The following is a 115,082-nucleotide window of genomic DNA, read 5'->3' on the forward strand; positions in this document are numbered from 1 at the left end:
AGGACATTGTGCTGAAGGTCAAGCGGATGGAGGGGTTCCAGGCCCCCTATGTGCCGGGCTGGGACTGTCACGGCCTGCCGATTGAGCTGCAGGTGGAGAAAAACCTGGGGTCAAAGAAACACCAGATGACCAAGGCCGAGATGCGCAAGGAATGCCGTGTCTATGCCAAAAAGTTTATCGATATCCAGAAAGAGGAGTTCAAGCGTCTGGGGGTGCTGGGGGACTGGGATAATCCCTACATGACCATGACCAATGAATACGAAGGACTGACCGCTGCCGAGCTGGCCAAGTTTGCCCACAACGGCGGGCTGTACCGGGGCAAGAAACCGGTACACTGGTGTTCTTCCTGTGTGACCGCCCTGGCCGAGGCCGAGGTTGAGTATGCCGACCACACCTCCCCCTCCATCTATGTCAAGTTTGCCCTGCAGGATGATGTCTCTGCTGCTGTTCCTGCTCTGGCCGGCAAGCCGGTCTTTGTGGTGATCTGGACCACCACCCCCTGGACCATCCCGGCCAACCTGGCCATAGCCATGCATCCAGAATACGATTACTGCGCCGTTGAGGTGGAGGGGCAGGTACTGATTGTGGCCGAGGGACTTAAGGATCAGTTCCTGGCTGCCAACAGCCTGTCCGGAGAGGTGATCGCCACCTTCAAGGCCGACATCCTTGACCACAAGAACTGCAAGCATCCCTTCTATGACCGTGATTCGATCATCCTGCTGGGGGAGCATGTCACCCTTGAGGCCGGTACCGGCTGCGTCCATACCGCCCCCGGCCATGGTCAGGACGACTATGAGCTTGGCCTGCGGGAAGGGCTTGAGATCTACAACCCGGTGGATAACTACGGCAAGTATATCGGCAACCTTGAGCTGTTTGGCGGTGAGAAGGTCTTTGAGGCCAACCCCAAGGTAATCGAGAAACTGCAGGAGGTTGGTGCGCTGGTGGGTGTCAGCAAGATCTCCCACTCCTATCCGCACTGCTGGCGTTGCAAGAAGCCGATCATCTTCCGGGCCACCGAGCAGTGGTTTATCTCCATGGATGCCAACCAGCTGCGTGCCAAGTCACTGGAGGCGATTGACAAGGTGCAGTGGATTCCCAAGTGGGGCCGCGACCGTATCTACGGCATGGTGGAGAACCGGCCTGACTGGTGCATCTCCCGCCAACGCTCCTGGGGCGTGCCGATCACCGCCTTCTCCTGCAGTGACTGCGGTGAGTTCCTGGCTGACGGAGCCACCATGGATCACGTGGCTGAGCTGTTCAAACAGCACAGCTCCGATGTCTGGTTTGAATGGGAGGCAAGCCAGCTGCTGCCTGCCGGAACCAAATGTCCCAAGTGCGGTTCAGCTGCCTTTGCAAAAGAGAATGACATTCTGGATGTCTGGTTTGATTCAGGGGTCTCCCATGCTGCGGTGCTGGAGCCCAATCCCAAGCTGTCATCACCGGCTGATCTCTATCTGGAGGGCAGCGATCAGCATCGTGGCTGGTTCCACTCCTCCCTGCTGGAGTCTGTCGGCACCCGCGGCGTTGCCCCCTACAAGTCCGTGCTGACCCACGGCTTCGTGCTGGATGGCCAGGGGCGCAAGATGAGCAAGTCCATGGGCAACGTGGTGGCGCCTGAGGATGTGATCAAGAAGTTCGGGGCCGATGTCTTGCGGCTCTGGTGTTCTGCCCAGGACTACCGTGATGATAACCGCATCTCGGAAGAGATCCTGAACCGGGTGGCTGAGGCCTATCGCCGGATTCGCAACACCTGCCGCTTTATGCTGGGCAACCTGAATGATTTTGATCCGGCAGCCGACAGCGTACCGTTTGCCGAGTTGCTGCCGATCGACCGCCTGGCGCTGCATCACCTGGAGCTGCTCAAGGAGCGGGTGCTGGCTGCCTATGCGGATTTTGAATTCCATGTGATCTATCAGGCGGTCAACTCATTCTGTACGGTTGAGTTGAGCGCCCTGTATCTGGATATCCTCAAGGATCGCCTCTACACCAGCCGCAAGGACGCCCGGGAACGCCGCAGCAGCCAGACCGCCATGTACCTGGTCACCGATAGCCTGACCCGTCTGCTGGCCCCGCTGCTCTCCTTTACTGCCGACGAAATCTGGCAGTTCCTGCCGGGTGAGCGGGAGGCTAGCGTGCATCTGGCCGCCTTCCCGCAGCTGGTCCCCGGAAACCGGGATGCTGAACTGGCGGAACGCTGGGAACGTCTGTTTAATGTCCGGGCCGATGTGCTCAAGGCGCTTGAATTGAAGCGGGTAGAGAAGGTGATCGGCCATCCGCTGGATGCAGCGGTCAAGCTGTCCGCCCCACCGGCGACCATCGCCTTTATGAACAATTATCTGGAAAAGCTGCGGTCGATCTGCATTGTCTCCCGCCTGGATCTGGTTGAAGAGCTGCCAGCCGGTGCCTATGACGGTACGGTCGTCGAAGGACTGAAGGTGCTGGTGGAAAAGGCACCGGGTGAAAAGTGTGAGCGCTGCTGGTGCTACAGTGAAGAGCTGGGCAGCGATACGGAGCACCCGACGATCTGCCCGAAATGCACGGCGGCGGTGATATAGCATGAACCGCTGGACGATCTTTTCGGTAATTGCCGGTCTCGGACTGGTGGTGGACCAAGCCACCAAGCTGTATGTTGACCGGGTCATGGCCCTGCACCAGTCCATTCCGGTGGTTGAGGGTCTATTCAGCTTCACCTACCTGCGCAACCGTGGGGCTGCCTTCAGCTTTCTTTCCAACGTATCCTGGCGGCTGCCGTTTTTTATAGGCATCACGCTGATTGCTGCGCTTGTCATCATCGTGGCGCTGAAAAAGATGCGTGACGATCAGAAGCTGGCCCAGGCTGCCCTGGCGATGATTTTTTCCGGCGCCATCGGCAATCTGATTGACCGGGTCCGGTTGGGTGAGGTGATTGACTTTCTGGATGTCTACTGGAAGAGCCACCACTGGCCTGCCTTTAACGTGGCAGATTCCCTGATCTGTGTCGGTGTGGCCCTGGTGGCGCTTGACATGCTCAAGGAGGAACGCAACCAGCCGGCCCGCGCTGAGTAGCCTGCCGGTTGACCTGTTTCAAAAAGCCTGATTGGAAACTGTCGGGATTGTGTGCTACTATGACGTACACGTGGTGAAGCTGAGACAGGAGGACTCCCATGCCGGTATTTGTAGAAGCAATTATGGTTGTACTGATCATGCTGGCGTGCTTCTTCGGAGTCTTTCTGCTCCTGTTCCTGTTTGCTCTGGCCCTTTTTCCGGTGGAGAAGTCACTTTCCAAGATGGTCTGGGACATGACGACACCGCCGCGGCCAAAACAGGCACCACAGGGTGGTTTCAAGGGATTCAGCGAAAAACATCGTTCATAACAGGCTCGTTAACCTGGATGCGAGCATTGGCAAGGGGCACCTGATTTCAGGTGCCCCTTGCTTGTTCAGGTCAGGCCAGGTCACCGGTGATCCGTTGCAGTTCGTACAACTTGACATTAACCCCGCTGACACAGGCAATGATCTCTTTAAGGCTGGCTTCATCCACGCCGCACTCCTCATCGGTCCCCTGAAAAAAAGGGTAGCCTTTGGGAAGTGGCGTCAATTCGCCGTCCTTCAACAGCATCACATCCACCAGGTCATTGACCCTGCCGGTTGCCTCCCAGGGATCGCGGTAGTTGAACTGGCGGGCAACGATATGCATCCCCATCCCGTTGGGGAAGATCGCCTTGGCCTCAAAGGAAAACTCACGGGGCGCACTGTAGTGCTCGGAACGGCCGGAACGGGCCATTACCTGCGCCCCGGCAGCCTCAAGCAGTGCACGGACAGAATCGTCGGTCATCGGTTGTAAAGGTGTATCCATATGTCATCCTCTCACACAGAACAGTTATCGTCAGCCTACCCGAAAGCACGGCCTGACTGCAAGCACGGGATGCAGCCCTGGCCGGTGGGCAGCGATACCGGCCCTGAGGCACAACTGAAAGCTGCTGCCTTGCGTGAAGGGGTCTCGTTGCCGGTGGTGGCCGCTTTCCAAGAACTGGTGTATCAATTCTACCGTGAGCAGGGGCGTCAGCTGCCCTGGCGGGGGGGAGATCTCCCCGATCCCTACCGGGTGTTGGTGTCGGAGGTGATGCTGCAGCAGACCCAGGTGGATCGGGTCATACCGAGGTTCACTGCCTTTATCGGGCGTTTCCCCGATGCCCAAGCCCTTGCCGACGCTTCGCTGACAGAGCTGCTGACCGCCTGGCAGGGGCTGGGCTACAACCGCCGGGCCCTGAATCTGCAACGGGCAGCCCGGATGATCGTAGGCCTTTGGGGAGGCAGCTTGCCGGATGACCCTGTCCTGTTGCAGCAGCTGCCGGGCATCGGTCCCTATACTGCCGGTGCCGTTGCCGCCTTTGCCTTCAACCGTCCCCAGGTTTTCCTGGAAACCAATATCCGTGCCGTGCTGCTGCACTGTTTCTTTGCAGATCAGGAGGGGGTGACGGATAAGGAGCTGCTGCCGGTTGTGGAGGCGGTTCTGGACAGGGCAGAACCGCGCACCTGGTACAACGCCCTGATGGATTACGGCAGTGACCTGAAGCGCCGCTTTCCCAACCCCAGCCGCCGCAGCCGGCACCATACCCGGCAGAGCAGGTTTGAGGGCTCAGACCGTCAGCTGCGCGGGGCGGTGCTGCGGTTCCTGCTCGTGGCGGGCGGGGCTACGCCGGCGACGCTGCGGAAACAGTTGAATGCCGAGGAAGAACGGCTTGCGCGGATTTTGGAGGGGATGCTCGAGGATGGTTTTCTGAGCAGGCAGGGCAGCAAGTTCACTATACCGTCAACCTGAGCTCCACCCCCCAGGGGGCCGGTTTCTCGCCTTCCCGGGTCAGGACCCAGAGGGTGGGAACAGTCATCTGCTCCGGCACCGGGCCGATACCGTCGGTCAGGTAGATCACTGCGGCAGGCAGGGGATGCATGGTCCGGGCGTAGTCAAAGACCGGACGCAGGTCGGTAAAACCGCCACCATCGTAACGCTGGGCCACAAACGATGCACTGTTGAAGGTCTCGATCTGCTGGATGCGGCTGTTGGCGTACAGTACCGTGATGCTGCAGTCCCGGCCGCGGGCCAGACTGACCAGCTCAGCCGCAAAGGCCTCCCGTAGTGCCACGATGTTGGTGGAGTCGCTGACATCAATCCCCACCAGCAGGTTCAGCTTGCGCCTCTTGCGAATCCCCGGAGTCTCATGGGCAAAGCGGCGATGTTCCCGCATCCAGGTGTTGCTGCGACCGGTCCGTCCGGCTGTGGCAATGAACTGGCGCAGGATCTGGCGCCAGGGGATCGGTGCCGGGTGCAGCAGTCCATCCACCACTGCCCGGATATCCGCCGGTGTCTCGCCGTCGCTGCCCCGCAGGGCATCCTGCACCATGCTGCGCACCATCTCTTCCGCCAGGCTCAGCGGTGTCCCGTCTGCATCCTGCCAGGCCTCGTGGTCATCAATGGTCTCTGCCTCGTGCAGCTGCCGTCCTGAACCGCTGCCGTCAATCCCGCTACTGGCCTGTTCAGCCCGGCCTGCGCCGCTGCCTTCCTCGTTGCCCATGTCAAAGGCGGGGACAATCAGGTCGTAATACTCTTCCGCAGACAGCCCCGGCTCCAGCCTGAAATTCTCAGGGTACAGTGCGCCTGCCGGCAGTCCGGCAATGGTCGGGTTAATGGCCAGGTCGCAGGCCACATCCCAGTCATGGGGATTGCGCTCACGGCGCCGCAGCGGGTGCAGGTGCAGCAGGTGCTTGAGCAGGTGCTCCAGCAGGGCTTCCTGTTCCGCCGGCTCAAGGCTGCTGAAGGCGGTTTCAGCTATGGATAAGAGCGGTACGCCGTCCCGGATGGTGATGGCGGCAGAGCGATCCTGCTTCTGCAACGGGGCACGCCGCAGTTGCAAGAGCAGGTGGCCGTAGAACGGTTTCTGCTTCAGCAGGCGGATAATGGCATTCTCGAGGGTACGCATGGTTTGACAGGGTAGCGAAAGCCGGCAATCCTGTCAAAGAGTCAAATTGACTTTTCCGGCAGCGACAGCTGTGCTATACAGAACGATCAAAATAATTATACAGCAACCGGCTTGGACGGTGACAGGAGGCGTACAATGGCAGATGAGAACTTTCCCAGGGTAGTGCTTGAGACCAGCAAGGGTACCATCACCCTTGAACTGAATAAGGAGAAGGCCCCGATCACGGTCAAGAACTTTCTGGGCTATGTGAAGGATGGCTACTATGACGGCCTGATCTTTCACCGCGTGATCAAGGACTTCATGATCCAGGGCGGCGGTATGGATGCTGACATGCAGCCCAAAAAGACCAAGTTCGCTATCAAGAACGAGGCCCAGAACGGCCTGAAGAACGTGCGTGGCAGCGTGGCCATGGCCCGCACCGCACTGGTCGATTCAGCCACCTCACAGTTTTTCATCAACACCGTGGACAACGCCTTTCTGGACAACAAGGGCAAGCGGCAGGATGACTTCGGCTACTGCGTGTTCGGCAAGGTGGTTGAAGGGATAGAGGTGGTGGATGAGATCCGCCAGGTCAAGACCGGCAACAAGGCCGGCCACGGCGATGTGCCGCTGGAGCCGGTTACCATCATCTCTGCCAAACTGGCGGAGTAGTGGCCCTTGATACCAGAGAAACAGACAAGGCCGGTGATCACTCACCGGCCTTGTCTGTTTCTCATCCGGGTCGCTGCTAGAACCTGAACCAGATACCGCCCAGCAGCTGGGTCTGACGGTCGTTGATCAGGCGCCGGGCCTCAATGTTGAGGCTCAGTTTTGGCAATGGCAGGGAGATGTCGGCCCCGCCCTGAACCGTCATGGTACCGGAGTGCTCCTCACCGCGGTCCAACTGGTTTGGTGAGGAGATGTTGTTGACACTGTAGTAGAGTACCCCGATCCCTGCATACGGTTTGACAAACGGAATCAGCGGCAGGTGGGCGTTGGCATAGCCACCCAGCGGCATGGTGTCGGCCTTTTTGTAATACAGCCCCTTATCATAGCGCAGGTTGGCATAGCCCAGCGAGGCCCCCAGGCTGAGGAAGGGGATCGGGAAATAACGGGCGGCAACTTCAAGGTTGTTGCCATCCTGTTCAATCGTGCGGCCGTAGCGGGCACCAACATCAAGGTCGCCGGCGGTGGCAAGGCTGCTGATGCAAAGGGTTGCAGCAACGGTCATAAGTGCTGTTGTAAGTTTCATGGGTGGCTCCTTGTTTAAGATGAATGCTGATCTTCTCCAGTATAACCTTTTTTTGCCGTGCATCAAGGGGCCGCTGTCAAGAAGCGGGCGGTCCCTGCCCAGCCTCAGTCGAACAGGCCGCCCAGGAAGCTGCTGTTGTACTTGGTCTTGACGGCCAGTCCCGGCATGACCTGGGAGGAATACTCTTCCGGGATGATGATGATGCTCCGGTCATTTTGCAGGTCCGTATCCGCAATCTTCACATCGGCAATCTTCTGGTTTGTGAGCCGCTCGATTCTTTTTACCCGATCAACTTCCTTCACGTAACGGATCAGCTCGACATCATCGCCACCCTTAACCCCGTCAAGTCTGCCGAGGTTGACGTAGGCGATCCGTCTGCCGTCAGAAGCGGTCATGGTCCGGTAGAGGTAACCGTAGCGGGGGAATGCCTCAATCAACGGTCTTTTGGCCTTGTTGACGGCATTGGCAACCGCCTGGGTCAGCAGCGGTAGCGGGTCACCGACGCGGCAGGCATGGTGGGCCGTCACTGCAAAGGAGTTGCTGACGCTGCCGGTAAACGGTTCAAACGCCTGGGCCACCGAGCCTGTTGAGGCCTGGATCACCCTGATGTTGACCGTGGCGGATCCTTTGACCGTGCAGGATGGCTTTGAGGTGCTGCATTTTCCTTTGCTGTCGCAGCTGGTCTGGCTCGGGGTGAATTTTGCGCCGGTAGCCGGATTGGTTATCGAACCCAGCACAATATAGTCGATGCCGTTGACCATGCTTCTGATCTCAGAGAAGTCGGCACTCAGATCCAGCGACCAGACAAATTTCTTTTCGTCAAAAATCCTCTGCGCCTGGCTGCGTTCAACAACCTCCATGCCACAGCCTTTCGAGGCGATCTGGGTAATCCCCTCCTGTGCGCCGGGGCTCAGGCGGCCGGCATATTCGGCGGGCTCGCCGAGCGGCAGTATGGCGACCTTGGGCTGCTTCTTGTCAATGACATGCTGTGGCGGGAGGGTCTCGGCCACTTTCCGGTCCAGCTCGGACTCCTTGAATGAGCCGACTTCCACGGTATGTGCGCAACCGGAGAGGCCACCGGCAATGCCCAGGCTCAGCAGACAGCCGATGATGCTTTTCATCTTCATACGTGGGGACCTTTCCTGTGCAGCCGGCGGGATGGTGTGTCCCGGCGGTCTGGAGAACTAGCCGGCAGCGCTCCGGAGCAGCGCCTGCAGTTTTTTGGGAGTCAGGCCGCGCAGGGCCTTGTAGAGGCCGGAGGGGGTCGGCTCAAAGGCCATGACCGCCAGGCCGAGTTCCCGGATCAGATCACGGGGGGTCAGGTTGTCAAGGAAGCAGCCTTCACCCTCCTTCAGCATGACCTCCGGAATCAGCAGCAGCTGGCCCGGCTGCCTGTCCCGCAGCGCGGCAATGATATCCCTGCCGCTTACCAGGCCGGTCACGGTGACGCTGCTACCGAACAGTTGGTTGGGGATGGCCGCGCTGGCCAGGTGACAAGCGGTTTTATCACTCAGCTCCGCTAAAAAACTGCTGACAAAACCTGCCGATGACTGGCCGGTAACCACGGTTGCCGTGATTGGCGGCAGTGCCTTGGCGCGTTTCAGCACGGCTGCGGCATCCTTTAAGAACCAGGCCACCATGCCGACCCCGTTTTCCCACTGGGGCAGATCACCGTACTCCTTCAATGCCGGCACGGGATACTCGGCCTTGAGAAAGAACTCGTCCGCCAGCTGCAGAAACGCGTCGCCAAGCTGTCTGTTGAGGCTGCGCATGCGGGGCAGCCAGTGATCCAGAAACGCAGCCGCATAGCCTCTGTCAACGGGTGTCAGTTCGGGCAGGCGCTGACGGTGTTCGGTCAGTCCCACCGGCACCACGGCCAGGGAGCGGACTGCCGGGTACAGCTTTGCCAGCTCGGTTACCGTCTGTTCCAGTACGGCTCCGTCGTTGACACCGGGGCAGAGCACCACCTGGGTATGCATCTCGATCCTGGCCCGGGCCAGCTCTTGCAACTGCTCCAGGATTGGCGGGATGTTGCTTCTGCCCAGCAGCTGTTCACGCACCGCCGGGTCAACGGCGTGGACCGAGATATAGAGCGGGGAAAGACGTTGTGTGACGATCCGGCGCAGCTCGGCCGCCTTCAGGTTGCTGAGGGTGACGTAGGTACCCTGCAGAAACGAGAGCCGGTAGTCTTCATCCTTGACATAGAGGGGACGCCGCAACCCTTTGGGCAGTTGATGCACAAAGCAGAAGATGCAGTTGTTACCGCAGCGCTTCGGTTCCGGCGGGGCAAAGGTCAGGCCGGGCGGCTCCCCCGGGTCAGGCTCGAGCACCACGATCCGGCTGCTGCCATCCTCTGCTGCAATGGTCAGCTCGGCCGGGTCGTCGCTGGCCAGCCAGCTGTAGTCGATCAGATCCCGCAGACGGGTGCCGTCAATCTCCAAAAGCCGTTGACCGGGCAGCAGTCCGGCCCGGTCGGCCGGCGAACCGGGTTCAACTGTCTCTATCAGTAATCCCTGCATGATAAACCGTTTTTTTCTACTGTAAGGTACGTGCCGAGGAGGGCGGCTGAAGGAGCTGGCCGCCCTGTCTGTCAGGGGTGATGGTGCAGGCGGAAGGTGCCGTCAACCGAGGTGATGGTGGCAATGGCATGCTTGTAGATCAGGATATCCCCGCCGGTGTCCAGCAGCAGCGAGAAGTTGTCAAATGACTTGATATGACCCTCCAGGGCCTCTCCCGACATCATGCGGACAACCACCTTGACACGCTCTTTGCGGGACTGGTTCAGGTACTGGTCCTGGATATTGAAGGGGGCTTTGGACATAATCTTCTTTCTCCTTTAGGCGAAGAACGTGGCTGCAGCAGAATGGATAGTAGCAGAGTTTTCCGGATATGCAACCCACTGCATTGCGGGCTCGCTTCTGAACCAGGTCAACTGACGCTTGGCAAAGTGGCGGGTATTGCGTTTGATCAGCCTGATCATCTCGTCTTGATCGTACTCACCCTGCAGGTGGGCCAGTACCTCTTTGTAGCCGATCGCCTGCAGCGGCTTGCAATCCGCCGGTACCCCGGAGCGCAGCAAGCCCTCTACTTCGGCCACCAGACCATTGGCGAGCATGACCTCAACGCGGCTGTCAATCCGCTGATACAGCTCCGGGCGCGGCAGATCAAGACAAAACTGCAGGCTGTGATACTCGGACTCTGAAAAGCCATGCTCGGCTTGAAAGTGCGACAGGGGACGGCCGCTGGTGAGGAAGACCTCCAGGGCCCGGATGATCCTGATCAGGTTGTGGGGGTGCAGCCGTCCTGCCGTGGCCGGATCAACCTGTGCCAGCTCCGCCAGCAGGACCTCCGCTCCCTCCTGCCCGGCCCTTTTTTGCAGCGTCTCCCGCAGGACCGGATCTTCCCCCGGAGCATCATTCAGCCCCCGCAGCAGTGCGCGCAGGTACAGTCCGGTACCGCCGGCCAGGATCGGCCGCTTGCCCCGCTGCCAGATGTCGGCAATGGCCGCTTTTGCCGCAAGCTTGAAGTCCGCAGCGGTAAACGGTTCGGTCGGTTCACGGATATCCAGCAGGTGATGGGGGATCTGCCGTTGTTGCGCCGCAGTCGGTTTGGCACTGCCGATCTCAAATCCGCGGTAGACCGTCAGGGAGTCGGCGCAGATGATCTCTCCGTTCAGTGCCGCAGCCAGATCGAGGGCCAGCGCTGATTTACCCGATGCCGTGGGGCCGGCAATGACCAGTACACGGAGCTTCATAGCCGGTTGAAGAACTTTTCCAGCTCCCGCAGGGTGATCTCATGGGAGACCGGCCGGCCATGGGGACAGTGTGCCGAGAAATCGGTACGGTCCATTGCCCTCAGCAGCTCCTCCATCTGGCGGCGCTCCAGGGGGTGACTGCCCCGCACCACACTGTGGCAGGCCACCCGGGCCAGCAGCTCATCCCTGATCTGGTCGAAATGTGCGTTGCTGCCCTGTTCCATCAGTTCAGCCAGCAGGTCACGCAGCAGGCTGCAGTGGTTCTGGTCAGCCACGATCCTGGGGACGGCGTTGATCCGCCAGGTCTGTCCGCCGAACTCCTCCAGCTCAAAGCCCAGCGGTTCCAGCACGTCGCGGTAGCGGCGGACCGCATCGGCCTCACTGAAGGACAGCTCCAGGGTGTCCGGCAGCAGCAGCCGTTGGGATTCTATACCGCCAGTCGCAAATCCGGCCTTCAGTTGTTCAAATCTGACCCGTTCATAGGCCGCGTGCTGGTCAATGATCACCAGACGGTCTTCGGCCTGGCAGAGGATATAGGCGGCGCGGAACTGACCGATGACAGCCAGGCTGGAAAAGTAGCCGGATGGCGGTTCCGTGGCAACCGGTGTCTCTGCCGGGCGATAGGGTTCATGCTGTTCATATATCCGTGGCGGCGGCGCAACCGGCGCTGTGGCCATGAAACGGTCAAGCGCCTGTTGTACTCCTGCCCGCTGTTCCGGCGGGGGGGGCGGCGTGTAAGGATGTGCCGGCACGGGCTGCTGCGGGGCTTCACGGCGCTGCAGCCAGGGGGAGTCGCGCAAGACCTCTTCCAGCACCCCCTGGATGGTGTCATGGACCTGGTTCTGACGCCGGAAGCGGACCTCATGCTTGGTGGGATGGACATTGACATCCACCTCACCGGCAGGCAGCTCGATAAACAGCGCCACCAGGGGATAACGCCCCTTTTCAAGGATCGGGCGGAAGGCCTGCATGATGGCATGCTGGATGACCTTGTCCCTGACAAAACGGCCGTTGATGTAGGTAAACATGGCCGCAGTGGTTGAACGGGCTGCTGCAGGAGGCGCCAGATAGCCGCTGATGCGCGCTGCCGCCGTCTCTCCGTCCACCGGGAACAGGGTGGCATCCCGTGCCGCCAGCTTCAGCAGACGCTGGCGCAGGTCGCCGGGCACAACCCGCAGCAGCTCGCGTCCGTCATGGTAATAACTGAAGGAGACGTCCGGGCGGGAGATCGCCATGCGGACCATCAGGTCACCCACATGGGCAGCCTCGGTCTCGGCACTGCGCAGGAACTTCAAGCGGGCCGGGGTGTTGAAGAAGAGCTGCTCCACGGTCAGGTCGGTGCCCACGGCCATACCGCAGGCCGTAACCGAACGAACCGTCCCGCCTTCGGCGACGATCTCGGTCCCCTCAATGCTGCCGGCTTCACGGCTCTTCAAACGCAGACGGGAAACCGAGGCGATGGAGGGGAGTGCCTCACCCCGGAAACCCAGGGTGACAATGGTCTCAAGGTCCTGGTCAGAGGTGATCTTGCTGGTGGCGTGGCGCTCCAGTGCCAGCAGGGCGTCCTCGCGGGACATGCCGTGGCCGTTGTCGCTGACCCTGATCAGGCGCCGTCCCCCGGCGTTGATCTCCAGCCGGATGTCGGTTGCACCGGCATCCAGGGCGTTTTCGACCAGCTCCTTGACCACCGAGGCAGGACGTTCAACCACCTCTCCGGCGGCTATCTTGTTGGCAAGGGATTCAGAAAGGATACGTACGTGCGGTGCCACAGAAATGCCACTCCATCAACCAGCGAAAAAGAGCGGGGAAGCCCCGCTCGGAAAAGGTAACCGCCTGTTTGGTGCGGACTATTTCTTTTCAGATCCGTCCAGATCGCCAAAGAGGCTGTTAAAATCATCATCATCGGTTTTTTTTGCACTGGCCGGCGTGCTCTCGCCGGGCTGACCGGGGGTCGGGGTATCATCCCAGGAAAAGCTGTTCACCTCAAAACCTTGTGCGGCTGCCTGCTGGCCTGCCGCAGCCGGCTTTGGCGGCTCAGGAGCACTGTTCAGCAGTGCGGCAAAGGGGTCCTGAGGGGCGCTGGCCGGGGTGTCAAACGAGAAGGGCGACGGAGCCGCCGGAGGGGTGTCAAAGGAAAACGGTGAGCCGGCTGCAGCCGGGGCTGAAGAGGCAGACTGCTGGGTAGTGGGCAGGTCAAAGGTGAACATGTCACCGGCAGTATCCGCTGCGTTGTCTCCCTCGGCCTGGCCGAGCCCCAGGCTGCCGGCCATCTCTGCCCGCAGGGAGGGAGGCAGGATCACAGGGGTCAAACCATGGCTCTGTTTGAACTCAACCAGGTCGGCAGAACATTTGCGACAGGAATCGTAGCTTTCAAAGCTGGTATAACCGCATTTAGGACATTTCATCTGGTGTTCCCTCCTTGGTGCAGCGCTAGATATCTCCCCACTTATACTGCACAATTGCAGTCATGGCAAGGGCAGCTGTTTCGGTGCGCAGAATCCGTTCTCCCAGGGTAACCGGTGTAAAGCCCCAGAATGAAAAGGCCTCTGCCTCGCCCGGTTCAAAGCCCCCTTCCGGGCCGATGGCAATCGCAATCCGCGCCGGGCGGGGCATCCCCTCCAGCACCTCACGCAGCGGTGTTGGCGCCCCCCGTTCCCAGAGCAGCAGCTTCAACTCTGCATTGGCTGCACCGGCGGCGGCCGCCGCCGCTGAAGGGTGCCAGGCCACACCGGGCTGGTCAAACCGCTCCGACTGCCGGGCTGCCTCGGCCACAATCCGGTTCCAGCGCTCAATCCGGCCCTGCAGCTTGTCACCGGCCAGTTTGGGGACGGACCGGTCCGCCCTGAAGATGGAAAATTCGCTCACCCCCAGCTCGGTCCCCTTTTGCAGCACCAGCTCAATCTTTTCGCCCTTGGGCAGACCCTGAATCACGGTGATGGCCGGGGCGTCGGGGAACTGGGAGGCCTCAAGGGTCTCGGTCAGGCGGACCGCGGTCCATTCCTGGGTGACCTGATCAATCACCCCCAGGTGACGACGGCCCTGTTCATCGATCAGCATGACCTCGTCGCCGGACCTGAGCCGCAGCACCCGTGCCATGTGGTGATGCTGGGGGCCGTCATAGGAGGCGTAGCCGTCCCGGATACTGCGGGAGCTGACGATAAAACGGCGGCGTCCGCTCATGGCAGCCTCCGGTAGTGCAGGCAACGCCACTCCCCTGCTGCCAGTGAGGCCTCAAAACGGAGCGGAAACGGATCAAAGCCGTTGCGGACCAGCGCTTCCCGTTCCGCCAGGATGCCGGAGAGGATCAGGCTGCCGCCGGGAGCCATGCGGCTGACAATCCCGGGGGCCATCCTGACCAGTTCTTCTGCCAGGATATTGGCCAGGATGATCTGGTAGCCGTCGCCAAGTTGTTCAAGGGGGGTGGTGCTGCAGCTGATCCGGTCAGCCACCTTGTTCAGGGCGCAGTTTTCCTCGGCAACGATGACCGCCTGGGGATCAATATCAACGGCATCGATCCGCAGCGCCCCCAGTTTGGCTGCGGCAATGGCCAGGATGCCGGAACCGGTTCCCAGATCCAGGATTTTCATAGACTCTATCGTGGAGGGGGTAGGTACCAGCAGGCTTTCAAGGCACTCCAGGCAGAGCCGGGTGGTCTCATGGCCGCCGGTGCCGAAGGCCATGCCGGGGTCAAGCACGATCACGGCCCGTCCGTCGTCCTGACGGCCGGTTTCCCAGGAGGGGGTGATCAGCAGGCGCTGGCCGATGACAAGCGGCTTGAAGTGTGCCTTCCAGGAGCTGGCCCAGTCCTCCTCACCCAGCAGGGAGACCCGGGGGGGCGCTGCCGGTGTGTAGCCGGGCAGGGCGGCGAGAAAACCGTTGATCTGTGCCAGCTGCTGTTCGATCTGGCAGGGGAGGCTGAAGTAGCAGGTGATGCCGGCAATGGCCAGCTCAGGAATATCGTCCGGTGAAAAACTGTCAACGTCCCGGTTTTCCGTACAGACTCCGCAACCGGAGAGGTCAGCCAGGTAGTCGGCCACGGTTTCGGCAAGCTGGGCTGGAACGTCACAGGTGACTTGGTACCATGTTGCAGCCATGAATAGAACCTCAAGGGGCAGGTGATTGGCGGAGTATACCGCAGAAGTGGGCAGAACGTAGCAGAACAGGGGGGCTCTTACAACAAAAAACCTTGACAAATCAATAGGGGGTAACTAGCTTTCATTAGAAATTAACCATAAAGATCAGCCGATCTTAACCGAGGTTGCCGGCCATGAAAAAAATCTATGTACTCTCCGACTCCACCGGCGAAACTGCCGAGCGGGTTGTCCGTGCCGCTCTGTCCCAGTTTGGCGGCAGTGATGTGCGGATTGTCCGTTTGGCAAAGGTCTGCAACCAGCAGGAGGTGCAGCAGGCGGTTGCCACGGTGACGGCGGATGAAGGCCTGCTGGTCTATACCCTGGTGGATTCCTCGCTGGCGGTTGCCGTGCATACCATTGCCGAAGAGCATGGTCTGATGGCGTTTGACCTGCTCTCGCCCCTCTTGCACAGCCTCTCCATCTTTCTGGGTACGGTGGCCCAGTCCACTCCCGGTCTGCTGCACCAGATCGATACCGATTATTTCCGCCGGATGGAGGCGGTCAACTTTACGGTCAAGCATGATGACGGCCAGGAAAACCGCGGTCTGGTCAAGGCAGATCTGGTACTGGTGGGGGTCTCCCGTTCATCCAAGACCCCGCTCTCCATGTATCTGGCCAACAAGGGCTACAAGGTGGCCAACGTGCCGCTGGTCAAGGGGATTGACCCGCCGGAGGAGCTGGAGGCGATTGACCCGTCCAAGGTGGTCGGCCTGCTGATCAGCCCCAAGCGGCTGGTGGAGATCCGCACCTCCCGCCTGGTGAACATGGGGCAGAGCATGAAAAACAGCTATGCCGATTATGAAAAGGTGGAAGATGAGATCGCCTTTTGCCGTCAGTACTACCGCAGGCACCCGGGTTGGCTGATTATCGATGTGACCTGCAAATCGGTTGAAGAATCTGCCTCAGAGATCCTGCGGCGCCTGGTGGGACAGTTTGCAGAATAATATCACTATCATTTAGGGGGAAGCATGCGGGTCCTGGTGGTTGAAGATGAAAAGAAGGTGGCAGCCTTTATCAAGCGGGGACTTGAAGAAGAGGGCTATCAGGTTGATGCCGTGCATGACGGCGAGGAGGGGGTCCGCCAGGCCCAGGACCAGCCCTATGACCTGCTGATCCTGGATGTGATGCTGCCCAACAAGGATGGTCTCAGCGTGGTGCGGGAACTGCGCCAGGCCGGCACGGTGATGCCGGTGCTGATGCTGACGGCCCGTGACACCACCGATGATATCGTGGCCGGTCTGGATGCCGGGTCCGATGACTACCTGACCAAGCCGTTCGCCTTTGCCGAACTGTCGGCCCGGGTGCGGGCGCTTGCCCGGCGGATCGGCCGTGACCGGGGCGCAGAGCTGGTGGTGGCAGACCTGCGGATGGATCCGATTTCACGCAAGGTCTGGCGTGGCGACAAGGAGATCGAGCTGACCATCAAGGAGTACGGACTGCTGGAATTTCTGATGCGTAATGCCGGTACGGTGGTCACCCGCAACATGATTGCCGAGAAGGTCTGGGAACATTCTTTTGAGTCCTTTACAAATATTATCGATGTATACGTCAACTATGTGCGTAAAAAGGTGGATAAAGGTTTTGACCGCAAGTTGATCCACACGGTACGCGGTCAGGGCTACACCCTCAAGGCAGAGTAGCTGCCTTGCACCAATACGGAGGTTAGATGATGAAAGTAAGGCATTTTGTAACGGTCTGTGTCGTAGCGGTTACCTGCCTGTTGACGCTGGCAGCATTCCAGGTTGAGGCAAAACCGGTCAGCCCGGATTTTGTCGAACTGTCCAAACGTCTGAAACCGACGGTGGTCAACATCCGCACAACCAAGACAATCAAGGTCCGGGCCGGTGGTAATCCCTACACAGGCAATGATCCGTTCGCTGACCTGTTCGGGCAGTTCTTTGGCCAGCAGGCGCCGCAGCAACCCCGCAAACAGCAGGGGATGGGCACCGGTTTCATCATCAGTGCCGACGGCTTTATCCTGACCAACAACCATGTGGTCAACGGTGCTGATGAGATCATGGTCAAGCTGTCCGACGGCCGTGAGATCAAGGCGGAACTGAAGGGGCAGGATGACAAGCTTGATGTGGCCCTGCTCAAGATCAGCGACAAGGCCGCCCTGCCGTTTGCCGAACTGGGTGACAGCGATGCCCTGGAGGTAGGTGAGTGGGTCATGGCGATCGGCAACCCGTTCGGTCTGGCCCATACCGTGACTGCCGGTATCGTCAGTGCCAAGGGGCGGGTAATCGGCAGCGGTCCTTATGATGACTATATCCAGACCGATGCCTCCATCAACCCCGGTAACTCCGGCGGACCGCTCTTCAGCAGCGCCGGCCGGGTGATCGGCATCAATACCGCCATTATTGCCGGCGGTCAGGGGATCGGCTTTGCGATCCCGATCAACGTGGCCAAGTCGGTTGCCGAGCAGTTAAAGGCCACCGGCAAGGTGGTGCGGGGCTACCTGGGGGTCAATTTTGACAGGTTGAGCCCGAAACTGGCAAAGTCACTGGGATTGACTTCGGATAAAGGGGTGATCGTCACCCATGTTGAGAAAGGCTCGCCTGCTGATAAAGCCGGTCTCAAGATAGAGGATGTGATCGTTCAGTTCGATGGCAAGCCGGTGAACGCCGAGACCGATCTGCCCAAGGTGGTGGCCGGTACGCCGGTGGGCAAGCAGGTACAGATCGTGGTCTTCCGCAAGGCCAAGCGTCTTGTGCTGTCTGCGACGGTCATACAGGGACGCTCCGGCACTGCCGTCGGCGAACCGTCCACTGCCAGCATCGGTATCAGCCTGCGTGAACTGACCCCGGAACTGGCCCGTCAGCTTGGCCTGAAGGATGCCAAGGGGGTGGTGGTCTCCGAGGTGAAGCCCGGCTCTTCAGCCGATGAGGCCGGCATGGTACGGGGAGACCTGGTGCTGGAGTTTAACGGACAGCCGGTTGACAGTCTTGAAGCGTTTGCCGCATCGGCAGCAAAGGTTGCCAAGGGTGAGGTGGTGCGTCTGCTGCTGCGGCGGCCGGATGGCAGTTTCGGGTATGTGGCCGTCACCGCAGAGTAGTCTGAAAAACTACTGCGGAGGCCGTCTACGGCGTTGCGCGGTGCTCACTTCCTCGCCTACCTGGTATGGTATGTCTCGGTCGTTGCGCTCCGTGCGCCTTGTATCCGGCCTTCCTCATGACGTTTTTGAATTTTTAGAGATGTTGAAAGTGTAGTAGGTATTATCCGGGGCGGCGTGATTGCGTCGCCCCGGTTTTTTGTGAGGTGGCTATGTCGGATCGCTATGTCCAGCCGTTACGGATGCTGGTGCAGATCGCCTTTCTGGGGCTTTCGCTGCTGATCGGCTTCAGGTTCTACCGCTTTATCCAGGCGGTCCAGCAGGGACTGGATACGGCGGGCCGTCCAGCTGCCGTTGACGCCTTTCTGCCGATCTCCGGCCTGTTCGGCACGGCGGCCTGGCTGAAGGGGGGCGGCATCAACCCGGTCCATCCGGCAGCGGTGGTGATCTTTGTCACCATCATTGCCGTATCGCTGCTGCTACGGCGGGCCTTCTGCTCCTGGATCTGCCCGGTGGGCACGCTTTCGGAATGGCTCTGGAAGCTGGGCTTCAACAAGCTGCAGCGCAACTGGCTGCCTCCCCGTTGGCTTGACCTGGGGCTGCGCAGCGTCAAATACCTGCTGCTGGCCTTTTTCCTGTTCAGTGCGGTGTCCTGGTCCCTGCCGATGCTGCAGGGTTTTCTGGCCAGCGGTTACCACGCCATATCAGACGTGAAACTGCTGCAGCTGTTCCGCTCTCCCTCAATCACCACCCTGGCGGTGCTCGGCCTGCTGGTGGCCCTTTCCATCCCGCTGCGTAATCCGTTCTGCCGTTTTATCTGCCCCTACGGTGCCCTGTTAAGCCTGGTTTCGCTGGCCTCGCCGCTGGCGGTGCAGCGCGACTTAAAGAAGTGTGTCTCCTGCGGGGTCTGCAGCCAGGTCTGCCCCTCACGGATTGATGTCATGCATGCGAACCGGGTCAATAACCCGGAATGTCTGGGCTGCTGGCGCTGTATCAGCCACTGCCGGGTCAATACCGCCCTCAGCATGCGGGCCTTTGGCAGGCTGGCGGTGCCGGGGATCCTGTTTGTGCTGCTGGTTGTGCTGCTGTTCTGGGGAGGGACCCGGCTTGGCAAGGCCACCGGTCACTGGGATTCTGTGGTGACACCGGCAGATTACCGGGAGCTGATGGCACGCTAGCAGGCTGTTGAAAAACTACTACGGAGCCCGTCTACGGCGTTGCGCGGTGCTCGCTCCTTCTCCTAACTATACGTTATGTCTCAGTCGCTGTGCGCCGTGCGCCTTGTAGCCGTGCTTCCTCATAACGTTTTTCAACAGCCTGCTATGGGCTAGCCTGATTCTGTAGAAAGACCACATAGCCCCGAAACCAGGGGCTTGCCTCCAGCGTTGTATCAGGCACCCACTCACCCTGCTGGATCAGTCCAATCTTGAATGGCAGGGTCAATCGCTTCAGCGCCGGAAGGTAGCGCTTGTAGGTGGGAATGCTTTTTCTGCCCTGATAGGTCTGTACGACTACTTCATCAACAATCCGGTTAAGCTGATTGATCGTTTCGCTGTCGCCGTTACTGCCCCAATCCAACAGACCGGTGATGCTCAGTTGCCAGATTGTCGGCAGTGCTGCCCGCAACTGCTTTAGAAAAGCTACGTATTCGGGTAGATGGCGCGTCTTGACGTCAAAATCAACCTGCAGGCCGACAACCGGATTACCTGCCTGTTGCCACTGCCGGAGCCGTCCCAGCAGCACCTCAACCACCGCAGGCGTCCAGTTCAGGGTGTCAGCCCGGTACACCAGCCAGACCTTCCCCTTTTTTAAGCGGGCCACCGACATCCCCTGGGCAACAACCGCCACCTGCATCCTGCCCTGTTGTTTCTTTTCAATCACCTGCCCCTGCAGGATATACAGCGTTTGGGCCTGTGCCAGCACAGGTTGTGGCTGCACGCCGCCCCAGAGCCAGAACGATGAATACTGCTCGGCCCTGACAACACCGGCATCCGCAGGCGGTGGCGGTATGCACGCCAAAGCCAGTGTTGTTAGCAGCAGGGCGGCAAGCTGTCGCAGCAACATTACCAGTAATATTTGAGCGATTGTGCCCAGACGGATCTGGCGTAGCGGCTTTTCAAGGTCCTGAACCAGGCCTTGCGCTCAGGCAGCTCAACACTCTTGCCGCCGCAGTGGTTGTAGCCTGAAGTGGCATAGCACCGGATCAAACGATACAGCGCATAGGCCTTTTGATCCGGTGTGGCGCTTGCATCGCTAGCAACGGTCTTGTACGCCTCACCACGGGAAAAGAGCGTGCCGGGAAAATCAGAGGGTGCTGCTCCCAGTACCGCTGTCTGGATTCCGGCCGGCCGTGGTGTTGCAGTTTCGGTTACATCCGGTCCAGGCTCAAGGTTGTTGGCATTGGCAAAATCACCCAGACAGATCAGGCCGTGGGGATCTTGAGGGTTGTTAGCCAGCTTTTTTGCAATCTCAACGGTGGATGGGCAGCTGTAGCTGTCATCAGTCTTTTTGCCGGTCCAGGTAAAGAGCGCCAGGTGCGGTTTGTTCCCGGAATCCATGGCTGAGTCCCGGTTATAGGTGGCAGCATCGGCAGGCAGCAGCGTGTAGTCTTTCAGGTATTCCCGGTACTGCCCCTGCAGCAGATCTTTGTAGAGCAGGGTGTAGAGCGCCTGCTGACGTTCCAGATCTGGGCTGCTTTTTGATCTGATTACCTGGCGTAGCAGCTCAGCAGAGGCCCCTGTGCGTAGAAGGATGCTGCGGATTGCCGGTTCAGTAATGGGCGAGTCCGGTGCAAAAACAGCTGCACGTTGCTTGCTGTATTCATAGTTTAGTGCCAGCGCAAGCTGAAGAGTCTCGTTCTGGAGCGGCTGTTTGGCTGTTGCCAAAAGGCTTAACCATAGCTTGCGGGCAGCCGGATAGTCGTTGGTTGCCTCAAGCAACCGCCCGCGCAGGACCAGACGACTGAAATCCAGATAGCTCATGTGTGTCGGGATACTGGCGGACAGGCCCTTCAGGGCAGCCTTTGCATCCTTTTGCACATACAGCTGATGGGCTGCCAGCAGGTAGTCAAACAGCGCGGTCTGTTTGGCAAAGAGCGGCTGCTGTTTTTTCAGATCCGCCAGGCTGAGCTGTTTTGCCCCGGAACTGCCGTTGTCCCGCATCAAAGAAAGATCAAGGGTTGCCAGCAGCAGCGGGTCCTGCAACTGGTCAGGGGTTGCGGTGACCAGCAGTTTGCTGTCAGCCTCCAGGGCCAGTTCATGGGGCGATGCGTTGTTTTGCGGGGAATCCGGGTTGTGCAGTTGCCAGGCGTACTCTTCTGCAAGTTTTCGGGGCTGGTTTGATAGCCAGTAGACCCGCCGCAGCAGGCCTCTGGCAGATGCAACGTAGCGACCGGCCGGGAACTCTTTCAGATAGGTCTTAAACTGTGCCTCTGCCGCCAGCAGCGCCTTTTTGTCAGCCTTGTCCAGTTGCGGGTAGCCATAGTTGTCAAACGCCTGCAGTTGGGCCCGGTTCAGCTCGGTACGTCCGGCCATGTAGCGTGAGGCCTCTTTCAGCCAGGGCTGATCACTGTTGTGCAGGCTGCTCAGATCAGCTAACGCCTGATCGTAGCGCTCTTCATAAAAGGCTGTGGCTGCTGCAAGATAGCGCATAAATTGCTGAAAGGTCTCTGATGCGGTCTCTTTTGGGGGCTTTGCCTCACTGGCTGCCTTTGGGGGGGCAGGTGGCGCAGGCTTCCCACCGCAGGCAGGATTCAGCTTTTTCCGGGCCTCTGTCAGCTGCTGCTGTTCAGCCTCAGATAGCTGCTTGCTTTGATACACCGCAGCAATGAAATCATCCTTGCCACTCTCATTACTCATACAACGATCTGCTATGCCGTAGCTGACCGTGCCATTTTCAGTATCCGGAATACCGCCCTTGGTCAGGGTTGAAAAAATAACCGTTTCAAACATATTCAGGCTGAAGGGGACCTTGCCATAGCCAAACTCCGCGTCTTCCTTGTCGGGCTGTTTTGCCTGCAGGGTTGCAAGATCAGCATCAACCATGAGCAGTTTCAGGTTCACCCGCGTATCATTGCCCGGAGTCAGTAACGGCAGGTTGCTGCAACGATTGTAGCTTCGCAGGGTAATGGCCCAGGTTGGCGAACAGTAGTTGTCGGAACTTGCCCAGACAGACTGACTGCACAGTACGACAGTGAGCAACAGGAACAGTTTTTTTGCAAACATGGAAGGCCCCTTGCATTGGATGTGCCCTGAAAACGGCTGTTTGCCGTAAGAGAACGCAAAGAAATAAAAGAAAATCAGCTGGAAAACAGTTGCCACAGAGATCACAGAGGTCTCAGAGGAAAAACAGGAAGATACAGCAAACGACCTGATTCCTTTTGGGTGAGATGCTCATAACAGATTTATTCTTGCAGTTCACTGGGGCTAACTGCCGTTTTAAGGTCCAATTCTTTGTGATCCTTGTGCTCTTTCGCGGCCAAGAGTTTTATTGAAGTTTTATCTGCGTATATCCGCTCAATCCGCATCATCCGCGTGCCATTGCGGTGTAGCTGTGTGATTTAGGCACACTGCTGTTGAAAGAACAGATCAAGTTCCCTGATCCAGCCAGCCTTGGTCTCTGCATCCACAAAACTTGCCTCAAAGCTGTTGCGGGCCAGTTGGTACGCCTCCGCTGCCCCAAGCTCCGGCAGGGCCGCAAAGGTCTCCAGGTAGTTCCGGTTCAGGTAGCCGCCAAAATAGGCCGGATCATCAGAGTTGATGGTGGCCCTGATGCCGCATGCCAGCAGCTTGGCGATGTTGTGGGCCGCAAGGGTGGGGAACACCCGCAGCTTCACGTTGGAAAGCGGGCAGACCGTCAGCGGAACCTGCTGCTGCACCAGCCGTGTCACCAGTTGCGGGTCATCCAGGCAGTGTACGCCGTGGTCGATCCGTTCTGCCTGCAGCAGATCAAGGGCATGCCAGATAAACTCGGCAGTGCCCTCTTCACCGGCATGGGCCACCAGCCGCAGCCCCAGTTCCCTGCAGCGGGCAAAGACCCTGCTGAATTTCTCCGGCGGGTTGCCTTTTTCTCCGCTGTCAAGGCCGATTCCGATGAATTTGTCCCGGAACGGCAGCGCCTCTTCCAGTACCGTAAAGGCCTCTGCTTCAGTCAGGTGGCGCAGAAAGCAGAGTATCAGGGCCGCACTGATTCCCAGCTCTTTTTTGCCCTGCTGGATCGCCCGGTCCAGTCCGTTGATGATGGTTGCAAACGGAATCCCCCGGGCCGTGTGGATCTGGGGATCAAAGAAGATCTCGGCATGGACAACATTATCGGCCTTGGCCCGCAGCAGGTAGGCCCAGGCCATCTCAAAGAAATCATCTTCGGTCTGCAGCACACTGGCCCCGGCATAGTAGATATCCAGAAAGCTCTGCAGGTCGGTAAAGGCATAGGCGGCCCGCAGCGCCTCAATGGTCGGGTAGGGCAGTTGCAGCCGGTTTCTTTCTGCCAGGGCAAAGATCAGCTCCGGTTCCAGCGATCCTTCAATATGGATATGCAGTTCTGCCTTTGGTATCCGGCAGAGCAGGTCCGGCAGGGCCTGGCGTGGTATGCAGGTGAGATCCATGGTGTTCTCCTTTCCGGTCAGCAGTGGCATCCTATGGTGCCGTCATTCAGCGCTGTTGGAGCAACCTTGCACAGGAACTCCAGCAGGCAGTGATTAAACCCGTTCGGCTGTTCAAGGTTCACCAGATGGCCGGCATCAGCAATGACTTCAAGTCTGCTGCCGCTGATGTTGTTGGCGATCATGCGGGGATGCTCAAGAGGGCAGGCCTTGTCCTGTTCTGCTGCTATCACCAGTGACGGCGTGGTAATTGATTGGAGCAGCGGGGTTACATCCGGGCGTTCACGCATGGCAATCAGCCCGCCTGCCAGCCCCCGGCTTGGATTGGCCACCATCCAGCCATAGACCTCTTCGGCAAGTTTCGGGCGTGCCTCCACAGTACCCGGTGCAAACATCAGAGGATGAAAGCTGTCAGCAACCACCTGCGGGCCGAATCTAAGCAGCTCTGTTGCAAGCTGTAAGCGCCGTGCGCGGCCAGCCTCATCATCTGCAACAGAACGGGTCACCACAAAGACAGCGCCACTGATCCGCTCAGGATAGCGCGCCAGCAGGTTGAACAGCACATAGCCGCCCATGGACATCCCCGCCGCCACTGCCTGCTCAATCTCCAGATGATCCAGCAGGCTGATCAGATCATCACTGAACAGATCCATGCTGTAGGTCCCATCAGGCGCATCACTTTCACCAAATCCCCGTAGATCAGGGGTAATGACCCGGTACCCGGCTGCCACCAGATCACCCAGCTGCGACCGCCACATACTGCGGTTCAGGGGGAAGCCGTGGATCAGCATAACCGCCGGTCCGGTCCCGACATCGTCATAGGCGATCATGTTACCGTTTATAAACGCATTTTTTGCAATCATAGGGGGGCTCCGCTAGCCTGCTGTCGATGCTTAGTTGGTTGTGTGTGTCTTCAGCAAACGGGCATGAGGTTGAACCGCCTAAAGCGACTCTTGTTGATGGATCGACCGAAACATTATGGTTTTGTTTGCCCTGACAGCTCTGCCGCAGCTGCCCGTCCCGCCACACGGCCAGTCATGATGGAGGTTCCCAGGAATGTTCCTTCAAGTGAAGCCTTTCCATTGACACCGGCGAGGCCGGTCAGTTCGCCAGCGGCATACAGGCCGGGAATGTGCTTTCCCGAGTCATCTAAAACCCGACAGGACCGATCGATAGATACGCCACCCATGCTCTTACGTGCCAGCGGGTAGAATTGTACGGCGTAAAAAGGCGCCCGTTCGATCCTGTTCGGATTGGACCAGGGGGTCCGGCAGCAGCCGATGCGGCCAAAATCAGTGTCGCTACCAGCAGTTACCATGGCATTCCAATGATTCACGGTTTCAGTAAGTATCTGCGGGGGAAGTCCCGCAGCCACAGCCAGCTCTGCTATAGTCGGTGCAGATTTTACGAACCTGCTGTTTTGTTGATTATTGAAAAGCCCCTCTTCGATTGACTCCCGGCTCCAGCCGGATATGAAAAAACTGTTGCGGGCCGCACTGTCGAATATCGCCCAGTAGGTGCCGCCGGGCTGTTTGATCAGTTCGGGAAATGTCATCTTGGTGTCTTGAGATTCATTTACGAAACGTGAGCCTGCCTTGTTGACCCAGATCGATTGCTGACTGAAAGCGTTCAACCCTCGCGAACCGGTGATATCGGATGGGCTTTGCAGCCCGGTGGCGTAATTCCACTGGTACTGCATGTTGAACAATCGGGCGCCTACGGCCTGGGCCATTTCATGGCCTGAGCCCGTGGCGTTTATTCCGGCACCTTTCAGTATCCGTTCAGGAAACGGCTGTCTTTCAGGCCAATATTTTTGCACCATCTTCATATTGCCCTGAAACCCGCCTGTTGCCAGTATTACGACCGGTGCAAGATAATCGATAGATACGTTATCTTTGAGCCGTTGTGCCCGAATGCCTGAAATCCTGCCGCTTTTACCCCTGATCAACGAAAGCGCCTTATGTCCGTAGAAAAACGTTACCCTGCTGCTTTGCTTGCAGGCCCGGTGGATCGGTTCGACCAGTCCTCTTCCCTTGCCGATAACCTTATGCCAGCGCGGCACACTATTTCCCGGCATAAGGACCGCGCTCTTCTCAAAAGTGACGCCCAGTCCAGTAAGCCAGTCGTAGATTTCATGGCGAGACTTGTTGGTGTAGTAGCGCACCCATTCGACATCGGGACCGGGACCGCCCTGATCACTACCATAGGTCATGAAATCTTTAAAGGCGATCTGCGGTGAATCAATGATGCCGGCCTTCGCCTGCTCCGGTGTGCCTACGATGCAGAGTGCCCCCTCGCTCATCGTCGCGGTCCCGCCATAGAGAGGCTGCATCTCAATGACGGCAACATCAAAACCTTTCTGCGCCAGTTCCCAGGTGGCAGAAAGTCCCGCTATGCCGGCACCGACCACGATGGCATCATGCTGTTGTCCTTTTTCTGCTGCCAGAATAACGGTCGGAGAAACCATGACCAGTATGATGGCAAAGAGCATTACGTTTCTGATGGTCTTTTTAGACACCTTTTGAAGTATTCGTGTATCGATCATTTGTGAGCCACCCCTTGGACCGGTAGAGTTGTGTGCTGAAAATCATGGAATTTTGAAGCCAAAAGAGTGGCACTGCAGGCAATAGTTTTCTGATTTGGTGTGCTGGTGATGACAGAAGTTGCAATCGAGTTCCGTCCCGTAATGCGGAGAGAAATGAGGATTTCTCGGTTTGACGCCTTTTGTCTTTTCCGCAAGCTTTGTCGTGCTGCCATGGCAGGCAACACATTGCTCCATGGTCGGAACTTTCAGCTCATGGTCCTTTCCGTGACATTGTTCACATCTGATGTTTGCCAGCAGATGATAGTGGCTCCCCGGCAGTTTTTCCCGTATATCCCTGTTCTCTTTGGTATGACATGTCTTGCAAGACTGAAGATTCATGACTTTGGTATCCGGGTGCGCCTGCGGCAATTTTCTGACGTGACCATGACATCCGGCGCACTCGCCGCCACCATATTTTGCCTGTTCTCTTTGGGCAGCAATGCAGGGCTGGCTGAATACAACCGCCGTCATGACACAGAACAAAACCGTTGCTGGAATCATTATGCAACTCCTCCTTTGTGGCGCGGGCGCCGTTTCATAGGACGTTATCTCATGAGCTGTTTCAGTATTCCATGCTGATTCTCCCGACCGGACAGACATGACTGCAGAGCGAACAGCCGGTCAATCTCCGCAGCATTGATTTGTCTGAGTATAGCGTGGCATCACCAAAGAAAAATCTGCTTTTAGTATCTCTCCCAAAGGGAATCAGCCCATTTGTTGTATCTTTCCTGTTTTTATCTGAGACCTCTGTGCACTCTGTAGCAACAGCTTTTTTAGTTTCAACTGTCTGAAGTTCTTTGTGATATTTGCGTCCTGTGGCGGCTATGCTATCGGCAAGCGGCCTGTTCTAGAGTCCCGCCAGGTACCTGGCCGTATTGACATTTCTGATGGTCATGTACTGATAAAGCCTGTGACCAATTATCTTGTTGAGCTGGCTTTTGTTGTAGTTTTCCCGTTTAACATTCCATATCAGCGCTCCAGCGGTATACCTGATGTCAAGGAACTCTCGTCGTATTGGCAGCTCGTTGATACTCTCCTCTGTGTCGGCCTCACTGAACAGATAGGCGATATCGGTACGCTGCTCCGTATCATTTTTCCAGTTAAGCGGGATTTGCGCAGCGATCTGCGCCAGTTGACCCACTGTTTTTACCAGCACCGATATGTTTGCGCCGGTCTTCTCCCGTAAAGCGGATTCGATTTCTGTCACCAACAGCTCTGGCGGCTTGTTGGACTCAAAAATGACATTACCTGAATTAATGTACGTCGATACATTGCCGTAGCCATGTGTTTCAAATAATGATTTCAGGCTTTTCATCTCGATTCGATTGTTCTTGCCGACATTGATTCCACGAAGCAGCGCTACATACTTCATACGGTATCCATTCTCCGGTTGTTTTTTGTCCCACTCCTTAACTACAGGAGGGGGGCTAAAAACATGCTTCTCATGGCTTGCAACCGCACAACGGGCAGAGGGTACAACAGGTACAGCCGCTTTTGATGGCTGCGTAGGCTTCTCACCAGGAAAGTTTTCTGTGTTCAAGATCAATGACCAAGCGTGCGGCAGCATCCACCGTGCCGTCTGGTCTCAATTTCTCCTTGCAGATGCACGCTTCACCAACTCCGACCCTGTCTGCCGGAATATAGTTGCCTTGCAAGTATCCCTGTCTTTTCGCTTCCCTGGTGCATTTCCATGATTGTATCTGGACCCTTCCAAAAGCGATTAAAAGGGTGCCACCAAATAGTGGTAAGAAAATCCATTTCAGCAACCACGGGGTTACAAGATCATCAGGTTTTGGAAGTTCTGGGGTCATTTTTATCCTTCAACGTCACAAGCGCAGCGGCAAGCGAAGCGCAGCCCGTCTGCCGCCGCATTGTTATGCAATTACCTATTGTACGTTCGCCCACCTCTCACTGAAATAGCGGAACTTGAGCTGAGGAAGGGGCGACAAAGTTTTCCACATCAAATAATTCCGGGAACAGCAGTTTGAATAGGCTATCATAAGTTTCGTTCTGATGAATTTGCTGTGACCTTAAGTTATCAACCTTTTTGAGGAATGTGCCTTTTTTGTCCTCATCTAAAACAGTACGCGCAATTTTGAAATGCTTGAGCGCTCTCAAAAACAACTCACCATACGGCTTCCGGTATTCAAGGATGTTGTTTGCCAGGCTTATGTAATTCTTGAAATCATATCCAATCATTTTTTTATATTTCAAAGTGAAAAGGGCGTCGAGAATCTTTGTTAACGCATCATCGTAGTAGTCAAAGGTAATATTTTTGCTCTTCAGTGTTGCCTGAAACTTGAGTAGGCCATCTCGCCTTTCTTCGTAATCTAGGTTTTGCCTGTTGAGCCAGAAATTTTCAAAGTCTTGGGCCTGCTGTCTTATGGCCTCTACCTTTAACCGTTCTCTCTCCCGGTTTGTATCAAAGTAATAAACCTTGTACGTTTGGTGGTCAAACGTGATGTCATCGAAGGAAATGAGGTCCTTCTCCCATACCAATCTCCCGTCAGGCAAAGGACGTTGATAGCAGCAATATAGGATAAATTTTCCGGTCTCCTGCGAAAGACTGAGCGTTTCATCGTTTACCAGGAAAGCGTTGTGGTTGTTAGAATAGATAATGTCTTTTTCGCTAAACCTTTGAGCATCAATGTCAGTCTCGAATTCGTTAAAAACCCACATGATGAAAGTGTTATTTCGTAAATAGAACGACTCCCTCTGCACAATCACGCTTAAAAACGTTGTCGACAACTGAACTTCAAAGACAATGCGCTTACCATCAAAAACAGCAGCAACGTCAGGCCGTTTCCATTCCTTCAGTAACCCTTCAGTTCTAAAAGTCTTGTCAACGTCAATATTTGAAAATCGATTGTCACTTCTGATGATATCGGCAATCGCATTTTTAAGTCGGATATGTAAATCGCTTTCCTTTGCGCCATTGTATTTCATCCTCAGGATTTCATCTGCCGAATACTTCTTGCCAGTCTTAATCGGACAGTCTCCGCTGTCATAGAGGTGGGCGAAATGTATCGAGGACCTGCCATCTCTGTTACCGCGGATTTTTAACGCTTGGCGACAAATTGCGCAAACCAGAGTCTTTTCATTTCGCTGCGCTGCCTCTTCGAGGGTCCTCCTGTCTGCGAATATCTCGTCTTCTGCGCGAGAAAATAAAACTTCAGCGTTTATGTTTTTCCCATTTTTCAAATCCAGAACATCTTGTACGGTCCGCATCGCAATCCCCCAATTTATTCTTTGGGCAAATTATCTACTCTGCGAGAATGTACCTACAGACTGCGACAGAATATGTCTCTTAGATTCTCGGCCTATTAGATCATTTTGGAAGCATAACGGGGCTGAGGCTGACCCGCCTTTGGCGGGTCTTGCCGATGGTTAAGGCGCATATGGCTCGATTTTCAGAGAATAAGAATCTTTGCTAAGAGAGGCTTGTGAAACTTTCACAGAATTCTTCCTCTTTGCAAGCCATGTTAAAACATCCTCCTTGTCCTTCGGCTCCATTTTTGCGCCAAAAATCACCTCTAGTAACAGCTCTTCTGGAAATTTTATAATACCGGGCCCACGTCCGTGATCAGTTATTCGCCATTCTTCTTCATATTTCCAGTCAATAGCCTTTGTGAGAAGGAATGCTTGAATCTGTTCTTCTGGTGAGTGGTTGAAGAAATGAATTTCAGGGTAATGCTCTTGATATTCTACTTTCTGAGCCAATCCAAAAAATGGCGTTGTATCAGTTGCCATGAACTTAAGGCAAATACCAGTATGACTTGCTGCATAATGAGACCAAAGTAAAAGGTTGTTACATGTTGCCGAAAGGCTTAACACTCCTAATTTATTTACTGCCGCTTGCATATTATCAGTCATATCTTTAATAAAGTTTTTTGAATTTATCCTTGCTACATCGGCATGTACTTTGGCTCGACGTTGTGCTTTATTTAAATGAGGGAACCTCGATTTGATTAAACTATCATAGTGCTCTTTTAGCTGTGAAATCTTAAACGAAGACAGATAGTGGATTTTGCAATCAAAGGGGTCATTGAATGAGGCAGGCGATGCAAAGTATAGATGCGAATCGGTCAAGATTTGTTTTGTCCATTCGCGGTGCTCGCCCTGCAAGTGGCGAAATCTATATAAAATTTGTGGGTCTTCAGTCATTATCCTTCTCATGTGCCTTAACGGGGCCGGAAATCACCGGCGTTTTTTGGACGGTGCATTTACGTGGTTGAACATCTAGTCGCACCTATTTGACGCAGCGATTGCTAAACATTCCTCGCAAACCCAATAAACGACTTGAACCCACTCATTCCAGCATGTTGGGTCTTCCAAAGAATCAACTGATTCCACCATTGGTAGTCCTGAGTGCGGGTCATTACAAAATACAGCAAGCTCCAACATCTGGGTTGCATACCCTTCTTTGAACGATTTATGGCTCTTACATTTTTCATTCGGGCAACCAACTCGTTCATGTCCTTGAATAAGTCTCGGTAGTCCACCAAGTTGATGTCTATTTACGTCGTTCTTTGAAAAATCTGGATGCCGGAGTGGGGCAATGCTTCTTTGAATTTTTTCAAGGTCTTCATCCGATAACCAATACTCATCGACTTCTTGGTACACAGCCAATAGCTTGGCAACGTCATATTCAACGGGAACCAATGAAACAGGCCTTTTAGGGAAATTGAGCGGGAAATTTTCGTAAGGGAAATCATTCCCTTGCTTCTCTCCATTATTTCTCAGAACTTTGATGTTATTGGAATCTGTGACGATGTAGGTTAGTTGTTCTGCACAGCACTGCCAGCAATAGTAGAATGGCAGACGGTCGAGTGAGCGGAATAGTTTAGATTCTTCATGGTTGCGGATTTGTGAGCAATCCAAATCTGCCAGGAGGATTAGTGGTATTTTGCATATCGGGCACTCTGCTCCTGAATGATAAGACATACCACCAAAATAATGACCAGTTTCATTCTTATCAGTTGCAACCAGCGCATACCCTTGGCGCATATAATAACTCATCATTATTCTCCTTGTTCAACTAGTTATTCTACGGTTTCCCTATATAGGAAACTTGTCTCCTATATAGGATGCTTGTTTCTTATATGGGAAACAATGTTGGTTTCCTATATAAGATGCTTACCATCTCTTGGGTGACATTGAGAATATGCAGAACAGACCGGTTTCCCCGTACTAATCCACCTGCGCTGCCGCTTTGCAGGCACCTCCGCAGTATTGTTTGCCAAAGTATAGCGCAGCATCTGTATTTATCAATTGCTGCAATCGATTTAAGTAGCCATGCTGCTGCAGTCCCGTCCCACTGCGTATACCTCCAAAAGTTACTGGGCCATACCAATCTGCCGCAAATCATGCTATAGATATCGATCCCAAAAACCGCCTGGAGTTGCCCGGTCGGATATGCTGAAGCAGCACCTGCTGCAACCTGAAAGGAATCGTTTACTACCATGGGAGTCTATTCAAATACCGTCAGTTTTGCCCAGTACCGCGTGAACGGAGAACTGCCCCAGCAGCAGGAGCGCTTTGAATGGCTGTCCGCTGCGCTGCAGGGACGGATCTTCAAATCCATTGAGCAGTCTGCTGAAGAGCAGACCGAGGGCTGGACTTGTACCGATGCCACCGATGATCCTGCCTTTGTGGCGCCGGGCGAGTTCTGGCGCGACCGCTACCTGTTTTTCAGCTACCGCCGTGACCAGCGCCGGATTCCTTCTGCCCTGCTGAAGTCCCACATCGGCAGGGCTGAGGCTGATTACCTGGCCAAACGGCCTGAACTGAAGCGTCCGCCCAAGCGTGAGCGGGAGGAGATTGCCGACCGGACCAAGCTGGCGCTTTTGACCCGCGCCCTGCCGGCCCCCTCTACCGTAGACCTGTCCTGGCATATGGATAACGGCCTGCTGACCCTGTTTTCGTCATCAGGCAAGGTGATGGAGCGCTTTGAGGAACTGTTCGGCAAGAGCTTTGAGAACCTGCGGGTGCAGGTGATCTACCCCTATAGCCGGGCCAAGGCGTTGCTTGACGAGGCTGGTCAGGAGAAGTTGGCTGCCCTGAATCAGGCCGGTTCCGATGCTGCCCTGGATGAGATCCAGAGCAACCGCTGGCTGGGGGAGGAGTTCCTGCTCTGGCTGCTGCATGGCGGTCTGGAGGGGGAAGGGTTCAAGGTCTGCACCAAGGGGCAGTTTGATAGCGGCACCCCGTTTTCGGCCTGGATCGATGACAAGATCCAGCTGCAGGGGGGCGGCGAAGGCGGGCCGCAGAAGGTGGCGGTGTCCGGCTCGCAGGACAAGTATCTGGAGGCCCGTTCCGCGCTTACCACCGGTAAGGCGATCAGCAGTGCGGTGATCCACCTTGAAAAGGATGAGCTGGAGTGGCGTTTTGCGTTGAATGCCGAGCTGTTTACCTTCAGTTCCTTCAAGTGTCCGCCGGTCAAGGTGGAACGGGAAGGGGTGGAGGATCTTTCGGAGCGTGAATCCGCCTTTTACGAGCGGATGTACCTGCTGGAGGCAGGGCTGCAGATGTTTGACAGCCTGTTGCTGCAGTTTCTACAGCAGCGCCTGGGTGATGGCTGGCAGACCAGATTGCAGGAGATTGCAAGCTGGCTGGAAGGGGAGCAGGCATGAAGTTTATTGATGAGGTAACCCTGCACTGTGCCTCCGGCCACGGCGGGGCCGGCTGCGTCTCGTTCCGGCGGGAGAAGTTCATCCCCTTTGGCGGCCCCAACGGTGGTGACGGCGGCCGGGGTGGCGATCTGATCTTTGAGGCCACCAAGGCGCTTTCAACCCTGCTGGAACTGCGGCATAAACAGCACCAGAAGGCAGAGCGGGGCAGGCACGGCATGGGCAAGGACCGTCACGGCGCAGCCGGTGAGGATCTGGTGGTCAAGGTGCCGGTGGGGACCCTGATCAAGGATTTCGAGACCGGTGAGGTGCTGGCCGACCTGACCGAGGACGGTCAGCGGATCATCCTGCTGAAAGGCGGGCGGGGCGGCCAGGGCAATGCCCGTTTTGCCACTGCCACCAACAAGGCCCCCAAGTTTGCCCAGCCGGGTGAAGAGGGTGAAGAACGCAAGCTGCGGCTGGAGCTGAAGCTGATGGCCGATGTGGGGCTGCTGGGGCTGCCCAATGCCGGCAAGTCGTCGCTGATCACCAAGGTTTCGGCGGCCCGTCCCAAGATTGCCGATTACCCCTTTACCACCCTGGCCCCTTCGTTGGGGGTGGTGGGCTACAAGAACTATCGTTCCTTTGTGATGGCCGATATCCCCGGCATTATCGAGGGGGCCCATGAAGGTGCCGGTCTGGGGCACCGCTTTCTGAAACACCTGGAACGTTCCGGTATCCTGGTGCATCTGGTGGATATCTCCGGCCTGCCGGAGAGCGATCCCTATGCCGCCTTTGAGGCGATCAACCGTGAGCTGGCCATGTTCAGCGAAGAGTTGGGGCAGAAGGCTCAGATTGTGGGCCTGACCAAGATGGATCTGCCTGCGGCCCAGGAGCATCTGGCCGAGGCACAGGCCTGGTTTCAGCAGCGCAAGATCCCGGTCTATCCGATCTCATCCATGACCGGTGAAGGGGTGGAGGCGCTGCTGGATGCCATTGCTGAACGTCTCTGGTCTGCTCCCAGGGAGGAGTGGTGATGCGTAAGGGGTTGCTACAACAGGTCCGCAGGGTGGTGATCAAGGTGGGTAGCCGGGTCCTGACCGTTGAGGGGGGCGGGCTTGATTATGATGCCATTACCCGGCTGTGTGACGAGATGGCCGGTCTGCGTCAACAGGGGATCGAGGTGATTCTGGTCTCATCCGGTGCCGTGGCTGCCGGGCGTGATGCCCTGCGTTCCGCTGATACGACCCTGACCATACCGCAGAAGCAGGCTGCTGCTGCGGTGGGGCAACCGCTTCTGATGCAGGCCTACCAGCAGGCCTGTACCGGTCATGGGCTGGTGACCGCCCAGATCCTGCTGACGGCCGAAGACCTGGCCAACCGTAACCGTTTCCTGAATGCCCGTACCACCCTTGAGGCGCTGCTGGCTGCCGGTGCCCTGCCGGTAATCAATGAGAACGATTCCGTGGCGGTGGCTGAGATCAAGTTCGGCGACAACGACAACCTTTCCGCCCTGGTGACCAGTCTGGCCGAGGCCGACCTACTGCTGATCCTGACCGACATTGAAGGGCTCTACAGCGCCAACCCCGCCAGTGATCCGGCTGCAGAACTGATCCCGCTGGTACGCAGCATCACCCGCGAGATCGAGCGGATGGCCGGCGGCAGCGCTTCCAGTGTCGGCACCGGCGGTATGGCCACCAAGGTGACGGCTGCCAAAAAGGCGGCCCGCTTCGGGGTGCCGACCATCCTGGCGCCGGGCAAACAGCCGGGGGTGATCACTGCTGCGGTCAGCGGTCAGGAGATCGGTACCCTGTTTCTGCCTGCCACTGACGGTCTCAACCGCCGCAAACACTGGATCGCCTATACCCTGCGTCCGGCAGGCAAGGTGCTGGTGGATGCCGGGGCGCAGAAGGCGCTGGTTGACAAGGGGACCAGTCTGCTGCCATCCGGTATCACCGGTGTGGAAGGCCGTTTTGAGCGGGGCAGATGTGTGCGGATCTGCGGCCCGGACGGGAGTGAAATAGCCAGAGGATTGGCGGATTATTCCAGTAGTGAGATTCAGCTGATTGCAGGTCATAAATCTGCTGAAATTGAACAGCTGCTGGGCTACCGCTACGGTGATGATGTGGTGCATCGGGATAATCTGGTGCTGGCAACCCATAGCTGAGGCTATTCCGATTCCATTTCAAGGCGCTCTCTTCGTTGGCTCGTCTTCGACTCCTCAGCGTACTGCGTGTACGCCTGCGTCGTCGAACTCCTCGCCGCCTTGATATCATCCTTGAACTGGAATCGGATAACTCTTATTAGCGGAATATAGAAAGGCCCCTGATCATCACTGGTCAGGGGCCTTTTGTTACCTACAGCAGTTTGGTAAAGGTGGTACAAAAACTTAACCCTCTCAGTCCCCCCTTGTCATGGGGGAAGTCTTTCGGTTTGCCCCTCCCCTGACAAGGGGAGGCCGGGAGGGGTTGGGTGCGTATTTAGCTGTTAGGGCTGTTTTGCCTTTACCGTAAAGGCTGCGCCGGGGAAGCTCTCCTTGACCTGCAGGGCGGTCTGCAGCACCTCTACGGCACCCTTGGCGGTCTTGCCGGCCGCATCTGCGCGCACCATCACCTTCAGGCTGCGCTCGGTCAGGCTGCCCGACGCCACGGCGTCAATTCTGCAGGCTGCCAGTTGCTCATTCTCGATCCAGCAGCCATTGCCGCCGGCATCGGTCAGCTTCAGCTGCTGGGGCAGGCTGATCCGCAGGTCGATCTCTTTTGCCGCCTTGGAGCCCACGTTAAGCAGGGTTACCTTGTAGCTGGCAGCCTCTCCTGCTACAAAGGCTGTCTGCTGCAGGCGGGATACGGCACGCAAGAGCGGCGCTGCAGCGGTGATGGTCAGCTCTTTTGATCTGCTGATGTCGTTGAATTTGGTTGAGGTGGCCTTGGCCGTGGCGGTAATCCGTGAACCATCCACACGGTCGCTGGGCATCTTGAAGGCGATCAGCAACTCGGCCCGCTGACGTGGCTGCAGGGTAATCTTCTGGACCGGCTGGGTGCGGTCAGCGGCCTGGGTGATCATCCCCTCCACGCCGGAGGGCAGCAGGGCCTCAAGCGAGAACTCCTCGGCATCCTTGCCGTGATTGATCAGCTGGAATGCCACCAGCGCAGCGCTGCCAACCTCCTGCACCGGTGCAGCCGGGGATTCAAGCTCAAACTTGACAGCCTCCCGGGCCGCCTTGAGGGCAGCCAGACGTTCACGCTCTTTACGGTCAGCCTCTGCCTTTTCCCGTGCAATCCGCTCCCGCTCAGCCCGCTCCTGTGCCAGGCGTGCCTGTTCAGCCTTCAGGGCTGCGGCACGCTCCAGGGCCAGTTGCTCGTTACGGACCTTCTGGGCTGCAGCCCGCAGCTGCTTGTTGGGGGGCAGTTTTTCACCGGCCTGGCGGCGCTTGGACAGCGCGGAAAGATCTGCCTCAATTGAGTCAGCCAGCGGTCCGCTGCCAAATTCCTTGTTGAACTTGAGGAGCGTCTGGGCCGCGCTGTCGTTGTCGCCGGAGCGATACTGCGCACGGGCCAGCATCAGCAGCGAGACATCCCGTAGGGGGGAGTCGGGGAACAGCTGATCCATCTGATGCAGCTTGTCAATGCTGTGAAGGTAATCCTTGCCCTGGAAGGCGGTGAACGCCTCCATGAAGAGCGACGAATCATCGATCTCGGCCTTGAGCGGTGCCGGCGCCAGCAGGCAGAACAGCAGGAACAGGCAAACGAGAAAACGGAGCGGCTGACAGTGGCTGAAGGAGTATCTCATCTGGTTACTCTACGAAGCTTTTCAGTTTTTTACTGCGGCTGGGGTGGCGCAGTTTACGCAGTGCCTTGGCTTCGATCTGGCGGATCCGTTCCCGGGTCACCTCGAAGTCCTGGCCCACTTCCTCCAGGGTGTGGTCACTCTTTTCGCCGATGCCGAAGCGCATCCGCAGCACCTTTTCCTCCCGGGGTGTCAGGGTGGAAAGCACGCGGGAGGTCTGCTCGGAAAGGTTGGCCTTGATCACCGCCTCAAGGGGGTTGACAACTCCCTTGTCCTCGATGAAATCCCCCAGGTGTGAATCCTCTTCTTCACCGATCGGGGTTTCCAGCGAGATCGGTTCCTTGGCGATCTTCAAAACCTTGCGCACCTTGTCCAGCGGCAGCTGCATCCGGTCGGCAATCTCTTCCGGCGACGGTTCGCGGCCGTTTTCCTGGACCAGCTGACGGCTGGTGCGGATTAGCTTGTTGATGGTCTCGATCATATGGACCGGAATCCGGATGGTACGGGCCTGATCGGCAATGGCGCGGGTGATGGCCTGACGGATCCACCAGGTGGCGTAGGTGGAGAATTTGTAGCCGCGTTGATACTCAAACTTGTCCACCGCCTTCATCAGGCCGATGTTGCCTTCCTGGATCAGGTCGAGGAACTGCAGACCGCGGTTGGTGTATTTCTTGGCAATCGAGACCACCAGGCGCAGGTTGGCTTCAATCAGCTCTGACTTGGCGATGCGCGCCTTGTGTTCACCTTCGCGGATCGCCCGGATCGCCTTGGAAAGTTCACTTGCCTTGAAACCCGACTCCTGCTCCACCTTGGTCAGCTTACGGGCGGCATTCTTGAGGCGTTTCTCAACCTTCAGGAAGTCCTCTTCACTTAGTTTGAGCGGTTTGAGGGCTGCCATCCCCTTGGTCTCGTCAAGCCGGAACTTTTCCAGCAGTTCTGCCAGTTTGTCCGGTGGTATGATGTTGTGGACTTCGGCCAGCTCATTCTTGACCCGGTTGACCTTGGAGGAGAGTTCCTTCAGACGGTCGGCGACCCTGGTGATATGGCGGTCCTTCATCCGCAGCGAACGCAGCAGTTCCGCCAGATGCTCCTTGGCCTCCTTCAGGCTCTTTTCCAGCTCCTTTTTCTTGGCAGCTGCCTTGGCTGAGTCCAGCGCGGTCAGCAGTTCGTTGATCTCCTGCTCACTGGCGGCAATGGCGTCAATCGTCTCCAGCAGGCGGATCTGCTGGATATCCTCTTCCCCTTCTTCGATATCAACATCGGCATCCTCTTCAATGTCCTTGCTGATCTCGGAAGGGGTGATCTGGAACTTGCGCAGTTTTTCGCCCAGCGCCAGCACTTCCTTGACCGTAATCGGGGTGTTGAGGATGATGCCGGCCACTTCCCGGTCACCGTCTTCAATCCGCTTGGCAATCTCAACCTCGCCCTCGCGGGTCAGCAGGGAGACCGAACCCATTTCACGCAGGTACATCCGGACCGGGTCACTGGTCCGGCCGATGGCACCCGGCTCAAACTCGACCTCTTCAGCCTCGCCTTCGGCCTCTTCTTCCCCTTCTTCCAGATCGATCTTGATCTTGGGAATCTTGACCTTCTGGGCCGAGTCAACGATCTCGATATCCATGTCCCCGAACATCCCCATCACGTCATCGATCTGCTCGGTTGCGATGTCCGGCGGGAGAATGTCGTTTACCTCGTCAAAGGTCAGAAACCCCTTTTCCTTGCCGATATCAATCAACTGCTTGACTTCATCAATATTTTTCTTAGCCATGTGGGTGGGTACCTTTATGAAATGCGAGTCTGGTTACTTATAACGCCGATTTTTGATTACGCAACTGATCGGCTGTTTTTAACAGTTCTTGATACTCTTCACTATCTTCCGGCAGGGTGGCCAGCCTGAGGGCAATCTGTTTCAGACCACGGGTCTCACCCTGTTTTTGGCGTTTCAGGCACTGCCGCAGGGCAGCGCGCCAGTCGATACCGGCCAGGTGCTGATCCTGGATCAGCAGCCGTGCCACCAGCTCCTTCTGTTGTTCCTGCTCAAGCCGTGCCAGCACCTCCGGCCAGAGCGGACCGTCATGCTCTCCTTCACCTGCCGCCAGGATCGCCTGGGCCAGGGGCAGGTGCTGCTGGTCAAACAGCTGCTGCAGATCAAGCGTCCTGATCTCCTGGCGGGCTTCGGGATAGGCTGCCAGCAGGCCCAGCATGGTTTCCTGGGTACTGTCCCGTGCGATAGTCTCTGCGACCGGTTTTGTTGCGGTCTGGCGTTGTGCCGCTGGTTGCTGCTGATCACGCTGTCCCGCCAGGCGGCGCCGGAAGGCCTGGAGATCGACCCCCAGCAGCCGGCAGATCTCTTTCTGGTACAGATCCTTTTCCACCGGGTCCTTGATGCGCTGGAAGCGGGGGATGATCTCATCCATCAACCGTACCCGCTGGTCAATGCTGTCTGCCGGTGTCTTGGCCAGCAGCCAGTGCAAAAATTGTTCAAAGGCCGGTTTTGCCGCTGCAACCCGCTGGTTGAACGCCTCGACGCCATGCTTCTGCAACAGGCTGTCGGGATCCTCGCCCTGGGGCAGATTGATCACGTAGACCGGCAGCGCCTGTTCAAGGCAGAGTTCCATGGCCCGTACCGTGGCCTTGCGCCCGGCGTTATCACCGTCAAACAGCAGGCAGACCCGCTGGGCATGTTTCTTCAGCAGGCTGATATGTCCGTCGGTCAGCGCCGTGCCGCAGGTGGCCAGGGCATTGCGTATCCCGGCCCGGTACAGGGCCAGGTGGTCGAAATAGCCTTCTACGATAATGGCGGTGCCGCTCTGTCTGATATCCCGCAGGGCCAGGTCAACCCCGAACAGGACACTGCTCTTGCGATACAGCGGCGATTCCGGCGAGTTGATGTACTTGGGCAGGCTGTTGTCCAGTACCCTGCCGGCAAAGCCGATCGGTTGTCCCTGCTTGTCGCGGATCGGAAAGATCAGGCGATGGTGCAGCAGGTCATACCAGCCCCGGTCTCCCTTGCGGATGATCCCCAGCTGTTCTGCCTGTTCAAGTGGCAGCCCCTTGGCCCGCAGGAGCTGGATCAGGGTGTCGCGCCGTTCCGGGGCGTATCCCAGCCCATAGGCTGCCGCGGTTTCCGGGTCCACTTCCCGTTCCTGCAGATAACTGCGTGCCACTGCCCCTTCCGGTTGGCGGGTCAGGGTCTCGCGGTAATGTTGTGCCGTCAGGAGCATGATGGCACGCTGCTGATCGCGTTCCGTCTTGAGCTGCTTTTCGGCGTCGGTCAAAGGACGATCTTCAATTGCCACACCGGCTCGCGCTGCCAGCTTGCGCAAGGCCTCCGGGAAGCTGATCCCCTCAATCTTCATCACAAAGGAGAAGATGTCTCCGCCGGCACCGCAGCCGAAACAGTGGAAGATCTCTCTGGCCGGATTGACGTTGAAGGACGGGGTCTTCTCGCCATGAAACGGACAAAGCCCCAGAAAATTGGAGCCGCTGCGTTTCAATGAAACATATTCGCCGATAATCTCGGCTATGGAGAGTCGCTCTGCAACCTCTCTGACGGTGTCATTGCGGTTCATGGTGACTGCTGCCGTAGCGTTTTGGCCCGATCAAGCGCTGAGCCGCCAAAGTTTGCCAATGGATGGGCAAAGGGGTGTTTTTGAACGGTTTCCTTGAACGGGAAGGAAAAGGGTACGGCAACGACCGCGTAAAAAAACATTCCCAGCACCAATGCCCCTTCGAGGCAGCCCAGCACCATTCCGCCGAGGCGGTTTACCCAGCCCAGCAGGGCCAGCCTGACCAGACTGGTCAAGAGATTTCCCAGCAGGTGAGCTGCCAGTCCCACCAGAATCAGCAGCAGCACAAATGCGACCATCCGGGCCGCCACCGGCGGCAGCATGCCATGCAGCAGTTCGGCCGCCTTTTCGTGATAGCGGAAGGCCAGCCAGCCGCCTAACAGCAGGGCCGTCAGGGCTGCCGCTTCTTTGATCAGACCGCGTAGCAGCCCTCTCAGGGCGCCCAGTGCCAGCACGGCCAGGATAGCGATGTCGAGCAGGCTCATAGTGTGTTCCGCAGGGATTAGACAGCAACGGGGCTTTCTTGCGAAAGCCCCGTGGTTACTGCTACCGGATCGTTGATGGAGGTGAAGGAAGGGGAGGATCCGGCTTCGATGGCCGTTAGTCCATCATCTTGCGCTGTTTCTTCAGGGCGCGCTTGCGTGCTGCAATCGCCTTCTTCTTGCGCTTGATGCTGGGCTTTTCATAGTGCTCACGCTTGCGGACCTCAGAGAGGATCCCCGCCTTTTCGCACTGCTTCTTGAACTTCTTCAGAGCGAGATCAAATGGCTCGTTTTCCCGAATTCGTACTCCTGGCATCCATTATCCCTCCCCCCGTCGTAAGATACGTGTATGGAAACAGCGGCTGCTGTTAACAATGCCTAGGTGTATTTTTTTGTGAGCTTCGTATACTAGCAGTAAATTCTCTGATGTCAACTGAATAAATATGCAAAACTACTGCGGAGGCCGTCTACTGCGTTGCGCGCTACTCGCACCTTCGCCTAACAGGCTGTTATGTCTCAGTCGCTGCGCGCCGTGCTCCCTATATCCGGCCTTCCTCATGACGTTTTGCAAGAGATTCCGGTTTTACTATTCCTTGCGGGCCGCCTTTTCAGCGATACCGGAGGTGCCAAAGCGGCGTTGCAGTTCAGACCAGACAGCACCGGCCGGAATATCGCGGGCCGCCAGCAGCACCAGGCTGTGATAGAGCAGGTCGGCGGTCTCGTAGACCAGCTCGGTGTCGCTGCCACCCTTACCGGCAATCACCACTTCGGTGGCTTCTTCCCCGACCTTTTTGAGGATCTTGTCCACCCCTTTGTGCAGCAGGGAGGCGGTGTAGGAACTGTCCGGTGAGGCCCCTTTGCGGGACAGGATCACCTGATAAAGTTCATCCAGAATGTGCTGGTTACTGTTCATGTCAGGCCATCCTGACCGGGACGCCCCGTCCCTGCAGATACTGCTTGGCTTCCTGGACGGTATGCTGCCGGAAGTGGAAGATTGAGGCTGCCAGGCAGGCTGAGGCCCCGGCAGTGGTGAAGCCGTCATAGAGATGTTCAAGGTTGCCGACCCCGCCTGAGGCGATCACCGGTATTGAAACGGCATCGACCACGGCACGGGTCAGGGCAAGGTCGTAGCCGTCCTTGGTGCCGTCACGGTCCATACTGGTCAGCAGGATCTCACCGGCACCGTAGGACTCCATCCGGGTTGCCCACTCCACCACGTCAATGCCGGTTGGTTTGCGGCCGCCGTGGGTGTAGACCTCCCAGCGTTGTTCACCCGGTACCTGGCGGGCATCAATCGCCACGACGGTACACTGGGAGCCGAACCGTTCGGCTGCCTCCCGCACAAACTCGGGCCGGCTGACCGCAGCGGTATTGATCGAGACCTTGTCCGCCCCGGCGTTCAGCATCCGGCGGATATCCTCCACGGCCCGGATCCCGCCGCCAACGGTCAGCGGCATAAAGACCCGCTCTGCGGTGCGGCGTACCACATCCACCATGGTGTCGCGGCCGTCTGATGAGGCGGTGATATCCAGAAAGGTCAACTCATCGGCCCCTTGCAGGTCATAGGCCTCGGCGATTTCCACCGGATCACCGGCATCACGCAGTTCAAGAAACTGGACCCCTTTGACCACCCGGCCGCCGGTCACATCCAGGCAGGGAATAATGCGGCGGGTCAACATTGGCAGCCCCGTCTGGTCAGGTCAATCGCCTCACGCAGGTTGATCGCACCGGTATAGATCGCCTTGCCGGTAATGGCGCCGGTTACGCCGCTGGCCTCAATGGCCATCAGGTTTTCAATGTCCTTCAGTGAAGAGATCCCGCCGGAGGCGATCACCGGGATCGAGATCGCCTCTGCCAGTGCCTTGGTTGCCTCAAGGTTGGGGCCGCCCATCATGCCGTCCCGGCTGATGTCGGTGTAGATGATGGCTGTCACTCCGCAGTCTTCAAACTTTCTGGCCAGATCGACGGCGCTGATGTCGGTCAGCTCAGCCCAGCCCTGCACCGCCACCATGCCGTTTTTGGCATCGATGCCGACCACAATCCGGCCGGGAAACTTCTGGCAGGCCTCGATCACCAGCTCCGGGTTGCGCTGCGCTGCGGTGCCGATGATCACCCGGGACAGCCCCAGTGACAGGTAGGCCTCAATGGTGGCAATATCACGGATGCCGCCACCCAGTTGGGCCGGGATGGTGATCGTCTTGATGATCGCTTCAATGGCAGCCTTGTTTTTGGGGATGCCGGCAAAGGCACCGTCCAGATCCACCAGATGCAGCAGCTCTGCACCGGCCTCTTGCCACTTCAGGGCCTGCTCGGCAGGGTTGTCGGAGAATACGGTGTCGCGGTTCATCTCGCCCTGTTCCAGGCGGACGCAGTTACCTTCTTTCAGGTCTATGGCAGGTATGACGATCATAAAAACCTTTCGAATCTAGGTAGCCACAGAGGACACAGAGGTCTCAGAGAAAGGTAAAATCTAAAGGTATAGGGTTTGGGTTTTAACCCGTTAGAATCCAGATTTTAGGGTTTTGTTTTTCTCTCTGTGTACTCTGTGGCAATAACTAGCCTTTTATCTCAGCAAAATTCTTCAGCATCTGCAGGCCGATTCCCTGCGATTTTTCCGGGTGAAACTGGGTGGCCATGACATTGTCCTTGCGGATGGCGGCACAGAATTCCAGGCCGTAGCTGCAGGTGGCCGCCACTACGGACGGGTCATCGGGCCTGACGTAGTAGGAGTGTACGAAATAGACGTTGCTGCCGTCGCTAATGCCGTTAAACAACGGTGCCTCAGCCTTCAGGGTGATCTGATTCCAGCCCATGTGCGGAACCGGCAGTTTTTCGCCCTGTTCCTTCATCCCCTCCGGGAAGCGGACTACCCGCCCGGGGATGACACCCAGCCCCTTGTGCAAACCAAACTCTTCGCTTTCGGTAAAAAGCAGCTGTAGCCCCAGGCAGATCCCCAAAAAAGGGCGGCCTTCGGCAATCACCTGCAGGATCGGTTCGACAAAACCGCCCTGCTCCAGGTTGTGGATGCAGTCCCGGAAGGCGCCTACCCCCGGCAGTACGATTTTTTCTGCTGCAAGGATGCGTGCCGGATCAGCGGTTACTTCCGCCGCAAAGCCTATCCGCTCAAAACCTTTTTGAACCGAGCGCAGGTTGCCCATGCCATAGTCAATGATTGCGATCATTTGATACCATTCTTTGTCAGGTGTGGACCGTATTTCTTGTCCTGTCCCTTGATGTGGTCAATCAGCCACTTCTGCAGGAAGGTGATCACGTCCTGCGAGAGGACGGTTTCACCGCTCTGGAATTTGCCGATCAATGCGACGACCTGATCCACCAGGGCCTTGTGCAGCAACTTGTGGTTGGCCTCGTCCGGATAATGGGTCTGGGCAAAGACCTTTTCCTCGTCAGCAAAGTGATTGACCGTGTAGTCGGCCAGGCCGCGCAGGATTTCACCAATCGCCTCTTTGGTCCGCTTTTGTTGCATAGCATCATGCAGGTCGTTGACCATCCTGAACAGGACCTTGTGTTGCTCATCATAGCGGTGGACACCGGTGGCAAAACTGTCATCCCAGACCAGGGCACTGGCCAGCTTGAAGTGGCCTACCAGCTGGTGCAGGTCATCAACCTGCTGGACCAGCTTGGTGGTTGCGTCGGTGGTACTGCGGGCATTTTCCACATTACGGTTGACCACCTCGGTAATCAGCTGGATGTTGTTAGTGATCTCGCTGGTGGTGGCGGTCTGCTCTTCTGCGGCAGTTGCCACCTGGCTGATCTGCATGGCCAGTTCGTTGATCATGTTCAGAATGTCTTCCAGGGCCTCGCCGGAGCGGGTGGTTCCTTCCGTACCCCGTTTTACCTGCTCAACCCCCTCGTACATGGAACCGACAGCCGATTGGGTCTCGGACTGAATGGTCTTGATCATACTGGCGATCTCTTTGGTGGCCCGGGTGGTACGTTCTGCCAGGGCCCGCACCTCGTCGGCAACCACGGCGAAGCCCCGTCCCATTTCACCGGCCCGGGCCGCCTCAATGGCGGCGTTCAGGGCCAGCAGGTTGGTCTGATCGGCAATATCCTCAATCGTACCGACAATGGCGCCGATCTGATCGGAACGTTGTCCCAGGCCCTGTACGGTTTCCGATGACTGCATCACCCGCTGGGCAATGTTTTCCATGACATCGGCGCTGCTGCGAACAATCTGCGCGCCGCTGGTGGTCTGTTCGGTTGCCTTCTGGGAATTCTCGGCGGCGTACAGGCAGTTGCGGGCAATATCCGCTGAGGTGGCCGACATCTCTTCGCTGGCCGTTGCAATGGTGCTTGACTGCAGGGCAACCTCTTCGGCCGCATTGACCATGGCATTGGTGGTATTCTGTACCAGCTGCACAGAGTCCCTGACCAGGTCGGCCACCGAGAAAAACTGCCGCATGGCCTTGTTCATGTCGTGCATCATGGTGTTGAAGGCGGTTCCCAGGCGATGGATCTCGCCGACCCCATCCACCTTGACCCGTACCGACAGATCTCCGGCTGCCGCCTTCTCCAGTGCTGTTGTAACCGTCATCAACGGCTCGAAAGCCTTGCGGCAGAGTTGCCAAAGGACCAGTGATGAGCCGCTGAGCAGAACCAGACCCAGAATGACGGCATTGAGCGCACTACCGGTGCGGTTCAAAAGTGTGAGAGCAAATACGGCAATGACCACAACAATGGCGTTACCCAAGACTATGCGACCGGTGAATGACATGCTGCTCCTCCTGTTTCCGTTAAACAGTTATATGTTTAGCCAGCCAATCTGCCAAAGTCTGCAATCCTGCTGAAAAGTCGGTTGATGGTGGTCAAAAGTGCCAGACGGTTGTTGCGGACGGCACTATCCTCCGCCATGACCATGACCGCATCAAAGAAGGCGTCCACCGCCCATTTCAGACCGGCTATGTCGGTGAGTGCCTCCAGGTACTGCTGTTGCTGAATCTTGTCTGAGGCGGCGAGCTTGGTTTCCTGCAGCACCCGGTAGAGGGTATGCTCCGCTTCATCCTGGAACAGTGCCGGGGCAACCGGGGCATCGACCCCCTCCTTGATGATGTTGCAGACCCGTTTGAAGGCCACGGTCAGCGGCTGGAAATCATCCCGCTGGCGGAAGGTGTCCAGGGCGCGGATCCGTTCGGCGCAGTCGGCCAGGTCATCAAACCCGGCAGCCATAGCCGCCTCAACCACGTCAGCCGGATAGGCGTTACCCTGCAGGTTGACAAAACGGCCCCGGAAAAACTCCAGCAGATCATGGCGTACCTCGTCACGGGGACGGGTCAGCTTGGCGGCCAGCAACTCAAGTGATTTGTCGATCAGTCCGGATAATGACAGGCTGTAGCCCCTGTCCAGAATGATGCTGATCATGCCGATGGTGGCACGGCGCAGGGCATAGGGGTCGGCAGCGCCGGTCGGGATCAGCCCGACACCAAAGCAGCCGCAAAGGGTGTCCAGTTTGTCGGCCAGCGAGACAAAGGCGCCGATATCCGAGGCGGGCAGGTCACCACCGGCCTGGGTGGGCAGGTAATGTTCGGCAATCGCGTTGGCCACGGCCGGTTCTTCACCATCATGCAGGGCGTACTCACGTCCCATGATCCCCTGCACCTCGGGGAACTCGCCCACCATGCCGGAAACCAGATCGGCCTTGCAGAGGAAGGCTGTCCGTGCGGCCTGTTGCTTGACAGCAGGGTTGAGCTGTTCAGCCAGCTGTTCCGCTAAGGCCCGGAAACGCTCCATCTTCTCAAAGGAGGTACCCAGTTTTTGCTGGTAGACGACGCTTTTGAGCGACTCGACCCGGCTTTCAAGCCGCAGCTTGCGGTCTTCGTCAAAGAAGAAACGGGCATCGGACAGACGGGCCCGCAAAACGCGTTCATTGCCCCTGACCACCACCGCCGGATCTTCGGCCAGGGTGTTGGGGATGGTAATGAAGTAGGGCAGCAGCTTGCCGTTTTCATCCACCACCGAGAAGTAGCGCTGGTGGGAACGCATGGAGGTGATCAGCACCTCCTTGGGCACCACCAGGAACTCGGCCGGGATGCTGCCGATAATGGCGCTGGGGTACTCCACCAGATAGGTGACCTCTTCCAGCAAGGATTCATCCGGCAGCAGATGCCCGCCGGTGGTCTTGGCAACCCGGTGCGTCTCCTTGCGGATGGTCTCTTTGCGGCGTTCCTGATCAACGATGACGAAATGACGCTCGCACTCATCCAGATAGTGGGCAAAGTCCCGCACCGGAAAGGTGCTGTTGGCCATGAAGCGATGGCCGCGGGAGATGTTGCCGCTCTGGATCGGGCCAAAACTGAACGGCACCACGATGCCGTCGAACAGGGCCACAATCCAGTGCACCGGACGGGCGAAACGGATATCCAGATCTGCCCAGCGCATTGATTTCTTGAACGGGATGCCGGCCACCAGCCTGGGCAGGATCTCGGCCAGCAACTCATGGGTCGGACGGCCGGTTTCCTGTTTGGTAACCGCAAGATACTCACCCTTGTCGGTGCTGATCACCTGCAGGGCAGAGACATCCACCCCCTGGCCACGGGCAAACCCTTCGGCTGCCTTGGTCGGTTTGCCGTCGGCATCAAAGGCAGCCTTCTTTGACGGCCCCATGGCGGTCAGTTCGGCATCGGGCTGGATGGTTGGCAGTCCTTTGATATGCAGCGTCAGGCGGCGCGGGGTTCCCATGGTCACGATAGCATCAAAACAGAGCCGGGCAGTCTCAAGCTCTTTGCGGATCATCTCTTCAAGGGATGCAAGCGCCTTGGGTACGAATCCGGCCGGGATCTCCTCGGCACCAATTTCAAGCAACAGTTCCTTGGACATGGTCTAGTTCCCCCCTTTCAGCATCGGATAGCCCAGCCGTTCGCGCTGGCGGACATAGCCTTCAGCGCAGAGACGGGCCACGTTGCGTACCCGGCCGATGTAGGAGGCGCGTTCGGTAACGGAGATCGCGCCACGGGCATCCAGCAGGTTGAAGGTGTGGGAGCATTTCATGACAAAGTCATAGGCCGGGAAGACCAGGTCCTTCTCTGCCAGCCTGATACATTCCTTTTCGTATTTGCCGAACAGCTCCAGCAGCAGGGCCACGTCAGCCTCTTCAAAGTTGTAGGTGGAGAATTCAACCTCGGTCTGGTGGTGGATGTCACCGTATTTGACCCCTTTGACCCATTCCAGGTCATAGACGTTGTCAACCCCCTGCAGGTACATGGCGATCCGTTCACAGCCGTAGGTGATCTCGGATGAGACCGGTTTCAGGTCAATCCCGCCGGCCTGCTGGAAGTAGGTGAACTGGGTGATCTCCATGCCGTCCAGCCAGACCTCCCAGCCCAGTCCCCAGGCGCCGAGGGTGGGGGATTCCCAGTCGTCCTCGACAAAGCGGATGTCGTGCTGGCTGGGGTTGATCCCGAAGGCCCGCAGGGAATCAAGATACAGATCCAGGATGTTGGCCGGCGACGGCTTCATGATGACCTGAAACTGGTAGTAATGCTGCAAGCGGTTGGGGTTCTCGCCATAGCGGCCATCGGTCGGACGGCGGGAGGGCTCTACGTAGGCCACGTTCCAGGGCTCCGGCCCCAGTACCCGCAGGAAGGTGGCAGGGTTGAAGGTGCCGGCCCCTTTTTCAGTATCATAGGGCTGTTGAATCACGCAGCCCTGGTTTGCCCAGTAATTTTGGAGCGACAGGATCAGGTTCTGAAACGTCACGGTCTACCTCCGTGAGGATGAATTGGAATAAGTTGTACAAAATACCAGTGCCAGGGGGCGCCGGTCAAGAAACTAAGATTAACAGGGCGTTGAAAAACTATTCCGGAGGCCGTCTGCTGTGTTGCGCGGTGCTCGCTTCCTCGCCTAACTGTTTGTTCTGTCTCGGTCGCTGTGCGCCGTGTATCCGGCCTTCCTGATAACGTTTTTTAAATCCCTGTCAGGGCGGGCAGTTGGCGCACATTGATTTGAACAGGTTGGTGCTCAGGTAGCGATCGCCCCGGTCAGGAATAATCACCACAATGGTGCCGCTTGCAAGCTCTTGCGCCAGCTTGAAGGCGCCGGCCATGGCAGCTCCGCCGGACATGCCGCAGAAGATCCCCTCGTGGGAGGCCAGTTGCCGGGAGGTTTCAAAGGCGGTCTCGTCATCGATCACGATCTTGCGGTGCAGCTGGTCCTCGTGATAAATGGCCGGGACAATCGCCTCCTGCATGTTCTTGAGGCCTTGAATGGCATGTCCCAGATTGGGCTCCACCCCGATCACCTCTACGCCTGGGGCCTGCTTGCGGAGGCAGGCCCCAGTTCCCATCAGGGTGCCGCCGGTACCCATGCCGGCCACGAAATGGGTCAGGTCGCCACCGGTCTGGGCCAGGATTTCAGGCCCGGTGGTCAGTTCATGGGCCAGGGGGTTGTTGGGGTTGTCGTACTGATTGGGCATATAGTAGTGCCCCGGTTCTTCACCGTAGATCTTGTGGGCCAGCCGGATGGCCCCGTCGGTCTTCTCGCAGCCGGGTGAAAGCACGATCTCGGCGCCGTAGGCCTCAAGCACACTGCGCCGCTCCATGCTGACACAGGCGGGCATGGCCAGCTTGATCCGGTAGCCGCGGGCCGCTGCAATCATGGCCAGGGCGATCCCGGTGTTGCCGGAGGTGGGTTCGAGGATGGTTTTGTCAACCGTCAGTTCTCCGGAGGCCTCGGCTGCCAGGATCATCTGGCGGGCAGGGCGGTCCTTGATCGAGCCTCCCGGGTTGTTTCCTTCAAGTTTTGCAAGAATACGAACACGGGGGTTGGGGTTGATTGCGGTGATCTGAACCAGGGGGGTGTTGCCGATGGCATCAAGAAGCGGTTGTCCGAGCATCTAAGGTACCTGCCTGAAATAAGTAGTGAATTTGAATTGCACGATTTGTTGATTGAAGTTGTTTTTATAGCCTGTCGTCGACAGGGGGTCAAGCAGATATCAGTGCAAGTGCTTGTTCATCGGTCACTTTTTATTGTCACTTTCCTGTTGACATCCTCTGGTTCTTGTGGCTATCGTGATTAAACTTCAGTTGCAACCACCCTGCTGCGCTCATTTCCAAACCAAAGAGAGTTTCCCGACAGTAGTTAAACCAAGGCTTTGCATTTGGTATAAGGCCTCCACGTGAATACAATACTACCCCTGGTTTTTGTGAGTTTATTCTTTGCCATTGCCTGAATATCCCAGTAATCGTATGCCAACATCTCCGTCCTCTCATTTCTTGATGACGTCGTATCCCACCCGCAGGAGATCCTTGTCGTGAACCTCCAGGACTTGAAGAACAAAAAAATTAGCGAACTGAATGGTATTGCCCGTGATCTGAGTATTGAAGGTGCTTCAGGGCTTCGTAAGCAGGATTTGATCTTTGCCATCCTGAACGCCCAGACTGAGCAGAACGGCTCCATCTATGGGGAGGGGGTTCTGGAAATACTGCAGGACGGTTTTGGCTTCCTGCGGGCCCCGGACTATAACTATCTGCCCGGTCCGGACGATATCTATGTCTCCCCCAGCCAGATCCGTCGTTTTAACCTGCGCACCGGTGATACGGTCTCCGGTCAGATCAGGCCGCCCAAAGAGGGTGAGCGTTACTTTGCCCTGCTGAAGGTTGAAACGATCAACTTTGAGACCCCTGAGGCCGGGCGGGATAAGACCCTCTTTGACAACCTGACACCGCTCTACCCGGAAGAAAAACTGAAGCTCGAGACCGCCCCGGATAATTACGGCATGCGGGTGATGGAGCTGGTCTCGCCGATCGGCAAGGGTCAGCGTGGCCTGATTGTGGCCCCGCCCCGGACCGGCAAGACCATGTTGATTCAGAATATTGCCAACTCGATTGCCGCCAATCACCCCGAAGTCTACCTGATCGTGCTGCTGATCGATGAACGTCCTGAAGAGGTCACGGATATGCAGCGTTCGGTCAATGGCGAGGTGGTCTCCTCCACCTTTGACGAGCCTGCCACCCGTCACGTCCAGGTGGCCGAGATGGTGATCGAAAAGGCCAAGCGTCTGGTGGAACACAAGAAGGATGTCGTGATCCTGCTGGACTCGATTACCCGTCTGGCCCGCGCCTACAACACCGTGCTGCCTCCCTCCGGCAAGATCCTGACCGGCGGTGTGGATGCCAACGCCCTGCAGAAGCCGAAGCGTTTTTTCGGTGCGGCCCGTAATATTGAGGAAGGCGGTTCACTGACCATCATCGCCACTGCCCTGGTGGATACCGGCAGCAAGATGGATGAGGTGATCTTCGAGGAGTTCAAGGGCACCGGCAACATGGAGGTCCATCTGGATCGCCGTCTGGTGGAGAAACGCACCTTCCCGGCTATTGATATCAATAAGTCCGGTACCCGCAAGGAAGAGCTGTTGATAGAACGGACCATGTTGAACCGGATCTGGATCCTGCGCAAGATCCTGCACCCGATGAATGTGGTTGATGCCATGGAATTCCTGCTGGACAAGCTCTCTGAGACCAAGACCAACCAGGATTTTATTGATTCAATGAGTAAGTAGTGAAAAAAGATCTTGAGTTTTGTGACGATAATCCGATATTCTAAAATTTCGCCAATGAACAGCTTTATTAACGAGCTGCAATTATCAGGAGGTAGCAGATGAAAGAAGGAATCCACCCGATGTATAATGAAGTGACGGTTAAGTGTGCCTGTGGCAACAGTTTTCTGACCCGTTCCACCCGCAAGGAAATCTTTACCGAGATTTGCTCTGCCTGCCACCCGTTCTTCACCGGTAAGCAAAAACTGGTGGATACTGCCGGTCGTGTTGAGCGGTTCAAGAAGCGTTACGGTCAAGCCTAGCTTTGCATGGTGTCCTATCCGGGGGGGTACGCTTACGGGCGTAGCCCCCTTTTTGTATCCAAGCCAATTCCTGCTCAAAGGTGTCCGCTTCGTTGGCTTCTCAACGTACTCGCAGTACGCCTGCGGTCACCTGAACTGAAACTGGTACCAAGTGGGGAGTTATGAACATCGAACTGCTGCACCATACCCCTGAACCTGAACGGACCGTTGCCCTGGCTGCCCGGCTCTGTTATTCCCCCACCGGGCTGAATGAACTGAAGGAAAAGATCGGCAGCGGGGATATCCGTCAGTTTATCGACAAGATCATGACGCTGGGCCATCATTCCGTTCTGGAACACGCCTCCTTTACCTTCGGGGTGGAAGGGATCTCACGGGTGACCTCCCACCAGCTGGTACGTCACCGGGTGGCCTCCTATTCCCAGCAATCCCAGCGGTATGTCTCCCATGTTGAGCGTTTTGATGCCGTACTGCCTCCTTCGGTCGCTGCCAATGAAGAGGCGAAACGGATTTTTGATTTTACGGTTGGTGTGGTGCATCAGGCCTACAAGCAGCTGGTGGAGATGGGGCTGCAACCGGAGGATGCCCGCTACCTGCTGCCCAATGCCACTGAAACCAAGATCATCATCACCATGAATGCCCGTGAACTGCTGCATTTTTTCAGGCTGCGCTGTTGTGAACGGGCCCAGTGGGAGATCAGGAGCATGGCGGTGGGGATGCTGAAGCTGGCCAAGCAGGCCGCCCCCACCATTTTCCGTGATGCCGGCCCCGGCTGCGTTGCCGGTCCTTGTCCGGAAGGTGAATTCTGCTGTGGCCGTACGGCCCAGGTGCGTAAGCAGTTCAGGAGTCTCAGCTAAATGGAAAAAATTAATATCGGTGGTCAGGCCATACTTGAAGGGGTGATGATGCGTGCCCCCCGCGCCATGGCCATTGCGGTCAGACGTCCCAGCGGTGAAATCGTGGTCAAGCGGGAGCAGATGCCGCCCCTGTCGGAGCGCTATCCGATTGTAAAGCTGCCGATCCTGCGCGGTGCCGTGGCTCTGTTCACTTCACTGGTCCTGGGGATCAAGGCCCTGAATTTTTCCGCTAATGAGGCGATTGAAGAAGAGACCGATGAGGAAAGCGGCGAAACGAAAAAAGAGGAGCTGACCTCCTGGGCCCTGGCCGGCACCATGGCGGTGGCCTTCGGATTCGGGATCGCCCTGTTCTTTTTCCTGCCCCTGTACCTGACCAAGCTGCTGGTGCCGGTCATCGGTGATCATAATGTGGTCTTTAACCTGGTGGACGGGGTGATCCGGGTGGTGATTTTCCTGGTCTATATCTGGTCGATTGCCCGCATGAACGATATCCAGCGGGTCTTCCAGTACCATGGCGCCGAGCATAAAACGATCTTTGCCTTTGAGGCAGGTGCTGAACTGACGGTCGAGCGGGTGAAAACCTTCAGCCGTCTGCATCCCCGTTGCGGCACCAGCTTTCTGCTGATCGTGATGCTGGTCAGTATCGCTGTTTTTTCTCTGATCCCCAAGGCGTGGCCCTTTGTCTACAAGGCCCTGTCGCGGGTGGTGCTGTTGCCGCTGATTGCCGGTATCTCCTATGAGTTTCTGAAGTGGAGCGCCAAGAATGACCAGCATCCGCTGGTGAAGCTGGTGATCACCCCCGGTCTGGCCCTGCAGCGCCTGACCACCCGTGAGCCGGATGATGATCAGATCGAGGTGGCGATCCGTTCGGTCAAAGAGGCCCTGGATGAAAACGGCGGTTATGCCGACGACAGACTTGTTGTGTGAGGAATTAACAGATGTTTGACAAGATACAGGATTTAGAGATCCGTTTTCAGGAGCTGGAGTCGCTACTGTCTGATCCGACCGTAATTGCCAACCAGCCGGAGTTCCGCAAACTCTCCCGCGAGCACGCCGATCTGGCTCCGCTGATCGAGGCGTTCCGCCGCTACAAGAAGGTGCTGGAGGAGCTGGAAGAGAATCAGGAACTGCTGTCGGATCCAGAGATGAAGGAGATGGCGGAAGAGGAGATCAGCCGCCTCGGCCAGGAAAAAGAACGCCTTGATGCCGAGATCAAGATCCTGCTGCTGCCCAAGGACCCCAATGATTCACGGGACGTCATTCTGGAGATCCGGGCTGGAACCGGCGGTGATGAGTCGGCCCTCTTCAGTGGTGACCTGTTCCGGATGTACTCCCGCTTTGCCGAGAAAAACCGCTGGAAGGTGGAGATGCTTTCCTGCTCGGAGTCGGAGCGGGGTGGCTACAAAGAGGTGATCGCCTCCATTGAGGGACAGGATGTCTATGCCAAACTGAAGTACGAATCAGGCACCCACCGGGTCCAGCGGGTGCCGGAAACCGAGGCCCAGGGGCGGATTCACACCTCTGCCTGCACCGTGGCGATCATGGCCGAGGCCGAGGATGTGGATATCGACATCAACCCGGCCGACCTCAAGATCGACGTCTACCGTTCTTCCGGTGCCGGTGGCCAGCACGTCAACACCACTGACTCGGCGGTACGGATTACCCATATCCCCACCGGTACTGTCGTGGCCTGCCAGGAGGAACGCAGCCAGATCAAGAACCGGGCCAAGGCGATGAAGGTCCTTAAGACCCGTATCCTTGACAACATCCAGCAGGAGCAGAATGCCAAGCTGGCAGCTGACCGTAAGCAGCAGGTGGGCAGCGGTGACCGTTCCGAGCGGATCCGTACCTACAACTTTCCCCAGGGCAGGATGACCGACCATCGGATCGGCCTGACCCTCTATCGGCTGGATTCAATTATGGCCGGTGATATTGAAGAGATCACCGATGCCCTGCGCGCACACTACCAGATGGAAGCGCTTAAAGCCCAAAGTGAAGGCAACTGACGAAACCTGGACCACCCTTAAGGTCCTGACCTGGACAACTGGCTACCTGGCTGAAAAGGGGGTTGAGAATGCCCGCCGCGAGGCAGAGTGGCTGCTGTGCGAGGCCACCGGCCTGGACCGGATGGGACTTTATCTGAACTTCGACAAGCCGCTGCAGGATGATGAGCTGACCGCCTATCGCAGCATGGTTGCCCGCCGCGGCAGGCGTGAGCCGCTGCAATATATCCTCGGCAGCCAGGAGTTTGACGGTCTTGAGTTTGCCGTCACCAAAGATGTCCTGATCCCCCGCCATGACACTGAAACCCTGCTGGGCGAGGCGCTCCGTCAGGCCCCCCGGGCCCAGACGGTTTTGGATATCGGTACCGGTTCCGGCTGTATCGCCGTGGCCCTGGCCCAGCGCCTGCCCCAGGCGGCAGTAACGGCTGTTGATCTCTCCCCCGAGGCCTTGGCCATTGCCCGGCGTAATGCCGAACAGCATGGTGCCAGGATAGAGTTTCTGCTGGGCTCGTTTTTTCAGCCTGTCAATCAACGCCGCTTTGATCTGATCGTTTCCAATCCACCCTATATCACCACTGCCGATCTGGCGACCCTGCAGTCCGAGGTCCGTGATTTTGAACCCCGGCTCGCCCTGGATGGCGGTACTGATGGCCTGGATGCCTATCGGGTGCTGGCAGCAGAGGCTCCCCGCTATCTGGAGCCAAACGGCTGGCTGCTGCTGGAGATCGGGGCTGGTCAGGATAAGGATGTGGCCACGCTGCTTGCGGACGCAGGATTTGATGCTATCGTATCCGTACCGGACAGCGCCGGTATCATCAGGGTGGTGGGGGGACAGTGGCATGCAGTATGATCAGGCCTTAAAGGTACTTGAAGAGGCAGATTGCCTGGCAGACCGGGCAACGGTCGAGGCGGCCATTGACCGGATGGCCGGTGCAATTACGGCCAGTATCGGCAAAAAGAAACCGATGGTCTTTTGCGTCATGAACGGCGGCCTGATCTTCTGCGGACAGCTGCTGACCAGACTCCCGTTTCCGCTTGAGGTCGGCTATCTGCACGCCACCCGCTACGGCCACGAAACCAGCGGCGGCGATCTGGAATGGAAGGCGTTGTTTCAGGCCGATGTCGAGGGGCGCACCGTTTTGCTGGTGGATGACATCCTTGATGAGGGGGTTACGCTCAAGGCGCTGGTTGATGAGTGTCTCCGGCGTGGCGCCCGGCAGGTGCTGACCGCCGTGCTGGTGGAGAAACAGCATGAACGCAAGGTTCTGCCGGGTTACTGTGCCGATTTCACCGGCCTTGAGCTGCCGGACCGCTTTGTGTTTGGCTATGGTCTGGATTACGAAGATATGTGGCGGAATGCGCCGGGGATTTACGCCGTAAGGGGGTTGTAGGAACGCGCTATTCCCGCAATTTCTACGTTGTGCTTCACTCGTGCCTGCTCAACGTACTACCAATGTACGCCTCCGCGGCACTCGTTCGCACGCCTTGACCTTGCGAAACTATCGCGTTCCTCGCTAAGGGTTGCTATGAAAAACTTCTTTGAATTCAATCGGTATAACACTTCCTACCGCCAGGAGACCCTGGCCGGTCTCACCACCTTTCTGACCATGGCCTACATCATGGTGGTCAACCCTTCCATCCTGGCGGCAGCCGGAATACCCAAGGATGCCCAGATCACAGCCACCATTCTGGCCGCAGTGATCGGGTGTCTGGTAATGGCCTTCTGGGCCAAGCGGCCCTTTGCCATTGCCCCCTACATGGGGGAAAACGCCTTTATCGCCTTTGTGGTGGTCAAGGGGATGGGCTATTCCTGGCAGATTGCGCTGGGGGCGGTCTTCTGGGCCGGACTGGCCTTTGTCCTGCTGACCGTCCTGAAGGTGCGGTCGTGGCTGGCTGAATCGATTCCGATCTCGCTGAAGGCTGCCTTCGCCGTGGGGATTGGGCTGTTCCTGGCCTTTATCGGTCTGAATGAGACCGGCCTGGTGGTACTGGGGGTGGCGGGGGCGCCGGTCAGACTGGGCAACATTGCCCAGAGTTCGGTCCTGTTGGCTGCGGCAGGCTTTCTGCTGTGCGTGGTGCTGATGGCGAGGAAGGTAAACGGGGCACTGCTGTACGGCATTGTCGCCACAACCATCGGTTCCGTGGCGCTGGGGCTTACGAAGCTGCCGGCATCGCTGGTCAGTCTGCCCCCCTCGCTGGAGCCGGTTTTTCTGAAGCTTGATATTGCCGGCACCCTGCAACCCGGTATCTTTCCGGTGGTGCTGGTGGTCTTTATGATGGCCTTTCTGGATACCATCGGCACCCTGATCGGTCTTTCCATGCGGGCTGACCTGCTGGATAAGGACGGTAACCTGCCGGAGATCGAACGTCCGATGCTGGCCGATGCCGTTGCCACCACCCTTGCCCCGCTGCTGGGGACCACCACCACCGGCGCTTACATTGAATCAGCAACCGGCATTGCCGCAGGTGGACGTACCGGTTTTACCGCCCTGGTGGTGGCGGTACTGTTTGCCCTGTCGCTCTTTTTTGCACCGCTCTTTACCATGGTGCCGGGCTATGCCGCCGGTATTGCCCTGGTGGTGATCGGTGCCCTGATGCTCCAGGCCGTTACCCGGCTGGACTTTGACGACTTTACCGAGCTGATTCCGGCGTTCCTGACCGTTACCCTGATGATCTTTACCTACAACATCGGGATCGGCATGACGGTCGGGCTGTTTTCCTATCCCCTGATCAAGCTCTGCACCGGCCGGGCCCGTGAGGTCTCCGGCGGGATGTGGGTACTGGCTGCATTGGCTCTGACCTTCTTCATCTTCATGCCCAAAGGGTAATCCTGCTTCGATTTCAAGGATCAATCGTAAAAATTAACCCCCCTCAATCCATCCCCCCTTGGCAGGGGGGAACTGTTGCCTCTTCTTTGTTTGTACACCTCCCCTGTAAAGGGGAGGTGGGGAGGGTTTGCAGTTAATCGGCTTTGGGGGAGTGTCTGTTATTCCGACGACGTGCGCCTGGTGATCAGCCGGACCTGCCGTTCATGGAACCAGTAATACCAGACCCAGTTCAGCAAGACGACAATCCGGTTACGGAAGCCGATCAGGTAGTACAGGTGCAGCAGCAGCCAGGCCAGCCAGGCCAGGTATCCCTTCAACTGCAGGCCAAAGGCGTTTGCCACGGCAGCGTTACGTCCAATGGTTGCCATGCTGCCTTTGTCATGGTAGCGAAAGGGGGGCAGAGCAGTGCCCTGCTCTTTTGCAAGGATCGTCTTTGCCGCGTAGATCCCCATCTGCATCGCAACCTGGGCGATCATCGGGAGTGCCTTGCCATCCTGTTGCAACCAGGCCATGTCGCCAATGACGAAGACCTCCGGGTGATCAGCCAGGGTTAAATCCGGTTCCACCGCGATCCTGCCCCCTGCTGCATGGGTAACCTCCAGTCTGGCAGCCAGTGGTGCTGCCTTGACGCCTGCCGACCAGACCAGGGTATGGGCCGGAATCACCGCGCCGTCATGGAGGGTGACCTTCTCTGCATCAACATCAACCACCTGGGCATTCAGCAGTACCTCAACCGACATGCTGCGCAGCTTCTGCAGGGTGTACATCCCCAGTTCCTGCGGCATGGCCGCCAGTAGCCGGTCAGTGGCCTCCACCAGCACCACCCTGGCCGTATGAATACCCAGTTCCGGGTAGTCCTTGGCCAGCACAAAGTTTACCAGCTCAATCAGTGCCCCGGCAAATTCAACCCCGGTCGGGCCGCCACCCACCACCACGAAGCTCATCAGTGCCCGTTTGCGGGCCGGATCAGGCTCAACGACAGCACGCTCAAAGGCGCTCAGGATGTGGTTACGCAGGACTTCGGCATCTTCCAGTTCCTTCAGATCAAAGGCGTGCTGCTCAACGGCTGCAAGACCGAAGAAGTTGGTGGCGCTTCCGGCACCGATGATCAGGTAGTCGTAGGGAATCAGGCCGTTGGCCACCTGGATCTCCTTGCGGGAGAAGTCGATTCCGGTAACTTCCGCCAGATTGAAACGCATATCAGGCCAGGAACGGGCCATGGCGCGCACGGAATAGGCGATCGATTCCTGCTCCAGGCCTGCCGTGGCCACCTGATACAGCAACGGCTGGAACAGATGATAGTTGTTGCGGTCCACCAGCAGAATGTCATGTCCTTTGCCGGCCAGTGTCTTGGCAGCGTGTACGCCGCCAAATCCCATTCCGACAATTACAATCCGTTTTTTTGTCATAGGTCACACACCCCTGTCAGAGTCTGATCGTGTTGTTGTCAGCGTGGCGTTGCCCTGCCCAGCCTCGCAGGCCGACAGCCGCTGTTTTAGCTCTTTTTCCTTTTGCCAGCGTTCGGTTACGTCGCGCATGATCGAGGCGCAGCCCAGCATGGCATTTTCTTGATCATGCAACAATACCATGCTGAATTCCAGTGATACCTGGCTGCCGTCCCGGCGGATAGCCGGCGATGACAGCAGGCCGGTTTTGTACTTGGTCTCACCGCTGGCCATGACACGGTGGTATCCTTCCCAGTGCCGCCCCCGCAGCTTTTCCGGTATGAAGAGGTCCAGTGAACGGCCGATCGCCTCGGCGGAGCTATAGCCCAATATCCGCTCCGCCCCTGCATTCCAGAAAAGGATTGTCCCTTGCCGGTCAGCGATCAGGATCGCATCCTGGGACTGTTCCACGGTTTGCACAAGCAGGCTTTCAAGTGTGGTCATGGTGGTCTGCCTTTCTTCCCGGCTGTGGTAGGCAAGGGATGTTGCGTTGGAATGGAGTAGATATACCATACCATCATAATTTTAGCTCTGTCTTGACCAACATCAAAAACAGGGGCACTGCGTTTTTTGTGTTTTCTTGATGTCAGTCAATGTGATCTCTGTCCGGCAGCGTTACAGTCAGATCACATTCTGAAGGAGGTACCGTATGCAGACACAAGCGCTACACAAAGATATGACCATTAAGGAACTGCTGGAACAGCACCCGGAGACGCTGGAGGTGCTGGTTGCCAATGGATTTGAAAACCTGAAGGACCCCAAGGTGCTGGCCGGTGTTGGCGGCTTTTTGAAGCTGGAGCGGGCAGCCCTGACCAAGAACTACGACCTGGACAATTTTCTGGGACTCCTGCAGCAGAAGGTCGATGAAAAGAGCAATCAGGTGGATGTCACCATGAAACAGACCCAGCAGGAGCAGAGCGAGATCACCATTTCCGGACTGCTGCCCTGCCCGGTACGGCTGCCGCTGCTGGAAGGGTTCAACGGCTTTATCGAGCAGTATACCAAAGAGAGCGGCATCACGGTCAGCTACAAGTTTGAGGCGGCCTCGCTGGGGTCTGACTGGATGGAGGAACATATCCAGAAGGTTACCGACCCTGATCAGTTGCCGGATATCTTTGTCTCGGCCGGATTTGAGACCTTTTTTGATCCCCGTACCATCGGCAAGTTCAAGGATCAGGGGCTGTTCAGCGACCTGACCGGCGGCCCGGTTAACACCAGTTTTGATGGCCTGGAGCTGAAAGACCCCAAAGGTCACTATGGTCTGATTTCAGTGGTGCCGTCTGCCTTCATGGTCAACCATGACGAACTGGGGGACCTGCCGGTGCCCCGTACCTGGGCGGATATCCTCAAGCCGGAGTTTGAGCAGAAGGTGGCCCTGCCGGTGGGGGATTTTGACCTGTTCAATGCCATCCTGCTCACCATCCATAAGCAATTTGGTGACGAAGGAGTGAGAAAGCTGGGACGCTGCATGCTGAAGTCGATGCATCCGGCCCAGATGATCAAGAATGCCCAGCGGGTGGCAGAGGAAAAGCCGCCGGTGACGATCATCCCCTACTTTTTCAGCCGGATGGCCGGCATGGTCAAGAGTCTGGAGATCGTCTGGCCTGAAGACGGTGCCATCATCAGCCCGATCTTCATGCTGGCCAAGAAGGAGAAACAAGCCAAGCTGCAGCCGATTGCCGACTTCCTCTACAGCAAGGAGGTGGGTGAGATCCTGACCAACAAGGGACTGTTCCCGTCCCTGAACCCGGCTGTGGAAAACCAGTTGCCGGAGCAGCACCCCTGGCAGTGGGTCGGCTGGGACTACCTCTACAGCCACGATATCGCAGCCCAGATCAGGTACACGGTGGGGCTGTTTGAAGAGGCAATGAACGCGGATGAATGAGACCAAAAGCAGCCCCCGCACTCCCCCTTGTCAGGGGTGAGGTTACAATACCCGGTTTCCTCCCCTGACATGGGGAGGCTGGGAGGTGTTCAAGGAGAACAATCATGCATTTTCTGACCGTATCCGGCCCGCCATCGTCCGGCAAGACCTCGGTAATCCTGCGGGTGATTGAGGCGCTGCAGGCCAAGCAGCAAAAGATCGGGGTGGTCAAGTATGACTGCCTGATGACTGAGGATGACCTGCGCTACGCCAAGAAGGGGGTGCTGGTCAAGAAGGGGCTCTCGGGCTCCCAGTGCCCGGATCACTACTTTGTCAGTAACATCGAGGCCTGTGTCAAATGGGGCGTCGAGAACGATTGCGATTTTCTGATCAGCGAATCTGCCGGTCTCTGCAACCGCTGTTCTCCCCATATCAAGGATATCACGGCCGTCTGCGTGATCGACAACTTAAGCGGCATCAATACCCCGCGTAAGATCGGGCCGATGCTGAAATCGGCCGATATCGTGGTGATCACCAAGGGTGATATTGTCTCCCAGGCCGAGCGGGAGGTGTTTGCCTCACGGGTCAAGCAGGTCAACCCCGGCGCGGTGATCATGAACATCAACGGCATTACCGGCCAGGGGGCCTTTGAGCTGACTACCCTGTTTGAAGAGGCCTCGGATATCGAGACCCTGAAGGGGATGCGGCTGCGTTTCTCCATGCCGTCGGCACTCTGCTCCTACTGTCTGGGTGAGACGCGGATCGGTGATGAATATCAGACCGGCAATGTGCGCAAGATGGAGTCTTGAATATGAACTACCAGGATCTTTTACTACAACCCTTGAAGCAGTTGCTGGCCGACTACCCCTGGCTGGAGGATTTCTTCAGCTCATTCGGCCTGCAGCTACCGGTCACGGAACAGCCTTTGCACCAGTACCTGGATCGGCTTGACCCTGATCAGCTGCTTGATCTGGGTATCAGCCAGGAGCAGCTGCAACAGAGCCTGCATGACTTTATGGCCGGTATGCTGGCCCTGGATGAGGCTGCTGAAAAGGTGGAGTCGCTGACCATCATCGGCGGTTTTGACAAGACCGGAACTGCTGAACAGTTGGAACTGACGCTCAGGCCGGGAGAGGTGATCTGCATCGTCGGTCCCACCGGTTCCGGCAAGAGTCGCCTGCTGGCTGATATCGAGTGGGTGGCCCAGGGGGATACCCCCACCAGGCGCAAAATCCTGATCAACAACAGTGTGCCGGACAACAAGTGGCGTTTCTCAACCGAACATAAACTGGTGGCCCAGCTGTCCCAGAACATGAACTTTGTCATGGACCTGACCGCCGAGGAGTTCGTGCGGATGCATGCGGAAAGCCGCCTGGTGCCTGATCCGGAAGAAAAGGTGGTCAGGATTCTGGAACAGGCCAATCAGCTGGCCGGTGAACAGTTCAAGCCGGATACACCGGTCACCTCGCTCAGCGGCGGGCAGTCCCGCGCCCTGATGATCGCCGATATGGCGATCCTGAGCAAGTCACCGATCGTGCTGATCGACGAGATTGAGAATGCCGGTATTGATCGTAAAAAGGCGCTGGAATTGCTGGTGAAGCAGGAAAAAATCATCCTGATGGCTACCCATGACCCGATCCTGGCGCTGATGGGGGATAAACGGCTGGTGATCAAAAACGGCGGCATTGCCAAGATCATTGCATCAAGCGATGCAGAACGGAAGAATCTGTCCAGGCTGGAAGAGCTGGATAACACCCTGCTGGCCCTGCGTAACAGGATCAGGTTCGGGGAAACGCTTGAGGAACTCTAATACAGAGAAAAGGAGATACGGACATGCATCAGGGATGTGACGGTAGTTTTGGTGGTGGAGCAGGGGTGGTTGATAAACTGCGGATGATGGGCTACAGCGGGATGGCCATGCCGGTTGAGACCCGGCTGGTCTGTGAAGGCTGCGGGACAGCCTTTCAGATGAAGACCATGGAAGACCGCTGCCCGCAATGCGGCATGGTCTACGGGGTGACCCCCTGCCATGCCAGTGACCCGCGCAGCATACAGGCTGCCGGGATAGATTATTGATTATATTGATGGTGTAAGGTTGAGACGGGCAGCTCCCTCCAGGGGGGCTGCCCGGTTTCGTTCTGCCATCAGCTGCGGTCCCGGGAGTTTTTGAAACAGTGTGTGATTTTTTTGCACCCAAAACAGGTTAATCGTGCAATGATAGCTTTCATCAATCAAACAGATTGGTTAGACGTTTTTTAGATTTGTATGGCACCGTTCATACCTGCTTGACTGTGGTTTAAGGCCGTGCGGCAAGGCCTGCAGGGGGGCAGGTTGTGCCAAGGAGGATTGCATGGGGTTCTCGCTTGATCTTCGTTACCAGATCTGCCTGCAGCCGATTGAACTGCCGGTCTTCAATCCGGTCGCCCTGGAGCTGCTCCAGCTGTTGGCCGATCCGACTGTTGAAATCGACCATGTCACCGAGATCATCCAGAAGGACCAGGGGCTATCGATTCAGGTGCTCAGGATGGCCAATTCATCCGCCTATGTCGGGCGTGCCCGCTCTGAAACCATTAAGGATGCCGTCAATCGCCTGGGGGGAAAACAGATTACCAGTCTGGCAATGGCTGCCTCACAGGCCGCTCTGCACGCCTCCGAAAATCCGGTGGTGAATGAGGTGATGCGGCATCTCTGGCTGCATTCCCACGCCTGCGCACTGGGCTGTCGTTCCCTGGCTGTCAGCAGCGGCCACCGTGAGCTGGCAGATCAGGCCTACCTGGCAGGTCTGCTGCATGATATCGGCAAGCTCTATCTGCTGAAGGCGATGGAGCGGATCAGCCTGTCCCGGGAGATCAGTTTTGAACTGGATCTTGAAACCCTGCTGGATGTCTTTTCCGATATGCATGTTGAGCAGGGGGTCCGCATCATGAACCACTGGGATATCCCACCCCTGTATTGTGCTATTGCTGCACACCATCACGCCGAGACCTTTGATCCTGCTGATACCCTGCTGGCCATTGTCCGGCTGGTCAACTTCAACAGCATGCAGTACAACCTCAACCTGTATCCACGGCTGGTGCAACCTCCGGATGCCCTGCCTGAGATCTCGCTGCTGAGGGTGGGGGATCCGGAGCTGGCAAAATTGGAAACGGATATGCAGGTGGTCTGTGCCTAACCGTGTGAGCGATAGTCGGGGGAATTCCGGTCACCAGCAGTCCCAGCCAACAGGAACGCCATGAACATTACTGATCTTTACAGCACCCGGATCCAAAAGAGCTTTGACGAAGACCAGGCTGAGATCCTTGCCATACTGCAGGCAAACCTCAAACAGCCTCTCAAGCTGATCAACTATTATCAGGGGATTCCACTGTCCTATCCGGCAACCATCGCCTCCATCAGCAAGGGGATTGTCGATCTGGATCTGCATGAGGTGCAGGCCTTTACCATTGAGCAGACCCACTCAACCTTCATACGAAGTCCCCTGTTCAAGCATGCCCTGTTTGCCCAGGCACAGTATGTCAATGTCAGTAAGAGGGCCGCAGCCTTTGTGCGGTTCTCCTACGTTGAGATCATGGCCGAACACCGGAGTTTTGTCAGGGTTGCGGTGGATTCTCAGGACCCGGTTTTGATTGAATCACCACTGGGGAGAATTGAGGGGCAGTTGTACGATATCTCGCTCTCCGGACTGAATGTCCTGATAGACCATTCCTGCCCTCTGGAGCCCGGTGCCGAAACAACCGTACAGTTTATACTCAGAAGCCCTGAAACAGGCCAGGCGATCAACGCCCGTCTCCCGGCGATCCTGATCGGTGTCGCCGGTGACGCTCCACCCTACAGTTACCGTTTTGCCATCAGCCCTGAAAAGCAGCTTGAAAGCCAGATCTCACAGTATATCTTTCAGCGTCAGGTTGCGATTATCAGGGGGGTTAAAGAGGTGGTCTGCTGATGCTCGTCAGCGCAGGAACAAGATCGAGCGGGTGGTTCTTCTTGGGGGCTGCCCGTTTGATTGACCGGATATCAGGTTTCAGTTCTTCCGGGCCGCTCTCTCCGTTGCCAGCTTCAGCACATCCCGGATTTTCATGATTTCAATCGGTTTTGCAAGATAGCCATCAAACCCCTCGGCAAGCAACCATTCCTCAGTACCTTTCAAGGCATCGGCAGTCAGCGCAACAACGGGAGTATGCCTGTTCATTGCCAGCTCGTCCCTCCGTATCATCGTAACGGCATCTGCTCCACCCAGTACCGGCATCTGTATATCCATCAGGATCAGATCGATATCTCCCTTTCTCCAACGTTCAACAGCTTCATGGCCATTGCGGGTACTTACCGGGTGGTGTCCCAGTTTTTTGAGGATGAGCTCAACGGTCTGCAGGTTCAGCGGGTTATCTTCGGCAACCAGTATGGTAAGCGGGGTTCCGGTCTGCATCGGCTCAATCTGTGGTTTTGATCTGGTCTGGTTTTCATGGCTATGCATGAGCGTAAACGGCAGTTCAAGATGGAAGCTGCTGCCTTGGCCCGGCCGGCTTTCAAGCCAGATGGTGCCACCCATCAGTTCGGCCAGCTGCCGGCAAATGGTGAGTCCTAGTCCTGTTCCGCCATATTTACGGGTGGTGGAACTGTCTGCCTGCGTAAAGGGGGCAAAGATTTTGTCCCGAGCCTCGGGAGAGATGCCAATACCTGTATCCGTGACACTGATACGGATCAGGGCGTAGCTCTCCTGCTGTTTCAAAAGTTCGGCAGCGATGGTAACACTGCCCTGATCAGTAAATTTGATGGCGTTATTCAGCAGGTTGAGCAGGATCTGCTTGAACCTGAGCTGATCACCACAGAGAAGGTCCGGCAGCTCTGCCGGGATACGTGTCTCAAGCTGGAGGTGTTTGCGGTGGATGAATGACAGCTGGGTGGTGGTGATGTCGCTGATGGTCTTGCGTAATGAGAAACCGGTATACTCCAGCTCGATCATGCCTGCCTCGATCTTGGAGAGGTCAAGGATGTCGTTGATCAGTGTGAGCAGGTTGTCGGCCGAGATCTTGATACAGTTCAGATATTCCTGCTGCTCTGTGGTCAGGTCGGTATACTGCAGAAGTTCAGCCATGCCGACCACGCCGTTCATTGGTGTACGGATTTCATGGCTCATATTGGAGAGAAATTCGCTTTTTGCCCGATTAGCGGCCTCTGCCGCCTGTCTGGTCTTTTCCAGCTCCTTTTCAGCCTGCACACGCTCGGTAATATCCAGCAATACGGACAGAACCAGTTTTTGATCCTGGAACCTGATCACATCGGCCGAATAAAGTCCGTTGCAAAGCGCACCTGATTTTGTTCTGACATCAATGGGGTGGTTACGCACGCAGCCCTGCTCAAGCAGCAGGTCATGTATGGCCTGGCGTTGAGAAAAATCTTCGAGTATCTCCAGCTCCTTTGAACTCTTGCCGATGACCTCGCCTCTGGTGAAACCAAGCAGGGAGCTGAATGCCGTGTTAATGTCAAGGATAATGCCCTCTTCAAGCGTACTGATGGCCATTAAGGCCGGGTTGGCCCTGAATGCCGTTGAAAATTTTTCCTCCGACTCCCGCAGGCTTTGATTAAGCTTGGCCTCTTTGGTGATATCCCGCATCAGCTCCAGCATGCAGGGGGTGCCATCGCTGTCCATGAACGGCATGGTGACAACGCTGAAGATGGTGCCGTCGGGATGGGAGATCTCCTTGGTGACGCTGCTGCCATCAGACAGGCGCTCATCAAAGTGACAGTAACTGCAGGGGGTCTCTGATCTGCCCAGCACCGTATGGCAGAGCTTGCCGGTCTGTTCGCCATAGCTGCTTTTGAGGGCAGAGTTCATGTAACGGATGGTGTAATCGTGATCAATCAACAGTATGCCCAGTCCGCTTTCGGTAATGGCCCGGAACAGCAGCTCCTGACGTCTTTTCCGGCTTATCTGCTCAGTAATGTCCTGGGCTGTTCCGATCGAGCGGACTGGGTTGCCCGCCTCATCAAAGCAGGTTTCACATTGTTCATGGATATGCTTGATCCGGCCATCCGGCATCAACAGCCGGTGGGTAACATTGTAGCTGCTCTGCTGCTTCAGCGAGGCCGAGTAGGCCTGCACCACCCGGTCCCGGTCATCCGGGTGCATGGCCTCTATGACGCTGTCAAAGCCTGGTTTGAACTGATGCGGGTCTTTTTCAAAGATTCTGAATGTTTCGGCTGACCAGATCAGTCGGCCTGTACGGTGATCATGTTCCCATGAACCGGTGTGGGTAAGCTGTTGCGCCTGTACCAGCTGCTGGTTTGCGGTGCTGACCTGAACAAGCAGTGCATTGAAGGCATCGGCCAGCTGTTCCACCTCGTCACCGGTTTGAACCTGTACCGGGCTGGCCTGTTTCAGTTGATGGGGATCAATAGTGGTGATGGCAGTGGTAAGCCTGCGCAGATGCCGGGTGATTCTGGCGGCCAGCCACCAGGCTCCGGCCGCACCGCCCAACAAGGCAATGCAGATACCGGCCAGATAGATCATCCTGAAACGTGCAATCGGTTGATAGGCCTCGGCAACCGGGTAGTTGGACGCCAGAATCCAGTTGGTTGTCTTAAGCCGTTTAAATGAAGCGATGACATGCAAACCGCGACTGTTGACCGTTTCGCCACTGCCTTCAAAACCCTCAAGCGCCTTGTCGTAATAGCGGTTGGCACCTGGCGGTGCAGCCTGCTTCATGATACGGCCCGGATCGGGGTGAATGATCATGGTGCGTTCAGGGCCGGTCAGGTAGAGATAACCGGTCTTGCCGATCTTTATCCGGGGCAGCTCACTGAAGAAGTTGCGCTCGGATAACAGGTCAAGGGTGCCACCCATAATGGCTCGCAGACGTCCGTCTGAAGCATAGATCGGCGCCGTCATCATGATGGCTGGGCGGCCATGCTTGGACGAGGGGTAGGGCAGTGATATGTAGGGTTTGTCGGTGGAAACGGTTGTTTGGTAGTATTCCCGTGAGGAAAAATCATGTCCACGGCGTTTCGGCAGTTGAGGGGATTCAACCAGGAGCCGCCCTTCCGGGGTAAACAGGAACCGTCCGCTGGCAAAGATGCCTTTCAGGCCAAGCCGGTTATCCAGCCAGGCCTGGGCCTTTTCCGGGCTGTTGAGCAGATCTTGGGGGATTGAGGTCGCAGCGGTAATCAGGGCGTTATGGGCGGTGGACAGTTTGTCATCCAACCCAGTTGCCACGCCGGAGAGCAGGGCAAACTGCTGCTCGTGGATCAGGTGGGTGGTCTCATGCCGAAAATAGGCATAGGTGCCGATGGCGGTGATGCTGAAAACAAGCCCGAGAAAAAACACGACACTGAACAGAATTCGCTTTTTTATGCTTGATAAGGCCATAAAAGTTCCTTGCTGTTCGCCTTGACGTCACTCAAAGGGTGCCGCTGTCTGCTGCCAGTGAAGTATGCCGCGGAATCGAATAATGTCAACTCGCTGCTGATCCGGCTTCGGGCAGCTCCTGCCGGGGCTGCCCGTTTGATTTTAACGCTGTGGAAGGCTATAGCTTGAATCGTCCCACCAGTCCTTCAAGATCTTTCGCCAGGCCGGATAGTTCCGACGCTGCACCGGCGGTTTGATGGGCACCGTTGGCGGTCTGCTGTACGACATCGGTGATCTGGTGGATATTGCTGGAGATCTCGCCGGTGACGGCGGTCTGTTCTTCAGCTGCCGTGGCGATCTGGTGTACCTGCAGGGTAACTTCGCTGATCCCTTCCAGAATCTGTTGCAGGGCGTCGCCGGAACGGCGTGAGCTGTCCATCCCTTTCTCCACCTCTGCAACCCCCTGTTCCATTGAGACCACGGCGCCACCTGTTTCCTGCTGGATCGCCTTGATCATCTCGCCAATCTCGCGGGTGGCGCGGGTCGTCCGCTCTGCCAGGGCCCGTACTTCATCGGCAACCACAGCAAAGCCCCGTCCCATCTCACCGGCCCGGGCCGCCTCAATGGCCGCGTTCAGGGCCAGCAGGTTAGTCTGGTCGGCGATATCCTCAATGGTTCCTACAATGGCCCCGATCTGGTCTGAGCGGGCTCCCAGCGCCTCAACCGTACGGGCGGATTCCCGTACCTTGTCTGCAATGGTCTGCATGCCTGCAATGGTTTCCTGTACCACGCAGGCGCCATCCTGGGCCATCTCGCTGGCACGGTTGGCGACATCTGATGCCAGACTGCAGTTGCGGGAGATGTCGTTGGAGGTGGCTGACATCTCTTCACTGGCTGTGGCAACCGTGGCTGACTGGCAGGCCACCTCTTCGGCGGCTGTCGCGATCTGCTCGGCAGTGCTATGCAACTGGTTTGAGGCAGTGGCCACCTGCACAGTCGTGCTGGAAGCCTGGGAGATGATGGAGTGGATATTCTCAACAAAGCGGTTAAACCAGTGGCTTACTTCGCCAAACTCATCCTTGCGGTTGGCATCCAGACGCCGGGTCAGGTCTCCCTCGCCCTGGGCGATATCCTGCAGCATCTCTACCAGCTTGCGCAACGGTCCGGTAATGCTGCCGACAATCAGCAGGCTGAGCAGCAGGGTCAGGACAGCCATTACCAGTGATATGGCAATACTTAAAATCAGCGCCAGGCGGGCTGTGCCTGCCTGGTCGGATGCCTGTTGCAAGATCCCTTTTGCGATCCCGTCTTCGATCTCTTTCATCTGATCAATTTTGGCGGTAATGGCGCTAAACCAGGTTTCCGGCGTGATTTCAAAGTTACCGGCCATCCCCTTTGCAAGCACGGCGTTGCGCAGTTCATCTACCTTTTTGAATGATTCAGACTGTGCCTTTTCATCATAGGTTGTGACTGCGGTGCGTGATCCGAACTTGCGGAATCCTTCCATAAAGCTTTTTTGTGCGGAAAGGATGCCGAAGGTGCGCTGGTAGGTCTCATCACTAAAGGCATTGCCGGCAATGACGGCATTCAGTGTGGCCCGTTCCTTGCCCATCTCCTCCTTAACCTTTGAAAAGGCAAAATAGGCAATGGCGGCGCGCATCAGTGTCGGCTCCTTGCTGCTGCGTCCCACTGCTGCAACCACATCCAGGTAGGAGTAGTTAATGGCGGTATAAAACGCAAACGACTCCTTGCCTTCAATTGTCAGTGCATCAACCTTGTTACGGATATCTGAGAGTTTTTCCTGCTGTTTTGCTGCGGCATCAAGGGCCTGCCTGACGATTGTTGCCGCATCAGGAGTGGCAGCGATGAATGCTGCCAGCTGCTTGAACTGCTCATCGCAAAGTCCACGCTGTTTAGCCAGTTCTGATCTGAATTTTTCGCCTTTTGCATTTATAAAGCCGGAAGAAAGCCCCCGTTCTTTCTGCAGCTCATGTACCAGTGCACCGGTGCGTACCGAGAGCCCGATCAGTTGCTCTGTCTGTCTGATGTCCTGCAGGGTTGCATACTTATCAAGAACCTCACGACCTGAAAAAAAGAGCAGTCCGAGCACCGGTAGCAAAAGCAGAAGTAACAGTTTGATGCGGATGCTGAGGTTCTTGAGCATGGGACTCCTCCGGGGCATTCTTGGGAAATGGATGTGTATCGGTGATTGTATACAATGATTCCGGCACAGATTCCTTGATATAAGTCAAATTACAGCCATAGCGGACTACCGATACCGGCAGTCCGCTATGTTTTACGCGTGTAGTGTTTGTGCTTACTTCTGCGGCCCGTAGGGATCCTTCAGTTCCTGTTCTGGTTTGAACATCAGCTTCTTGGCGCCGCGGTTGTTGGTGTATTTGGCCAATTCAAGGTCAACCTTGACCGGTACGTCAACACCAGCCTTGGTCAGGGCCTGACGCAACATGGCCTCGGCCTTGACGGCATGCATCGTTGCGTCGCCCAGGATTCGCATCGCTTCGGTGGGGTTGTGGAAACCTACCGAGTTTTCAGCCCCAAAGAACAGGTTGCGGTAGAATCCTTCCATGTAATGATCCTTGGCCTGCTCATAGAGTGCCTTGTCAATCTGCTTGCCGGCTGCCTGCTGCTTGTGGGTCATTTCAAACAGTTTGGCTACCGTAGCCAGGGCATAGCCGGAACGGATGAACTGGGAGGCAGCCCGGTCCTGAATGGTGATGACCTGATTCTTCAGCCATTCGGAAGACTCACTGTGGCACTGTTTGCAGGCCTTGAAGTCGTTCTTGAGCGGGCTCATGATCCGGTGGTCAGAGATCTTCTTGCTGCCCACCTTGGTGTACGGCATGTGGCAGTCAGCACAGGAAACGCCAGCCATCCAGTGTACGCTCTTGGTGGAATACATCTCAAATTCAGGGTGACGGATGTAGGCCATCTTGAAGCCGGTAACGGCCTGGGTCCATTCACCGTGGGATTTGTCGCTGCGAATCTTCTTGATGATGTTTTCGATCGGGATGTTACCCATTTTGCTGCCTTCCCAAGGAAAGAAGACATTCTGAGATTTCATGTTTTCATCTTTAGGGATGATGTAACTGACATGGCACTGGGCGCAGACCAGGGTGCGTTTATCCTGGTTGGTCAGTTTGCTCTGGTCAACACCCAGTTTGTCAAGTGCCTTGGAGAGGGTAAAGCCACGGGAGATCTTTAAGCCCATATCCTTGTTGTTGTGACAGTCAATACAGGCTACGCCCATCTCCTGATGCTCTTTGGGGATCAGGTTGACGGCATCTTTATAGGTGGCGGAGAAGTAACCGGCTACACCATGTTTTTCAGCCAGTTGCGGGGCGTAAGGGGTCTTGCAGGTCAGACAGGCGCCACCGGCCTTGACGCGGGAAGGGTCGATCTCTGCTTGATCCTTCATCATGTGGACGTGGCCACGGGGCTCGTTGTACTCAATACCAAAGCCCCAACCGTTGAACAGCAGGGCGTTGAAGGGGTATTCAGACAGCTTGTCATAGACCTTGCCGCCGTCATTACCTTTCTTGTACTTGCTCTTGCCTTCCGGGGTGGGCTGGGCGGTGGCTTTCCAGGTCTCGTACTCTTCAGGGTAGTTCTTACCCCAGACCGCCGGGTCAACCGTGCCGTCCGGAATCGGGGCAATTGTTGCCTTCTCTGCCTTGGGCGGAGCACAGGCGGTGGTCATGGCCCCACACAAAGCAGCAGCCATGAGGGCGACAAGCAGTTTCATTTTCATACTCAATCCTCCTGAATTGATGGGGTTAAATCGGGTTTACAGAGATAGCACCGGTTCCGGTATGGGTTACCCGGCGGTGACAGCTCCAGCAATTACGTGACGTATCCATCTGGGATACCAGTGTTTCGTGGCACCTGACGCAGTTGGCCTTGACCACCTTGGCGCCATGTTCAGACAGCGTGATCTTCTCCGGCACCTTGCCGGAATAGAAGAACAGTACGTCTTTCATGCCGTCGATAGACTTCCAGATGTAGTGACTGGCCAGGCCATCGTTGGGCAGATGGCAGTCCACGCACTTGAAACGGCGATGGGCTCCTGCATGCATAAAGGCAGTATGTTGTGCTTCCATGACGTGACAACTGGCGCAAAAATCGGGAGATTCCGACTTTGCCAGCAGTTTTGGCGGGCCAAGCATCACAAACAGGCCGATCAGCGCTGCTGAAATAGCAGCGATGGCGACATATTTGAGACGTTTACCGCTAAGAAATGATCCCATCCCTTCACCCCCTTTCTTCTTTGACAAGTAGCAGACCGCATGGATGATGGGGGTCTCATGACCGCCATCCAGTATCACCGTTTACCTGCTGATTACATGAAACGTATGAGAACAGCGGAAAGTCCGGGTGCTTTCCGCTGTTTCAGTTCCCTGTGTTTTAGACTAGTTACCGGCCATGATCGCAGCGACATCGTCAGCAACGGTGCCGATCGGCTTGATGTCAAAGTTTTCCACCAGCACCTTGGCTACGTTGGGTGACAGGAAGCCGGGCAGGGTGGGTCCGAGGCGGATATGCTTGACCCCCAGGTACAACAGGGCCAGCAGCACCACCACCGCCTTCTGCTCGTACCAGGCGATGTCGTAGGAGATCGGCAGGTCGTTGATGTCCTCCAGGCCGAAGACCTGCTTCAGTTGCAGGGCGATGTAGGCCAGGGAGTAAGAATCGTTGCACTGACCGGCATCAAGTACGCGGGGGATGCCGCCGATGTCGCCCAGCTCCAGCTTGTTGTAGCGGTACTTGGCGCAGCCTGCGGTCAGGATGACCGTGTCCTTCGGCAGCTCCTTGGCAACCTCGGTGTAGTAGTTGCGTCCGGTGTGGCGGCCATCGCAACCGGCCATGACCACAAAGCGCTTGATGGCGCCGGATTTAACCGCTTCAACCACCTTGTCTGCCAGTGCCATTACCTGATGGTGGGCAAAGCCGCCCACGATCTCGCCTTTTTCGATCTCAACCGGTGGTTGGCAGGTCTTGGCCTGGGCGATGATGGCCGAGAAATCCTTGCGGCCAGCCTGCTGACGCTCGGGGATATGCACGGCGCCGGGCCAGCCTGCCATGCCGGTGGTGTAGATCCGGTCCTTGTAGGCGTCCTTAACCGGTACGATGCAGTTGGTGGTCATCAGGATCGGGCCGTTAAAGGAGGCGAACTCCTTGTCCTGCTGCCACCAGGCATTGCCGTAGTTACCGACAAAGTGGGGGTACTTCTTGAAGGCCGGGTAGTAGTTGGCCGGCAGCATCTCGCTGTGAGTGTAGACATCAACGCCGGTACCGGTGGTCTGCTCCAGCAGGTCTTCCATATCATGCAGGTCGTGGCCGGAGATCAGGATGCCGGGGTTATTGCGTACCCCGATGTTGACTCTGGTGATCTCAGGATTGCCGTATTTGGTGGTGTTGGCCTCATCAAGCAGGGCCATGGCGGTAACCGCCACTTCGCCGCACTTAAGCACCTGGGCAATCATCTCATCAACCGTTAGCTCCTGGGTGGTGGATGCCAGTGCAGAGACCATGAACTCGTAGATCTCTTTCTTCTCAAAGCCCAACATTGCGGCATGCTCGGTATAGGCAGCCATCCCTTTCAGGCCGTAGATCAGCAGCTCCCGCAGTGAGCGGACATCTTCGTTGGGCTGCGACAGAACACCAACTTCCTTGGCCTTGGCAGCAAACTCGGCTTCGCTGCCGTTCCAGGTCACGCAATCATGATGACTGGTGAAACCGATGGACAGCTTGAGGATATCCCGCTTGGCAAAGGCCTCTTTGATCAGGGCGGTGATCCGACTATCATCGAAGTTGGCGTTGGTGATGGTGGCAAAGAGTCCCTGGCAGATAAACAGACCGGTTGCGTTGTCAAGTCTTCCCTGCTTTTGGGCTTCGACAGCAGTTTCTGCGAGCCCTTTAAGGGCAAAAACCAGCAGATCCTGCAGATTGGCAGTGTTTTCCTTCTTGCCGCAGACCCCGGCGATGGTGCAGCCGGTCCCTTTGGCGGTTTCTTGGCATTGGTAACAAAACATGCTCACGGGTTTTCTCCTTTGGTTGATAGTAGTTGAGTTATGGAATGAGGCGAGACAGTCAGTTTTTCTGAAACAACCATAGCGCAGTCCTGTTTGAAAAAAGGATGACGGTGGTCAAAAATGTGTTGATTCGAATTAGCCCCTGCAGATTGGATAAAAAAGAGCACCAGCAGCCCTTGGTCGCTGGTGCTCTTCTGATTTCAGCCTACTTCTTGCTGGCTTTCTTCTTCATATCTTCAGCCATCTCACGGATCTCGGTCAAATCCTTCTTCATCTTGGCATAGCCGTACCAGGTGGTGTAGTCCGGGTTCATATGGAATGCCCCCTGGAAGGTCTTCATGCGATGATCCATGAACATTTCATACAGGGTCTGCTCGATCTTGGTATCAACATCGTAGAAGGTCAGCAGATCCGGGTAGGCGTACGGCTGCCCGGCTTTCTGCTTGATAATCCCCTGATGATACAGATCACCTACGATACTGATCGCTTCACTGAATAGCTTGTCTGCCTCTTTGCCCATCTGGTCAGCGTTTTTGAAGTTTTCCTTCACAAAGTTGGGGGAGTGGCACTGCTGGCAGATCGCCACGTACTTGCCCCGCTCTTTGTCAAACTCTTCCTTGGTCAGGCGGGCCACTTTACCTGCCTTGACCACATCCAGACGGCCGGTGGGCTTGCCAGCGGGATCAAGTACACCCATGCCTTTCAAAATAGTGGCGCGATAGCCCATCCACTCGGCATCGGCCTCTGGCAGGCGAACAGCCAGGAAGCCCCATGCTGACATTACGCGGTGGTTACCGTTGGGCATATGGCAGGTCTGGCACTTGGGTGCGCGGTTCTTTGCTCCGGGGTTGATGGCGCGGCTGGTCAGGTAGGCGGTTCCATGCTTGGAACCGGACCACATCTCCCACTGGGGATGGTCAAAGCCCATGTGGCAGGTCTGGCAGGCCTCAGGCTCGTTGGCTTCGGCCTTGGAGAAGGCGTGGCGGGTATGGCAGTTCTGGCAGTCCATGCCGTACTTGTAGTATTTGCGGGCCTCGGTCTCACGGCCTTTGGCATCAACCAATCCCAATGTGTGGCAGCCGCCGCAGCCTTTCTGGCCGGCCATGAACGCCTTGGGTTGATGGGGGGAACGGGGCATTGCATCCAGGGCAACCTGGCCAAGCACATGCTTGCCGTCCATATACTGGTTGGCCTGATCCGGGTGGCACTGCTTGCAGGTGGCAATGGTGGGCAGTTGTGCCTTAACCACATCCTTGTCGCTGGTGTGGGCAGTGCCGTGACAGGCCTCGCAGGTCAGGCTTTTGGACATCTTACCACGATTGAAGTCCTTGACCATGGCAGGCGAAATCTTGGCGTGGCAGGTCTCACAGTTGGATGGTTTGGCCAGTGCCAGTGCCGGCATCAGTGCCAGACAGGCAACCATACAGATCAGCATGCTGCTAAACCGTTTCAATGCGCGCATCTTCGTTCCTCCTTCAGGATGTGAGTGCTATCCAGCCAGATGCTGGTATTCTATACAAGTAGCAACTATGCAACAAGTTTGATGAAAGTCAAATTTAGCAAAATAAAGTGGTAAATGAACGCTTACATAGACTTGTGAAATGTATTGATGCTTGACATGCTCTGGCTTTAGGCCTAGTTATGTAAATATGAAATCACAAAATGTGCTTGAAAAGAAGGCAACCCAAGTCAGGCAGGTTGAAATCGTCCAGGCGGCCCTGAATGTCATCGGCAGACTGGGAGTCAGTGGTCTGACCATCCATGAGGTGGCGCTGTCAGCCGGTATGAGTGAGGCCAACATCTATCGTCACTTCCGCAACAAGCAGGAGGTGATCAAGGCGGTGGTGGAGTTTATCGGCAGTCAGGTCACCAGCCGGGCGGCGCAGTTGGCTGCCTCAAGCGGCAAGCCGCTGGATAAGCTGGAAAAGGTAATCATGGCTCATACCGAGATGATTGCCAAAAACCCTGGCATCCCGCGACTGTTATTCTCTGATGGCGGTATTGCCACTGGCGGCCGGATCGCCTACATCATGAACAGCCGGATCGAGAGTTTTCAGTCGACCCTGGCTGGCCTGCTTGAAGCAGCCGTGGCTGAAGGTGCGGTGCGGCAAGGGATATCTTCCCGTGAGACTACAATTGCTATTCTGGGGATGCTCCAGTTTAGTGTGCTGCGCTGGATCGGTAATCAGGCTGAAGGTAAACTGGTGGATGAGGTAGCTTTACTTTGGGGTAACTTCCGACGTTTGTTGGAGCGGTAAGAGGCAAATTTTTTTTGCATGCTATGTGAATAATTATTTACATTGCTTGGAGAGGCTCATGTCAGCGTCAAAGATAAAGCTACGCAGGTTAATCCTGTTTGCAGCCCTGGTTCCATTAGTGCTGTTGTTCTTCTACGTTGTCCTTCGCTCTGGCCCGCTGGCGCCGGTTGAGGTGATGGTTGCTACGGTCTCAACACAGACTATAAGGCCAGCGGTGTTCGGTGTTGGCACGGTTGAAGCCCGTTACAGTTATCAGGTTGGTCCGACAGCAGCAGGCAGAATCAAGCAGCTGTACGTGCAGGTTGGAGACCGGGTAAGAGCAGGGCAGCTACTGGGCGAGATGGATCCGGTTGACCTTAATGATCGTCTACAGGCGCAACAGGCAGCCGTTAAGCGTGCTGAGGCAAATGTGCAGGATGCCGAGGCCAGGCAGCGGTATGCGCATGCCCAGGCTAAACGGTATGGTGAACTGTTGCCGCTCAAAGCTACCAGCGAGGAAATAGTTTCAGCCAAGCGGCAGGAATTGCAGACCGCTGATGCTGCGCTAATTGCAGCCAGAGAAGAGCGTTCCCGGCTGCAGTCAGAGTATACGGGGTTGCGTTCACAGCAGGGTAATCTGCACCTGGTAGCCCCGGTTGCCGGGCTGATAACGCTGCGCGGGGCTGAACCGGGCACCACCGTGGTTGCCGGGCAAACCGTGATTGAGCTGATTGATCCGGCATCGGTTTGGGTCAATACCCGTTTTGATCAGATCGCGGCAAACGGGCTCAAGGCCGGTTTGCCGGCACGGATAGAGCTGCGTTCACGCAAGGGGATGTTGTTAAGTGGCACCATTGCCCGTATTGAACCAAAGGCCGACAGCATCACCGAAGAGGTCCTTGCCAAAGTGCTATTTGCACGTGTGCCAGAAAATCTACCTCCATTGGGCGAACTGGCAGAGGTAACGATTGACCTTCCGCCGGCTGCCGCAACGCTGGTTCTGCCCAATGCGGCACTGCATCGTCTGGACAACCGGACCGGTGTCTGGCGTGTGAGTAAGGCCGGTGTTGAATTTGTTGCAGTAAAGCCTGGGGCAACTGATCTGGATGGTCGCGTACAGATTCTGGAAGGGCTTCAGAATGGGGATCAAGTGGTGCTGTACAGTGCCAAGGCTCTCACCCGTAAGAGTCGCATCAAGCTGGTTGAAAAGCTTTCGGTGGGCAGGCGATGATCAGTCTTGCCGGACGGGACATACTGCATGGTTGGGGTAAGTTTGTCTTTACCGGTGTCGGTCTGGGATTGTTGCTGGGGGTTACGTTGGTCATGGCCGGTGTCTACCGGGGGATGGTGGATGACGGCATGGCCCTGCTGGACAACAGTGGTGCGGACCTGTGGGTGGTACAGCGCGATACGCTGGGCCCCTATGCCGAGTCTTCCAGCATCAATGATGATCTCTATCGCGGTATCCGGGCCATGCCGGGGGTTGCAGAGGCCGCCAATATTACCTATCTGACCATGCAGGTACGAAAAGGGCAGCAGGATGTGCGCTCTATGGTGGTGGGGGTGGCTTCCGGGCAGGTCGGCGCTGTGCCAGGCTGGCCGACCTATCTGACGGCTGGTCGCCAGATGACACGGGGCCATTACGAGGCGGTGGTTGACCTGGCCACCGGTTTTAAAATCGGCGATCAGTTGGATATCCGGCGTAACGGCTACACTGTGGTGGGGTTGACCCGCCGCATGGTTTCATCAAGCGGTGATCCAATGGTCTTTATCCCGCTCAAGGATGCCCAGGAGGCCCAGTTCTTGAAGGATAATGATGCGATCTGGCAGAACAGGCGGCGCACCGAGGCCAATCCGGCCTTCAACCGCCCCGGTGTGTCCGGCCTGCTTAACGCGGTGCAGGTATCGCAGAGCAGCAACCCTTACGTCAATGCCGTACTGGTGACGGTCAAAAACGGCCACGATCCCACTGAGGTTGCAGCAGCAATCCGTCGCTGGAAGCGGTTGACCGTGTACAGCAGGACGCAGATGGAAGAGATCCTGGTGGGTAAGCTGATTGCCACCTCGGCCCGGCAGATCGGCATGTTTCTGGTGATCCTGGCCCTGGTCAGCGCCACCATTGTTGCCTTCATCATCTACACCCTGACCATGGATAAAATCAGGGAGATCGCCGTTTTGAAGCTGATAGGCACCCGCAATCGCACCATTGCCTCCATGATCATGCAGCAGTCGTTGGCCCTGGGTATCATCGGTTTTGCGGTGGGCAAGATCAGCGCCACCTTTGCAGCACCCTACTTCCCCAAGTACGTGCTGTTGGTGCCGATTGATTCCCTGATCGGCTTTCTGGTGGTGCTGGTGATCTGTGCGTTGGCCAGCCTGGTTGCCATCCGGATGGCGTTGCGGGTTGATCCAGCAGAAGCGATAGGGGGATAACACGTTGGCAGGAACCGGTATTCGGATTGAAGGACTGAGGAAACGCTACGGCAATGGCGACACGGCGGTTGATGCCTTGCAGGGGGTGGAACTGCAGGTGGCGCCGGGTGAGGTGATCGGACTGGTGGGGCCATCCGGTTCCGGCAAGAGCACCCTGCTGAAATGCCTGGGGGCGGTGATCGACCCGACTGGCGGACGGATCGTGCTGGGGGATGAGGTGATCTATGACAACGGCTGGCTGGTGCGGGATCTGCGGGCACTGCGCCGTGACCGGATCGGCTTTGTCTTTCAGGCGCCCTACCTGATCCCGTTTCTGGATGTGACCGATAATGTAGCCCTGTTGCCGATGCTGGCCGGTGTGCCGAATCAGGAGGCACGCAAGCGGGCCAGGGAGCTACTGGCCGCCCTGGAGGTGGAACACCGCGCCAAGGCCATGCCTGCACAGCTTTCCGGCGGTGAACAGCAGCGAGTAGCCATTGCCCGTGGTCTGATCAACCGTCCCCCGGTTGTTCTAGCAGATGAGCCGACTGCCCCGCTGGACAGTCAGCGGGCGCTGGGGGTGATCCGTATTCTCAATGATATGGCACAGCAGTATCAGACAGCGGTTATCGTGGTAACTCACGATGAAAAGATCATCCCTACCTTTAAGCGGATCTACCATATCCGGGATGGCGTTACCCATGAAGAGGAGGGCGAGGGGCGGGTAATCTAAGGAAATATGGTTACGTCAAACGACTTTATCGGGTAACGAGGCGACAACATGACAAAGCGATGTCTGGTGCAAGGGTAAAAAAGAAGATGCAGCTTTTTCAATTGTCTCGTTATTACAAATGATATTAGCGCTGACTGCTTATCTCACCATCTCGATTTCAGCCGAAGCGGATACGGTCCAGTTCCACCATGCGGGGATAGAGGACTGATTCCTCAGTGATAATCCGGTTACCCAGCAGAGAGAAGATCCTGCCGATATCGCGGGCAAACACTACGCTCTGCTCCGGCGCTGGGTAGCGTTCGAAAAAGCGCTCCGCATCGGTGGCGATCTCCTGCATTTCGTTCTGGAAGCGATCCAGCAGAATCTGCAGATTCACGTCGTCGCGAGCCGCTTCTGCAAGGCGTGGATACAGATCTCGATCTTCATGCTGGAGATGGGCCTTCAAATTGCTACGCAGACGCTGTAACTCGGCAAACCCCTCCGCAGACACCACACCGGCCTGTTTGATGGCCGCGACCTGACTCTTCAAGGCTTGATGTTCGCGCTTCAGCGCGGTTATCAGTACCGACATACGTCACCTTTGCTTCCTTTTATCGAATTACCCCATTACAAGCCAGAACAAGCCTGATCGATTTGTATCGTTTGTGTGATCATGCCATAACTAATAATGCAGATTCATTGACTTAGGTCAATGTCACGCAATCTCTGCTCCGTTATGTTGTGAGGAAAAAACGAGGAGGCATCAGTGTGTCAAGCATATCAGCCAGGAACATTACCCGTATCCGCCAGCTGGTGCAGTGGCTGTTTCTGTTCTGGGTCATCGGGATCGGCATCCGCTTTGGCTTGTTTATAGCTGCAGTTGAACAGGGTAATTCGCAGCCGTTCTTTGCCCGTCCAGCCGGTGTTGAGGGCTTTCTGCCGATCGGGGCATTGACCAGCCTGAAGCACTGGCTGGCCAGCGGACAGATTCATCCGGTGCATCCGGCAGCACTGGTGATCTTTCTGGCGATTCTGCTGATGAGTCTGCTGGCCAAGAAGTCGTTCTGTTCCTGGGTCTGTCCGGTGGGTACGCTGTCCGAGACCGTGTGTAAACTGGGGGAACGACTGATGGGGCGGAATTTCAAAGTCTGGAGGCCGCTTGATCTGCTGCTGCAGGGGATCAAGTATCTGGTGCTGTTCTTCTTCGTGAAGATAATTCTGCTTGATATGCCTGCCTTTGCCGTTGCCGCCTTTCTGGATACCCCTTACTGGGCAGCCAGTGATGCCAAGATGCTGCGCTTTTTTACCCAGATTTCTGCCACAACCGTTACGGTGCTGACGGTACTGACACTGCTGTCTCTGGTCTATCGCAATGTCTGGTGCCGCTACCTGTGTCCTTACGGCGCCCTGCTCGGTATGCTGAGCCTGCTGAGTCCGTTCAAGATCCGGCGTAACCCGCACACCTGCACTGATTGTCGCCAGTGCAGTCAGGCCTGCCCGGCAGGCATCAGCGTGCACAACACAACCAAGGTTGTCTCGCCTGAATGCACCGGCTGCCTGACCTGCGTAGCTGCCTGTCCGCATCAGGAGGTGCTGGTCATGCAGCCATCGTTCTGGAAACATCCACTGCCGGTCTGGCTCTTTCCGGCAGTTGCCCTGAGCCTGTTTATGGTCTCAATCGGGGTTGGTATGGCAAGCGGTCACTGGCAGACGGTGTTGACCTACGACGATTACCGCCAACTGTTGCCGATGCTGCCGTATCTGAGTCATTGAGGATGGTTGACGCGGGCGACGGTTGGACGTACGCTTGCAGGAGGAGAGAGGCTGTTGCATCGCACCATCTGAACGGAAGGAGGTACTGCGTATGTCAGAACTGATTGATAACCGGGAAAAACGGGTGCAGGAACTGCTTGCCGTTTCACGGGGCATCATACAGGGGCAGGACGCAAAGCAACTCATTGAGCAGCATCGAGAAGCAATCGAAAACCTGACGCCCCACGACATGCTTGCCATGGAGGATCGACAACTGCAGATGGGGATCACGCCGCAGGTGATCAAGCAGAGCATCGAGAAGGTCATCGGCGTTTTTTTCAAAAGCCTGGAGCGCTATCCGTGGGAAAGGCCGGCCCCTGATACCTTTCTCGGTCATCTGATCCAGGAAAACAGGGCTCTTGCAGATAAGCTGCAGCAGGTAAAGACGGTGCTGAAGAGGTGCCACGGCTCGGAAGAGAGCTCCTTTCCCGCGATGCGTCTTGAGCTTCTGCCGCTGTTTTTGGAATTACGAGCATTTGAGTCTCATTACGTAAAAAAAGAAAATATCCTTTTTCCGTACCTGGAAAAGCGCTGGGAAAACCACCGGCCGATTGCGGTCATGTGGTCGCTGCATGATGACATCAGAAAGAAGCTTAAGGGGGTGATTGCGGTACTTGAACGTTCTGACAGCAGTTGGCAGGAGTTCAACAGTCCCATGAGCCAGTACTTCTTCCTGGTGTTCGGTATGATCCAGAAGGAAAATCTGGTGGTCTATCCCGTGGCCACGGAAACCCTTGCGGCGGAAGACTGGCAGGCCATGTACCAACAGAGCTTTGACTACCCGTTCCCCTTTTTGGAAACACCCCAGCAGAAGGAGGACGGTAACCCGCTGCAAGCGGGCACCGGAGCGCATGAGGGGGACGACTTCTTTGTGTCCGATACGGGAAGGATGAACTATGAGCAACTGGTGCTGCTCTTTAACCATCTGCCGGTCGATATCACCTTTGTTGATGAGTATGATCAGGTCAGATTCTTTAATCGCGCCAAGGACCGCTTCTTTCCACGCTCACCCGCCATTGTCGAGCGGAACGTCAAAAACTGCCACCCACCAGAAAGCGTGCATATCGTTGAGAAGATTGTGAGCGAGTTCAAAAACGGCAACCGCAATGAGGCGGATTTCCGCATCAAGATGAAGGGGCGCTATATTCTGATCCGGTACGTTGCGGTGCGAGACCCTGATAGCACCTATCGTGGCGTGCTTGAAATTTCGCAAGACATTACGGATATCGTTGCCATGACGGGTGAAAAGCGGCTACTTGACTGGGCGTGATGAAGCGGCAAGGGCAGGTAACAACGGCTCCTGAACGGGCTCAGCAGCAGGATAGGTGAGCGTGCCACCCTCCACTCGGGCCAGGCTGTTGAAGGTATGGGGTCTGGCGTGGGTAAGGTCGAAGATGTCCGTCACGTCGATGCCGCGGACCACCAGTGCATCGGCAATCAGGGAGCGGTGACAGCGCCAGGGCACGGCCTCGGCGCACATCAGCGCAACGGTGTGCTGCTGCGCGAGTTCCAGCAACGCCAAGAGGGTAGCCTCAAAGGCCGGGGTCTGCATGTAGTCGGCAAATCCCCGGAACGAGGCGTTGCGCCAACCGGTATTGGGTGAGTCGGCGCGGCTGTGCCGCAGGCCACCCAGTTCCTTGAGGTGCTGATAGCCGATCCCTTGGGACGGTAGAAAACTTTGCAAGGCATCAGCGTTGAATTGCGGGTTGTGGCGGGAGCGGGGGATGGTGCGGACATCCGCCAGGAGTCCGATGCCGTACCGCTTCAACAGCGCGACAAAATCAGCGAGGCTGCGGGTTGAGTGACCGACCGTATAGATGCTTCTGTTTCCGGATGTCACTGCCATGATCTTACCCCCCTTGCTTGCGTACGGAGCGGTTTGTTGTATGCTCTTTCTTGTGGTTATCGCTAATCGCCGGAGAGATCTGATCATACCATGAAACGCTCATTGTTCTGCATCGTCGTGTTCATGTTGCTCTTAGCGCCCGTTGCCGGTTTTGCCACGGAAGAGTACGCCCGGCAAACCGGCTTGGCCTGTGCTGCCTGCCATCTGGACCCCGGCGGTGGCGGTGAACTGACCGCTATCGGCAAGGCGTTCAGCAACAGGCAGCATGCCCAGTCGCAGCCCAGTCAGATGACAGCGGCAACAAAAGGGTTCCGGTTCGTGGTTGGCTACCTCCATATGCTGACCGCTATCCTCTGGTTCGGTACGATCCTGTACGTCCACCTGGTGCTGAAGCCGGCCTATGCCGCTGGGGGCTTACCCCGTGGTGAGGTGCGGGTCGGCATCCTGTCGATGCTGGTCATGGGCCTGACCGGCCTGGTGTTGACCTACTATCGTGTCCCCTCCTTGGATGTCTTGCTGCATACCCGTTTCGGCCTGTTACTGCTGATCAAGGTCGGGTTGTATCTGGTCATGGTCTCGTCGGCCGCTGTGGTGGTTACAGTAATCGGTCCGCGGCTCAAGCGAAAGATGCAGGCGCCCCCCACGCCGGTTACGGGCGGCGATATGACCAGCACCGAGCTTGCCGCCTGCGACGGCAAGGCGGGACGGCCAGCCTACTTTGCCTACAACGGCCTGATCTACGATGCAACCGCCAGCGCCCTCTGGAAACAGGGCCAGCACATGGCGCGACATCAGGCCGGTATGGATCTGAGCGAGGCGCTGAAGCTGGCTCCCCATGACGAAGACCGTGTACAGCGTTTGCCGGTGGTCGGCAAACTGCTTGCCAGCCGCGAGGAGAAAACCCCGTTGCACCTGCGGGTCTTCTACACCATGGCCTACATGAACCTGACCATCGTGTTTCTGATCGTCCTGATCCTGGCCCTCTGGCGGTGGGGGTGATGATTACCCTGCTGCCAGTTTTACTTCACACTCCGCCAGCCGCTGTTTCAACTCCTTTTCCTTCAGCCAGCGCTCGGTCACGTCCCGCATGATCGAGGCGCAGCCCTGCATCGTGCCGTTTTCATCCTTCAGCAACACCATGCTGAACTCCAGCGAAACCTGGCTGCCATCTTTGCGGATACCGGGTGACGAGAGTAGGCCGGTCTTATACTTGGTCTCGCCGCTGGCCATCACCCGGTGGTAGCCCTCCCAGTGCCGTCCGCGCAGTTTTTCAGGAATAAACAGATCCAATGATTGGCCAATCGCCTCGTCGGCCGTGTAGCCGATAATTCGCTCGGCACCGGCATTCCAGTAGCAGATGATCCCTTCCCGGTCGGAGATCAGGATGGCATCCTGGGAAAGATCAAGCGTTTGCTGTAACAATACCGTGAGTTCCATTTTTTTACCTCCCTTGTTTCTGAAATGTTCCATGGCACGCCAGGCAGACCTCCTCTGTCTGGCGCCGCTTCAGCAGGCTTTCCCTGTCTTTGGGCTGCCCTTTGCCCATCAGTTTTGCTCCCATCTTGTGGCAGCCAAAACAGCCCTGCCCCTGTAGTTCCTTATGCATCTTGACCATAGCCGGGTTCTTGCTGTGGCAGACGGTACATTCAAAGGCTGCGACAGGCGGTGCAAGCAGCAGCATCAGTACCAGCAACATGCTTCTTGTGGTTTGTCTGTTTTTCATGCCATTTGCATAGCACAACAGGAAGGGAATGGTGTTGACCGAAGTCAAGTTTAGGTATTGTTGCTATGTCTGGTTAACTGCTGATTGATAGCTGGTTTCCGAATCGGAAACAAACAATTTCTCATCCGGAGTTTCCAGATAGAACTGGTTAAGGCGGTAGGAAGTCCCTGCAGATAAAAAGGCCACCGCTAAGCTGCAGGTGGCCTTTTTCGTGGAGATGGCTGGAAGCTGAAATTAACCTTCGGTCAGGACCTTTTCATCGTAGAGCGCCTCAATCTTGCGCCGGTGGCCCAGCTCAACCTCGGCAAAGGTCAAAAGGGTCTTCTGCAGCTTGGGGTCTTCAGTCATACCGGCCGCAGCCTTGTAAAGCTGGTATGCGCTCTCTTCCGCCTTCAGGGCAAAGGTCAGGATCTCCTGATAGCTCATCTGGGGGTGAAAGGGGACATCCTTCAGATACTGGCCGATGGTTGCCTCAGGGATCTTGCAGACATTGACCTCTTCGATCTTTTCCGGATCAACCTTGGAAAAAACCTCCTTGTGTGTTGCCTCTTCCTGAGCCAGCTCTTCAAACATCTTGCGGGCCGCCGGACTTACCGTCAACTCTGCAGCACGCTTATACATCTGGTAGGCGGTTTCCTCTCGTTCAACCGCAAAGTCAACCACTTCCTTAAGGGAAATAAAACTCATCGACTCCTCCTTTATTCACAGTGAAAATCTTTAATATACGCAAGCACCTGGGCCGGATGCTGCTCGGCCTTGGCCACTTTGGTCCAATGTTTTCTGATGATACCGTCTGCGCAGATCAATACGGTGGAGCGGATTACACCGGAGACCTGTTTGCCGTACATCATCTTCTCGCCAAAGGCGTGATAGGCCTTCATCACGCTGGCATCAGGGTCAGACAGCAGCACCATGTTCAGTTCATGATTGTCAATGAAGCGCTGATGTGAGACCAGCGAGTCGCGGCTGATTCCCAGCATGACAAAACCAAGTTTTTCAAACTCCGGCTTCAGGTCACGGAAACCGGCAGCCTCCTTGGTGCAGCCAGAGGTGTTGTCCTTGGGATAGAAAAACAGTAACAGACGCCGTCCCGCATAGTCCTGCAACCGGTGGCGTTTGCCGTCACTCCCCTCCAGGTCAAAGTCCGGGGCTTTATTGTCAATGAGAGTCATGTCTGCTCCTCAAATTCGAGTAAATAAGACTAAATATGTATACACTATACATCAAAAAAGTCAACATTGGCTAGCACACCTGCCGCGTTGATCGGAACTGCGGCTTGTTTCAGCCGGTTGGACAAAGACAGGGCAGGCCCGACCGGCCAAGTTGTGCGTGCAATTTTGAGATAGTGATGTTACTTTTATGTAACGAGGTGCCAGTGCCATGCAAGAGCTGACAACAATTTATCGTGATATTCTTGAAAGTATGGCGGAGGGGATCATCTTTGCCGATGCTGATGACCGGCTGACCTTTATCAACCGGACGGCCGAGGATATCCGGGGGATCAAGGCCCGTAATTTTATCGGACGGACCATTTTGTCGGTGCACTCACCCAACTCAGCCAAGCGTATCAAGGAGTTGTTGCAGAAACTGCGGGACGGTTCCATCAAACAGGCCCGGCGGGTGATTGAGGTAAAGGGCCGCTATTTTGAAAACAGTTATTATCCCGTGACCAGCCCTGACGGGGGCTATCAGGGGACGTTGCTGATCAGCCGTGATGTTACCGAACGGCAGCAGCTGCAGCATGAAAACCAGTCACTCAAGCAGCGGATGGCCTGCGGCAGTTTTGGCGGATTTGTCAGCATCAGCTCATCCATGCTGCCGGTGTTTCAGACCATTGGAGCCGTGGCCGGACTGGAATCAACGGTGCTGATCACCGGTGAGAGCGGTACCGGCAAAGAACTGGTGGCTGCGGCCATACACCGCAACAGCGCCCGCAAGGAGCGGGCAATGGTAACGGTCAACTGTGCGGCACTGCCGGAGCATCTGGTGGAATCCGAACTGTTTGGCTACCAGCGTGGTGCCTTTACCGGTGCTGTCAGCAACCATCGCGGTAAATTTGAGCAGGCAGACAAGAGCACGATCTTCCTGGATGAAGTCGGTGACCTGCCGGCCAATGCCCAGGCCAAGCTGCTGCGGGTGCTGCAGGAACGGACCGTCAGCCGGCTGGGCAATGAAAAGGATATCCGGGTGGATGTCAGGATCATTGCGGCAACCAATCGCAACCTGCAGCAGATGGTGGCGGATGGCCTGTTCAGAGAGGATCTTTATTACCGCCTGAATGTGATTTCATTGCCGGTGCCCCCTCTGCGGGAGCGGCGTGAGGATATCCTGCCCATGGCGGAATACTTTCTGAAAAAATTCAGTGAGCGGATGGAACGCCCCCAGTTGGGAATTTGCGAGGCAACCCGGGCGGTGCTGCTTTCCTACGACTATCCCGGCAATGTGCGTGAGCTGGAGCATGCGATTGAGCGTGCCGTGGCACTCTGTCCCGGCTCCTGTATCTCTCCGGCGGATCTGCCGGAACAGTTTGTGGCTGCCCGAAGCTCTGGTGGCCCGGACTGGCAACAGCCCCTGTCAGTACGGGCCGGCGATCAATACCGACCGGATGATGCCGCTCCTGCCACCCTGGCCAATGCCCGTGAAGAGTCGGAGCGCCGTCTGATCCTTGACGCCTTGGTCAGGACCGGCGGCCGCAAGGCAGAGGCCGCAAAACTGCTGAATATCTCCCGTAAAACCCTCTGGGAAAAGCTGAAGTTGATTAACCAAACGTAACGTTTTTTTAGTGCTGTGTTACCGAATGGTAACGTAAACCCGTCCGCCTCTCCCCTCTCTGGTTTTGTCTCCTCAAAAAAAGTTAGCTAAATCAGGCTACTGGCCCTGTTTAGGAAAGTTGGCACAGCTCCTGTATACGTTGTCTATGCTGCCTGTGGTGTGTTGCGCATTTTTTGTGCATGACCGGCTTGCAGATTCAACGTTCGGTGCTACCCTTGAATCTGTCCGGGCCGGTACATGGATTGAGGGACCGCTAGCAGGCTGTTGAAAAACTACTGTGGTGCCCGTCTACGGCGTTGCGCGGTGCTCGCTCCTTCGCCTAACTATCTGTTATGTCTCAGTCGCTGTGCGCCGTGCGCCTTGTAGCCGAGCTTCCTCGTGACGTTTTTCAACAGCCTGCCAGAGTGAGGTGTGTATGCCTGTTTCAGGTGTGGTACTGAGTTGCAGACCGGGAAAAGAGACCCAGGTTGCAGAACTGGCCAGGCTGGTGCCTGGCGTTGAGGTGCACGGGGCGCTGCCTGACGGGCAGGTCATTGCAGTGATTGAGGCTGCTTCGGTCCAGGCCGAGGTGGACATCGCCTCACAGCTTGAGCAGCTTGATGCGGTTATCAGTGTGCAGGTGGCGTACCATAACTTTGAAGATGTAACCCAAGAAGGAGGCGCAGATGGAACTGACGAGGCGTGATTTCCTGAAGGCCAGTGCGGCAGCCGCCGCCTTTGCAGCAGCCGGGGCACAGGCACTTGCCCCCCGCTTGGCTTCTGCAGCCGATGACAAAGGGATCAAGTGGGGCAAGGCGCCCTGCCGTTACTGCGGCGTTGGCTGCTGTGTGCTGGTGGGGGTCAAGGATGGCAAGATCGTTGCCACCAAGGGTGACCCGGCCGGTCCGGTCAATAAGGGGCTCAACTGCATCAAGGGCTACTTTCTCTCCAAGGCGCTCTACGGCAAGGATCGTCTGACCCATCCACTGATCCGTAAGGGTAACAAGATGGTCAAGGCCAGCTGGGATGAGGCCTTGAACCTGATCGCAAGTAAGTACAAGGAGGCGATTGCCAAGAACGGCCCTGACTCGGTGGCAATCTACGGCTCCGGGCAGTGGACCGTGTTTGAAGGCTATACGGCGGTCAAGCTGTTCAAGGGGGGGATCGGCACCAATAACGTCGAGCCCAATGCCCGGCTCTGTATGGCCTCGGCAGTGGTCGGCTTCATGAATACCTTTGGCGCCGACGAGCCGATGGGCTGTTACGATGACCTTGACCTGGGCGATACCTATATCCTCTGGGGCGCCAACATGGCAGAGGCCCACCCGGTACTGTTTTCACGTCTGATTGATAACAAGCTGAAGAACAAGAAGGTCAAGATCATTGATATTGCCACCCGCAGAACCCGTACCACCCAGATGGCGGACGAATATATCCCGATGGTCCCCCAGGGGGATCTGGCTGCCCTGAATGCCATTGCCCACGTCATTCTGCGCGACAAACTGTACGATGAGTCCTTTGTCAAGCAGCACGTCTCCTTCAAGCGGGGTACCGAGAACCAGCCCTACGGCCTGAAGGATAAGGAAAGCCCCAAGGAAGAGCCCAAACCGCTGACCTTTGACGAATACAAGCAGCTGATGAAGCAGTTTACCCCGGAGTGGGCTGAAAAGCTGTCCGGGATACCGGCCCAAAAGATTGAGCATCTGGCCCAGCTGTATAGTGACAAAAGCCGCAAGGTCAATTCGCTCTGGACCATGGGGGTCAACCAGCATGTGCGTGGTGTCTGGGTCAACAACCTGATCTATAACCTGCACCTCTTAACCGGCAAGATCTGCAAGCCGGGGGAGAATCCGCTCTCCCTGACCGGCCAGCCTTCTGCCTGCGGCACAGCCCGTGAGGTTGGTACCTTTGCCCATCGCCTGCCTGCCGACATGGTGGTGATGAACGAGGCCCACCGCAAGAAGACCGCCGAGATCTGGGGCATTGATCCTAAAAAGATCTCGCCCAAGGTCGGACTGCATACGATGGAGATGTACCGTGCCATTGACCGTGGTGAGCTGAAGTGCCTCTGGATCCAGTGTACCAACCCGTTCCAGTCGATCCCGAATCTCTCCCGCTACCGTAAGGCTGCCCAGGCCCGCAAGGCCTTCATTGTCGTCTCCGACATCTATCCCACCAAGTCAACCGAGATCGCCGATGTGATCCTGCCCTCTGCCTCCTGGGTTGAGAAAGAGGGGGTCTTCGGCAACACTGAACGCCGCACCCAGCACTGGTTCAAGATGGTGGAACCGCCCGGCGAGGCCAGAGAGGACAGCTGGCAGCTGATCGAGTTTGCCAAGCGGCTTGGTCATGGCAACCTCTTTCCTTACAGCCCAAAAAACTTCTACAAAGAGATGTGGGAAGAATACCGCAAGTTCACCATCGGCACCGGCAAGGACCTGGCCCCCTACGAAACCTACTACAAGGTGCGCGGACTGCGTTGGCCGGTCAAGTCCAACGGTCAGGAAACCCGCTGGCGTTATACCGATGCTGATGATGCCTATGTCAAAAAGGGTGAGGGGATCAAGTTCTACAAGGCGCCGGGCAACAAGGCCACGATCTGGTTCCGTCCCTACGAGCCGCCGGCAGAGAGCCCGAATAGCGAGTATCCGTTCTGGTACTGCACCGGCCGGCTGCTGGAACATTGGCATACCGCCACCATGACGGGCCGTGTGCCGGAGTTGAAACGGGCCATGCCGGGGGCAACCCTGGAGATGCACCCGGAAGATGCCGCCCGGCTGGGGATCAAAAACCGTGACAAGGTCAAGGTCAGTTCCCGTCGGGGATCGGTCGTGCTGACGGCCGAAATCAATGGCCGCGGCAAACCGGAGAAGGGTAATGTCTTCACCACCTTCTTTGATGAGACCAAGTTGATCAATGATCTCTGTATTGATGCCTTTGATCCGCTTTCCAAAGAGCCTGATTTTAAAAAGTGCGCGGTGAAGGTTGAGAAGGCGTAACCCCTCAGTCCCCCCTTGGCAGGGGGGACGATAGAGCTCCCGTCTGAACTCCTCACCTGACAAGGTGCGGTCGGGAGGGGTGAAAAGGTGTGTATGGATTCTGACGCAAAAAATACCGGCATCAGCCGCCGCCTGTTTCTGAAGGGCAGTATCCTGACGCCCCTGGCCCTTGCCTTGGGCGGTGCCGCCATCTCTGCGGTCTATCTGCGGCCGGCCCAGGCGCGGGGCTTCTACCTGCGCCCGCCGGGGGCGATTGAGGAAGCGCGTTTTCTGGCTGCCTGCGTCAAGTGCGGCAAGTGTGCCCAGGCCTGTCCCTACCGATCGATTGTCATGGCTGGTGGCGAGGCCGGTGTCGGGATCGGTACGCCGCACATCGTTCCCCGCGAGAACCCCTGTTACCTCTGTCCGGACCTGCCCTGTGTCAAGGCCTGTCCATCCGGTGCGCTGGATAAACGGCTGACCGAGGTGGAAAAGGTACGGATGGGAACAGCGGTAATCATTGACCGGGAAGGCTGCCTCTCAATTCGCGGCCTGCGTTGTGAGGTCTGTTACCGCCAGTGTCCCCTGATCGACAAGGCGATTACCATTGAGAACCGGCACAATACCCGCACCGGAGAACACACCATCATGGAACCGGTCATCCACAAGGATAAATGTGTGGGCTGCGGCATCTGCGAAAAGGTCTGTGTCCGGGAAAAACCGGTCATTGCTGTCCAGCAGCGGGTGACGGAACAGAAGGACTTTTATGAATTTTAAGCCGTGGGGTATAGCCCGTTGCACGGTGCAGCTGCTGATGATCGCCTTGCTTGCCTCCCCCTTGGCCGGCCTGGCGATCTTCAGGGGGAACCTGGCAGCAGCAGAGCTGCTGGGTCTTCCCCTGGCTGATCCGCTGGCCTTTCTGCAGGCTCTGCTGGGAGGACGGGTCTTTGTGTTCTCCTATCTGGTCAGCGCCCTGCTGGTGGTAGGCTTCTATTTTCTACTTGGTGGACGTGCCTTCTGCGGCTGGGTCTGTCCGGTGGGGCTGATCACCGAACTTGCCGATCGGTTGCGCAGGAGGCTGGGGAGTGGCAACTCTACGCTGCCGCTTACCTTCAGCCGCTGGAGTCTGGCACTGGTGTTGCTGGTGGTGATGGCCACCGGGGTTCCGCTGTTTGAACTGTTCTCACCGATCGGCATTGTCAGCCGGGCAGTGGTGTTTGGGACGCTGCTGCCGTTGTTGCTGGTGGCAACCATCCTGCTGGTGGAGTTGCTGGTGGCCAGACGGGTCTGGTGCCGTTCGCTCTGCCCGCTGGGCGGGTTCTACAGCCTGCTGGCCCGTATAAGTCCCGTTCGGATCGGATTTGTTGCCGATCGCTGTACCCATTGTAATGATTGCCTCAAGGCCTGCCCGGTGGAAGAGGTGCTGCAGCCCTCTCTTGAGCTAAATCATCCCCAGGTGGTCGCCGGAGATTGCACCCGTTGTATGGCCTGCCTGGACGTCTGTCCTGCAAAGGCTCTCAAGATTTTAGTCGGTTATCAACCGCTCTCACTAGACGCAACAGACCCCCTCAAAGGAGGCCGATGATGAAACGTTCTGTGCAGCTTGTATCCCTGATCAGCTGTCTGCTGCTGCTGGCCCTGGTTCCTGTCTATGCCGACGAACAGCCTGAACCGGACCTGGCTGCCGATGCCGTCAAGGCGGAGAAGCATCCGCCGGTCATTCCCCATGCGGTGCAGGATGATGCGGACGGTGCGACCTGCAACGGTTGCCACACCGGCAGTTTCAAGGCACCCCATCCGGATCGTCTGAACTGTACCCAGTGTCATGTGCCGGGTGAGGTCAAAAAACCGGTGAAAAAAGGTGGCAAGAAGGCGGTTAAGAAGTGACGCTCTCCCGTAAGGAGTTTTTCCGGCAGGGGATCTTCTCTCTGGGCGACACCCTGCTGAAGGCCACCGGCATACTGCAGCAACCGGCTGCGGGCGCCGAGGACGATGCTGTTGAACTGCCCCACGGAGATCAACCGATGGTGGCGGTGCCGCGCAATGAGCGTTGCCTGGCAAAAAACTGCGGTTGTTTCAGCTGTGTGGAAAAATGTGAACAGCAGGCAATTGTGGTGGTGATGGGTGAGGGAATCAGGATTGATGCAACCCGTTGCAACGGCTGCGGCAGCTGTCTGTATGTCTGTCCGGTCACCCCCAAGGCAATTACGCTGCGGGTACGCGCTGAATTGAGTTCAGGTGAATAGTTTCACCAACATCCAGAAGAGAGGAGAATACGGTACGCTGAAACAGAGACTGGCAGTTGCAGCAAGTATTGTCGGGCTTGGCGCCCTGTTGGCGATTCCTTCGCTGGCAGCACCCAAGGCCAAGCCGGCAGCCAAGCCTGCCAACGACGGACGCGAGCAGTGCTACATGTGTCACACGGAGGTAAAGGCGCTCAAGGAGGCATCCAAGCATGCTGCTCTGGCCTGTTCGGTCTGCCACGAGAAGACCAAGGAACACCTGGCCAACCCCGGCCCGGACACCAGGCCGGTGACCAAGCTTGATCCGGCTGTCTGCGGCTCCTGTCACAAGAATCAGTACAGCAGTTTCTTTGATGTTCATTATCCCGAAGGTGGCGCCCGCAAAGAAAAGGGCACCCCGGTTGGCCGTTCACCAATGCAGGATAAACTGCTGGCTCCCTACGGCTTTACCTTTGAGCATAACGAACCACGCGGACACGCCTACATGGTGATCGATCAGTTTGCCGTAGACCGTTTCCAGGGTGGCCGTTATCAGTTCAAGGGCGGTTGGAAGAACTACGCCAAGAACGGCAAGACCTGGGATGTGCTGGAAGACAAAGGTGAAAGCTACAAGTTGACTGAGTCTGCCATGGCCGGCAACCCCACCTGCATCCAGTGCAAGACCTCAGACCTGGTGCTGAAGTGGAAGTATCTCGGTGAAAAGGGTGGCAAATGGGATCGCACCTCAAAGGTGACCGAGGTGGTCAAGGATGTACATAATCCGGTGGGCTGCATCGAGTGTCACGACCCCCATGGCGCCAAGCCGCGGGTGATCCGCGATGCCCTGATTGCCGCTATTGACAAGGACCCGGCCAAGAACATCTTTGCCAAGAATGGCAAGACCGACCTGAAGGTGGTCTCCTTCCGTGACGGCTTCCGTAAGATCGGCGTGATGGAACAGACCGATTCCCGCATGATGTGCGCCCAGTGCCACGTGGAGTACAACTGCAACCCCGGCGCCCAGTGGAGTGATGGCAAGCCGGTGACCTTTGCCTCAAACCGCACCAATCACTTCCCGCTCAAGAATGCCAAGCAGTTGTTGGCTCACTACAAGCAGCTGGATTTCTTCGACTTCAAGCATGCCGTCACCGGCGCTCGTCTGATCAAATTCCAGCATCCCGAGGCCGAGACCTATGCCGGTTCAGTCCATGACAAGGCCGGTGTGCAGTGCCACCAATGCCACATGCCCAAACAGAAAGGCAAGGACGGCAAACCGTTCTCAACCCACGGCGTGGTCAAGCCTATTGATAACGTGAAAGCGTCCTGCATCACCTGCCACCCTGGTGACAGCGTTGCCAAGAAAAAATGGCAGATTGACACCATCCGTAACTACACCAAGGGCAAGATGCGCAAGGCCGAGTACTGGCTGAGCCAGCTGATTGACACCTACCAAACTGCCGCCCGGGCCGGTGTGGCTCCCACCATCCTGGATCAGGCCCGCGCCAAGCATGAAGAGGCCCACGTGCTGTGGGAATACTGGACCGCCGAGAACTCGGACGGTTTCCATAATCCCGACCTGGCTCGTGAGACCCTGACCGCCTCCATCGCCGCTTCCAAGGCGGGTGTGAAGGTGTTGAACGATGCGCTGATGGTTGCCAAGCAGCCGGAGAAGAAGGAAGAACCGAAGAAGTAAGTTAACAGTGTGTTTTGAAACGCCCCAGCCAGATGGCCGGGGCGTTTTTTTGTCTAAGGACGGCGCATAATCTGCTCCGGAGCGGCTTGACAAGCAGGAAAGCTGTGAAACAATTATGACAGCAGGTATTTCATCAGGGGTCATCCCATGAATCACCGCACGTTGATCGCCGGCCTGCTGTTCGGTGGCGCCGGTTTTCTGCTCAATCTCCTGACGCTTGAGCTGTTCCTGGAGGTCCGCTTCCTCTTTGGGTCAGTGCTGGTGTTGTATGCCCTGTTGCGCTACGGGCTGGGCACGGGCCTGCTGGCCGCGTTGGTTGCCGCTGGCGCCACGGTTCTGCATTGGCACAATCCCTGGAACATCCTGATCTGGGGCGCCGAGGCGCTGGTGGCGGGGCTGCTCTGGCAGCGTCGAAGGATCGAGCTGCTGCCGGCGGTAATGCTGTATTGGTGTACCTTGGGCATCGCCTTGATCTGGCTGTTTTACCATCAGGTGATGGGACTGGCTCCCCAGACGACCCTGATGATCGGGGTCAAGCAGGGGGTCAATGGCGTTTTCAACGCCATGCTGGCCGAAGGGCTCTACTATCTGGCGCGCATGAGGCGGACGGAAGGTCGTGAACTGCCGTCATTGCGCAGCCTGATGTTGCTTATGATGCAGGCCCTGGTACTGGTGACGGCCCTGGGGCTGGTGTACTACGACAGCAGGTCGCAGTACCGGCAGCAGACGGAAAACCTGCAAATACTTACCCAGCGGATGGGGGAGCTGAGCCGGTTCGCCCTGGCCAACTGGCTTGATCAGGAACAGCAACGGATCATCGTCCTGAAACGTCTGGCGGGCGATCCCGGCAGCACACCGCCGGCAGTCATGCAGCAAAGGCTGTATGACCTCCATACCGGCCTGGCCAGCGTCAAGCGGATGGGGGTGCTGGATCGGGCCAACATCACCCGGGCCTTTTCACCGAGCGTGGATGAATTCGGCAGATCGACTATCGGCATCGACCTGTCGGATCGTCCCTATATTGGGCCACTGCATCACGTCGGCGAGCAGCTCGTCTTTGATGTAATCATGGGCAAGATCGGCGCGCCCGGCCCCCGCCTGATGATCCTGGCTCCGGTGCATCGCTTTGGCCAGTACCGGGGGGCGGTCTTCTCGGTGTTGTCGCTGGACTATCCCACGGCTCTGCTGAAAAGTGTTGTTGCCCGACGTCCGATCCAGGTTACCCTGGTGGATCGCCAACGTCGGGTAGTGGTCAGCACACGTCAGGATCTGCAGCCGTTGCAGCCGTTTGTCACACCAGCAGGGGGGACCTTCAAGCCGATCAATGAAGGGCTCAGCCAGTGGATTCCCAATCCGGTGCCCGGCATCGGCGCCATCAAGCGCTGGCTTGGTTCCTACTACCTGACCGAGGCCCAGGTGTCGCCCGAAACCGGCTGGCGCGTGGTGGTGGAGGGGTCGCTTAAGCCCACCATGGAGGTGCTGAACAGGCGCACCTTTCAGTCGCTGTCCATCGTGGCCGGCCTGATTCTGGTGGCGGTCTGCCTGTCTCGCTGGTTCGCCTTCCGCCTGGTAAAACCGCTCAGTGAGTTGGGCGGGGTCAGCAGCGAACTGCCCGCCAAGCTGCGAAGCGGCGAGCCGATTCTGTGGCCCGATCCCAGCACCAGCGAGGTGGCCGATCTGCTGGAGAACTACCGTACCGCTGCTGACGCCCTGGAGGACTCATTTCACGAGCTGCAGACCCTCAATAGCGACCTTGAACAGCGGATTAACGAGCGTACTGCAGAGCTGCAGCAGGCGCAGCAGGCGGCCGAGGCTGCCAATCAGGCCAAAAGCGAGTTTCTGGCCAACATGAGCCATGAAATCCGCACCCCGATGAACGGGGTGATCGGTATGACGCAGCTGCTGCGGTTTACTGAGCTGACATCGGAGCAGGAGGAGTATCTGGCCAGCATCGAGCTGTCGGCCAACAACCTGCTGGCACTGATCAATGACATCCTTGATCTGTCAAAGATCGAGGCCGGCAAGGTGGAACTGCACGCCACTGATTTTTCCGTGCGCCGCTGCATACAGGATCTGATCGCTACCCAGCGGACCCGCATTTTTGAAAAGGGGCTGCAGGTGGAGGTGAACATCGACGAGCAGGTGCCTGATCTGCTCTATGGCGATCAGTTGCGCTGCAAGCAGATCCTGCTCAACCTGTTGGGTAATGCCATCAAGTTCACCGAGCAGGGCAGTATAACCATCACCGCTTCCCTGGCGTCCCGGCAAGGTGACACGCTCGTACTCCGCCTGGAGGTTGCTGATACCGGCATCGGCATGACGCCGGAGGCCCTGGAGCGTATCTTTAAACCGTTTGAACAGGCTGACAGCTCCACCACCCGGCAGTACGGCGGCACCGGTCTGGGGCTGTCGATCAGCCGGAAGCTGACTGAGTTGATGGGAGGGCGGATCTGGGCCGAAAGCGTTGCCGGATCAGGCAGCAGCTTTTATCTGGAACTGCCGTTTCTGCTCAGTCGCAAGAGGAGCGTTCACAATACGGCAGATCGCCTTGATCCGCAACTCCTCGTCCGTGTCACGCCTCTCGCCATACTGGTGGTTGAGGATAATCCGGTCAACGCCAGCTTTATCAAGACGCTGCTTACGCGGCTCGGGCATCGGCCCCTGGTTGTCGGCAACGGCCAGGAGGCGCTCGATGCCCTGCAGAAGGACGCCTTCGACTGCGTCTTGATGGACCTGCAGATGCCGGTCATGGACGGTTTCCAGGCCACGGAGGCCATTCGCGCCAATGAACGGGAGACGACTGCCGGCCACCTGCCGATCATCGCCCTGACCGCCCATGCCTTGCGTGGAGATCGGGAAATGGTGCTGGCACGGGGCTTCGACGGCTATGTGGCCAAGCCGGTGGAGTTGAAGCTGTTGGCGGAAGAGATACTGCGGGTGACAAGGAGGCAGTAGCAACGATGTTGCATAACGATTGGCTGGCTGTAGGTGAGGTGTCAGTGCGGCAAAAGTTTGATAAAAAATTCCTCTCGCAGTGGGTGTTGCTACTCGTAGCGCTGGTGCTGCTGGGTGGTGCGGTGGTCCATAACCTGTACAAGATCCATCGCGATATTATGGCTGGTGAACGTCATCGTTTGCTGAGCCAGGCGCGGGTTGTCAGCGATAACCTGACGGTTCAGATAGCTGTCGCCGATCGGGTCATCACGTCGCTGTGCAGCGAACTGAGCAGGCGTGACCCGGCTGAGTGGCAAGCGATTGTTGCAGAGAAAGAGATGAAGCTGTTTCGGGATGTACTGCCTGGCATCAGGGTGCTTATCGCCGTTGATGCTCGTGGCCGGATACGGCTTTCCAATCGGAGCGAACTGCTGGGCCAGCAGGTGGGACACCGCGATTACTTTCAACATGCGCGTGATGCCCGAGCTACAGATGCCTTGTTTGTCTCCGCTCCCTTTCGTGCCTTGCTGGGCGCCTGGAGCGTTATGCTGGTGCGTATTGTCAAGTCGCCTGACGGCTCATTTGGGGGGATAATCGGCGCCACCCTCAATCCTGACTACTTTCAGACCTTGCTGCGCTCGGTCAACTACAGCCAGGATATGGTGACCGCCATCGTCCACGGCGATGGCCTGATCTTCACCATGGAACCGAACCGGGTGGAGCTTTCCGGCAAGAATCTCAACCTGCCGGGCACCTTTTTTTCGGCACACCTGGCAAGCGGTAATCAGGAAAACCTCTTCAGCGGCACGCTGTACGCCACCAACGATCAGCGCTTGATAGCCTTCAAGACCTTTCAGCCGGAGCAGCTGCAGTTGGATAAGCCGTTATTGGTGCTGGCCGCACGACGGCTGGATGCGATTACGGCTGACTGGCGTACCCATGTCCGTCACCAGGCGGCAACCTTTCTGGCCATCGCCCTGATTTCTGCCCTGGCCCTGTTGCTGTACCAGCGGCGCCAGCGCCAATTGATGCAGCAGGCCGAAGCGGTCAACAACCATTTGCGCAAATTGCAGTTGGGTATTGAAAACAGCGCCAGTGGCGTCCTGATCACCGATGTCAATGGCACCATCGAGTACGTCAACCGCAAGTTCACCCAGGTGACCGGCTATCAGCCTGAAGAGGCGATCGGTCGCAACCCCCGTATCCTCAAGTCGGAATCGACTCCCCGCGAAGTGTTTCAGGAGCTGTGGAGCACGATTCTGCGGGGCGAAGAGTGGCACGGCGAGCTGCTGAACCGGCGCAAGAACGGCGAGGTCTACTGGTCGGTGGCCTCAATCAGCCCTCTGCGCAACGAGGCCGGGCAGATTACGCATTTCATTGCCAACGTCGAGGATATCAATGAACGTAAAAATGCCGAGGCCACCATTGAGCGGCTGGCCTATTTCGATCCCCTGACCGACCTGCCCAACCGTCGTATGCTGCAGGACCGGCTGGAGCAGGCCATCAAGCGGAGCCGACGTCAGGATACCGGCATGGCGCTGCTGTATATCGATCTGGATCGTTTCAAGCATGTCAACGACAGCCTGGGGCATCCAGCCGGCGATCGCCTCTTGAAGGAGGTGGCCCGCCGATTTGTGGCCGTGCTGCGGGACGATGATGTGGTCTGCCGGCTTGGTGGCGACGAATTCGCCGTTATTTTGCATGATGTGCAACACGAAGAGGATGTGGTGCCGGTGGCCAGCAAGTTGCTGCGTATCGTGGAAGAGCCGGTGGTACTGGAGGAGGGAGAGCTGTTTGTCAGCGCCAGCATCGGGGTGTCGCTCTATGCCAAGGATGGCGAGGACGCCAAGACGCTGGAAAAACATGCTGATATGGCCCTGTATCACGCCAAGGAGGAGGGCAAGAACACCTTCCGCTTCTTCCGTGAGGAGCTCAATCGTGTGGTGCAGGAACGGATCACCTTTGATCAGGGGTTGCGACATGCCTTGGCGCGTCAGGAACTGCGGCTGCATTACCAGCCGAAGATCGCCCTTGCCACCGGCCGGGTGGTGGGGGTGGAGGCGTTGTTGCGCTGGGAGAGCAGCGAGTTTGGTATGGTCACCCCCGATCGCTTTATACCGCTGGCTGAAGAGAACCGCTTTATTGTGCCGATCGGTGAATGGGTGCTGCGCACCGCCTGCCAGCAGCAGGTGTCTTGGCAGCAGCAAGGGCTGGATCTAAGTGTGGCCGTTAACCTCTCGGCGGTGCAGTTCAAGACGCCTGATCTGATCGAGCGGATTGCTGCCGTGATTGCCGAAACCGGCATCAGGCCCGATCGGCTGGAACTGGAACTTACCGAGAGCGCCCTGGTTGATCAGCCGGATGAGGTTGTGCTTCTGCTGGAACGTCTGCGGGGGCTGGGTTGCGGGGTTTCGATCGACGACTTCGGTACCGGTTACTCTTCACTCAGTTACCTGAAGGCATTCCCGGTGTCGGTGTTGAAGATCGACCGTTCCTTTGTGCAGGATCTGGCCGACGATAGCGGCGATCGGGCCATTGCCCAATCAGTGGTCGATATGGCCGACAACCTCGGTATGCAGACCGTGGCCGAAGGGGTTGAAACCATCGAGCAGCATGAGATTCTGCGGCAGATCGGTTGCACCTTTGTGCAGGGGTTCATGTACGCCAGACCGCTGCCAGCGGAGCAGATTCCTGACGTTGTTGCCGCTCTTGAGGCAGCAGCTTCCTGAAAATATAAGGGTTACTGCAGTTGATAATCCGACAACCGGACAAACCGGAATCCCCGTTTTTTGAGCAGCGGTATGGCTGCCATGATGCCGGCGCCGGTACCGGCCTCGGGGTGGTTCATGTGGGCGATGACGATATCGCCAGGTTGTGAGGAGAGCAGGGCCGCTTTTACCTTGTCAGCCGGCAGGGTGGCGCCCGCATCGCCCAATACCGAAAACCCGATCACATCATGGCCCAGCCGGTTTGCCACCTGTACTGCCAGCTCGTCGTAATAGGCGGTGCCGGAGCGGTAATAGCGTGGCCTTTTGCCGCTGATCCCTTCAATTTTGCGGGCGTTCAGCTCGATCTCCTCCACCAGTTCCCTGATGTTTTTGGTCCCGTCAATGCCGTAGACCGAGCGGCCGTTGATTGAGGCCGGTTTGTGCCGCATCCCGTGGTTGGCGATCTCGAACAGCGGGTTGGCAGCCAATTGCTTGAACAGCTCCGGGTTGGCATCGATCCAGCGGGCGTTGATGAAGAGAGTGGCAGGGATCTGCTGCTGTGTCAGAAAATCAATCAGTTTTTGGTCAATCCCTTTTCCCTTGGGAGAACCGCAGGCATCCAGTGTCAAGGCCAGCACTTTGTCGCCGGTGGCAAGCCGGGTACGGACACCGGTGCTGTTTTCTCCCCACTCTTGAGGGGTTTTACCGGCAAACTCCTTTGCAATACGGCTGCTCAGTGCCTGGAGCTCTTCCGACGGGGCTGCGGTCAGCAGGGTGGTGACAACCAGCAGCAGGGCAATGGCACATATGGCTATTTTGGTCATCTCTGGCTCCTATTGAATCCGGTAGAGTGAACGGTAGACCGCCATGTAGGCCACGATCTTTTTGACGTAGTCGCGGGTCTCCTGATAGGGGATGTTTTCAACAAACTCATCCCTGGGCAGATCGCCAAAGGACTTGCGCCAACGGTTAACCGCCCCTGCTCCGGCGTTGTAGGCGGCCAGGGTGTAGACCTGATCCTGATGATACTGGTTCAACAGCTCCCGCAGATGCTTGGTGCCCAGCCTGATGTTGTATTCCGGGTCAACCAGCCAGAGCGGGTTGTAGTTCTTACCCTTGTAGCCGGCTGTCAAACGGGCTGTTGCCGGCATCATCTGCATCAGACCGATCGCCCCGGCAGGGGATTTGACATCGGCCCGAAAGCTGCTCTCCGCCTTGGCCAGGGAGAGGACCAGGGCATCTGACAGGCCGTTTGTGGTGCTGTTGCGGCTGAACAGATCAGCATAGGGACGGGGGAACCCAAGCGCCCAGAACGGCAGGGTGGAGCGGTCAATAACAGCCGGACGGTTCTGGTGAAAGGTGACAATCGAACCGTGCAGGTCGCCGGCAAGGTTCTGCAGGCGGGCCATGCCCGGTGCGGTCTCCTTGTCCGGGCCCTTGGCCTTGAAGACGGCCAGCTCGGTACGGGCCTCCTCCAGTATTCCCAGGGATGCCAGTGCCTGAACCCGTTGGCTACCTTCGGGCAGTGCCGGTTCGGGAGTCCCTTCCGGCAACGCCATCCAGCCGGTCGGCTTGCCGCTGCGTACCCGGTGCCAGGCTGCGTAAAAACCGTAGGGGAACTCACCCAGCAACTGCTTGTAGGAACGCTCGGCATCTGCCGGTCTGTTTTGCCGTTCCTGGCAACGGGCATACCAGTACAGGGCCCGTTCGCGATAGAGCGTATCCTTGAACAGCGGCTTGAAACTTTCTGCAGCAGCAGTCAGGTTGCCTGCCAGATACTGTCCCCAGGCCAGCTCCCAGCCGGCCCGGGGAATCAGGCTGGATGCGGGGAAATCCTTGATCAGGCGCTGTAGGATCTGGGATGCATCGGTGTGGCGGCCGTTGTGTTTGTTGATCAGGGCTGCCTCCAGCAGGGCATCATCGGCGAGCGGCCCTTTTTCAGAGGCGAGCGCCAGCAGACGGGCCAGTGCCTTTTCAGAGCCGCCCTGCCGCTCTTCCACCCGTGCCAGCGTCAGTCTGGCCTCATCCCTGGTTGTCGTGCTACGGGCAGCAGCGGCCCGTTTCAGGAATGGTTCAGCAAGGGAGTAACGGCGCTGTTTGATTGCCGCCTGGCCTGACTTCAGTTCAATCTGTGCCAGCAGTTCTTCAGGCAGGTTGGTACGCGGGATGCCGGCAAAGGCCCAGGCCGCTGCACTGGGCTGATTGTTGGCAAGCAAGAGCTGCCCCCGCCGGAACTGTTCTTCTGCCGTAAAGGAACCGGCATCCTTCTGTCCCCGCTTCTCCAGCGCCTTTAGACGCTCCATGACCTTTGAGGCGGGGTTTGAGGCAGGGTGTTGCAGATAGATGGTGCGATAGAGCTGGACCGCTGCAGGCAACTCGTTCAGCCCCTCCTGGCAGAGGGCGGTCTGAAACAGGGCATCAATATGATCCCTGCCCAGGCTGTGCCGGGTGGTGAACTGCCGGTAGGCGGCCAGGGCCGCCTTCAGGTCACCCGCTTCAAACAGGGCGTCGGCTGCCAGTTTCTCCATCCGGCGGCTGACGGCCGGTGTCGGTGAGCGCTGTGCTGCGGCAGTGGCAGCGGCAGCCGCCTCGCGGTACTGCCTTTTGCCGAACAGGGCATCGGCCTTCAGGGCTGCTGCAATATCCGCCAGCAGTGGATAACCGCGCTCGGCATCGGCCAGATAGCGGATCGCCTCGTCATACCGTTTCAGGCGCAGGGCCGCCTCGCCGGCCACCAGGTTGCGGGGGCCGTCGGCAGGTGCGCCGGCGGCGGCCTGCAGCGCCTCTTGATTCTGGTTGTTACGTAGTAAGCTGGCGGCCTTGCGGAGTTGGTCGTTGCCGGTTATGGTGGAACCGGCGCAGGTCAGAGTTGCCGTGGCGGCCAGCATGGTCAGGGAGGCTGCCAGAAGACGATGCAGTTTATAGGTCATAGCGGTACGGTAGTCCTGTGGAGGGTGATCCGGTTTGTTGTACTGGTCTCTTTTCAGTAACATCATGCGGCTGTCAGGTCAATGGTGTGAACCGGGTTTTTCAGCTTTCACTCCCGGCCTGTTAAGGTATACTCCACCGGAGCGAGGTTTTCATGAACAGACTGACCACTGATTTCAAGGCCGTCTACCAGCGGCTGAACCAGGCCCAGCGCAAGGCCGTGGACACCCTTGAAGGGCCTGTGCTGGTGATTGCCGGACCCGGAACCGGCAAGACCGAGATTCTGGCGGCCCGGATCGCCAATATCCTGCGGACCACCGATGCGACACCGGAGAGTATCCTCTGTCTGACCTACACCGATGCCGGCACTGTGGCGATGCGCAGCCGTCTGCTGCAGTTCATCGGCCCCAATGCCTACCGGGTCGATATCTTTACCTTTCATGCCTTCTGCAATCTGGTGATCCAGGAAAATGCCGACCACTTCGGCCTACGCAGCCTGACCACCATCTCGGAACTGGAGCAGTTCCGTTTTGTGCGGGAGATTATTGATGCCTTTCCCCATGAGCATCCCCTGACCCGTTCCACCGGCGATATCCATTTTGAGTCGGATCGTCTGCTGGCCTTGTACGAGATCATGAAGAAGGAGGACTGGTCCGCCGATTGGCTGGCCGCCCGGGTGGATGCCTATGCCGCCACCCTGCCGGATAATCCTGATTTTCTCTATAAACGCCAGACCAGGGCCGGTGATGGTACGGTCTACAGGAAAGGCGCTCTGAACGAGCGGAAGCTGCGGGAGGAACTGCGTAAACTGGAACAGTTGAAGGCAGCGGCCCGCAGCTTTGATGACTACCAGCAGTTGCTGAAAGAGCGGGGACGCTACGACTTTGCCGACATGATCCTCTGGTGCAGCGCCGCCTTCAAGCAGAATGCCGACCTGCTGGCCAGCTATCAGGAACGCTACCTCTACCTGCTGGTGGATGAGTTCCAGGATACCAGCGGCTCCCAGTTTGAGCTGCTGATGCAACTGGCCGATTACTGGGATGCCCCCAACCTGTTTGTGGTGGGGGATGACGATCAGTCGATCTTCCGCTTCCAGGGGGCCAGCGTCGAGAACATCCGGCGTTTTGTGGAGCGTTACCGCCCGTCACTTACCACGGTTACCCTGACCGACAACCACCGTTCCTCGCAGCTGATTCTGGACGGGGCAGGGGCGTTGATCGGCCGTAATCAGGAACGTCTGAGCGATGAAAAGCAGCTGGTCGCCATGAACCCGGAAGTGGCCGCACTGCCGGAACCGCCGCAACTGGAGGGGTACGCCACCCTGGCCCATGAGACCGTGGCGATTGCCAACCGGATCGGGGCGCTGCTGGATGCCGGGGTGCTGCCGGAAAAGATTGCGGTGATCTACCGCAATCACAGCCAGTCAGAGGAGATCATCCGTTACCTGACAGCCCGCGGGGTGGCGGTACAGACCCGGCGGCGGGCCGATATCCTGCAGGAACCGCTGATTCTCAAGCTGATGAACGTGCTGCGCTATCTGGCTGCCGAACTGGATCGGCCCCATTCCGGAGAACGGCTGCTGTTTGAGATCCTGCATGAACCCTGGTTTGGGGTGCCGCCTCTGGCCCTGGCCAGACTGTCGGTGGAGATCGCCCGGCACCGGACCGAGAAACGTCCCAGCTACTGGCGTGATCAGTTGCCGCTGCGGGGAATGGACAAGGGGCAGCAGGCCCTGTTTCCGGCCAGCGATGACCTGCATCTGCGCCAGGCCGGTGAGACCATTGAAGAACTGCTGCGGGATGCTGCCACCATGACCCTGCAGGAGCTGCTGCACCATGTCATTACCAGGCTGGGGATTCTGGCCCAGGCCCTGTCGGCCCACGAACGGGTCTGGCATCTTGAGCTGCTGAACACCCTGTTTGACTTCGTGCGGGAGGAGACCGCCAAACAGCCGCTGTCTCTGACCGAGCTGCTGGCCATGCTGGCTGATATGCAACGCCAGGGGATCAGTCTGGCCGTGGAAAAGCTCAGCTATACCGGCGCCGGGGTCAACTTCCTGACCGCCCACGGTTCCAAGGGGTTGCAGTTTGACCACGTCTTCATGCTGGGCTGTACCCGTGGTGTCTGGGACAGTGCCTCCCGCAACCGTACCTACAGCATGCCCCCCACCATCTGGTCCGGCCCGGCCGGCAGTGAGGAGGAGGAATCGCGCCGTCTGTTCTATGTGGCCATGACCAGGGCCCGCAAAGAGCTGGTGATCTCCTGGCCGGAGCGGGATAACAAGGAAAAAGAGCTGGAGAAGAGCCGTTTTGTGGCTGAACTGGCAGAAAGCGGGGCCGGCAGCATCCGCCAGAACGTGCTGAGTGACGAAGAACTGCTGGCCTTTGGCAATGCCGTGCTGCAGGCAATGCCGGCACGGCTTCCTGCCGCACTGATTGACGACGCCTTTGTGGACAGCCTGTTGCAGAAGTATTCCTTAAGTGTCACACACCTGAACAGCTATCTGCGTTGTCCGCTCTCCTTCTACTTCAACACCCTGCTGCGGGTACCGGCTCCGATGAGTTCTGCCCTGACCTTTGGCTCGGCGGTCCACCACGCCCTGGAACAGCTCTTCCGCAAGATGAAGGCGGATCCAACCGGCCGGTTTCCCGCTGCGGAGGTCTTTGTGGAGGATTTTCGCTGGTTCATGCGCCGGCATGAGGAGGGTTTTACCCCGGCGGAGTTCAGGCGCCGGCTGGAGTATGGCGAGACGATCCTGCCCGGCTTTTACGCTGCCCACCATACCGGCTGGAAGCGGGATGCGCTGGTTGAGTACCCCTTCCGCAACATCCTGATGGACGGTATCCCGCTGAACGGTAAACTGGATATGCTGGAGTTTTCGGGCAACCATGTCACGGTGGTGGACTACAAGACCGGTAACCCCCAGAACGCACGCAAGAAGCTGAATCCGCCTGACCCGGAGAAGGTCGCCAAGGCGCTGGCTGAGGGCAGGGAACCGAATGATGATGACCGACTGGGCGGGGATTACTGGCGACAGGCGGTCTTCTACCGGATTCTGGTGGAACATGAACCCCGCCGTAACTGGGTTATGACCTCGGCCCGTTTTGAGTTTGTTGAGCCGGAAAAGGAAAGCGGCGAATTCAGGTCGGCCCGTTTTGAGGTCTCGGACGATGAGGTGGCCCAGGTCAGGCAGCAGGTCAAAGAGGTCTATGCCAGGATTCAGGCCAAGCAGTTTCACAACGGCTGTGGCAAGCCGGAGTGCGAGTGGTGCAGCTTTGTAAAGCGGTTTGAAGGACGCTGACGGCACTGCTGGGGATTTTGGGTGTTACAGCGGTAAGGAATATGAGAGCACTGGGACTGACAGTTGAGGTTGCAAACAATTTGTTTGCGATCTTTCACCTGCTGCGTAACAACAGCAACAAATTCGGCCAGATCAGGGACGGTGATCAACAGCTCTGCGGCATCGTCACCCGTAAGAAGCAGATTATTGACTGGCTGGGAGGTGCACATTGAGAGAAGAACGTTACCGGTGTCATGCCCCGCAGGCCTGGCCTGCCCAGTTCCGGCGCAGCCATGCGGGCCGGGGACCGGCAGGAGCCTGAAGATGCCTGTCCTGGCACAATTGGAACAGGAGTCGATACGGATCATTCGTGAAGCGGTTGCCGAGGCAGAACGTCCGGTCATGCTCTACTCCATCGGCAAGGACTCGTCGGTGATGCTGCACCTTGCCCTGAAGGCGTTTTATCCCCTCTTGCCGCCTTTTCCCCTGCTGCATGTCGATACCACCTGGAAATTCCGTGAGATGATCAGCTTCAGGGATGCCACGGCTGAACGGCTCGGGATGAAGCTGCTGGTACACACCAACCGCTCCGGGCTTGAGCGGGGTATTGATCCGTTTGTGCATGGCAGCCGGATCTATACCGATGTCATGAAGACCGAGGCGCTGCGGCAGGTTCTGGATCAGTACGGTTTTGACATGATCTTCGGCGGTGCCCGCCGTGATGAGGAGAAAAGCAGGGCCAAGGAGCGGGTCTTTTCCTTCCGGAACAGTCAGCATCGCTGGGAACCGCGGGAACAGCGTCCGGAGTTCTGGGGGATTCCGAACCTGATGAAAAACAGAGGCGAAAGCTTCCGGGTCTTTCCGCTCTCCGACTGGACCGAGCTGGATGTCTGGCGCTATATCCGGCAGGAACAGATTCCGGTGGTGCCGCTCTACTTCGCTGCCGAACGGCCGGTGGTGGAGCGTCAGGGGCAGTTGCTGATGGTGGATGATACACGCCTGCCGCTGATGCCGGACGAGCAGGTGCGCAGGGCCAAAGTCCGTTTTCGCACCCTGGGCTGCTATCCCCTGACTGCCGCAACCCTTTCCGATGCCGGAGATGTTGAGGCGGTCATCCGTGAGCTGGAAACCGCAACCCTGTCGGAACGCTGCGGCCGTCTGATCGACTTTGACCAGACCGGCAGCATGGAACTGAAAAAGCAGGAAGGGTACTTTTGAGATGAAGACCTCCGATGCTGTGTTGCGCATACTGGCCTGCGGCAGTGTGGACGACGGCAAGTCCACGCTGATCGGACACCTGCTGTTTCTGACCGGCAATCTGGCTGAGGACCAGCTGCGGGTGCTGTACGAAGAGAGTGCCCGGCTCGGCAGAAGCGGTGCTGCCCCGGATTATTCCCTGTTATTGGACGGGTTGTTGGCCGAGCGGCAACAGGGCATTACCATTGATGTTGCCCACCGCTATCTGGCAACCGCCACGCGCAAGTATATCCTGGCCGATGCGCCGGGCCATGAACAGTATACCCGCAACATGGCAACGGCAGCCTCCCGTTGTGATGCCGCCATCCTGCTCTTGGATGCCACAACCGGTTTTCTGCCGCAGACACGCCGCCATGCCCTGATCTGTGCCCTGTTCGGCATCCGGCAGCTGCTGCTGGTGGTCAACAAGATGGATCTGACCGGCTGGAGCCGGGAGCGTTTTCTGGAGATCAGCGATCATTGCCGTCAGCTGACCGAAGATCTGACGCTGTTTGGTGTCTGTCCGGAACAGCCTGTTGTCGTGCCTGTTTCGGCGCTTGCAGGTGATAACCTGACGGCACGCTCCCCCCATACTTCCTGGTATGACGGACCGACCGTGCTGGACTGGCTTCAGTCGGTGCCCTGCGCGGATCTTAGGAGGGACAATGGCGCCAGGCTGCCGGTACAATATGTGTTGCATGCCGGACAGCAGTGGGCTGACAGCAGACAGGTACTGCCGGAGCTGCTGCGCAGCAGTGGCTCCGACGTGTTCAGGGGCTATTGCGGCCATCTCTCGGGAGGTTCCCTGCAGCAGGGCGAACGGGTGGCCATCCTGCCCTCCGGTGTCGAAACCTCTGTACAACAGATCTGGTCCGGCTTCCGGCTGATCGAGAAGGCGGAGCCGGGACAGGAGATCGCCCTGACCCTGGCCGGTGAGCAGGATGTCGTACGGGGGGACTGTATTGTCCCGGCCGGTAACCGTCCGGAACAGGCCGATCGCTTCAAGGTGCGGGTCGTGTGCCTGGATACGCAGGCACTGTTGCCGGGTCGTCGCTACCGGTTCCGTTCGGCCTGCGGTAGTGCAACGGCAGAAATAACCCGTATCAGAAACAGGATCGGGCTTGCCAGCTACCAGCGCCTGGCTGCCGACCGGCTGGAGATGAATGACGTTGGCGAGGTCGAACTCCAGCTTTCCCGGCAGCTGCCCTTTGATCCCTTCGACCGGAACTCCCAGACCGGTTCCTTTGTCCTGATTGATCAGGGGAGCCACGCAAGTGTTGCCTGCGGTATGATTCTGCACCCGTTGCGCCGCGCCGCCAACATTCACCGTCACCGGGAGACGGTGGCACCTGACGAGCGGGCCCTGCTCAAGGCGCAGCGCCCCTGCGTGATCTGGCTGACCGGGCTTTCCGCTTCCGGTAAAAGCAGCATCGCTAACGCCCTGGAACGGCTGCTGGTTGATCAGGGCTGCCATACCATGCTGCTGGATGGCGACAATATCCGGCATGGCCTCAACCGGGATCTCGGTTTTACCGAGCCGGACCGGATTGAAAATATCCGGCGGATCGGCGAGGTGGCAAAGCTGATGACCGAGGCGGGATTGATCGTGATTACCGCCTTCATCTCGCCCTATCGTTCCGATCGTGACATGGTGCGCCAGATGTTTGCCGAGGGCGATTTTTTTGAGATACATGTGGCAACTCCCCTTGAGGTCTGCGAACAGCGTGACCCCAAGGGGCTGTACCGCCTGGCGCGCAGCGGTGTGATCCCCAACTTTACCGGTATCAACTCCCCCTACGAAGAACCGTTGCAGGCCGAACTGGTCCTTGCAGCCGGAGCCTCGCAGACCGCCGACGATGCGATGGCCATTGTCGGCATGCTGCGCAGCTGCGGCAAGTTGCAGCCTGCAACGGATCAGGCCGTTCCTGAGGAGGGTGTGTGAGTAGCGATCTGCAGCTCTTTTGGGTCTGTCTGGGGATCGGTTTTGGCGCCCAGTTTGTGGCCGGCTGTCTGGGGATGGGCTACAGTGTAACCATCTCGTCCGTGCTGCTCAGCATGGGGATCAGCCCCTCGGTTGCAAGCGCATCCGTGCATACCTCGGAGGTGGTCAACCGCCTGTTGTCAGGGCTTGCCCATTATCGTTACGGCAATGTCGAGACACGCACCTTTAAGCTGCTGGCGCTGTACGGGATGGCCGGCGCCTTTATCGGCGCCTTTGTGGTGGTACATACGCCGGTCTCCCTGATGCGCCCGCTGGTCGCTGCCGGGCTGCTGATCATGGGGCTGCGGATTCTGCGTTCGGCCTTCCGGCAGTTGCCGCAGGCGTTTGTTCAGCGGACCCGTCTGGGGCTGTTGGGCTTTGTCGGCGGTTTTGTGGATGTCATTGGCGGCGGCGGGTGGGGTCCGGTGGTGACGGCGACCTTGATCCTGCAGGGCAAGGCAACCAATCTGGTGGTCGGTTCCATCAATTTTGCCAAATTTTTTGTTGCGGTGGTGGAATCGGCAACCCTGCTGCTGCTGCTCAAATCACCCAACTGGCTGATGATTGCCGGTTTGATTGCCGGAGGTGCGGTTGCCGCCCCCATTGCGGCCTACACCTGCGCCTACGTGCCGAAACGGCTGTTGACCATACTGGTGGGGAGTCTGGTCTGCATCTTGAGTCTGCGGACCCTGCTGCGGACCTTGTCGTAGACCGCCCTGAGCGGATGTTGAGCCGCTTTCAGATTACGTTACCACCACGCTTCTGATCCCCTCCGGCCGCCAGGCCGGCGAGATGACGTGTGACCCCTTTTCTTCCGTGTTCAGCATGCTGCCGAAGGTGACCTTGAAATCGCCGAAGCGGTCATTGACGGCATCCATCGCCCTGGTCAGCTGTTCTTTCCTGCGCTCCTCCTCAAACAGGGACGGCTGCTGCTCCTGGTATTCCAGATTGCTCAGGCAGACCCCCAGCAGCCTGACCGGCTGGTTGATCTCCATGCTGTCCAGCAAGCGAACCGCGGCCCGGTAGATGTCGTTGCTGAGGTTAATGTAGCTGCCCAGGGTGATCTGCTTCTGGATGTTGGTGAAAAAGTCGGCAAAGCGGATGTAGATGCTGACCGTTCTGCCGCTCACGCCGTAGCGCCGGGCCCGTCTCCCCACCATCTCTGCCAGTTGCAGCAGGTAGCGCAGGATCTCCTGCCGTGTGTCGATATCCTTGCGCAGCGTCATGGAGTGGCCGACACTCTTGACCTGCTCATCCCCCTCCGTCGCCAGCACCGGACTGTCGTCGATCCCCTGTCCCATCTCTCTGAGTCTGGGGCCGATGATGCCGAATTTTCTTGCCAGAATATCTTCAGGAAAACGTCCCAGTTGTCCGCAGTTCCTGATCCCCAGCAGGTTCAACTGGCGCTCCAGCTTTCTGCCGATGCCGCAGAGGTCACCGATGGCAACCGACTCCAGTGTCTGCCCGATCCGTTCCGGCCTGATCACCGTCAGTCCATCCGGTTTCTGCATATCGCTGGCCAGTTTGGCAAGCAGTTTGTTCGGGGCGATGCCGATGGAACAAGTCAGGCCCAGTTCCTGTCTGATCCTGGCTTTCAACTGACCGGCGATGGTTTCAGGGGGGCCGAACAGGGCGTGGGAATGGGTTACGTCAAGGAAGGCTTCGTCAATGGAAAACACCTCCACCAGCGGCGTATACTGTCGCAGCATGGCGATCATCTGCCGGGAGGCCTGGGTATATTTCTTGTTATCACCGACAATGATGATCAGTTCAGGGCAGGCCCATTTTCCCTCCCAGATGGCCATGCCGGTCTTGACCCCAAAGCGGCGGGCCTCGTAGGAGGCGGTGGTGATGACCGTGCGGTGGCCGGAGCCGACAACCGCCACCGGCTTGCCTTGCAGCTCGGGGTTGGCCTGCTGCTCTACCGAGGCGAAAAAGGCATTCATGTCTATGTGGAGGATAACCCTGTCCATGAAACAGAGGTTACCAAATGACTACCATTGCAAGTCAAGCATGATCTTCTGCAGCTCAGGGCGGGTGACGGGTCTCTGCCGGTCGCCCCTTTGCGGTCTGTTAACCCGGCCGGGTCATGGCCAGCGGCACAATCCAGGCATCATACTGTTCGGACGTTACCAGGCCGGATGCCAGGGCTGCATCACGCAGGGTAAGCCCCTTGTGATCGGCCTCCTTGGCAATTGCGGCTGCAGCGTCGTAGCCGATATGGCGGGTCAGGGCAGTGACCAGCATCAGGTTGCCGGCAAGATGTTCTGCAATGCGGGGCAGGTTGGGGGTGATGCCGCCGGCACAATGCTCGTTAAAGGCGCTGCAGGCGTCAGCCAGGAGCTGGATGCTTTCCAGTACGTTGTGCACCATGACCGGCTTGAAGACGTTCAGCTGGAAATTGCCCTGACTGCCGGCCAGGGCAACAGCGGCATCGTTGCCAAATACCTGGACGCAGACCATGGTCAGGGCCTCGCACTGGGTGGGGTTGATCTTGCCCGGCATGATCGATGAGCCCGGCTCGTTTTCCGGGATCTGCAACTCACCGATCCCGCAACGGGGGCCGCTTGCCAGCCAGCGGACATCGTTGGCCAGCTTCATCAGACCACCGGCCAGGGTCCGCAGGCTGGCCGAGGTCTGCACCAGGGCATCGTGGGCGGCCAGGGCAAAGAACTTGTTGGGGGCGCTGATAAACGGCTGGCCGGTCAGTTGGGCGATCTGTGCCGCAGCCAGGTCGCCAAAACGGGGGTGGGCGTTCAGTCCGGTACCCACGGCCGTGCCGCCGATGGCAAGTTCGCACAGGCCGGGCAGACAGGCCCGCACCGCAGCGAGCCCGAAATCAAGCTGGGCAACCCAGCCGCCGATCTCCTGGCCGAGGGTGATCGGGGTGGCGTCCTGCAGGTGGGTCCGACCGGTCTTGACCACCGTGCGATACTCTTCCGCCTTTGAGGCCAGTCTGTCTCGCAGGCTGCTCACATCCGGCAGCAGCCGCTGTTGCAACTGTTCCACCACGGCAATATGCATGGCTGTGGGAAAGGTGTCGTTGGAGGATTGTCCCCGGTTGACATGGTCGTTGGGGTGGACCGGTTTCTTGCTGCCAAGTACGCCGCCGGCCAGCTCAATGGCCCGGTTGCTGATCACCTCGTTGGCATTCATGTTGGATTGGGTGCCGGAGCCGGTCTGAAACACCACCAGCGGGAAGTGATCATCCAGCCTGCCTTCAATCACCTCATCGCTGGCAGTGCTGATCAGTTGGGCCAGCTCAGGGGACAGTTCTCCCAACTCGGCATTGGCCTGGGCCGAGGCCTTTTTGAGGAGGCCCAGTGCGCGGATGATGGGGCGCTGCCAGCGGAAGCGGTCAACCCCGATCGGAAAATGCTGGATGGAACGCTGGGTCTGGGCGCCCCAGTAGCGGTCCGCCGCTACCTCAATCGCCCCCATGGAGTCGTTTTCAGTCCGTGTCGATGGCATCTCTGGCTCCCGATAAGATGATTGGCTCTGCTATGTACCCCCGAACACCTTGCGCAACAGATCTGTGGTCCGGGCCGCCGGGTCTTTTCTGATCTTTTTCTCTTCCTCTGCCACCATCAGGAACAGTCCGTCCAGGGCCTTATTGGTAACATATTCATCAAGGTCAAGGGAGGGCTTGCCTGAGAAAGCCGCCAGAGGCGTGGCTTCATATTTGCCTATCAGTTCCTTGTAGGCCCGGGCGGTACCAGTCTGATTCATTGCCGTGCCGACACTTGGTTTAAACGCCTCAAACAGCTGCGCGCGAGTCTTTTTCTCAAAGAAAACAGTGGCTGCCGTATCGCCACCGTTCAGAATCTGCTTGGCATCGTCAACCGTCATCTGGCGAATGGCATTGCCAAAATAGCGTGCTGCCTGTGGTGCTGCCTTCTCTGCAGCCCGGTTCATACTCAGGACAAAGGTATCAACCTGTTGTTGAAAGCCGATCTTGGCTGCCACGTCTGCCACCTGTTGCATTTTGGCCGGTAACAGGATCTTGATCAGCTGGTTACGGAAGTAGCCGTCAGGCCTTGAAACCGCTGTTACGGCTTTTTCGGTGCCGGTGGCCAACGCCTCCTTGAGCCCTTTGACAATAACGGTATTGTCAAGGCTGCTCTGATGTTTTGACGGAGGCAGGATGTCGCGGGAAAAATCATCTAAAAATCCGGCATGGCAGGGCGACCAGATTACAAGCAAAGCCGCAAAAGCAAGATAGCATGAGCGTTTCATAGTTATTCTCCCGGCTTCTGTGCTGCGATGCCGCTGCGCCAGCTGAACGCATCCAGCTGGGCTTCCAGCAGCTGATCAAGGCTGATGGAGAGCGAGCCGAGCAGCTCTTGTACAGCGGCGAACTCGGAACGCTCCAGCTTCTTTGCCAGGAGCAACAGTTGCCCGAGCCGTCCCTCGTGGCGCAGGAGGGCGACGGCCAGATCTTCCGACAGGTTCAGACCTTCGACGATCTGCTCCATGGTGGTCTCATACAGGGCATCCAGCAACGAAAGGATGCCGGTCAGGAAGGCCGACTCCGCCAGTTCGGTGTTGCGCTGTCCTGCGGACTCCTGCAGCACCAGCAGCTCCATCAGGCGCCCCCGTACGGCTGCCATCTCAAGCAGCGGTGAATTCAAACCGCTTTCGTCCTTGCCGGCAAACAGGGACAGCTGCATCCAACGCCGTAACTGGATGATCCCCAGCAGCATGATGGCATGGCGCAGGCTCTTGATCTTGTCACGGGTCCCGGTCATGACCGAGTTGACCAGCTTCAACAGCTGAAAGGTCAGCCCCGGGTCTTCCCGGAAGATCTCTTCAATCGCGTTAATGTCGGCATCTTCGTGTAACTGTTGCAGCAACTTCATCATGCCGATGCCGGAGGCATCTATCCGCTTATGGCTGATGATGGCCGGACGCTCGAAAAAATAGCCCTGGAACAGCTCAAAGCCACATTCCCGGCACTGCTCAAACATCTCAACGGTTTCAACCCGTTCCGCCAACAGTTGCACCGGGTAGCTGCGCAGGCTGGCTGCGATTTCGGGCAGCTTTGCCGGATCGGTGGTCAGGGTGTCCACCTTGACAATATCAACCATGTTGTAGAAGGCTGCGTGGTCGGGATGGTAGATATGGTCATCCAGCGCGATACGGAAACCGAGGGATTTCAGGTTGGTGCAACGCAAACGGGCCGCCTCGTCAAGCTCGACGTTCTCAAGCAGCTCCAGTACCGACTGCTCAACCGGCAGCAGTTCCAGCACTTCTGAACTCAGCATGGCAGAGGTGATATTAAGAAACCCGTATTTGTCGCCAAGGATATCCTGCAGACCGAAATCGGAAAGGGCGCTGGCAATCACCGAGGCCGAGGCCTGGGCCTGGTCATCGTAGAGTGCGGCCTGATGATCTCCGGCAGCCCTGAAAAGCAGCTCGTAGCCGATGATCTCCTGCGTGCGGTTCAAGATCGGCTGACGGCCGATAAAGTAGCTGCGGTCATGTTCCCGGTTTGTCTGATGGTCAGATCTGGAATTCATTGCGTACTCCTGTCATCGGCCCAGTATACACCATTGCGGACTGATCGACGACGGTACAGCGTATAATACACGATGCGCCGCTATAACTCTGCAGGCATGCAGACGTTTCTGGCCGTGTTGGCCACGTTTCCGCAGTTCTCGCATCGCACGGCCGGATG

At 57.3% G+C, this 115,082-nt stretch carries 104 protein-coding genes (2 of these 104 cut by a window edge); 48 read left to right on the plus strand and 56 right to left on the minus strand.

Going from position 1 to position 115,082, the window contains the following annotated elements:
* The 3 genes from ileS to FY034_RS03975 form a co-directional block, all read left to right on the plus strand.
* Window positions 1–2,555 carry the 3' portion of an isoleucine--tRNA ligase gene (gene ileS, locus FY034_RS03965; RefSeq protein ID WP_265553909.1) on the plus strand. Its footprint begins 220 nt before the window's first position, so 2,555 of the gene's 2,775 nt are visible here — the last part of the coding sequence; the start codon falls outside the window, past its left edge; it ends in the stop codon at window positions 2,553–2,555.
* A 1-nt stretch (window position 2,556) separates the two neighbouring features.
* On the plus strand, window positions 2,557–3,045 hold the full coding sequence (gene lspA / locus FY034_RS03970; RefSeq protein WP_265553911.1) for a signal peptidase II: 489 nt from the start codon (window positions 2,557–2,559) through the stop codon (window positions 3,043–3,045).
* A 98-nt stretch (window positions 3,046–3,143) separates the two neighbouring features.
* Entirely contained in the window at window positions 3,144–3,353 is a 210-nt protein-coding gene (locus tag FY034_RS03975; RefSeq protein WP_265553912.1) for a hypothetical protein, read from the plus strand.
* A 70-nt stretch (window positions 3,354–3,423) separates the two neighbouring features.
* Here FY034_RS03975 and FY034_RS03980 read toward each other — a convergent pair whose 3' ends face one another.
* On the minus strand, window positions 3,424–3,834 hold the full coding sequence (locus FY034_RS03980) for a hypothetical protein (protein ID WP_265553913.1): 411 nt from the start codon (window positions 3,832–3,834) through the stop codon (window positions 3,424–3,426).
* Between FY034_RS03980 and FY034_RS03985 the strand changes: the two genes are divergently transcribed.
* On the plus strand, window positions 3,835–4,800 hold the full coding sequence (locus tag FY034_RS03985; RefSeq protein WP_265553914.1) for an A/G-specific adenine glycosylase: 966 nt from the start codon (window positions 3,835–3,837) through the stop codon (window positions 4,798–4,800).
* Here FY034_RS03985 and FY034_RS03990 read toward each other — a convergent pair.
* Entirely contained in the window at window positions 4,784–5,956 is a 1,173-nt protein-coding gene (locus tag FY034_RS03990) for a DUF2201 family putative metallopeptidase (RefSeq protein ID WP_265553915.1), read from the minus strand. The two genes, FY034_RS03985 and FY034_RS03990, sit on opposite strands and share 17 nt — an antisense overlap.
* Window positions 5,957–6,091: 135 nt before the next feature.
* On the opposite strand from FY034_RS03990, the gene FY034_RS03995 reads away from it, so the two are divergent.
* Window positions 6,092–6,607, plus strand: a complete 516-nt coding sequence (locus tag FY034_RS03995) for a peptidylprolyl isomerase (protein ID WP_265553916.1) — start codon at window positions 6,092–6,094, stop codon at window positions 6,605–6,607.
* A 76-nt stretch (window positions 6,608–6,683) separates the two neighbouring features.
* Here the strand turns inward: FY034_RS03995 and FY034_RS04000 are convergent, their stop codons facing one another.
* The 9 genes from FY034_RS04000 to prmA form a co-directional block, all read right to left on the minus strand.
* Window positions 6,684–7,187 carry a hypothetical protein gene (locus FY034_RS04000; RefSeq protein WP_265553917.1) on the minus strand — a complete coding sequence of 168 codons (504 nt, stop codon included), beginning with the start codon at window positions 7,185–7,187 and terminating at the stop codon, window positions 6,684–6,686.
* Between the two features lie 104 nt (window positions 7,188–7,291).
* The gene (locus tag FY034_RS04005; RefSeq protein WP_265553918.1) at window positions 7,292–8,314 is read right to left on the minus strand and encodes a CsgG/HfaB family protein; all 1,023 of its coding nucleotides are present in this window, start codon (window positions 8,312–8,314) and stop codon (window positions 7,292–7,294) included.
* A gap of 57 nt (window positions 8,315–8,371) precedes the next feature.
* On the minus strand, window positions 8,372–9,706 hold the full coding sequence (locus FY034_RS04010; protein ID WP_265553920.1) for a DUF512 domain-containing protein: 1,335 nt from the start codon (window positions 9,704–9,706) through the stop codon (window positions 8,372–8,374).
* A gap of 71 nt (window positions 9,707–9,777) precedes the next feature.
* The gene (hfq, locus tag FY034_RS04015) at window positions 9,778–10,008 is read right to left on the minus strand and encodes an RNA chaperone Hfq (RefSeq protein ID WP_012469064.1); all 231 of its coding nucleotides are present in this window, start codon (window positions 10,006–10,008) and stop codon (window positions 9,778–9,780) included.
* A gap of 15 nt (window positions 10,009–10,023) precedes the next feature.
* A complete protein-coding gene (gene miaA, locus FY034_RS04020; protein ID WP_265553922.1) occupies window positions 10,024–10,941 on the minus strand; it encodes a tRNA (adenosine(37)-N6)-dimethylallyltransferase MiaA in 918 nt (305 codons plus the stop codon).
* Entirely contained in the window at window positions 10,938–12,710 is a 1,773-nt protein-coding gene (gene mutL / locus FY034_RS04025; RefSeq protein ID WP_265553924.1) for a DNA mismatch repair endonuclease MutL, read from the minus strand. The genes miaA and mutL overlap by 4 nt, the downstream gene beginning before the upstream one ends.
* 78 nt (window positions 12,711–12,788) lie before the next feature.
* Window positions 12,789–13,346 carry a hypothetical protein gene (locus tag FY034_RS04030; RefSeq protein WP_265553925.1) on the minus strand — a complete coding sequence of 186 codons (558 nt, stop codon included), beginning with the start codon at window positions 13,344–13,346 and terminating at the stop codon, window positions 12,789–12,791.
* A gap of 25 nt (window positions 13,347–13,371) precedes the next feature.
* Entirely contained in the window at window positions 13,372–14,121 is a 750-nt protein-coding gene (locus FY034_RS04035; protein ID WP_265553927.1) for a 16S rRNA (uracil(1498)-N(3))-methyltransferase, read from the minus strand.
* A complete protein-coding gene (prmA, locus tag FY034_RS04040; protein ID WP_265553929.1) occupies window positions 14,118–15,035 on the minus strand; it encodes a 50S ribosomal protein L11 methyltransferase in 918 nt (305 codons plus the stop codon). The genes FY034_RS04035 and prmA overlap by 4 nt, the downstream gene beginning before the upstream one ends.
* A gap of 173 nt (window positions 15,036–15,208) precedes the next feature.
* Between prmA and FY034_RS04045 the strand changes: the two genes are divergently transcribed.
* The 4 genes from FY034_RS04045 to FY034_RS04060 all read left to right on the plus strand — a co-directional run bounded on the left by FY034_RS04045 (window position 15,209) and on the right by FY034_RS04060 (window position 19,304).
* The gene (locus FY034_RS04045; RefSeq protein ID WP_265553931.1) at window positions 15,209–16,018 is read left to right on the plus strand and encodes a pyruvate, water dikinase regulatory protein; all 810 of its coding nucleotides are present in this window, start codon (window positions 15,209–15,211) and stop codon (window positions 16,016–16,018) included.
* A 24-nt stretch (window positions 16,019–16,042) separates the two neighbouring features.
* On the plus strand, window positions 16,043–16,714 hold the full coding sequence (locus FY034_RS04050) for a response regulator transcription factor (protein WP_265553933.1): 672 nt from the start codon (window positions 16,043–16,045) through the stop codon (window positions 16,712–16,714).
* A 26-nt stretch (window positions 16,715–16,740) separates the two neighbouring features.
* Window positions 16,741–18,129 carry a DegQ family serine endoprotease gene (locus FY034_RS04055; RefSeq protein WP_265553935.1) on the plus strand — a complete coding sequence of 463 codons (1,389 nt, stop codon included), beginning with the start codon at window positions 16,741–16,743 and terminating at the stop codon, window positions 18,127–18,129.
* Window positions 18,130–18,338: 209 nt separating this feature from the next.
* A complete protein-coding gene (locus FY034_RS04060) occupies window positions 18,339–19,304 on the plus strand; it encodes a 4Fe-4S binding protein (RefSeq protein WP_265553937.1) in 966 nt (321 codons plus the stop codon).
* Between the two features lie 142 nt (window positions 19,305–19,446).
* Here FY034_RS04060 and FY034_RS04065 read toward each other — a convergent pair whose 3' ends face one another.
* The 11 genes from FY034_RS04065 to FY034_RS04115 form a co-directional block, all read right to left on the minus strand.
* On the minus strand, window positions 19,447–20,190 hold the full coding sequence (locus tag FY034_RS04065) for a DUF3142 domain-containing protein (protein WP_265553939.1): 744 nt from the start codon (window positions 20,188–20,190) through the stop codon (window positions 19,447–19,449).
* Window positions 20,190–22,349, minus strand: a complete 2,160-nt coding sequence (locus tag FY034_RS04070; protein WP_265553940.1) for a hypothetical protein — start codon at window positions 22,347–22,349, stop codon at window positions 20,190–20,192. The genes FY034_RS04065 and FY034_RS04070 overlap by 1 nt, the downstream gene beginning before the upstream one ends.
* A 335-nt stretch (window positions 22,350–22,684) precedes the next feature.
* Window positions 22,685–23,728, minus strand: a complete 1,044-nt coding sequence (locus FY034_RS04075; protein WP_265553942.1) for an adenosine deaminase — start codon at window positions 23,726–23,728, stop codon at window positions 22,685–22,687.
* A 17-nt stretch (window positions 23,729–23,745) separates the two neighbouring features.
* Window positions 23,746–24,588 carry an alpha/beta fold hydrolase gene (locus FY034_RS04080; RefSeq protein ID WP_265553944.1) on the minus strand — a complete coding sequence of 281 codons (843 nt, stop codon included), beginning with the start codon at window positions 24,586–24,588 and terminating at the stop codon, window positions 23,746–23,748.
* 113 nt (window positions 24,589–24,701) lie between these two features.
* Complete coding sequence (locus tag FY034_RS04085) at window positions 24,702–26,270, minus strand: FAD-dependent oxidoreductase (protein WP_265553946.1); 1,569 nt, start codon at window positions 26,268–26,270, stop codon at window positions 24,702–24,704.
* Between the two features lie 42 nt (window positions 26,271–26,312).
* The gene (locus FY034_RS04090; RefSeq protein ID WP_265553948.1) at window positions 26,313–26,810 is read right to left on the minus strand and encodes a cytochrome c3 family protein; all 498 of its coding nucleotides are present in this window, start codon (window positions 26,808–26,810) and stop codon (window positions 26,313–26,315) included.
* A 346-nt stretch (window positions 26,811–27,156) separates the two neighbouring features.
* Complete coding sequence (locus FY034_RS04095; RefSeq protein ID WP_265553949.1) at window positions 27,157–27,849, minus strand: DUF1697 domain-containing protein; 693 nt, start codon at window positions 27,847–27,849, stop codon at window positions 27,157–27,159.
* On the minus strand, window positions 27,824–28,120 hold the full coding sequence (locus FY034_RS04100) for a hypothetical protein (protein WP_265553950.1): 297 nt from the start codon (window positions 28,118–28,120) through the stop codon (window positions 27,824–27,826). Before FY034_RS04100 ends, FY034_RS04095 begins: the two co-directional genes overlap by 26 nt.
* Window positions 28,121–28,217: 97 nt before the next feature.
* Window positions 28,218–29,537: a DUF6035 family protein gene (locus FY034_RS04105; protein WP_265553952.1), complete on the minus strand. Its 1,320-nt coding sequence runs from the start codon at window positions 29,535–29,537 to the stop codon at window positions 28,218–28,220.
* 159 nt (window positions 29,538–29,696) lie between these two features.
* The gene (locus tag FY034_RS04110; protein WP_265553953.1) at window positions 29,697–30,473 is read right to left on the minus strand and encodes a DUF2971 domain-containing protein; all 777 of its coding nucleotides are present in this window, start codon (window positions 30,471–30,473) and stop codon (window positions 29,697–29,699) included.
* 75 nt (window positions 30,474–30,548) lie between these two features.
* Complete coding sequence (locus FY034_RS04115) at window positions 30,549–31,328, minus strand: hypothetical protein (RefSeq protein ID WP_265553955.1); 780 nt, start codon at window positions 31,326–31,328, stop codon at window positions 30,549–30,551.
* 443 nt (window positions 31,329–31,771) lie between these two features.
* On the opposite strand from FY034_RS04115, the gene rdgC reads away from it, so the two are divergent.
* From rdgC to proB, 3 genes are read left to right on the plus strand one after another with little or no spacing between them, the layout of a single operon-like run.
* On the plus strand, window positions 31,772–32,941 hold the full coding sequence (rdgC, locus tag FY034_RS04120; protein WP_265553957.1) for a recombination-associated protein RdgC: 1,170 nt from the start codon (window positions 31,772–31,774) through the stop codon (window positions 32,939–32,941).
* A complete protein-coding gene (gene obgE / locus FY034_RS04125; protein ID WP_265553958.1) occupies window positions 32,938–33,954 on the plus strand; it encodes a GTPase ObgE in 1,017 nt (338 codons plus the stop codon). The genes rdgC and obgE overlap by 4 nt, the downstream gene beginning before the upstream one ends.
* Window positions 33,954–35,084, plus strand: coding sequence for a glutamate 5-kinase (proB, locus tag FY034_RS04130; protein WP_265553959.1), 1,131 nt, complete (start codon window positions 33,954–33,956; stop codon window positions 35,082–35,084). Before obgE ends, proB begins: the two co-directional genes overlap by 1 nt.
* A 320-nt stretch (window positions 35,085–35,404) precedes the next feature.
* On the opposite strand, the gene bamD is transcribed toward proB, so the two are convergent.
* The 13 genes from bamD to FY034_RS04195 form a co-directional block, all read right to left on the minus strand.
* On the minus strand, window positions 35,405–36,706 hold the full coding sequence (gene bamD, locus FY034_RS04135) for an outer membrane protein assembly factor BamD (RefSeq protein ID WP_265553960.1): 1,302 nt from the start codon (window positions 36,704–36,706) through the stop codon (window positions 35,405–35,407).
* A 4-nt stretch (window positions 36,707–36,710) separates the two neighbouring features.
* Window positions 36,711–38,471, minus strand: a complete 1,761-nt coding sequence (rpoD, locus tag FY034_RS04140) for an RNA polymerase sigma factor RpoD (RefSeq protein WP_265553961.1) — start codon at window positions 38,469–38,471, stop codon at window positions 36,711–36,713.
* Window positions 38,472–38,508: 37 nt separating this feature from the next.
* Complete coding sequence (dnaG, locus tag FY034_RS04145) at window positions 38,509–40,275, minus strand: DNA primase (protein WP_265553962.1); 1,767 nt, start codon at window positions 40,273–40,275, stop codon at window positions 38,509–38,511.
* The gene (locus FY034_RS04150; RefSeq protein WP_265553963.1) at window positions 40,272–40,757 is read right to left on the minus strand and encodes a CvpA family protein; all 486 of its coding nucleotides are present in this window, start codon (window positions 40,755–40,757) and stop codon (window positions 40,272–40,274) included. Before FY034_RS04150 ends, dnaG begins: the two co-directional genes overlap by 4 nt.
* 115 nt (window positions 40,758–40,872) lie before the next feature.
* Complete coding sequence (gene rpsU, locus FY034_RS04155) at window positions 40,873–41,070, minus strand: 30S ribosomal protein S21 (RefSeq protein ID WP_012469089.1); 198 nt, start codon at window positions 41,068–41,070, stop codon at window positions 40,873–40,875.
* A gap of 270 nt (window positions 41,071–41,340) precedes the next feature.
* Window positions 41,341–41,667 (minus strand): phosphoribosyl-ATP diphosphatase, encoded by a 327-nt coding sequence (locus tag FY034_RS04160; protein ID WP_265553964.1) that lies wholly within the window; start codon window positions 41,665–41,667, stop codon window positions 41,341–41,343.
* Window position 41,668: 1 nt separating this feature from the next.
* Entirely contained in the window at window positions 41,669–42,433 is a 765-nt protein-coding gene (gene hisF / locus FY034_RS04165) for an imidazole glycerol phosphate synthase subunit HisF (protein WP_265553965.1), read from the minus strand.
* Window positions 42,427–43,164 (minus strand): 1-(5-phosphoribosyl)-5-[(5-phosphoribosylamino)methylideneamino]imidazole-4-carboxamide isomerase, encoded by a 738-nt coding sequence (gene hisA / locus FY034_RS04170; RefSeq protein ID WP_265553966.1) that lies wholly within the window; start codon window positions 43,162–43,164, stop codon window positions 42,427–42,429. The genes hisF and hisA overlap by 7 nt, the downstream gene beginning before the upstream one ends.
* A gap of 145 nt (window positions 43,165–43,309) precedes the next feature.
* Window positions 43,310–43,936, minus strand: a complete 627-nt coding sequence (hisH, locus tag FY034_RS04175) for an imidazole glycerol phosphate synthase subunit HisH (protein ID WP_265553967.1) — start codon at window positions 43,934–43,936, stop codon at window positions 43,310–43,312.
* Window positions 43,933–45,489, minus strand: coding sequence for a bacteriohemerythrin (locus tag FY034_RS04180; protein WP_265553968.1), 1,557 nt, complete (start codon window positions 45,487–45,489; stop codon window positions 43,933–43,935). Before FY034_RS04180 ends, hisH begins: the two co-directional genes overlap by 4 nt.
* Window positions 45,490–45,524: 35 nt before the next feature.
* Complete coding sequence (gene glyS, locus FY034_RS04185; RefSeq protein WP_265553969.1) at window positions 45,525–47,588, minus strand: glycine--tRNA ligase subunit beta; 2,064 nt, start codon at window positions 47,586–47,588, stop codon at window positions 45,525–45,527.
* A 3-nt stretch (window positions 47,589–47,591) separates the two neighbouring features.
* Window positions 47,592–48,467, minus strand: coding sequence for a glycine--tRNA ligase subunit alpha (gene glyQ, locus FY034_RS04190; RefSeq protein WP_012469096.1), 876 nt, complete (start codon window positions 48,465–48,467; stop codon window positions 47,592–47,594).
* A gap of 217 nt (window positions 48,468–48,684) precedes the next feature.
* Entirely contained in the window at window positions 48,685–49,602 is a 918-nt protein-coding gene (locus FY034_RS04195; protein ID WP_265553970.1) for a PLP-dependent cysteine synthase family protein, read from the minus strand.
* A 417-nt stretch (window positions 49,603–50,019) separates the two neighbouring features.
* On the opposite strand from FY034_RS04195, the gene rho reads away from it, so the two are divergent.
* The 8 genes from rho to FY034_RS04235 all read left to right on the plus strand — a co-directional run bounded on the left by rho (window position 50,020) and on the right by FY034_RS04235 (window position 57,251).
* Complete coding sequence (gene rho / locus FY034_RS04200; protein ID WP_012469098.1) at window positions 50,020–51,267, plus strand: transcription termination factor Rho; 1,248 nt, start codon at window positions 50,020–50,022, stop codon at window positions 51,265–51,267.
* Window positions 51,268–51,365: 98 nt separating this feature from the next.
* Window positions 51,366–51,566: a 50S ribosomal protein L31 gene (gene rpmE, locus FY034_RS04205; protein WP_012469099.1), complete on the plus strand. Its 201-nt coding sequence runs from the start codon at window positions 51,366–51,368 to the stop codon at window positions 51,564–51,566.
* Between the two features lie 161 nt (window positions 51,567–51,727).
* Entirely contained in the window at window positions 51,728–52,420 is a 693-nt protein-coding gene (thyX, locus tag FY034_RS04210) for an FAD-dependent thymidylate synthase (protein ID WP_265553971.1), read from the plus strand.
* Entirely contained in the window at window positions 52,421–53,347 is a 927-nt protein-coding gene (locus tag FY034_RS04215; RefSeq protein WP_265553972.1) for a DUF1385 domain-containing protein, read from the plus strand. It abuts the gene before it with no gap.
* Between the two features lie 11 nt (window positions 53,348–53,358).
* Window positions 53,359–54,426: a peptide chain release factor 1 gene (prfA, locus tag FY034_RS04220; RefSeq protein ID WP_265553973.1), complete on the plus strand. Its 1,068-nt coding sequence runs from the start codon at window positions 53,359–53,361 to the stop codon at window positions 54,424–54,426.
* On the plus strand, window positions 54,413–55,273 hold the full coding sequence (gene prmC, locus FY034_RS04225) for a peptide chain release factor N(5)-glutamine methyltransferase (RefSeq protein WP_265553975.1): 861 nt from the start codon (window positions 54,413–54,415) through the stop codon (window positions 55,271–55,273). The genes prfA and prmC overlap by 14 nt, the downstream gene beginning before the upstream one ends.
* Window positions 55,263–55,814 (plus strand): hypoxanthine-guanine phosphoribosyltransferase, encoded by a 552-nt coding sequence (locus FY034_RS04230; protein ID WP_265553977.1) that lies wholly within the window; start codon window positions 55,263–55,265, stop codon window positions 55,812–55,814. The genes prmC and FY034_RS04230 overlap by 11 nt, the downstream gene beginning before the upstream one ends.
* A 135-nt stretch (window positions 55,815–55,949) precedes the next feature.
* Entirely contained in the window at window positions 55,950–57,251 is a 1,302-nt protein-coding gene (locus tag FY034_RS04235) for an NCS2 family permease (protein WP_265553978.1), read from the plus strand.
* A 158-nt stretch (window positions 57,252–57,409) separates the two neighbouring features.
* Here the strand turns inward: FY034_RS04235 and FY034_RS04240 are convergent, their stop codons facing one another.
* Together FY034_RS04240 and FY034_RS04245 are read right to left on the minus strand one after the other, a co-directional pair.
* A complete protein-coding gene (locus FY034_RS04240; RefSeq protein WP_265553979.1) occupies window positions 57,410–58,660 on the minus strand; it encodes an NAD(P)/FAD-dependent oxidoreductase in 1,251 nt (416 codons plus the stop codon).
* Window positions 58,661–58,663: 3 nt separating this feature from the next.
* A complete protein-coding gene (locus FY034_RS04245; protein ID WP_265553981.1) occupies window positions 58,664–59,140 on the minus strand; it encodes a PAS domain-containing protein in 477 nt (158 codons plus the stop codon).
* A gap of 205 nt (window positions 59,141–59,345) precedes the next feature.
* On the opposite strand from FY034_RS04245, the gene FY034_RS04250 reads away from it, so the two are divergent.
* The 6 genes from FY034_RS04250 to FY034_RS04275 all read left to right on the plus strand — a co-directional run bounded on the left by FY034_RS04250 (window position 59,346) and on the right by FY034_RS04275 (window position 64,503).
* Window positions 59,346–60,581 carry an ABC transporter substrate-binding protein gene (locus FY034_RS04250; RefSeq protein WP_265553982.1) on the plus strand — a complete coding sequence of 412 codons (1,236 nt, stop codon included), beginning with the start codon at window positions 59,346–59,348 and terminating at the stop codon, window positions 60,579–60,581.
* 104 nt (window positions 60,582–60,685) lie between these two features.
* Window positions 60,686–61,369 carry a GTP-binding protein gene (locus FY034_RS04255; RefSeq protein WP_265553984.1) on the plus strand — a complete coding sequence of 228 codons (684 nt, stop codon included), beginning with the start codon at window positions 60,686–60,688 and terminating at the stop codon, window positions 61,367–61,369.
* 2 nt (window positions 61,370–61,371) lie between these two features.
* Window positions 61,372–62,370 carry an ATP-binding cassette domain-containing protein gene (locus FY034_RS04260; RefSeq protein WP_265553986.1) on the plus strand — a complete coding sequence of 333 codons (999 nt, stop codon included), beginning with the start codon at window positions 61,372–61,374 and terminating at the stop codon, window positions 62,368–62,370.
* A gap of 23 nt (window positions 62,371–62,393) precedes the next feature.
* Window positions 62,394–62,636, plus strand: a complete 243-nt coding sequence (locus FY034_RS04265; protein ID WP_265553987.1) for a hypothetical protein — start codon at window positions 62,394–62,396, stop codon at window positions 62,634–62,636.
* A 274-nt stretch (window positions 62,637–62,910) separates the two neighbouring features.
* Window positions 62,911–63,732, plus strand: a complete 822-nt coding sequence (locus FY034_RS04270; protein WP_265553988.1) for an HDOD domain-containing protein — start codon at window positions 62,911–62,913, stop codon at window positions 63,730–63,732.
* Window positions 63,733–63,792: 60 nt separating this feature from the next.
* Window positions 63,793–64,503, plus strand: a complete 711-nt coding sequence (locus FY034_RS04275; RefSeq protein ID WP_265553990.1) for a PilZ domain-containing protein — start codon at window positions 63,793–63,795, stop codon at window positions 64,501–64,503.
* A 78-nt stretch (window positions 64,504–64,581) separates the two neighbouring features.
* Here FY034_RS04275 and FY034_RS04280 read toward each other — a convergent pair whose 3' ends face one another.
* From FY034_RS04280 to FY034_RS04305, 6 genes are all read right to left on the minus strand, one after another.
* Entirely contained in the window at window positions 64,582–67,923 is a 3,342-nt protein-coding gene (locus FY034_RS04280; RefSeq protein ID WP_265553991.1) for an ATP-binding protein, read from the minus strand.
* Between the two features lie 157 nt (window positions 67,924–68,080).
* Window positions 68,081–70,066, minus strand: a complete 1,986-nt coding sequence (locus FY034_RS04285; RefSeq protein WP_265553992.1) for a methyl-accepting chemotaxis protein — start codon at window positions 70,064–70,066, stop codon at window positions 68,081–68,083.
* 153 nt (window positions 70,067–70,219) lie between these two features.
* The gene (locus FY034_RS04290; protein ID WP_416222778.1) at window positions 70,220–71,665 is read right to left on the minus strand and encodes an ammonia-forming cytochrome c nitrite reductase subunit c552; all 1,446 of its coding nucleotides are present in this window, start codon (window positions 71,663–71,665) and stop codon (window positions 70,220–70,222) included.
* Between the two features lie 31 nt (window positions 71,666–71,696).
* On the minus strand, window positions 71,697–72,245 hold the full coding sequence (gene nrfH, locus FY034_RS04295; RefSeq protein ID WP_322573236.1) for a cytochrome c nitrite reductase small subunit: 549 nt from the start codon (window positions 72,243–72,245) through the stop codon (window positions 71,697–71,699).
* 84 nt (window positions 72,246–72,329) lie between these two features.
* On the minus strand, window positions 72,330–73,952 hold the full coding sequence (gene hcp / locus FY034_RS04300) for a hydroxylamine reductase (RefSeq protein ID WP_265555216.1): 1,623 nt from the start codon (window positions 73,950–73,952) through the stop codon (window positions 72,330–72,332).
* 205 nt (window positions 73,953–74,157) lie between these two features.
* Window positions 74,158–75,414, minus strand: a complete 1,257-nt coding sequence (locus FY034_RS04305; RefSeq protein ID WP_265553995.1) for a multiheme c-type cytochrome — start codon at window positions 75,412–75,414, stop codon at window positions 74,158–74,160.
* Between the two features lie 187 nt (window positions 75,415–75,601).
* Between FY034_RS04305 and FY034_RS04310 the strand changes: the two genes are divergently transcribed.
* From FY034_RS04310 to FY034_RS04325, 4 genes are read left to right on the plus strand one after another with little or no spacing between them, the layout of a single operon-like run.
* On the plus strand, window positions 75,602–76,210 hold the full coding sequence (locus FY034_RS04310) for a TetR/AcrR family transcriptional regulator (protein ID WP_265553997.1): 609 nt from the start codon (window positions 75,602–75,604) through the stop codon (window positions 76,208–76,210).
* A 58-nt stretch (window positions 76,211–76,268) separates the two neighbouring features.
* Window positions 76,269–77,420: an efflux RND transporter periplasmic adaptor subunit gene (locus tag FY034_RS04315; RefSeq protein ID WP_265553999.1), complete on the plus strand. Its 1,152-nt coding sequence runs from the start codon at window positions 76,269–76,271 to the stop codon at window positions 77,418–77,420.
* The gene (locus FY034_RS04320; RefSeq protein WP_265554000.1) at window positions 77,417–78,622 is read left to right on the plus strand and encodes an ABC transporter permease; all 1,206 of its coding nucleotides are present in this window, start codon (window positions 77,417–77,419) and stop codon (window positions 78,620–78,622) included. The genes FY034_RS04315 and FY034_RS04320 overlap by 4 nt, the downstream gene beginning before the upstream one ends.
* Window positions 78,623–78,626: 4 nt before the next feature.
* Complete coding sequence (locus FY034_RS04325; RefSeq protein ID WP_265554002.1) at window positions 78,627–79,334, plus strand: ABC transporter ATP-binding protein; 708 nt, start codon at window positions 78,627–78,629, stop codon at window positions 79,332–79,334.
* A gap of 157 nt (window positions 79,335–79,491) precedes the next feature.
* On the opposite strand, the gene FY034_RS04330 is transcribed toward FY034_RS04325, so the two are convergent.
* Window positions 79,492–79,905, minus strand: a complete 414-nt coding sequence (locus tag FY034_RS04330) for a hemerythrin domain-containing protein (protein ID WP_265554004.1) — start codon at window positions 79,903–79,905, stop codon at window positions 79,492–79,494.
* Window positions 79,906–80,081: 176 nt separating this feature from the next.
* Between FY034_RS04330 and FY034_RS04335 the strand changes: the two genes are divergently transcribed.
* Together FY034_RS04335 and FY034_RS04340 are read left to right on the plus strand one after the other, a co-directional pair.
* Complete coding sequence (locus FY034_RS04335; RefSeq protein WP_265554006.1) at window positions 80,082–81,086, plus strand: 4Fe-4S binding protein; 1,005 nt, start codon at window positions 80,082–80,084, stop codon at window positions 81,084–81,086.
* 91 nt (window positions 81,087–81,177) lie between these two features.
* Complete coding sequence (locus FY034_RS04340) at window positions 81,178–82,395, plus strand: DUF438 domain-containing protein (RefSeq protein WP_265554008.1); 1,218 nt, start codon at window positions 81,178–81,180, stop codon at window positions 82,393–82,395.
* On the opposite strand, the gene FY034_RS04345 is transcribed toward FY034_RS04340, so the two are convergent.
* Entirely contained in the window at window positions 82,378–82,971 is a 594-nt protein-coding gene (locus tag FY034_RS04345) for a DUF488 family protein (protein ID WP_265554010.1), read from the minus strand. The genes FY034_RS04340 and FY034_RS04345 overlap by 18 nt on opposite strands.
* 90 nt (window positions 82,972–83,061) lie before the next feature.
* On the opposite strand from FY034_RS04345, the gene FY034_RS04350 reads away from it, so the two are divergent.
* Window positions 83,062–83,970 (plus strand): cytochrome b5 domain-containing protein, encoded by a 909-nt coding sequence (locus FY034_RS04350; RefSeq protein ID WP_265554011.1) that lies wholly within the window; start codon window positions 83,062–83,064, stop codon window positions 83,968–83,970.
* Between the two features lie 3 nt (window positions 83,971–83,973).
* Here FY034_RS04350 and FY034_RS04355 read toward each other — a convergent pair whose 3' ends face one another.
* From FY034_RS04355 to FY034_RS04370, 4 genes are all read right to left on the minus strand, one after another.
* Window positions 83,974–84,408, minus strand: coding sequence for a PAS domain-containing protein (locus FY034_RS04355; RefSeq protein WP_265554013.1), 435 nt, complete (start codon window positions 84,406–84,408; stop codon window positions 83,974–83,976).
* Window positions 84,409–84,412: 4 nt separating this feature from the next.
* A complete protein-coding gene (locus FY034_RS04360; RefSeq protein WP_265554015.1) occupies window positions 84,413–84,694 on the minus strand; it encodes a cytochrome c3 family protein in 282 nt (93 codons plus the stop codon).
* 234 nt (window positions 84,695–84,928) lie between these two features.
* Window positions 84,929–85,381: a ferritin-like domain-containing protein gene (locus tag FY034_RS04365; RefSeq protein ID WP_012469125.1), complete on the minus strand. Its 453-nt coding sequence runs from the start codon at window positions 85,379–85,381 to the stop codon at window positions 84,929–84,931.
* A gap of 11 nt (window positions 85,382–85,392) precedes the next feature.
* Window positions 85,393–85,866, minus strand: a complete 474-nt coding sequence (locus FY034_RS04370) for a peroxiredoxin (RefSeq protein ID WP_265554017.1) — start codon at window positions 85,864–85,866, stop codon at window positions 85,393–85,395.
* A gap of 208 nt (window positions 85,867–86,074) precedes the next feature.
* Between FY034_RS04370 and FY034_RS04375 the strand changes: the two genes are divergently transcribed.
* The 10 genes from FY034_RS04375 to FY034_RS04420 all read left to right on the plus strand — a co-directional run bounded on the left by FY034_RS04375 (window position 86,075) and on the right by FY034_RS04420 (window position 100,001).
* Entirely contained in the window at window positions 86,075–87,466 is a 1,392-nt protein-coding gene (locus tag FY034_RS04375) for a sigma-54 interaction domain-containing protein (RefSeq protein ID WP_265554019.1), read from the plus strand.
* Window positions 87,467–87,881: 415 nt separating this feature from the next.
* Window positions 87,882–88,151: a chaperone NapD gene (locus FY034_RS04380; protein ID WP_265554020.1), complete on the plus strand. Its 270-nt coding sequence runs from the start codon at window positions 87,882–87,884 to the stop codon at window positions 88,149–88,151.
* The gene (locus FY034_RS04385; RefSeq protein ID WP_265554021.1) at window positions 88,132–90,444 is read left to right on the plus strand and encodes a molybdopterin-dependent oxidoreductase; all 2,313 of its coding nucleotides are present in this window, start codon (window positions 88,132–88,134) and stop codon (window positions 90,442–90,444) included. Before FY034_RS04380 ends, FY034_RS04385 begins: the two co-directional genes overlap by 20 nt.
* A gap of 93 nt (window positions 90,445–90,537) precedes the next feature.
* Window positions 90,538–91,200, plus strand: coding sequence for a MauM/NapG family ferredoxin-type protein (locus FY034_RS04390; protein WP_265554023.1), 663 nt, complete (start codon window positions 90,538–90,540; stop codon window positions 91,198–91,200).
* Complete coding sequence (gene napH / locus FY034_RS04395; protein ID WP_265554025.1) at window positions 91,190–92,008, plus strand: quinol dehydrogenase ferredoxin subunit NapH; 819 nt, start codon at window positions 91,190–91,192, stop codon at window positions 92,006–92,008. The genes FY034_RS04390 and napH overlap by 11 nt, the downstream gene beginning before the upstream one ends.
* Window positions 92,008–92,310, plus strand: a complete 303-nt coding sequence (locus FY034_RS04400) for a hypothetical protein (protein ID WP_265554027.1) — start codon at window positions 92,008–92,010, stop codon at window positions 92,308–92,310. The genes napH and FY034_RS04400 overlap by 1 nt, the downstream gene beginning before the upstream one ends.
* Window positions 92,307–92,669, plus strand: coding sequence for a 4Fe-4S binding protein (locus FY034_RS04405; protein WP_265554028.1), 363 nt, complete (start codon window positions 92,307–92,309; stop codon window positions 92,667–92,669). The genes FY034_RS04400 and FY034_RS04405 overlap by 4 nt, the downstream gene beginning before the upstream one ends.
* A complete protein-coding gene (locus FY034_RS04410) occupies window positions 92,662–94,338 on the plus strand; it encodes an ammonia-forming cytochrome c nitrite reductase subunit c552 (protein WP_265554029.1) in 1,677 nt (558 codons plus the stop codon). Before FY034_RS04405 ends, FY034_RS04410 begins: the two co-directional genes overlap by 8 nt.
* 147 nt (window positions 94,339–94,485) lie before the next feature.
* The gene (locus FY034_RS04415) at window positions 94,486–97,293 is read left to right on the plus strand and encodes a hybrid sensor histidine kinase/response regulator (protein ID WP_265554030.1); all 2,808 of its coding nucleotides are present in this window, start codon (window positions 94,486–94,488) and stop codon (window positions 97,291–97,293) included.
* Window positions 97,294–97,298: 5 nt separating this feature from the next.
* Entirely contained in the window at window positions 97,299–100,001 is a 2,703-nt protein-coding gene (locus FY034_RS04420; protein ID WP_265554032.1) for an EAL domain-containing protein, read from the plus strand.
* Between the two features lie 11 nt (window positions 100,002–100,012).
* Here FY034_RS04420 and FY034_RS04425 read toward each other — a convergent pair whose 3' ends face one another.
* Both FY034_RS04425 and FY034_RS04430 read right to left on the minus strand, forming a co-directional pair.
* A complete protein-coding gene (locus FY034_RS04425) occupies window positions 100,013–100,804 on the minus strand; it encodes a polysaccharide deacetylase family protein (protein ID WP_265554034.1) in 792 nt (263 codons plus the stop codon).
* A gap of 9 nt (window positions 100,805–100,813) precedes the next feature.
* Window positions 100,814–102,976, minus strand: coding sequence for a transglycosylase SLT domain-containing protein (locus FY034_RS04430; protein ID WP_265554036.1), 2,163 nt, complete (start codon window positions 102,974–102,976; stop codon window positions 100,814–100,816).
* An 86-nt stretch (window positions 102,977–103,062) separates the two neighbouring features.
* Here FY034_RS04430 and FY034_RS04435 point away from each other — a divergent pair, with 86 nt between their 5' ends.
* The 5 genes from FY034_RS04435 (at window position 103,063) to FY034_RS04455 (ending at window position 110,115) form a co-directional block, all read left to right on the plus strand.
* The gene (locus FY034_RS04435) at window positions 103,063–106,209 is read left to right on the plus strand and encodes an ATP-dependent helicase (RefSeq protein ID WP_265554038.1); all 3,147 of its coding nucleotides are present in this window, start codon (window positions 103,063–103,065) and stop codon (window positions 106,207–106,209) included.
* 41 nt (window positions 106,210–106,250) lie between these two features.
* Window positions 106,251–106,421 carry a hypothetical protein gene (locus FY034_RS04440; protein WP_265554039.1) on the plus strand — a complete coding sequence of 57 codons (171 nt, stop codon included), beginning with the start codon at window positions 106,251–106,253 and terminating at the stop codon, window positions 106,419–106,421.
* Between the two features lie 91 nt (window positions 106,422–106,512).
* Window positions 106,513–107,406 (plus strand): sulfate adenylyltransferase subunit CysD, encoded by an 894-nt coding sequence (gene cysD / locus FY034_RS04445; RefSeq protein ID WP_265554041.1) that lies wholly within the window; start codon window positions 106,513–106,515, stop codon window positions 107,404–107,406.
* A 1-nt stretch (window position 107,407) separates the two neighbouring features.
* Entirely contained in the window at window positions 107,408–109,366 is a 1,959-nt protein-coding gene (cysC, locus tag FY034_RS04450) for an adenylyl-sulfate kinase (protein WP_265554043.1), read from the plus strand.
* Window positions 109,363–110,115, plus strand: coding sequence for a sulfite exporter TauE/SafE family protein (locus FY034_RS04455; protein WP_265554044.1), 753 nt, complete (start codon window positions 109,363–109,365; stop codon window positions 110,113–110,115). The genes cysC and FY034_RS04455 overlap by 4 nt, the downstream gene beginning before the upstream one ends.
* Window positions 110,116–110,148: 33 nt before the next feature.
* Here FY034_RS04455 and dinB read toward each other — a convergent pair whose 3' ends face one another.
* The 5 genes from dinB to FY034_RS04480 form a co-directional block, all read right to left on the minus strand.
* Window positions 110,149–111,378 carry a DNA polymerase IV gene (gene dinB / locus FY034_RS04460; RefSeq protein ID WP_265554046.1) on the minus strand — a complete coding sequence of 410 codons (1,230 nt, stop codon included), beginning with the start codon at window positions 111,376–111,378 and terminating at the stop codon, window positions 110,149–110,151.
* A gap of 100 nt (window positions 111,379–111,478) precedes the next feature.
* Window positions 111,479–112,876 carry a class II fumarate hydratase gene (gene fumC / locus FY034_RS04465; protein ID WP_265554048.1) on the minus strand — a complete coding sequence of 466 codons (1,398 nt, stop codon included), beginning with the start codon at window positions 112,874–112,876 and terminating at the stop codon, window positions 111,479–111,481.
* Between the two features lie 30 nt (window positions 112,877–112,906).
* On the minus strand, window positions 112,907–113,641 hold the full coding sequence (locus tag FY034_RS04470; RefSeq protein WP_265554050.1) for a DUF4197 domain-containing protein: 735 nt from the start codon (window positions 113,639–113,641) through the stop codon (window positions 112,907–112,909).
* Between the two features lie 2 nt (window positions 113,642–113,643).
* A complete protein-coding gene (locus FY034_RS04475) occupies window positions 113,644–114,924 on the minus strand; it encodes an EAL and HDOD domain-containing protein (RefSeq protein ID WP_265554053.1) in 1,281 nt (426 codons plus the stop codon).
* Window positions 114,925–115,004: 80 nt separating this feature from the next.
* On the minus strand, window positions 115,005–115,082 hold the 3' end of the coding sequence (locus FY034_RS04480) for a hypothetical protein (RefSeq protein WP_265554055.1). 111 nt of this gene lie beyond the right edge of the window; the window shows 78 of its 189 coding nt (coding positions 112–189); its start codon lies off the right edge, out of view; it ends in the stop codon at window positions 115,005–115,007.

The sequence above is a fragment of the Trichlorobacter lovleyi genome (assembly GCF_015239775.1).
In the GTDB taxonomy this organism is placed as follows: Bacteria; Desulfobacterota; Desulfuromonadia; order Geobacterales; family Pseudopelobacteraceae; genus Trichlorobacter; species Trichlorobacter lovleyi_B.

Bases quoted from the DNA above. Each gene is read 5' to 3' on its own strand.
- FY034_RS04425 (WP_265554034.1), bottom strand. From the start codon at position 100,804: ATGACCAAAATAGCCATATGTGCCATTGCCCTGCTGCTGGTTGTCACC.
- FY034_RS04305 (WP_265553995.1), bottom strand. From the start codon at position 75,414: ATGCGCGCATTGAAACGGTTTAGCAGCATGCTGATCTGTATGGTTGCC.
- FY034_RS04005 (WP_265553918.1), bottom strand. From the start codon at position 8,314: ATGAAGATGAAAAGCATCATCGGCTGTCTGCTGAGCCTGGGCATTGCC.
- FY034_RS04365 (WP_012469125.1), bottom strand. From the start codon at position 85,381: ATGAGTTTTATTTCCCTTAAGGAAGTGGTTGACTTTGCGGTTGAACGA.
- FY034_RS04090 (WP_265553948.1), bottom strand. From the start codon at position 26,810: ATGATTCCAGCAACGGTTTTGTTCTGTGTCATGACGGCGGTTGTATTC.
- FY034_RS04420 (WP_265554032.1), top strand. From the start codon at position 97,299: ATGTTGCATAACGATTGGCTGGCTGTAGGTGAGGTGTCAGTGCGGCAA.
- FY034_RS04050 (WP_265553933.1), top strand. From the start codon at position 16,043: ATGCGGGTCCTGGTGGTTGAAGATGAAAAGAAGGTGGCAGCCTTTATC.
- FY034_RS04370 (WP_265554017.1), bottom strand. From the start codon at position 85,866: ATGACTCTCATTGACAATAAAGCCCCGGACTTTGACCTGGAGGGGAGT.
- FY034_RS04285 (WP_265553992.1), bottom strand. From the start codon at position 70,066: ATGCTCAAGAACCTCAGCATCCGCATCAAACTGTTACTTCTGCTTTTG.
- FY034_RS04270 (WP_265553988.1), top strand. From the start codon at position 62,911: ATGGGGTTCTCGCTTGATCTTCGTTACCAGATCTGCCTGCAGCCGATT.
- FY034_RS04475 (WP_265554053.1), bottom strand. From the start codon at position 114,924: ATGAATTCCAGATCTGACCATCAGACAAACCGGGAACATGACCGCAGC.
- bamD (WP_265553960.1), bottom strand. From the start codon at position 36,706: ATGAGATACTCCTTCAGCCACTGTCAGCCGCTCCGTTTTCTCGTTTGC.
- FY034_RS04035 (WP_265553927.1), bottom strand. From the start codon at position 14,121: ATGAGCGGACGCCGCCGTTTTATCGTCAGCTCCCGCAGTATCCGGGAC.
- FY034_RS04055 (WP_265553935.1), top strand. From the start codon at position 16,741: ATGATGAAAGTAAGGCATTTTGTAACGGTCTGTGTCGTAGCGGTTACC.
- FY034_RS04240 (WP_265553979.1), bottom strand. From the start codon at position 58,660: ATGACAAAAAAACGGATTGTAATTGTCGGAATGGGATTTGGCGGCGTA.
- FY034_RS04230 (WP_265553977.1), top strand. From the start codon at position 55,263: ATGCAGTATGATCAGGCCTTAAAGGTACTTGAAGAGGCAGATTGCCTG.
- FY034_RS03975 (WP_265553912.1), top strand. From the start codon at position 3,144: ATGCCGGTATTTGTAGAAGCAATTATGGTTGTACTGATCATGCTGGCG.
- hfq (WP_012469064.1), bottom strand. From the start codon at position 10,008: ATGTCCAAAGCCCCCTTCAATATCCAGGACCAGTACCTGAACCAGTCC.
- FY034_RS04350 (WP_265554011.1), top strand. From the start codon at position 83,062: ATGAAACGCTCATTGTTCTGCATCGTCGTGTTCATGTTGCTCTTAGCG.
- FY034_RS04345 (WP_265554010.1), bottom strand. From the start codon at position 82,971: ATGGCAGTGACATCCGGAAACAGAAGCATCTATACGGTCGGTCACTCA.
- FY034_RS04415 (WP_265554030.1), top strand. From the start codon at position 94,486: ATGAATCACCGCACGTTGATCGCCGGCCTGCTGTTCGGTGGCGCCGGT.
- thyX (WP_265553971.1), top strand. From the start codon at position 51,728: ATGAACATCGAACTGCTGCACCATACCCCTGAACCTGAACGGACCGTT.
- FY034_RS04160 (WP_265553964.1), bottom strand. From the start codon at position 41,667: ATGAACAGTAACCAGCACATTCTGGATGAACTTTATCAGGTGATCCTG.
- FY034_RS04390 (WP_265554023.1), top strand. From the start codon at position 90,538: ATGGATTCTGACGCAAAAAATACCGGCATCAGCCGCCGCCTGTTTCTG.
- cysD (WP_265554041.1), top strand. From the start codon at position 106,513: ATGCCTGTCCTGGCACAATTGGAACAGGAGTCGATACGGATCATTCGT.
- FY034_RS04355 (WP_265554013.1), bottom strand. From the start codon at position 84,408: ATGGAACTCACGGTATTGTTACAGCAAACGCTTGATCTTTCCCAGGAT.
- FY034_RS04080 (WP_265553944.1), bottom strand. From the start codon at position 24,588: ATGATTGCAAAAAATGCGTTTATAAACGGTAACATGATCGCCTATGAC.
- FY034_RS04150 (WP_265553963.1), bottom strand. From the start codon at position 40,757: ATGAGCCTGCTCGACATCGCTATCCTGGCCGTGCTGGCACTGGGCGCC.
- dinB (WP_265554046.1), bottom strand. From the start codon at position 111,378: ATGGACAGGGTTATCCTCCACATAGACATGAATGCCTTTTTCGCCTCG.
- FY034_RS04435 (WP_265554038.1), top strand. From the start codon at position 103,063: ATGAACAGACTGACCACTGATTTCAAGGCCGTCTACCAGCGGCTGAAC.
- FY034_RS04105 (WP_265553952.1), bottom strand. From the start codon at position 29,537: ATGCGGACCGTACAAGATGTTCTGGATTTGAAAAATGGGAAAAACATA.
- prmA (WP_265553929.1), bottom strand. From the start codon at position 15,035: ATGGCTGCAACATGGTACCAAGTCACCTGTGACGTTCCAGCCCAGCTT.
- FY034_RS04065 (WP_265553939.1), bottom strand. From the start codon at position 20,190: ATGTTGCTGCGACAGCTTGCCGCCCTGCTGCTAACAACACTGGCTTTG.
- FY034_RS04100 (WP_265553950.1), bottom strand. From the start codon at position 28,120: ATGACCCCAGAACTTCCAAAACCTGATGATCTTGTAACCCCGTGGTTG.
- cysC (WP_265554043.1), top strand. From the start codon at position 107,408: ATGAAGACCTCCGATGCTGTGTTGCGCATACTGGCCTGCGGCAGTGTG.
- FY034_RS04260 (WP_265553986.1), top strand. From the start codon at position 61,372: ATGAACTACCAGGATCTTTTACTACAACCCTTGAAGCAGTTGCTGGCC.
- FY034_RS04085 (WP_265553946.1), bottom strand. From the start codon at position 26,270: ATGATCGATACACGAATACTTCAAAAGGTGTCTAAAAAGACCATCAGA.
- FY034_RS04030 (WP_265553925.1), bottom strand. From the start codon at position 13,346: ATGAAATGTCCTAAATGCGGTTATACCAGCTTTGAAAGCTACGATTCC.
- FY034_RS04320 (WP_265554000.1), top strand. From the start codon at position 77,417: ATGATCAGTCTTGCCGGACGGGACATACTGCATGGTTGGGGTAAGTTT.
- FY034_RS04180 (WP_265553968.1), bottom strand. From the start codon at position 45,489: ATGTCATTCACCGGTCGCATAGTCTTGGGTAACGCCATTGTTGTGGTC.
- FY034_RS04215 (WP_265553972.1), top strand. From the start codon at position 52,421: ATGGAAAAAATTAATATCGGTGGTCAGGCCATACTTGAAGGGGTGATG.
- rdgC (WP_265553957.1), top strand. From the start codon at position 31,772: ATGGGAGTCTATTCAAATACCGTCAGTTTTGCCCAGTACCGCGTGAAC.
- napH (WP_265554025.1), top strand. From the start codon at position 91,190: ATGAATTTTAAGCCGTGGGGTATAGCCCGTTGCACGGTGCAGCTGCTG.
- FY034_RS04070 (WP_265553940.1), bottom strand. From the start codon at position 22,349: ATGTTTGCAAAAAAACTGTTCCTGTTGCTCACTGTCGTACTGTGCAGT.
- FY034_RS04360 (WP_265554015.1), bottom strand. From the start codon at position 84,694: ATGAAAAACAGACAAACCACAAGAAGCATGTTGCTGGTACTGATGCTG.
- FY034_RS04265 (WP_265553987.1), top strand. From the start codon at position 62,394: ATGCATCAGGGATGTGACGGTAGTTTTGGTGGTGGAGCAGGGGTGGTT.
- FY034_RS03995 (WP_265553916.1), top strand. From the start codon at position 6,092: ATGGCAGATGAGAACTTTCCCAGGGTAGTGCTTGAGACCAGCAAGGGT.
- FY034_RS04275 (WP_265553990.1), top strand. From the start codon at position 63,793: ATGAACATTACTGATCTTTACAGCACCCGGATCCAAAAGAGCTTTGAC.
- FY034_RS04245 (WP_265553981.1), bottom strand. From the start codon at position 59,140: ATGACCACACTTGAAAGCCTGCTTGTGCAAACCGTGGAACAGTCCCAG.
- rpmE (WP_012469099.1), top strand. From the start codon at position 51,366: ATGAAAGAAGGAATCCACCCGATGTATAATGAAGTGACGGTTAAGTGT.
- FY034_RS04195 (WP_265553970.1), bottom strand. From the start codon at position 49,602: ATGCTCGGACAACCGCTTCTTGATGCCATCGGCAACACCCCCCTGGTT.
- FY034_RS04315 (WP_265553999.1), top strand. From the start codon at position 76,269: ATGTCAGCGTCAAAGATAAAGCTACGCAGGTTAATCCTGTTTGCAGCC.
- FY034_RS03980 (WP_265553913.1), bottom strand. From the start codon at position 3,834: ATGGATACACCTTTACAACCGATGACCGACGATTCTGTCCGTGCACTG.
- FY034_RS04340 (WP_265554008.1), top strand. From the start codon at position 81,178: ATGTCAGAACTGATTGATAACCGGGAAAAACGGGTGCAGGAACTGCTT.
- FY034_RS04375 (WP_265554019.1), top strand. From the start codon at position 86,075: ATGCAAGAGCTGACAACAATTTATCGTGATATTCTTGAAAGTATGGCG.
- fumC (WP_265554048.1), bottom strand. From the start codon at position 112,876: ATGCCATCGACACGGACTGAAAACGACTCCATGGGGGCGATTGAGGTA.
- FY034_RS04255 (WP_265553984.1), top strand. From the start codon at position 60,686: ATGCATTTTCTGACCGTATCCGGCCCGCCATCGTCCGGCAAGACCTCG.
- FY034_RS04075 (WP_265553942.1), bottom strand. From the start codon at position 23,728: ATGGATCTCACCTGCATACCACGCCAGGCCCTGCCGGACCTGCTCTGC.
- dnaG (WP_265553962.1), bottom strand. From the start codon at position 40,275: ATGAACCGCAATGACACCGTCAGAGAGGTTGCAGAGCGACTCTCCATA.
- FY034_RS04380 (WP_265554020.1), top strand. From the start codon at position 87,882: ATGCCTGTTTCAGGTGTGGTACTGAGTTGCAGACCGGGAAAAGAGACC.
- hcp (WP_265555216.1), bottom strand. From the start codon at position 73,952: ATGTTTTGTTACCAATGCCAAGAAACCGCCAAAGGGACCGGCTGCACC.
- FY034_RS04250 (WP_265553982.1), top strand. From the start codon at position 59,346: ATGCAGACACAAGCGCTACACAAAGATATGACCATTAAGGAACTGCTG.
- FY034_RS04310 (WP_265553997.1), top strand. From the start codon at position 75,602: ATGAAATCACAAAATGTGCTTGAAAAGAAGGCAACCCAAGTCAGGCAG.
- FY034_RS04440 (WP_265554039.1), top strand. From the start codon at position 106,251: ATGAGAGCACTGGGACTGACAGTTGAGGTTGCAAACAATTTGTTTGCG.
- glyS (WP_265553969.1), bottom strand. From the start codon at position 47,588: ATGTCCAAGGAACTGTTGCTTGAAATTGGTGCCGAGGAGATCCCGGCC.
- FY034_RS04000 (WP_265553917.1), bottom strand. From the start codon at position 7,187: ATGAAACTTACAACAGCACTTATGACCGTTGCTGCAACCCTTTGCATC.
- FY034_RS03985 (WP_265553914.1), top strand. From the start codon at position 3,835: ATGTCATCCTCTCACACAGAACAGTTATCGTCAGCCTACCCGAAAGCA.
- rpoD (WP_265553961.1), bottom strand. From the start codon at position 38,471: ATGGCTAAGAAAAATATTGATGAAGTCAAGCAGTTGATTGATATCGGC.
- FY034_RS04430 (WP_265554036.1), bottom strand. From the start codon at position 102,976: ATGATGTTACTGAAAAGAGACCAGTACAACAAACCGGATCACCCTCCA.
- proB (WP_265553959.1), top strand. From the start codon at position 33,954: ATGCGTAAGGGGTTGCTACAACAGGTCCGCAGGGTGGTGATCAAGGTG.
- hisF (WP_265553965.1), bottom strand. From the start codon at position 42,433: ATGTTGACCCGCCGCATTATTCCCTGCCTGGATGTGACCGGCGGCCGG.
- FY034_RS04235 (WP_265553978.1), top strand. From the start codon at position 55,950: ATGAAAAACTTCTTTGAATTCAATCGGTATAACACTTCCTACCGCCAG.
- rpsU (WP_012469089.1), bottom strand. From the start codon at position 41,070: ATGCCAGGAGTACGAATTCGGGAAAACGAGCCATTTGATCTCGCTCTG.
- FY034_RS04400 (WP_265554027.1), top strand. From the start codon at position 92,008: ATGAAACGTTCTGTGCAGCTTGTATCCCTGATCAGCTGTCTGCTGCTG.
- FY034_RS04060 (WP_265553937.1), top strand. From the start codon at position 18,339: ATGTCGGATCGCTATGTCCAGCCGTTACGGATGCTGGTGCAGATCGCC.
- FY034_RS04330 (WP_265554004.1), bottom strand. From the start codon at position 79,905: ATGTCGGTACTGATAACCGCGCTGAAGCGCGAACATCAAGCCTTGAAG.
- FY034_RS04290 (WP_416222778.1), bottom strand. From the start codon at position 71,665: ATGAAACTGCTTGTCGCCCTCATGGCTGCTGCTTTGTGTGGGGCCATG.
- FY034_RS04280 (WP_265553991.1), bottom strand. From the start codon at position 67,923: ATGGCCTTATCAAGCATAAAAAAGCGAATTCTGTTCAGTGTCGTGTTT.
- FY034_RS04010 (WP_265553920.1), bottom strand. From the start codon at position 9,706: ATGCAGGGATTACTGATAGAGACAGTTGAACCCGGTTCGCCGGCCGAC.
- prfA (WP_265553973.1), top strand. From the start codon at position 53,359: ATGTTTGACAAGATACAGGATTTAGAGATCCGTTTTCAGGAGCTGGAG.
- lspA (WP_265553911.1), top strand. From the start codon at position 2,557: ATGAACCGCTGGACGATCTTTTCGGTAATTGCCGGTCTCGGACTGGTG.
- FY034_RS04115 (WP_265553955.1), bottom strand. From the start codon at position 31,328: ATGAGTTATTATATGCGCCAAGGGTATGCGCTGGTTGCAACTGATAAG.
- FY034_RS04385 (WP_265554021.1), top strand. From the start codon at position 88,132: ATGGAACTGACGAGGCGTGATTTCCTGAAGGCCAGTGCGGCAGCCGCC.
- hisH (WP_265553967.1), bottom strand. From the start codon at position 43,936: ATGATCGCAATCATTGACTATGGCATGGGCAACCTGCGCTCGGTTCAA.
- FY034_RS04470 (WP_265554050.1), bottom strand. From the start codon at position 113,641: ATGAAACGCTCATGCTATCTTGCTTTTGCGGCTTTGCTTGTAATCTGG.
- FY034_RS03990 (WP_265553915.1), bottom strand. From the start codon at position 5,956: ATGCGTACCCTCGAGAATGCCATTATCCGCCTGCTGAAGCAGAAACCG.
- obgE (WP_265553958.1), top strand. From the start codon at position 32,938: ATGAAGTTTATTGATGAGGTAACCCTGCACTGTGCCTCCGGCCACGGC.
- FY034_RS04110 (WP_265553953.1), bottom strand. From the start codon at position 30,473: ATGACTGAAGACCCACAAATTTTATATAGATTTCGCCACTTGCAGGGC.
- hisA (WP_265553966.1), bottom strand. From the start codon at position 43,164: ATGATCGTCATACCTGCCATAGACCTGAAAGAAGGTAACTGCGTCCGC.
- miaA (WP_265553922.1), bottom strand. From the start codon at position 10,941: ATGAAGCTCCGTGTACTGGTCATTGCCGGCCCCACGGCATCGGGTAAA.
- FY034_RS04045 (WP_265553931.1), top strand. From the start codon at position 15,209: ATGAAAAAAATCTATGTACTCTCCGACTCCACCGGCGAAACTGCCGAG.